Raw genomic sequence first — 115,343 nt, forward strand, 5'->3', positions numbered from 1 at the left:
CCCTCTGCGGCGCGGAGATGGACGCGCACGCCGAGGACGGGACGCCGCTGCCCGGCCGGCGTCCCGTCTGGGTGCGCAGCGGCACGACGCTGCGCATCGGCGGCGCGAGGCGGGGGCTGCGCGCCTGCCTCGCCGTGGCGGGCGGCATCGCCGTGCCCGCCGTGCTCGCGTGCGCGTCGGCGCCGCTTGCGCCCGCGCCCTGGGCGCTCGCGGCCAGTGCGCTCCCGCCGTATGCGGAGCATCCGGCGGTGCGCGTCGTGCGCGGCCGCGAGGCCGAACGCTTCGAGGCCGCCAGCCTCGAAGCGTTCGGCCTCGCGGCCTACCGCGTCACCCCCCAGTCGGACCGCATGGGCTGCCGGCTGGACGGAGAGCGGCTCGTCCTGGCCTCGCCGCTCGAAATGATCTCCGAGGCCGTCACGCCCGGCACCGTCCAGGTTCCGCCGGAAGGACGGCCTATCGCGCTCCTTGCCGATGCCCAGACGACGGGCGGCTATCCGCGCATCGCGCACATCGCCGCCGTCGATCTGCCGCTCGTCACGCAGGTCCGTCTCGGCGGGACGCTCCGCTTCCGGGAAATCCCGCTTGCGGAAGCGCAGGCGCTGTTCCTGCACCGGGAGCTTGCTTTCCGGCAGCTGGAGGCAGCCGTACGAGCAAGGATAAAATCGTTATAATGATTTTGCCACCTTGCCCTCCCGGCCCCTTGTATGCGTTAATAGTATTTGTAGCCGGCCGGCTGACACTCGGGGGAAAGGAGTGATCGTGAGCAATGATTACAACAACTGAGGTGGTCTTCGCGTAAGCGAAGATGCTAAGGAACGGGGGCCTTCGGGCCCCTCATTGATTCGTTGATAACATTAAATAAGTCTTCGCAACTTACAGCTTCGCATCTACCTTGATAAACGCGCTGAACCTTGTAAGACAAGGATGGCGTAGCCGGTTATCCTGGGTTGGAACGCTTGCAGAGTACCGTTAAGCCGCATCATCCCCTCCGCCGAAAATGAACGATGGACAATTCAGCGGCGTTTGGGTTATAATGGAAAAATGATCGAAAGATCAATACATTTCAGGTGAAAGGAGTGTCGCAAGATGAACAAAGGCACAATGATGATTGGAAGAGGAACAGGGTTTCGAACAACCGAATAAGCATTTTCACCTCACCGTCACCTGAACCGTCATTGATCGGATATGACATATATTGAGAGGCATTCAGGCACGATACGGCAGATCGTGTTTTTTTATTTTTTCTGATGCCCCGATTCCTTACCGGGAGGTGTAGAGATGAAAATGCTTACGACTTTCGAGGCTCTGGCTGCTGAGGCAAGAGACAAAGCGCGAAAGGAGGCTTTCATCGAATGGGCTACAAAAACGGGAAGGACATTTTACCGCAAGAGCTTTTGAAGCAGCTGCAGGATTACATCCAAGGCGAGATCATTTATATACCTAAGAAGGACCAGACGAGAGCCGGATGGGGCGAGAACAACGGCACCCGCCAATCGATCCAGCGGCGGAATCACGAAATATTTCGTTTGTACGAGAACGGATCGACGGTCCCTGAGCTGATCCGGCAGTTTCATCTGTCGGAGGACAGCATCCGCAAAATCATAGTCAAAACCCGGGGATTGGTCATCCGTCAGCAGGAAGCGGCGTCCACGGGAAGGAGATAAGCAGTTCCTGAAAGGAGCCAGAAGTGGACGCTTTTGGCTTTTTTCTATGGGAATACATAAGTAATGGGAATGCTTTTACATAAAGGTGGGGCTTAAGATGCACGAAAGAACGGTCGATTTGAACGGAGATCTGGGGGAAAGCTTCGGGGTTTACCGGCTCGGGCAGGACGAGGTGCTGCTGGAGTGGGTGACCTCGGCAAATATCGCCTGCGGCTTCCATGCCGGAGATCAGGCGACGATGCGAAGAACGGTGAAGCTGTGCTTGGAAAAAGGCGTCGCCATCGGCGCCCACCCCGGGCTTCAGGATCTTGAGGGCTTCGGCCGGCGCGCAATTCCTCTTACGCCGGAGGAGGCGTATGAGCTTACCGTGTACCAGGTCGGTGCTCTGGAAGGCTTCGTCCGTGCCGAGGGCGGCAGGCTGCAGCATGTGAAGCCTCACGGCGCGCTGTACAATATGGCTGCGGCGAACCGTCCGCTCGCCGATGCGATCGCGCGGGCGGTGTACCGCCTCGATCCGCGGCTGACGCTGTTCGGGCTGGCCGGCAGCGAGCTCATCTGCGCAGCACACGCCATTGGCTTGTCCGCCGCGGAAGAGGGGTTCGCCGACCGGACCTACCGGCCGGACGGCTCGCTGACGCCGCGGACGGAGCCGGGAGCCGTGCTGCACGACCCGGAAGCGGCGGCGGCACAAGCGCTGAGCCTCGTGGAGAGCGGCCGCGCGGATACGCTGTGCGTGCACGGCGACGGCCCCGAGGCTTGCGCCATGGCCGCTTATATCCGGCGGCGGCTGGAGGAGCAGGGCGTCCGGTTCCGCAGCCTGGCGGACCTTTAAATCAGCTTCAGGCCGCTGATGAAGATGATGGTGGCCATCACGGTACGCAGCGGCTTGGGTGGCAGCTTCGCGGTAAGGCGGCTGCCGATCAGAACGCCGGGAACCGAGCCGATAAGCAAATTCAAAGCGAGCATATAGTTGATATGGCCGAAGCCGGCATGCATCAGGCTGGCTGCGGTGACGAGCAGGAACGCGTGAACGATGTCGGTGCCGACGAGCTGGGCGGCCGACAGGCGGTAGAACAGCATCATGGCCAGGGCGAAGAGCGAACCCGAACCGATGGATGTCAGGCCGACGATGAAGCCGAGCACGAGTCCGATCGAGATCGTGAGCAGACGCTTCTGCGATAGCGGCTTGTTCTGAATCCGGCCGTTATCGAAGCGGACGAACCATACCTTCGCTAGACTGACCAGCGCGACGAAAATCAGTACGATGCCGAGCGCGTGTTTAATGACCTGTTCCTGATAATCATGCAGGGGCGGGTAGAATTTAAGAAGCGAAATGGCAAGCACCGCACCCGGAATACTCCCCGCCGCAAGGTACAGTACGAGCATCCAGTCCAGTGTCCGCTGCCGGATATGCTGAATGCTGCCGAACAATTTGGTAATGGAATTATAAAATAAGTCCGTGCCCACAGCCACTGTGGCCGGGATGCCGAGAAGCAGCAGCAAAGGCGTCAGCAGCGAGGCGCCGCCTACGCCGGTAAGGCCGACAAGAAGTCCGACGAGGGCTCCCATCAATACGATACCGAGTTCCATCTGTAAGATCACTCCATATGATTTCGTTTGTTTGTTATTTATATTATAATTCCGAGTAAACTGATATGCAAAATATTTTTTATGCTGCATCAGCTTCAGTACACCTTATGTCATGATAGCGTTATAGGTGAATATCTCGAGTATCGGAGGAGAACCGGCAGGGGAAGAAGCCCTTGCTGCCGCTTAACATGCAGCGCCAAAAAGACCGCGGCATTGCCTGCGGCCTTAACCCTCGCGCCTATTCGATTTTTTGCGGACGGAGCCGGGTTATTCTTCCGGCTGGCCGGACGCCTTGCGCAGCAGGTTGGCGAGCCTGTGAAATTCGCTGCGCGCCTCTTCGGAATCCACGCACAAATAAGCGGCGGACAGGAAGCGGATGATCTTGTTCGCATCCTCGGGAGACAGCATGGGCGCATTCCTCCTTTCCGGCATTCCCCTGATGTAATATGCTATTCGTGACCGCTGAAAGCGGTTGGGCGGAGGAAAGATAGGGCCTTGCTCCCAACCAAGGAATAAACAGGCTATGTTAAGATAGGAGCAGCCTTCTTCAAGTAATGATCGATCTTTCGATCGGGGAGGGAAAGCATTGATTGCATTATTTGTATATGGAACGCTGCTGACAGGCGAAGCGAACTTCAGCGTCGTGGAGCCTTACGTCCTGTCGGTTCGTCCGGGGACGGTTCGCGGGGCCTTGTACGATGCGGGAGCTTATCCCGGCTTGGTCTTGTCAGGGCGTGAGGAACGCTTGGTACTGGGCGAATGGCTTATTCTGCGTGACGAAGGGCTGGCGGAGACGGACCGGCTGGAAGAGTATTACGGTCCCGGAGCGCCGAACAACGATTATGAGCGGGTATGGATTCGGGATGCCGGCAACGAGGAACGTGAGGGCTGGGTTTACGTATGGAACGGCTCGCGGGGATTCCCGCGCATCTCCGAAGGCTCATGGCGGAGACGGTACAAGCTTCAGTGAAGCCTTAGACTAGCGTCTTGCCCGCCAATCGCCCTTCTCTAGCGCATCAACGTGCTGCATAGTGAATCGCACCCCTTCGATAGGTCCTTATACTTAAATACGGTCAATTTTTAATAAAATCTACTACCAATATGATCATAACATGGTTCTTGTGGCTTACAAATGATACTTTTGACTTATATGGAACAACCGGAAGGGTGAAGTTTCTCACCAGTTGTGCCGACAAATAAGGTATAATATCGAAAAATGACAGGCTCCAAGGAGAGATGGCGATGGCGAATTACAAAATATTGTTGGCGGATGACGAGGCGGCGCTGCGGTTCTTATTGACGGAAACGCTGGCCGATGAAGGATACGAGATTACGGAAGCCGAGGACGGAAAGGAGGCGCTCGGGTATTTGCAGGCCGAATCGTACGACCTGATCATTTTGGATTACATGATGCCGGAACGGACGGGCGTTGAAGTCTGCGAATGGCTGCGTACGAACGAGAATCCCAACCGGCAGGCGCCGGTGATTCTGCTTACGGCCAAGGCGCTGGAGAAAGACCGGGAACGGGCCAAAGCGGCCGGCGTGACTCAATATATCGTGAAGCCGTTCAGCCCTCTTCAGCTGGTCGACACCGTAGAGGCGTTGATCCACCGAAGCGGCGCATAATACATACGATCATTATAACAGACTGGATGTGAACGGCTTGCGGCACAACAATGCGGAGGACCGGAATGACAGAGAGACGAAGCTGCTGATGGAGGGGAAAAAACGATATATCTGGGAGTTGAAAAAGCAGCTTCATCAGCTCAGACAATGGAGCGCTTTGTCGGATCAGGATCCGGAAGCGGCCTTTGCTACGCCGCTGTTTCGTACGGTACACTCCTTGAAAGGGAGCGCTCCGATGTTCGGGTTCGTCCGAATCGGTCTGATCGCCGAGAAGCTCGTGTATCTCTGGGAGTGGGCCGCGGACGAAATTCCCGGCTTGCCCGAAGGGGTGAGCTTGGAGCAGCACTACAAAGCGGCGGTTTATTATTCTCAGCCCTTGCTGGAGCAGCTCGAGCTGGAGACGGCTGTGTATGCCCGCGAAATGGAGCTGGACGAGCATCAGAACCAGCTGCAGCGGACGCTGTTTGCATCGGCCGGGGAACGGCTGCTTGTCATTGACGACGACGAGGTGCTTCGCTCGTACCTGGTCCGGCGGCTCAAGCTGGACGGCTATGAGGTCGACGAGGCGGCGGACGTGCCCTCGGCGGAGAAGCTGCTCCGGGAGCGGACCTACCAGCTGGTCACACTCGACCTCATGATGCATCCGGAGAGCGGCTATGAGCTGTTCGAGTACCTTAAGGAGGACCCGACCCTGAAGTGGACGCCGCTGATCGTGCTGTCCGGGCGCGAGGATGTGGGGGATAAGGTGCGGTGCTTCTATCTTGGGGCGGACGACTATGTGACGAAGCCCTTCCAATATGAAGAGCTGCATGCCCGTATTTACAGTCTGCTGAAAAGAACCCGGACCTTCGAGCAGCTGGCTTTCCGCGATCCGCTGACGGGGGTGTATAACCGCCGCTTTTTCGACCATCAGGTACAGGTCGAGCTGCAGCGGATGCGCCGATTCCCTGCGCCGATCTCGCTTGTTTTCATCGATATCGACCGGTTCAAATCGATAAACGATACGTACGGACATCATATCGGCGATCTGGTGCTGCAGGGTTTGGCCCATCTGCTGCAAAATCATTTGAGATCCACGGATCTGCTCGCACGCTTCGGCGGGGAGGAATTCGTGATCGTGCTCCCCGGCTCGTCCGAAGCCGATGCCAAGAGGATGCTGGAAGCCATTTTGCAACAGACGCACACGGGGCCGATCGCACAGAACGAGGGGCAATCGATTTATATTACGTTCTCGGCCGGCGTATCGGAGTGGAGGCCCGGGATGCCCGTCGAGGAGTGGATCCGTCGGTCCGATCATGCCATGTATGAGGCGAAGCAGACGGGACGGAATAAGGTCGTGCTCTACCAAGCCTCCGCCGGGGAGGAGAAAGGCGAGCAGACGCCGCCGGCCGTTGTTCGCAAAAGGGCGGTCATCGCGGACGACGACCGCATTCTTCGGTCGATTCTGATCGCGAAGCTGAAGCATCTGCCGATCGATTTCATCGAAGCGGTCGACGGCGAGGAAGCCTACCTGGCGCTGCTCTCGCAATCGATTGATCTTTGTATTCTCGACGGCGTCATGCCGAAGCTTGACGGGTACGGGGTGCTCGAGCGGATGAAGGAGCAGGGGAACCGTCCGGCGGGGACCCGGGTGCTCATTCTGTCGGGCAGAAGCCGCGATGAGGATATTAACCGAGGACTGCAGCTGGGTGCGGACGGATATATGCATAAGCCGTTCTCGATGGTGGAGCTGGAACTGAAAGTGAAGGAATTGTTAGCATTGTAAGGCAGAAACGGCGCCGGAGACGGTGCCGTTTTTCTTAGTTTGAACATAATGCTCTCGCGGGGTGCTTGCTTCGCCTTCCTCCTGGGGCAGGCTGCCTAGGCTTTCTCTTAGCCGGCGGGACCTGCTCCCGATGTGAGTTTAATCACAGCCGAAGGACTTGAAAGCTTTTACAATGGAAGGCACAATGCGGAATAGGATGTGTACCTTGATGATAACGATGGATCCTTCGATGTTGAAGCTGAAAAATCGGCAAACGCTGCCGATCGCCTTCGGCACCTTTATGCTGGGGCTGCTGGTTCATACGCTGTTCCGCTGGCTTTCGATCGGCGGCTCCGCCGCACATGCCTCGCTAACTTCTTACGGGCTTGCTCTTAACCTCATTCTGGCGTCTCCGCTGGCGTTGTTTGCGGCGGCTTGCTTCCTATATTGGAGAGATATACAGCGGTTTGTGCCGCTGGCCCTGGCACTATCAATGTCTTTGTCCAGCATTGCGATCATCGAAGGCTCCGGAGGCCGGACGGAGCTGTATTTCTCCAGCTTTATGGTGATCGCCTTGATGGCATTTTATGAAAGCGTCGGACTCATCTGGACCATCACCGGGGTATTTGCCCTGCATTATGTCTACGCGGTCCTGGCAGGACCGAGCGCCGCGGACGCCGCTCAGGCCGGCCTCCTCGTGGCGGTTCCGATGCATGCGCTGTTCCTGCTGTTAACGGCGGGAACGACGGTATGGCAAATTGCGAAGAAGCGGCAGTTCGTTAGCCGACTGGAATCGGACAAAAAACAGAAGCAGCAGCTGCTCCGGACGACGCTTGGTCAATTGACGTCAAGCTCCGGCAGTCTGGTCGACTACGTTCGCCAGTTGAATGTGAATGCCGAGCATACGCTGGAAGCGAATCGTCAAATGACGCAGGCTATCGGACAAACGGCTGCGGGAGCGGAGGAGCAGGCAAGCAACAGTCGGGAGAGCGCCCGGGCGATGGAAGAAATAAGCGTCCGCGTGCAGCAAATCGCGGAATCGGCATCGGTCGTATCGCAGGCGGCGGAAGGCATGCTTCAAGCGGCGGAGGAGGGAAGCCGGACGGTTCTGCAGGCCGTCGATCGGCTCAGTGCCTTGAACCGCTCTTCCGCGAGCGTTGCCGAAGCATTGGAGCAGCTTGAGCGGCGGTCGCAGTCGATCGGCGAGATTGCGACGCTGATCTCGGGCGTTGCCTCCCAGACGAACTTATTGGCGCTGAATGCGGCGATTGAAGCGGCCCGCGCCGGGGAGCATGGAGCCGGATTCGCCATCGTCGCAAGCGAGGTGCGCAAGCTGGCGGAGCAGACGGAAGGCTCGGCCGCCCAGATCTCGGCGCTGATCGTGGAAATTCAACAGGCCGCGACCGAAACGGTTCGGCGGATGCATGGGGCGTCGGACGACGTCTCGGCCGGGCACTATGCCGTAATGGAGACCGGAGGCGTCTTTGAACGGATCGTTGCGGATGCCCGGCAGGTAAATAAGCAAATTCACGGGATTTCGGGAGCGGCACAGGAAATGTCGGCGGGGACGCAGAAAGTAAGCGCCTCGCTGGCGGAAATGGCCGTTATCGCGGGCAGCAGTGCGGACGGAGCCCAGCAGGTGCTGTTATCCTCGGAGGCGCAGCTCTCCGCCATGGAGTCGATCTCCGGATCTGCGGAAGGCTTGAATCGGCTTGCCGGCGAGCTCGAGCAAATCTGCCAGGCTCTTGGACAAGAAGGCAGAGAAACGGATTTCTAAGGTATTCTGTGAAATAGCCCTACAAGGATAACGGTACGTTGAGTGACCGTAGGATATTCCCATTAGAAGCTATCCGATCTTTCTGTAACTAAACGGGATGCATCTCGAAATTGAATCCGGTAGTGGAAATATCACGATAGACATCATAAATCGATTTTATAAAATGTTTGCTCTCCAACGCTTGATCTGTATGTTGTTGAACATTCTTAACTATCAATAAAGAAGCATCGAGCTTGATTTAACTCGATGCTTCTTTTATTTTCACGCTATAAAGAATTTAGATGTTAAGAAGCCTTTTTCTGTCTCGGTGGGTGAGATCGGTGCCGTATTGGTCAAGACGCGCACTATACGAACGTCTCGAGCGCCGTTCATTACATGCGAATCTATGGCGTGCACTTTATGGACCGAGTCAATTTACTAAGACTTAGCATGCCGCTATTCCTGTGGAAGTACCCCCAACTATTTCATCATAATTATGATCGTCCCACTGCCTTCTAGCTGGTAGCGATTTTATTAAAAATTAAAAAACCACCTATTAAGGTAGTCTTTTAAATGGTAGAAACCCTATATACCCTTGAATAAAACCCACCATATTCATTTTCATTAATTTCATCTTTATAATTGTTTTGAGAAAAATACTCAATATCTTTAGATGGAATCGCTTCATTCGACCAGGAAAATGTTAATTTATCTAAGGGGTTATCAGAATAAGTACTTTCTATATGCTGAATGAATGGCTTTATTTTTTCGAAAGCAATTTTCATTTTATTTGATAGTTCAATAGTATTGTTGTATTCGATGCCAAGTTTAGTTTCACCTTTTTCACCGATGATAAACACAAAATCCTTAAAATCAATAATATGTCCAAATTTTGTTTTCTGACAGTTTATGTATGAAATATTTTCAAGTATCTTAGGGAGGTCAATGTCATAATACAGGCCTGTAGTAACGTTGACGACTACTTTGCTCATCATTGACCTCCCTAATCCTTAGATTTATTTTGTACTGTTATTTTATTATACACATTTATAAAAGTAATTCTATCCGTAATTTTATCATATGCTTTAGCTTTAAAAAGTTGCTCCATTTCATCAAAATTGCTTTTTACGTATTCAAATTCCCACTTTATTTCATCACTTTTGCCGGATTCGCGAGCTAGCCGTTCTGTTTCAGTTATTATTTGGTGTGAATGAGCGAGCGCTTTTGTCATCATATTATGGTCAAACTGTTCAATTAACCCTAAAATTTCCTCGGTTAGTTGAGCAGGTGATTTATTATCGCCGTCGGTTGACATTAGTTTTCACATCCGATATTTGGAATATTCGTCCGTTAGTTTATCTTTTAATTCCTCAAGTTTATTAATGATAAGTGCATCTTGAGTAGTAATGTTATCACCACTAATCTCGGATGTAGAGTAGCAGAATTCGTTAATATCAATTATTGTTTTTTTGACGCTATCAGATGTAAAAAATAATAAATATTGATACTTAGAAATGCAATCGCTAATCAAGGTTATGTTCAATGTGTAAGTTCTTCCAAGCTTTATTTTGTTATTATATGTCGATAATTCTGTCAATAAAGGTGAAAATAATTTTTCCCCTAATTCTTTTAAAGCGTATTCATGCCTTCTAGTAATTATTTGTTTTTGGTTTTCCGCTTTTAATAAAACAAAGGTTGTAATTATTGAAATAACAGCGCCAAGAAGAATTTTTAGAATATCAAAATAAATGGATGACATATATTTATTCTTCTTTTCTAATGGTTTTTCTTTGCACAGTTTCAACGAATTTTGCAATAGTAGATAATAAAGGAGTGATTTGATTTTCTTCAAAATTTATTTTGAAATCTTCATTAAGAATGAAGGCATTAAGTCTATCAAAAGTTTGAATAGAAAAGTTCATTAAGGCATTGAAATCTAATTGCAATGCAAATTTTTCTCCATCATTTCTCTTAAGTATGAGGTTTATTACCGGCCGATTTTCTTCACCTGACATAATAAAAGATTTTAGTAGAAAAGGAAAGGTTACGGAAAGCTGAAGTTCGCGTAATAATGATCCGTATAAATTTTTAATATTGTTGAGTCTAACTAATACATGTTTAAATTTCTTATCAGGGATTTGTTCAATGTTTTCAGGTTGGATTATATATGTCATAATCTGGGCGCCCAAATTCCCCAAAAGAGCTTGGATCTGCCCCATTAAAGTTCCATAATCAACATTTTGATTAGATAAGTAAAGAGCAAACACTTTTTCTAAATTTGCGAGTGCATCGTTTTTATCTAATTCTTCAAGAATTAATTTAAAATCATATTCATTGTCTTGTATAGTACTGGTGTAGTCAGACATAAAATTACACATCCAATTCTATTTGTTTTTAAGTAAGTAAATTCAATATTACATTTTACCATAATACCAAAATTTACAAAAGGTAGTTTATAAATTTTATAAAATTATATATCGGGATAATATTGCAGGTATTTTGTTGGATCAAAACTCAATCAATGCTTATAAATCTAATTTTGATCAAAAGATTCAATGGTGGGACTTAAAATTACTTACGGTAAGATAAAAATTGTTTGCAAAAAGTAAAAAAGCAGCATGTTCCGATCAAAGAGTAGTACGTATTGGTTCGTCAGCGTGAGAAGATATTGTCAAGCTGGAATAATTGAAGCCTTAAGACATGATTCATAAAATGATGAAGCCAATGTGAAAGTAACAGAACTGTGGTTCACAGGGTTATAATTATGTGGCTGGATTAGGAGATGACGAGGCCCCGAGTATAAATTCCTCTGTTGGCTGAAATTCCTGTTCACCGGGACTACCTTGTTGTTTTAGAAGGGATCTTTTGATCAATCAGTCATGTGCTGCAGCGCATAGTGCTTTTGATTTTCTTGATTAAGAGTAAGCCAACAGGGAGCATCAGCAAAATAAGGGACCCGGTAAGCGCCGCTATGGCTGCTTTACCGGGTCCCTTATTTACGGCTGCGGATTACAGATCGTCCCAGTTCAAGTTGGACGATTTGCTGTAGTTGGTTACTTTTTGCTCGAAGAAGTCCGTCTTCATCGAGTTCATGTTGCTGAAGCTTTCCACCCACTTCATCGGATGGTCGACGACCTCGGGATACAGCACCTCGAGACCGAGCTTCCGGAGCCGCTCGTTGGACAAGTACTTAATGTACAAGTCGATCACGTCGTTGCTCAGTCCGTGAATATTGTTGTTGGTAATGTATTGGCCCCATTCGATCTCATGGCCTACGGCCGTGCGCATCATGGTGCGCAGATCCTCCACCAGCTCGTCCGTAAAGATCTCCGGATTTTCCTTGCGGATTTCCCGGAAAATGTTCTGGAACAGCGCAAGGTGCGTGAGCTCGTCGCGCTGAATATATTTGATCTCGGACACAGTGCCGAGCATTTTACCCTGACGTCCCAGCGCATAGAAGAAGCTGAAGCCGCTGTAGAAGTAAATGCCCTCGAGAATATAGTTGGCCATAATCGTACGGATCAGGTTATCTGTGGACGGCTCCTCGATGAAGCGCTCATAGAGGTCGGTAATGAACCGGTTACGGCGCAGCAGGTGCTTGTCCTCACGCCATTGATTGTAAATTTGATCCCGCACATCCGCCGAGCATACGCTGTCCAGGATGTAGGAGTAGCTTTGGCTGTGAACCGCTTCCTGGAACGTTTGCACCGTGAGGCACAAATTCACTTCCGGCGCGGTAATGTACTCGTTGATGTTCGGCAGATTCGCCGTTTGCAGCGAGTCCAGGAAGATCAGGAAGGAAATGATTTTATCGTAGCTCTGGCGCTCCTCGGGCGATAAAAACTTGTAATCCTTCGCATCCTGAGCGAGCGGAATTTCCTCGGGAATCCAGAAGTTGTTCATCATCGTCCGGTACATCTTCGTCGCCCAGTCGTATTTCACGTTGTTGAGCTCGATCAGGTTGGTCGTATTGCCGCCGATCATGCGGCGCTTGCCCCAATCCCGGTCACCGTTCTCGTTAAATAGCTTTTTCTTTTGCAATTCCATGATTGTTTACCCGCTTTCCGTTTCCATCAGCAGCCTGTGGGCTGCCTATGGTAAGTTTGTTACTTAGTTTGGTTTCGTTTGAAGCATTATGCAGCTTCCACTAAGCGGCGAGAGAGGGAAGCAGCGAAGCGCCCTTCCCGCCTCTAACGCAATCTCTCCATGTGTTGGAGGCAGCAGCAAAGCGATCTGCCGACCAACAACCACCATATTCGCCGTAAAGCGTGTCCGGGAAGCCCTCATTCGCTCGATCGGCAAATAAGGGCTTCCCGGACGTAAGCGCCCCATTCAGCCAACGTAATCCTTCCCCTACGCCAGCCCCCCTCCGAGCACGGCTCTTCCTTTCCGGGGGTCCAGGGGGCCGGGGCCTCTTGGGGTCCCCCTTATAAAGGGGGATTTAGGGGGTTGCCCCCCCTAGGCCGAACAGCTCACGCAATCCTCTACCTCGAGGCTCTTATTGCGCACATAGTAAACGGTCTTCAGCCCGTGCTTCCAGGCGGACATGTACAGCTCGAGGAACTCCTTGGCCGTCAGCTCCGGGGTGATGTACAGGTTAAACGACTGCGACTGGTCGATATGGCGCTGACGGGCGCCCGCAGCCTTGATGCTCCAATGCTGGTCGATCCGGTGCGCTTCCTTGTAGAACCACATCGTTTCGCCGTTCAGGTTCGGCGCGGTTTGCGGAATGACCGCGTTCTTCTTCTCTTCAACGAAGAACTTGTTGAAGATCGGGTCGATGCCTGCCGTGGAGCCTGCGATGAGCGATGTGGAAGCCGTAGGCGCGATGGCGAACATCCAGCCGTTGCGAACGCCATGCTTGGCCACTTCGGCCTTCAGCTCCAGCCACTCCGGCGAGGTGTAGCTGCGGTCCTCGAAGTAGGCGCCGGTTTGCCATTCGCTGCCTTCGAAGGCAGGATAGGCTCCTTTTTCCTTGGCGATTTCCATGGAAGCTTTGATGGCATAGTAGTTCATCCACTCGTAAACTTCGTCGGCCTTCGCCACGTGCTCGTCGGATTCCCACTGGATCTTCAGCTGCGCAAGCATTTGGTGGTAGCCGCTGGAGCCAAGACCGACCGCACGGTATTTCTTGTTCGTGATCTCCGCTTGCGGGATCGGATAGTAGTTCAAATCGATCACGTTGTCCATCATGCGCATTTGCGTCGTGACGACACGTTCGATGTCCTCGCGCGTATAAACACGGCCCAGGTTGGTCGAGGACAGGTTGCAGACAACGAAGTCGCCGCTCTTCTGCTGGTACGTAATGATGCCGTCCTCATGAGTCGTTTCGATGAGCTCGGTAGGGCTCATATTCTGGCAAATTTCCGTGCACAGGTTGGAGCAATAAATCATGCCCTTATGCTTGTTCGGATTCGCACGGTTCACCGTATCGCGGAAGAACAGGAACGGCGTGCCGGTCTCGAACGAGCTGGTCAGAATGCGCTTCATGATGTCGATCGCCGGAATCTCTTCCTTGGATAGGCGTTCGTCATTCACGCATTCCTCATAGCGCCGTTCCCATTCTTCGCCGTAGGAGTCCTCGAGCGAATAGCCTTTGGTTTTGCGCACCTCGTGCGGATCGAACAGGTACCAGGTGCCGCGTTCCTCCACCGTCCGCATGAATTGATCCGGAATGCAGACGCCGGGGAAAATGTCATGCGCCTTCATGCGGTCGTCGCCGTTGTTCGTCTTCAGGTTCAGGAAGTCGAGGATATCTTTATGCCACACGTCGAGATAGACCGCGACGGCCCCGGAACGGACGCCGAGCTGGTCGACGGCGATCGCGGTATTGTTGTAGTTCTTGATCCAAGGCACGACGCCGCCGGCTACGCCTTTGAATCCGCGGATGTTGGATCCGCGGCTGCGCACTTTGCCGACATAGATGCCCATGCCGCCGCCGTGCTTGGATACTTGCGCGAAGCTCTGGTCGACGTTGTAAATGCCCCACAGGTTGTCCGGTACGGTATCGATGAAGCAGCTTGACAGCTGGTGCAGCGGCTTGCGGGCGTTCGCCAGCGTCGGTGTGGCCACGGTCATCTCGAGGCTGCTAAGCACATCGTAGAATCTTCTGGCCCAGTAGAGCTTGTCGGTTTCCTTCATCGCCAGGTGCATGGCCACGCCCATGAACAGCTCTTGCGGCAGCTCGAGCACTTCCTTGTCGAGGCCCTTGATCAAATAACGGTCCGCGAGCGTCTTCAGCCCGATATAATTAAGCAGGTAATCGCGTTCCGGCTTGATGTAGCTGCCGAGCTCCTGAATTTCTTCCTTCGTGTAATGCTCGGTAATATATTTGCCGTAAAGTCCGATATCCGTTAAATAAGTAATAAGCGAGTAAAGATCGCCATAGCCGAAGTGGCCGTATTTGCGGTTGAGGCGCGCTTCCTTGTACAGATCATATGTAAGCAGCTTGGCTGCGACGTACTGCCAGTTAGGCTCCTCGACGCTGGTTTTCTCCACCGCCACCTGAATCAGAAGACGCTGGATCTCCTTGGTGGAGATGCCGTTGCGGAACAGCGGCAGCAGCGCCGTCTCCAGCTCGAGCGGGTCGCATTCCGGATAAGCCTCGCAGGCGAAGTCGATGACCTTTTTCATTTTGGAAAAGACGAGTTCTTCCTTTGTGCCGTCTCTTTTGACGATAATCATGGGCAGCTTCTCTCTCCTTCGTACCTTCGGTATCCTATGTAAAATAGGCATGCGGCAGCCTTCCTTCAGGCGGTATGGAAAGCATTCCACACCGGCCTCCGGCTGTTCGCAGCTTCCTGTTTTCTTTATCGGCCCGGATGGCGCCGAAATGAAGATCCACAAGATATCGTGGCATTATGTGAGTTATCACACAATATATAGTTATTTTTAAAAAGCGATAAGATGAATTTACCGCATCTTCGAGCGCTCTGTCAATCTCTTATTTTTTTCGACACAGGGGGTTCATAGATTCGTAAAGGAACGGACAAAAACAGATTTGGTGTGACCTCCCGCGGTATGCTACATTAGTCATAGCCTCGTCCATAGGAACCTGCTCCGGCATAATTTACCAAGTGCGGCAGGCGCTTATTTACAGGCTGGAAGCCTTGTTTCGGCGAGAAGAGAGAGAAGTTCTTAACATGATCCGATTGCCGCAGCCGCCTGGCCGGCTCTTCATGGGTCTTTGAACTGGAAGATTTTTATTGGGGGGGGGACAAACTGTGTTGACAAAAAGATGGCAGAGCATACGGTTTGCGCGGCTCGGCCTGATTGCCATGCTTGTCGCGCTGCTGCTGACCGTCCAGCTGGCGGACGGAAGCCGGCACGCTTTGGCGCATGCCAGTCTGGTGGAGGCGCAGCCTGCTGCGGACGCGGAGCTGGCGGGGGCGCCGGAGCAAATCGCGCTTACGTTTAACGAACGGCTGGAAGACGGCCTGTACTGGATTCGCGTCTTCGATAAGGCCCGGAAACAGGTAACGAATCAGCCGGCCGTCATGAACGACGCCCACATGGGGCTCAGCTTAAAGCTGCCTAAGCTGGATAAGGGAACCTACGTCGTTACTTATCATATTATCTCTGCGGACGGCCATCCGGTGGAGGGCACCTATTTGTTCGCCGTAGGGGAGAGTCTGACCCGGCCGCCGGGTGCAGCCGCAGATCCCGGCATGGACCATCTTCATATGCATAATGATCCGTTCCAGCGTTTCGGACTGAAGGATGTCGTCCAGTTCGCTTCGCGGATTGCATTTTACATCTCGATGCTGGCTTTTACAGGTTGGCTGCTCTGGTCCCGGTGGTTCGCCTCGAAGACCCATGACGGGCCGAAGGCCATGCTTGCGCTATGGAGGGAACGTCTCCAGCAAGCCTATTTGATCGTATACATTGTCTTCATGGGCGTTCATTTGATCGATATGATCGGGGACGGGGGAAGGGATGCGGTGATTACGCTGTTCACCCGGACGGCATCCGGTTACGCCTGGCTCGGAGGACTCGTGCTGGCCTTGCTGTCCTTTGTCCTGCTGCAACGGTCCGCTTGGCTCGATTATGCGTGGGTGGCTGCCGTTTGGCTGGATAAAGGTTTTCTTGGCCATGCGGCTGCGTTCACGCCCGTTACGGAAACATTGCTGCTGGACTGGCTGCACTTGTTCGCTTCCTCCGTTTGGGTCGGCGGCCTGCTGATGCTTGGGGTGCTCTGGAGGCGGGAACGGGAACAGGCTATCCGCTTATATCCCTCTTTCTCCACCGCGGCCCTGCTCAGCATCGTTCTGCTGATTGCATCCGGCGTGCTGTCGGCCGTGCTGTTCCTGCCCGATATCCGTTATGTGGTGGAGACGCTTTGGGGCAAGCTGCTTCTCGTTAAGACCGGGCTCGTTGCCGCCGTTGCGGTGACGGCTGCATGTCTCCGTTACGCCTTCAAGAAAAGACGAGAGGCTTCCGCCGGTGTGCTGCTGGGCATCGATACGGGGCTTATGCTGCTGATCGCCGGGATTGTAGGCGTATTTACTTATTTGACGCCGCTGCCCGCGAATCAGCCGCTGAACTGGCATGTGATGGGCGAGAAAATTCATATGACCGCCCAAATCAGCCCGAATGCGCCGGGGGTGAATGAATTCACGGTGAAGGTGTGGCTGCCCGAGCCGCTCGGAAAACCGAAGCAGGTCCTCATGAAGCTCCAGCAGGAGGGAGACGCCGGGATCGCGCCGATCGAGGTGCCGTTAAGTCCGTTCGTGGACCAAGATTTTGACGAATCCTACGGCATGAAGAAGTACACCTATAAGGCCAAGGGCTCCTATCTGCCTTATCCGGGCAAATGGGAGCTGGAAATCCGGGTGATGGACAGCAACGACGATGAGACGGTTTATGACAAAGAGCTCAAAATTTTTTGATGATTTTGAGCGGTTGATGTCAAAAAAATAATACAAGTTTCCTATTCATGTAGGTCTGATAACCTAATTTTTACTTGTCCTTTGCCAGGGATCCTATTAAAATATATTCAAACCCTTCAAGAGGAAGATGAGGATCAACATGGTTAACGGGCAACATCCTATCCGATCATGGGCGCAGCTTCAAGCGAACCGCCGGTATACGTTATTTCAGCATTCCTCTTTGCTGCGCCTATGGCTGATCATGGTCACAGTTCAGATCTTCACTTTAACGCTGCGCAATGTTATCGGACTTCAGAACGGTTTGATCGACTATGTCGAAGCCATATGCACGGTGGTGGCCGTCGTACCGATTTTAAACGCAGCGATCAAACGAGCGTCGATTCGGATTTATCGGTTGCTCTTGGCCATTCTTTTGCTGATCTTCCTGCTGGATGCCAGTTATATTCCGGTGACTTATTTCCGCGGGGGGAAAATCCATTGGCAGGACGTTCAGGTTGAGTTCATCAGTCTGATATTGATTACGGCTCCTTTGCTATATTTCGTGATAACCGATATCCGGCAACGTGAATTTACGGAGAAGCAGCTCACGTTCTTGGCCTTTCACGATATGCTGACAGGGCTGCCCAACCGTCAAATGTACCAGGAGTCGCTCACGAAGCGAATTGCCGGCTCCAAGGGCTCCGGCCGTAAGCTGGCCGTAGTGTTCATCGACCTGGACCGGTTTAAGAACGTGAACGATACGTTCGGCCACGCGTTCGGGGACCAGCTGCTGATCGAAGCGGCGGAACGGCTGAAGTACGGCCTGCGTTCGGGAGACCGGGTATCGCGTCAAGGCGGGGATGAGTTTACCGTGCTCATCGAGAATATCGATCACGCGGAGGACGCGGAGAAGGTAGCGCAGAAGATGATCCATCTGCTCAACCAGCCGTTCGCTATTGAGGGTCATGAGCTGCGCGTCGGCTGCAGCATAGGGATCGCCATGTATCCTGACGACGGTGAAGATGCGATTACTTTGATGAAGAATGCGGACACGGCGATGTATCGGGCCAAGGAAGCGGGAAAAAACAGCTACCGGTTCTACCTGGCCGAGATGAACGAGACCGTCATCCAGAAGCTTGTGATGGAGGAATGGCTAAACAAGGCGCTGGAATATGAAGAATTCGTGCTCTATTACCAGCCGCAGGTCGATATCTTTACGAACCGCATGAACGGCATGGAGGCGCTGCTCCGCTGGAATCATCCGCGGCTCGGCTTGATACCGCCCGGGGAGTTCATTCCGCTTGCGGAAGAGACCGGGCTTATTATTCCGATCGGCGAATGGGTGCTCCGAACCGCATGCAAGCAGAACAAAGCTTGGCAGGATGCGGGCCATCCGCCGCTCAAGATGGCCGTCAACATTTCGCCGATTCAGTTTCATCGCAGCGAGTTCGTGAACGTTGTGCTGGATGCGCTGGATGAAAGCGGCCTGGCGCCCGAGTATCTGGAGCTTGAAATTACGGAAGGGATCGCCATGTACCATGTCGATCAGGTCATTCATAAGCTGCAAACGCTGCGCAATCTCGGCGTTCAAATTTCGATGGACGATTTCGGCACCGGCTATTCTTCGTTAACCTATTTGAAACGTTTCCCTATACATAAGCTCAAAATCGCGCAGCAGTTCGTTCGGGACATCACGGTAGACCCCGACGATGCCGCCATTGTCCAAGCCATTATGGCCATGGCGCACAGCCTGAAGCTAAATGTCATTGCCGAAGGCGTAGAGACGGAGGAGCAGCTTGCTTTTCTGCTGGACATCCGGTGCAAGGAAATCCAGGGCTACATCTATAGCAAACCGATTCCGGCCCAAGAATTTATGAAGCTGCTGGAACGAATGCCCGCCTGAACTCAAGCAACGTCTGAATCCGGTCATAGGACCGCTTCGGACGTTTTTTGTTTTGCGAGTAGACCCAGCGGCGATCCGAGAGAACTGAAATAGTCCCTTAAAGCAGTTTAACAACTTTGTACCCAGTCGGTAATTTTTCTGGCAACCTCATTTGGGGAATCGTAAGTTGTGTCAATGACAGGTGCAGGCGGGGAAAAAGCGGTATCCGCATTTTCTAAAAGCCAATGTGCAAATTTTTTATGTTCTTCTATAAATGATTCTGAACTGCTTTTTCGCCAAGCAGGACGCGAACGTAAGCGAATTTCTCTGGTTTCATCATCGCAATGAAGAATAGCATTATGCACTTGGCTGAAAAATCCGAAATGTTCGCATTTTTCCACATCTTGGGGCATCATGGTTCCACAAAGAATGGTCTTTCGGTTATTTTGAGCAATACTGTAAGCGATATGCAACAAATTACTTCGCTGTGTGTGCCAGTCATTATCCCAAATTACATCGGTTTCAAAAATCTCGAACTCCGGCAAGTACGTTCTTAATTACGAAACTACCGTGGTTTTACCCACGCCGCTGGCACCGGTAGAACAATGTATTCACCGCATGATGGGCAAACAATCATAATTTATACCCCTTTTGTTAGGAATCGGCTTATAGAATTCCGGTGACGAAACCGCATCAAGTATGAAGCCGGCGTTCCGCCGCTGAGCTGCGGGATGAGTGTGAAGCGGCATCGGCTGCGGCCTCTTTTGCCGTGCGGTAAGAGAAGTAGAACAGCAGCCGGGCCGCGGCGATGACGATAAAGCATCCCCAGAGCGGGAGGAGGGCGGTGAGCAGTCCGGTCAGGAGCGCCCCGATCCCGTTGCCGGCATTCATGACGAGCTGGAAGTCGGAGAAGTAAGCTAATTCTTTCTTGTGCCTCGGGACCTCGTTCATCATGATCGTTTGCGAAGCGACCTCATGGATGGACAGGCAAACGCCAAGCCACCCTTGGATCAGCAGCAGCAGCCAATAAGCGTGAATCCAGCCGTACGGCAGGACCGCGAGGGCCATCCCGATCACGGCCGTTCCGTATACCTTCATAAGGCCGAACCGCTCCATCGCCCGCCGCGCCAGCGGAAGCAGTAGCGTCGAGACGATACCGGTGATGACGACAAAATAAGCGATTTGCGTATTGCTGAGGTCGAGCACCTTTACGTGATAAATGATGAACAGAGGCGCGGTCATGGCGATGCCGATGTTGTTGAGGCCCATCCACCAGGTCTTGCGGTCGCATTCCTTGAACGGAACGACCCATTTCAATCGGATCGGCTGCTTCTCCTTCGACGCCAATTCGGCAATGAGTGCCATCCCGGCGAAGGTGGCCGCGCAGCCGACGAGCATGGAGATAACGTAGTTCTTCGGGAACATCCATTGGAACGCATCCAGGTACTGTCCGATGGCGAAGCCGCCGATCGTAGTAATGGCGATACCGATCATTTTGTTATTGCTGAAGATGCGCGGGAATTCGGACGGTTCCACCCATTGACGCATGATCGCCGGCTGCTGAGCCCCGGTGATCATCACGGCAACGGCGTTGATTGACCAGAAAAAGAGCAGATAAGGGATCGGATGGGGCAGCAGGACGCACAAGGCCATGGACAAAAAGGCGAATTGGCGGATATAGCCGCTCACGAGAAAAACGCCTCTGGTCACCGGTAGCTGCCGCGTCAGAAACGCTAACGACAGTGCGCAGAACAGCGGCGGAAGCGAGTTGGAGATCGAGATTTCAAAGTCGCTCGCGCCGAGGCGCGCGATCAGAACCTGCAAGAAGGTAAAGAAGCTGACGTTTTTAATATTTTGCAGGGCGGCATCCAAGTAGATTCGAGTCGAAAGCTTCATAATCACGCTCAGACCTTTCCATGGCGGGTTGGATTCGTTGTCATCATTAAGCATAACGCGCGCTCCCCGGCAATCCCATGGACATGGAAACCCAAAAACATGGATTTTTTTGCTATTGAACATTCAAAATCAGCTGCCTTTTGGGCGATTATCGATTTTTAAGGTTGTTTTAATTTATCGGTTGTCCCTATCAGGTATACTTAGTAAAACAGCGAAGAGGTGATTTCATGATTCCGATTAAACGTTGGGTGAAAGAGTGGGTGCCGTCCCTCGCGATCGCCGTCATTATAAGCTTCTCGGTGAATACTTACATTGCGCAAGGGATGACCATCCCTTCCGGGTCCATGCTGCCGACCATCCAGCTTAACGATAAGGTGCTCGTGGAAAAGCTGGTCCATTGGACACCGTTCCAATTCGGAGACATCGTCGTGTTCTATCCGCCGCTGCCGGGGCAGGAGAACGTGCGCTTCATCAAGCGGCTGATCGGCCTGCCGGGGGATACGATCGAGGTCAAGAACGGCGTACTGATCCGCAACGGTCAGCAGGTGGACGAGCCGTACGTCAAGGAGAAGATGAATTATACCTTCGGTCCGGTAACTGTGCCGGAGGGCAAATATTTGTTCCTTGGGGACAACCGGAACGACAGCCTGGATTCCCATCTATGGCCGACCCCGTTCGTTGACAAAAGTCAAATCATCGGTAAGGCGCTGTTCCGTTACTATCCGCTGACTCATGCCGGCGAGCTGAATTGATGTTCTGTAAACTGCAGCTATCCTTTAGGGGTAGCTGTTTTTTCTTTGGAAACCGCAGTTTTGTTTTTACCGCCACGAGCCTATAATGGATTTAACGAAGATAAGAAAATCAGAAGATGAAGAGTCGTTAGGAGCGTACAACATTGGATATGAGAATGTGGACGGCAGCCGAACCCGCGGGAGAAATCCGTGTACATCAGGATGATGAGCAAGGCTATCAATGCAGCATGAAGGTGCATGCCTGGGAAGGGAATCAACAGGTAGCAAAGGCTGAGGGGAAAGTCGTAGCCGTCGTTTACGGTGTAATCAACTCAGGAAACGCAGAGATCCGAGTGCAGTATGAGCAAAAGGATTACGCGGCGCATAAAACCAATTTAGTGGTTCAAAGAGCCGTGAAGCAAGCCATAAAGAGGATACAGGACCATGTCATCCCATACTTGAACGGGCACTAACGCTTTCAATTCTTGGGAGGCACTGGACAAGAGCATTCAAACGCTATATACTAGATAAAGATTATTGGAAAAGCAAGCGGCAGCTTGCAATTCTAACCCGCCTGCGGGTGTAGTTCAATGGCAGAACTCCAGCTTCCCAAGCTGGTGGCGTGGGTTCGATTCCCATCACCCGCTTACCGACAAAACCTTGAGAAATCAAGGTTTTTTATTTGCCTTGAATTGGCAAATCCGGGCTGAATTTGCCGTTGGGGACGATATCTTTACTCCATTAAACGTGTCCAACTTGTTAGGCAGCATCACGAGAAACCAATAGCATGTATCACTGGATTTTTCCCGCCCTCTGTGGCGGGATTTTTTTTTGAAACGATTTACGCAGAGCATCCGTGCAAAAAGCGGAATGAAAATACATGTAGAAGGAATATTAAGGATTGAGAAAATATTGGGATTCAACACGATGTTGGGAGAGGGATAAGTGGAAAATAAGCAAGTGCAGAAATTTGCTGAAAATGCACGGTGGTCGTTCTTTTTAGCTATACTTATCATTGGGGCTCTCCTTAGCGTACTATCGGATAGACTAACAATCGGACCGAGTTGGCTAATACCCGCGATCACATTAGTCTTGTTGATTCCGCTGTCGATCACCATTAAGAAATCATATCAAAGAATAACTCGAAGGATTGCTCTTATTATTACAGGCATAGTTACGGTCGGTTTGATCAGCAGCGTAGCTTTTTTAGTTTATGGCTTATTCACACATACCGCGGCAAGCGCCGTAACTTTGTTGCGTGATGCAGCCATTCTTTGGTTAACAAATGTTTCCGTATTTACTGTTTGGTATTGGGAGATTGATCAAGGCGGGCCCTATACGAGACATGTTAGCAAGACGCAACCGATCGATTTTCTTTTTCCCCAAATGTTGTACGACGAGTCAGGTATATGGACGAATTGGAAGCCGGAGTTTATGGACTATTTATTCTTAGCATTTAATACGAGTGCTGCATTAGGTCCTACGGATACATTGGTGATGTCCAGGCGGGCAAAGCTTCTGATGAACACACAAGCCTCTGTATCTCTGGTTATTGTAGCTGTATTGGCTGCTCATGCCATCGGTGCATTGTGAATAGAGTGCTTCGAAGATCGATTAGTTCAAAAAAACTCAGCCGGTATGATGCCGGTCCGATTGTTTCACGGCTTGCCCGGGCAACCGCATAATCCGATAGCCCCGCTCCGGCGTATGATAATTCATCAGGATGCGAGGCGGGAGGAGAAGGGCATGTACGTATATGCGGCACTGGGCGATTCCATCACGTATGGGCAGAATGCAAGCTCGATCGGCAAAACGTTTCCCTATCGGCTGACCTCCATGATGAGAGCAAAAGGCGTGGAAGCAAGGCGAATGGTGCTTGCCCGGCCGGGATGGACAAGCGCGGACCTGGCCGAAGCCATCCACGCGGATCCTTATCCGCTTCGGTTTGCCGCGGCGGCCACCGTATGGATCGGCGGGGATGATCTGATTCATGCCGCTCTGCAGATGCTTCAAGGCTCCGGGGGCTCGGTGGACGGGATGCTTCGGCAGTACCAGCGGATGCTTGGCTTGATCTTGAAATCCGTACGTTCGCTGGGAGTGGCCGATGTGATCTGCTGCACGCAGTACAACCCGTTCCCTAACAGCCCCATTGCGGTGCAAGGCATCCAGCTGCTGAATCAAGCGATTCTTCGTACAGCCTCGGGAGCGGGCTGCCGTGTTGCCCGGGCGGATCAGTGGTTCGCCGGAAACGAATCGCGGCTCATCGACGGATACCGGAGCGGCGATCTTCAGGAGGTGAACCGCGGGTCCCAGGCGGTGCATCCGAACGATAGCGGGCACAGCGTCATCGCATCCGGATTATTCCCGTTTCTTTATTCGGTAAGGAAGCGTTGAACCCATTGCGGCAGCGGTCAAGGAGGTAGGCTCCTTTCAGCCGCTGCCGTTCTTTTGCCCTGAAGGAAAGGATGCGACCCGACATTCCCGCATGATATAATCTGCGATAGCAACACTACTATCGATAGAGGAAGGAATGAGCTTGGCTGGAATGACGGAATGGAGCCGTAAGCCCTTGAAGCTGCGCCTCAACCGGGTGTGGCGCACCTACCGTGGAGGCTTGCTGCTGGAGCAGTGGCAGGGACTTGCCCGGCCGCAGGACAGCGACTGTCCGGAGGAATGGGTCGCTTCGCTTGTCCGAGCGCGGAATGCGGGACGCGAGCACTTGGTTGAAGGATTAAGCGTGATCGATTCGGCTGACGGCTCCGATATGACGTTGATCGAGGCGATTGAGTCGGCTCCGGAAGGCTTTCTCGGCCGCAGGCATGTTAGCGCTTACGGCAGTACGACGGGTGTTTTTGACGAAAATATTGGATTCGGGGGAACGGCTGACGATCCAAGTGCATCCGGACCGTCCGACGGCGAAGGCGCTGTTCGGCTCCGATTACGGCAAGACAGAGGCCTGGTACATTATCGGCGGCAGGGAGATCGACGGAGAAGCGCCTTACGTCTTATACGGCTTTAAACCGGGGATGACCCGGGAACGCTGGGAGGCGCTGTTCGAGAGCCAGGATATCGAAGGCATGGTCTGTGCTTTGAACAAAATCCGGGTGGAGCCCGGTCAAGTCTTCCTGGTCAAAGGAGGCATGCCTCACGCCATTGGCCCGGGCTGCTTGATGGTGGAAATTCAGGAGCCGACGGATCTGACCATCCGCGTGGAACGTACGACGCCTTCGGGCAATGTCATACCCGACTTCATGTGCCACCAAGGAGCGGGGTTCGAGCGGATGTTCGATTGTTTTCATTATGAGACGATGGAGCCCGAAGAGGTGATAGGGAGGTTTTGCCTGAACCCGCGGGTCCTGGTGCGGAATGAACAATACATAGAGCAAGCGCTGATTACTTATGAGGATATGCCGTATTTTGCCTTGACCAGGCTTGATATCGAACAAACCTGCACGCTGCGGCAGGAAGACAGCTTCTCCGCGTTGGTCGGCATTAGCGGCTCCGGCGTCCTGGAGTGGGAGGAGGGGAGCTTGGAGCTGAAGCAGGGCGAGCAGCTGCTCTTGCCTGCCGGCGTAGCATCCGTCCGATTGACGAGGCGCTCGCAAGAACCATGGCAGCTGGTGAGATGCTTCCCGCCCAAGCCCCTCTAGCCGGAGCGGCATTCCATCCCCGGCTGAATATAGAACAATGTCCCGGTTGAGAAGACTTAACCCGGACATTGTTTTTTTTTTGTATATATTACTGCATCTGGCCTTGGCTTTGACCGGAATCCTCCGAAACGATGTCCGACAATTGATCGAGCATGTTGTTCATCGTTTTGAGATACAGCATGATCAGGTCTTCCTCCGACAGCGTCTTCTCCCCCGGGTTGCTTGCGGTATAATCGTCCAGCTTCTGCTCGAGGCCCGTCAGCAGCTTCTGCAGCTGCATGAAATCGTTGGCGATATCGACCAGCTGGCTGCTGCTGTTCTGATTATTCTGATTTCCCGAGCTATTATTATTGTTTTGCCGCCGGCCTTGATTTTGCTGTTGTCCTTGAGAAAACTGTTGTCCTTGATCTTGATCCTGATTTTGCCATTGGTTCTGACCCTGACCCTGACCTTGATTCTGTCTTTGATCCTGCCCTTGTCCGCCGTCCTGCCCGTAGCCCGGCCCTTGTCCCGGGCCCTGCCGCTGATCACGGCCCTGATTGCCATACCCGCCTTGGGCTTGCTGCCCGCCTTGATTCCCGTTCTGGTTCCAGTTTCCATTTCCGTTTTGGTTCTGGTTCTGGTTTTGGTTCAGGTTCTTCTGCAGCTCCATGAACATCGCTTGACTCTGGATCAATCGCTTGATTTCCGTCAGCTCCATCACCAGGGTTTGGTTTTGTTCTGCCAATTCGTCAATTTGTCCCTTTAATTCGCGGTTGCTGATCATGTTCGGTTGGCCCCTTACTTCAGTTTTCTTTATATTTTTCCAATTGCGCCCCCTTTATCCATCCGTTTCGGGAAGCCCTTTGTGCGGAAAAAGGATATTTTGCCCAAATCCGCGAATATCTTAGGTGTAGGCTCATCTCATTCCCCACAAAAAGGATGTGTTTCCAAAAGATGAAAAAGCCCTTGCAAAGAACGGAAATTCCCGTTCACGAAAAATGGGATTTAACGCATATTTACCCCGGCCTCGAGGCATGGGAGGACGATTACGGACGGGCGCTGACCCTGATGGCGGAAGCCGCGTCATACGAGGACCGGATCGACAGCGGGGCGCAGCTGCTCGCCTTTCTGCGAACGAACGAGGAGCTCTCGTTCCTGTATGAGAAGCTGTTCGTCTACAGCTCGCTGAGGCAGGATGAGGATACGAGAGTGACGGAAACCCAAGCGCTGCTGGACAAGGCGAGGAGCCTGGGCGTCAAGATCAAGTCCGCGGTGTCCTACTTCCGGCCTTTCCTGCTGAGTCTGGAGAAGGAAACGCTGGATCGCTTCATCGGGGAAGAGTCGGGACTCGACTATTTCAAAAAGGATTTGTACGAGGAATTCAAGTACAAGCCGCACGTGCTCAGCAAAGACAAGGAAGAGGTGCTGGCTCAGCTGGGCGAGGTCCTGTCCGTGCCGAAGACTGTCTTCGGCATGATCAACAACGCCGATATCCGGTTCGGCGATGTAACGGGCGAGGACGGAGAGAAGGTCGAGCTCACCCGGGGCATGTACGCCCGCATTCTGGAAGGGACGGACCGGGAGAAGCGGACGGAAGCTTTTCACGCGTACTATAAACCTTATGTGGGACTGAAAAATACGATTGCCTCCACGCTGGCCTCTTCCGTAAAGAGCAACGTGCTCTTCTCCAGGTTGCGGGGCTACGAGTCGCCGCTGCAGCGCTCGCTGTTCGCGGATAATGTGCCGGTATCGGTCTACGATAATCTGATTCAGACGACGAAGAACCACCTGGCGCCGATGAATCGTTATATCGATTACCGCAAGAAGCGGCTTGGTCTCGAAGAGCTGCGCGTATACGACCTCAGCGTGCCGCTTGTGGAGGATTTCCAGCTCGAGATGCCGTACGGGGAAGCTTACGAGACGATGCTGCAGGGGTTAGTGCCGCTCGGTGAGGAGTATATGGGCATTCTGACGCAGGCCCGAACGTCCGGGTGGATCGATGTACGCGAGTCGCAGGGCAAACGCTCGGGCGCTTACTGCTGGGGGCCGTACGGAACCCATCCTTACGTGCTGCTGAACTACAATGAAACGCTGGACAGCTTGTTCACCCTGGCGCACGAGATGGGCCATGCGATGCATTCCTGCTTGTCCGACGCGAATCAGCCCAGGATCTCCGCCCAGTACACGATCTTCGTGGCCGAGGTTGCGAGCACAGTGAACGAGGTGCTCCTGATCCAGCATTTGCTCGGGACCACGAGCGATCCGAAGCTGAAGCGGTACCTGCTGAATCATTTTATCGACACCATCAAAGGGACGTTCTTTACCCAGGTCATGTTCGCCGAATTCGAGAAAATCGTGCACGAGAAGTGCGCGGCGGGCGAGGCGCTTACGGCCGACGCGTTCAGCGAGGTGTACCTGTCCCTGTTCCAGACGTACAACCCGGGAGTCGTGACCGACCCCGAGCTGCAGTACGGCTGGTCGCGCATCCCGCACTTCTATAATGCGTTCTACGTGTACAAATACGCGACGGGTATCGCTTCCGCGGTCCGCATCGCTTCCCGCATTCTCGAAGGCGATCAAGGGACGGTGGAATCGTACCTGGCCTTCCTGAAGAGCGGGGGCTCGGAATATCCGCTGGAGCTGCTCCGTCGAACAGGCGTGGACCTAATGACGCCGGAGCCGATCACGGAATTACTGCTTTTGTTCGACAAGCTCGTCGGACAGCTGGAAGCTCTATAAATCATCGTTTACAGACGAGAGGCTGCACGAGATTCTTCTCGGCAGCCTCTACCCTTGTTCCGTCCGTTTCAGCTCGTATGTACAAGCGTCTTCTCTACTATTCCGCATTTCTTAGCGAGCGTTGGCCAGTAATACACGAACAATTCTTTCCACCGGTCCTCCGGCAGGATGTTGATCCAAATCGCGATTTGATCGAGCTCCATCGTTTGAAGCGTCTGAATCGCATGTTCCTTGTCGCTCATGTCCTTAACGGTCAGCACTTGAACCACCTCAGTCCTCAGAATTCCAACAAAATATGTATATGCAGGGATTCCGGAAAGTGTTACAAGGCGTTTTCATTTTTTTTCATCGGTTTCCCGCCCCAGGAAGCGGAAGCTGCTCCTCGCTCCGCAGTCTTACCGAGGAGCTTCCGGCAAGGCAAATCTTGCGCTCAAGGAAGGTTTAGGTTTAGTTGATAAAAATTTATAAGTTTTCGTAGCTTACAGCTTCGCATCAACCTTGGTAAACGCGCTGGTCCTTGTAAGACAAGGACGGCGTAGCCGTTTATCCTGGTCAAGAGATGAACACAATAGGATGCAGATATGGGAAGTATGCCGAGGGGAGGAATGGCGGATTGAACCTGATCAAACAGCTTCTTACGGGCGCACTGCTGATCGGAATCGGATGCGCCGTCGGATTCTTTATCATTGCTCTGCTGATCAGCGACAAACGAATCGATGCTTTCGACGCAGGGATCATTTCGGCCGTCGGCAAGCTGGAATCTCCGGGATTAACGAAGGTGATGATTTTCTTTACAACGATCGGGGCGGGATGGCCCGCCGTGCTGATTACGGCCGGCATGATGATGGGGCTGTACGTCTGGGTCCGCCAACGCAGGGAGCTGATCCTGCTCGCCGCAGTGGCCGTCGGCTCCGCGGCGCTCAATACCGTGCTGAAGCTCCTGTTTCGCCGCGCCCGTCCTACGCTCCACCGGATCGTTGAGGCGACGGGCTACAGCTTCCCGAGCGGCCATTCGATGGCTGCCTTTACCCTGTACGGGCTCATGGTTTTCCTGCTCTGGAAGCATATCCCTAGTGCTGCGGGGCGGGTCGCCATGATCATACTCGGCACGTTCATGATCTTCATGATCGGACTCAGCCGCATTTATCTCGGCGTCCATTACCCAAGCGACGTGCTTGGGGGATTCCTCGCCAGCGGCTGCTGGCTTACGGTGTCCATCTGGTTCTACCAGCGCTACCAGGACCGGCACGCTAGGTGAATCCGCATTGACTGGACGTGTAAATAAAAAAGGCCTGCAAGGAGCTTTTTAACGATACAGAAAGTTTAAGTTCGCTAAAGCATTAAAGCGGACTGCAACTTTCTGTAGCAAGAAAAACTTCCGCTAAAAACGGTCTGGCTACATTGAAGGACTCCGATAAGGAGTTTTTCTTATAAAATCCGGCTCCCGCAGGCCTTTATGCAGTTTCTTAGAGCCGGAAATGACGGATCGATTCCTTGAGCTCCTCCGCGAGGCTGGCCAGCTGGCCGGCGCCGTCTTTCATCCGCTCCATGGAAGCGAGCTGCCGCTCGGACGCCGAGGAGACGCTAAGCGTCTTGTCGGTAGAGGCCTGAGCGATGGAAGCGGTGGAGGCGACGGAAGCGGCGACCTCCTGCGCTGCCGCAGACATCTCTTCCGATGTCGCGGACACCTCTTGAATATCGTCGTTCAAGCTGCGAACGGACTGCACGATCCCCCGGAACGTCCGGCCCGATTCGCTGACGATGGCGATGCCGCCCTGCACCTGCTTCGAGACTTCGCTCATCGATTGGATCGTATCCAGCATTTCCTCCTGAATGGCGGCAATCCGGCCCGCGATTTCCTTCGCGGAGCTGTCGGACTGCTCCGCCAGCTTCTTCACCTCGGCTGCGACGACGGCGAAGCCTTGACCGGCCTCTCCGGCCCGGGCGGCCTCGATGGAGGCGTTCAGCGCGAGCAGGTTCGTTTGATTGGATATTTCGGAGATGAGCTTTACGATGCCGCCGATTTCCTGCGAACGGTCGTTCAGCTGGCGAATCCGTTCGGAGGCTTGCTCCGTCAGAACGGAGATAGCGTTCATCTGCCGCTCCGCTTCGTTCATAGCTTCGGTGCCTTGAGTAGCCTGCTCCGTCGTGTGACCGAACTTGTCCGCCATCATCGAGGTCGTCTCCGAGATGCGGTTGATGCCGGAGGCCATCTCTTCCATCGCGACGGCCGTTTCGCGCGCCGTCATCATCTGCTCCTGCGCGCCGCCGGCCACTTCCTTCACCGAGTCTGCGATTTGGTAGGAAGCCTCAGTCGTATGGACCGCGCCCTCCGCCAGCATGCCGGACAGCTCGGTCACACGCCCCGACGCTTCCATCGAGCGGCTGATCGCCTGATGCAGCTGGGCAATCATCCGGTTGAACGCGTCCGCCAGCCGGCCGATTTCATCGCGGCTGCGGGAATGCATTCCGGCCACGGTTAAATTGCCTTCCGATACCTGCACGATATTCCGCGTAACGGCTTGTAGGGGGCGCGATAGGGCATAGATAAAATAGACGTTGATTCCTCCGGTAATGAGCACGCCTACGGCCAGAATGATGTAAATCCAGATGAGGCTGCCGGCATAAGCCGCCTTGGCGCTGCCCGCCGATTGCTGTGCACCTTCATGGTTATGGCCCACAAGCTTCTCCAGATGTCCCTGCATTTCATCGAATACCTTCGCGCCGCTGTCGATCAGGACGAGCGCGTCTTTAGCCGAACCCGCTTTGCTCGCGACCAACGTCCGCTGCGTATTTTTTTTGAATTCCTCCCAGGACGACTGGAAAGCGGCGAAGGTTGCTTTTTCTTCGTCCGAAGCGATTTGCTTCTCATAATTGGACATATCGCTGCCGACGGAATTATAAATATCGGCGATCGCATTTTCCATATTTTTACGATCGGTTTCGTCGCTGCGGTCTTTGTAACGGTACACCAGATTGAGAACGTGCTCGGTTTCAAAATGGATACGGTTAATCGTTTCAACCTTGGGCATCCAATTCCCGGTGACCTGCTCCACTTGACGCTGGATAAACATCATCCGGTTGATAGAAAGCGAAGCGGTGACAATGACTAAGAGCTGCATGACGATAAAGGCGAAGGTAAGCTTGCGGCTGACGGTCCATTTCATGTTCTATTGACACCCCATGCGATGTAATCTGATGCGTTTTCTGAGATATCGTATTCGACATATTTCACTATTTTCCTTTTTTATCTAATGGTCAATTTCGCACGGGGCAAAATGTGGTAGACACGCCTCCGAACCGCATGCTATCATTAAAACAATCGCAGCCGGAACCGCTGCTTATTGTCTAATTGCATAGTCATAGAACGGGTGCCGAATTTCCTGTATGCCAGGGTTCGGCTTAAAAGGGAAGCCGGTGCAAGTCCGGCACGGTCCCGCCACTGTAAGCTGGGAGCCATCCGCAGGGGAAGCCACTGCCGCACAAAGCGGCGGGAAGGCCGCGGATGCGCGTTGAGCAGCAAGTCAGGAGACCTGCCTGTTCTCTTGTCGCCATGGAACCTACGCGGATAGGGAGGTGGACGGGAACGGTAACAGGGGAGCCCTTCGTTCGTTTTGCAAGCATTCGTTAGACCGGGTGCGGTGCAAAGCTGCGGGCAGGCGGCACACCGGGACCTATCGTTTATCGCCTAAGCATCTTTCCGTGAGGAAGGATGCTTTTTTGCGTTCCATTCCCATAAGAAATAAAGAGCGGCTTTTCGGGCGAAGACAGACTTGGCTGCATGCGCTCCGGCATATTTAAGGGATAAAAAAGTCCGGCGGATAAGCAGCGGCCTTTTATTCACTGGACTTATAAAGAGGAGGAACGATCATGAGGGGACGGTTATCGGTCATCGGCTTCGGACCCGGCAGCTTCGAGCATATGACGCAGCGGGCCAAGGAAGCGATCCAGGAGAGCGATGTGGTCATCGGCTACAATACCTACGTCGATTTGGTGCGGGGGCTGCTGAACGATCAGCAAATCGTCAGAACGGGCATGACGGAGGAGGTCAGCCGGGCGCAGGAGGCGGTTCGGCAGGCGGAGGCGGGCAAGAAGGTGGCCGTGATCTCCAGCGGTGACGCCGGGGTATACGGCATGGCCGGCCTCGTCTATGAGGTGCTGATGGAGAAAGGCTGGCGGCGCGGCGAAGGCGTGGAGGTCGACATTATTCCGGGCATTTCCGCGATCAACTCCACCGCCTCGCTGCTGGGGGCGCCGGTGATGCACGATGCTTGCACGATATCCTTAAGCGATCATTTGACCCCTTGGGAAATTATCGAAAAACGGATCGAAGCGGCGGGAGCGGCGGATTTCGTGATTGCGCTGTACAACCCCCGGAGCGGCAAGCGCACCCGCCAGATCGTGGAGACGCAGCGGATTCTCTTGAAATACCGCTCGCCGCAGACGCCGGTAGGCATCGTGAAGAGCGCCTACCGCGACCGCGAGCATATTGTACTTACGACGCTCGCGGACATGCTGGAGCACGACATCGGCATGCTGACGACGGTCGTGATCGGCAATTCCTCGACCGTCGTGTACGACGGTCTGATGATTACGCCGCGCGGCTACCAGCGCAAGTATACGCTAGGCGAAGAGACGCAGGCGCTGAAGCCGCACGAGCGGCTGCGTCCGGAGGCCGAGCCGTGGGCGCTGGCGCAGGAGGAGCCGCACGGCGCAGCCGTGTCCGCCGAAGCGGAGGCGATGGTCGCAGCGGCTCCGGCAGCAGCGGAAGTGGTCGCTGCCGTGAGCGAGCCGAGGCGGCCGGGGCCGCTGGAGCTGGCGCTGGAGGCGCTGAGCCTGGCCCTGGGTACGCGGGGCGCGGCGGAGCCGGCTGTGCCGGCTGCAGGCGGCGGGGTGTTCCGCTACGAGGAGGTGCTCGAGTTCGCGGTGCGGCCGGGCCTGGCGGAGAAGCGGCTGACGGCGGCGCAGCTGGCGGCCTTGGCCGAAGCGGCGGGCGAGCGCGGCTCCGTGGAATACACGCCGCACCACCAGCTCGTCGTGCGGCTGCGTACGGACGACAAGGAGACGGTGCTCTCGCGATTGCGCGGGCAAGGGCTGATGCTGGAGCCGGTCGGCGACGTCGTGCAGCTGAAGGCGTGCGACTTCTGCAACTTGGAGAAGGCGGAGTCGGTGCCGTATGCGGAGAAGCTGCAGGCGCAGCTCGGCGGCCTGAAGGTGCCGAAGGAGCTGAAGATCGGCTTCAACGGCTGCGGCATGGCGTGCTACGGCGCGGTAAAGGAAGACATCGGAATCGTCTACCGGAGGGAGAAGTTCGACCTATTCCTGGGCGGCAAGACGGTCGGGCGTACGGCCCATGCCGGGCAGCCGGTGGCGGAAGGCATTCCGCCGGAGGAGCTTGCGGACATACTAAACCGCATCGTACGGCGTTACGCGGAAGAAGGACATCCGAACGAGCGGTTTCATAAATATTTTGCCCGGGTGAAGGAGCTGGAGCAGTACCGTCATCAGGACGCGCCTGTTCTGGTGAGCGACCCGGCGGTGTGCGGAGACTAATGTGGAGAGAGGGGAAACGGGCATGAGCAGATTAGCGGGATTGATCGCGGGGACCGATGCGGTGTTGTTCGTAGGACACGGCAGCCGGGAGCCGGAAGGAAATGAGGAGGTGCGGGTATTCGTCCGTTCCGTAGCGGAGCGCCTGAGCGGCGTGCCGATCGTGGAGACGTGCTTCCTGGAGTTCGAGGCCCCTTCGATGCTGACCGGGATGGACACCTGCGTGAAGCGGGGGGCGAGCCGTGTGGCGGTCGTGCCGATCTCGCTGTTCGCGGCGGGTCACGTAAAGCTGCACATTCCGGCGGCGATCGACGAGGCGAAGCGGAGATATCCATCGGTGGAGTTCGTCTACGGCGGGCCGATCGGTGTGCATGAGCTGGTGCTGGACATTATCGCGTCGCGCCTAGCTGAGGCGGGCGTGGACACAGCGGCGGAGCTGGAGGATACGGCGCTCCTCATCGTCGGACGGGGCAGCAGCGATCCTGATGCGAACAGCGATTTATATAAAATCTCGCGCCTCGTCTGGGAACGGCTCAAGGTGAAGTTCGTCGAGACGGCCTTCATCGGCATTACGGCTCCTCTGGTCGACGAGGGCGTGGAACGCTGCCTAAGGCTCGGTGCCCGGCGCATCGTGCTGGTGCCTTACTTCCTTTTCACTGGTGTGCTGATGAAACGGATGGAGGCGCTGCTAACGGATTATTCGGTGCGCTATCCGGACCGGGAGTTCGCCTTAGCCAGGTATTTCGGCTTCCATCCGAAGCTGCAGGAGCTGCTCGCGGAGCGGGCACAGGAAGCGCTTCAAGGGGAGGCGAAGATGAACTGCGGGCTGTGCCAGTACCGTCTGGCGGCGATGGCCGAGCACGGGCACTCGCATGATCACGACCATGGGCACTCGCATGAGCACGATGGACACGGTCATTCACATGATCATCATCATGAGCATGATCACGTACATGCTCATTCGCATGAGCATAACCATAACCATGTACACTCGCATGATCACGACGATGAGCATTCGCACGCTCACAATGAGCACGGGCCCGACGATGAGCATTCGCATGCTCAAAATGAGCACGGGCATTCGCATGATCACGACCATGAGCATTCGCATGACCATCACCATGACCACGTTCATGGCCACACTAATGGCCATGCAGACGGGCACGATCATACGCACGAGAATGAGCAATGCAACGGGCACGTACATAGCGATGATCGCGGGCAAGACCATCATCAAGAGCCCGATGCCGGGAAGCTAACGGCTGCGGCATCCGAAGGAATATCCGCGAAAGGAGGCCATCGTCCATGATCCTCGTTATGGCAGGAACGAGCGACGCTCGCGAGCTGGCGGTACGCATGGCCGGGGCGGGCCACAAGCTGATCGCGTCCGTGGTGACGGACAGCGCGGCGCGCAGCATCGAGGAAGCGGGGCTGCCCGTAAGGGTCGGCCGGCTGAATGCAGATGGCCTCTATGAATGGCTCGGGCAGCAGAGCATCCGCGCGGTGGTGGATGCGAGCCATCCGTTCGCGGAGGAAGCTTCGCGGAACGCGATGGCTGCAGCGAGGCGCGCGGGCATACCGTACATCCGCTACGAGCGCGAGAGCGGCGAATACGAGCCGCACGGTCTGCTGCTGTATGCGGAGGACTACGCGCAGGCGGCGGAGCTGGCTGCGGCCAAAGGCGGCGTCGTGATGCTCACGACGGGCAGCAAGACGCTGCAGATTTTTACAGAGCGTCTTCTGAGCCTGCCGGGTCTTACCCTCATCGCCCGCATGCTTCCGCGCAAGGACAACATGGAGAAATGCGAGCAGCTCGGCCTTGAGCAGCGGAATATTGTGGCCATGCAGGGGCCGTTCTCGAAGGAGCTCAATGCGGCGCTGTATCGCCACTACGGGGTTACGCTCATGATAACAAAGGAGAGCGGCAAGGAAGGCTCGGTGGACGAGAAGCTGGAAGCGGCGCTTGAAGCCGGTATCGAGACGATCGTTATCGGGCGGCCGAAGCTGGAGTACGACAAGGTAGTTACTGATTTCGAGGCGGTGCTCGCGGAGCTGGCCGCCATGAATACGGAGGTGTGTGGAATGGATTTTCGTACGGAATTTGTGCCGGTGACGGTGCAGCCTCAGGAGATCGAGGAGGAGAGCTTCCGTATCATTACGGAGGAGTTCGGGCCCCACGATTTCAGCGAGGAGCAGTACAAGGTGGTGCAGCGGGTCATCCACGCTTCGGCGGACTTTGAGCTGGGGCGCAGCCTGCGCTTTAATAAGGATGCCGTTACGGCGGGCATTGCCGCCATCCGGGCGGGCCGTCCGGTCATCGCCGACGTGCAGATGGTGCAGTCGGGCATCTCGAAGCCGCGTCTCGCCAAGTTCGGCAGCGACGTGAGCGTATATATCAGCGATCCCGACGTAATGGAGGAAGCAAAGCGCCTTAACACGACGCGGGCGATCATATCCATGCGCAAAGCGGCCAAGCTGCACGACGGCGCCATCTATGTCATCGGCAACGCCCCGACGGCGCTGCTGGAGCTCATCCGGCTGGTCAAAGTCGGCGAAGCGCGTCCCGGACTTATCATCGGAGTCCCCGTAGGCTTCGTCTCGGCGGCGGAATCCAAGGAGGAGCTGCTGAAGGTGGACATTCCTTTTATCACCAACATCGGGCGAAAAGGGGGCAGCCCCGTCGCGGTAGCGGCACTGAACGCGCTGTCTCTGCTCGCGGAGCGGCAGGGGTAAACGGCTATGGAGGGGACGAAGGATAAGCCGCTTCGCCATGGGTATACGACAGGCTCCTGCGCCACGGCGGGAGCACAGGCGGCGCTGACCGCGCTGATCCTGCAGGAGCCGCAAACGGAGGCGCGAATCCGCCTGCCGATCGGCGAGGAGGTTACGTTTGCCATTGTGTCCTGCGAGGTCGGGGCGGAGAGGGCCGAGGCGGCTGTCATCAAGGACGGCGGCGACGACCCGGATGCGACGCACGGTGCGCGCATTTGCGTCGAGGTCCGGTGGACGGAGGAGCCGGGCGTCCTCATTGACGGCGGACCCGGCGTCGGCCGGGTGACGAAGCCGGGACTTCCCGTCCCCGTCGGCGAAGCGGCGATCAACCCCGTGCCCCGCAAAATGATCCGCGAAGCCGTGGAAGACGTGCTGAACCGGTTTGAGCTTCCGGACCGCGGCGTGGCTGTTACGGTATCCGTGCCCGGAGGCGAGGAGATTGCGAAGAAGACGCTGAACGGCAGGCTCGGCATCCTGGGCGGCATCTCGATCCTCGGCACTCGGGGGATCGTCGTGCCTTTTTCCACGTCGGCCTACAAGGCGAGCGTCGCGCAGGCGGTGCGGGTGGCGGTGGCCGGCGGCTGCCGTCATCTTGTGCTTTCCACGGGGGGGCGCAGCGAGCAGTATGGCATGTCGATGTACCCGGAGCTTCCGGAGGAAGCTTTTATCGAGATGGGCGACTTCGTCGGCTTTGCGCTGAAGCAGTGCAAGGCGAAGGACGTGGACAGGGTGACGCTCGTCGGAATGATGGGCAAATTCAGCAAGGTGGCCCAAGGCGTGATGATGGTGCACTCCAAGAGCGCGCCCGTCGATTTTGGTTTCCTTGCCCGGGTGGCGGAGGAAGCGGGAGTGCCGGAGAGCGTGCTGGAGGAGGTCCGCGGGGCCAATACGGCGGCCCAGGTAGGGGACCGGATGCTGGAGCTGGGGATTCCGGCGTTTTTTGAAAAGCTGTGCGAATACTGCTGCCGCTCGGGACTCGAAGAGGTCGGCGGCGGTCTGGAGCTGGAAACGGCGATCATTTCCATGAAGGGCGAGCTGCTCGGACGGATGGCCCTTCCGGCCCAGGGAGAGGGAGAGCTATGAACATTAAAGTGATCGGAATCGGAGAAGACGGGCCCGGGGGCCTAAGCGGCGAAGCGGCGTCCTGGATCGGGCAGTGCGAGGTGCTGGTCGGCGGTGAGCGGCAGCTGGCGTTTTACCCGGACTTTGCGGGAGAGACATGGACGCTAAAGGGCGGCTTGTCCGAGCTGACGGGCCGGCTGGCGGCCGAAACCCGGCGCACTGCGGTGCTCGCCTCGGGCGATCCGCTGTTTTACGGCATCGGGGTGACACTGTCCCGGAGGCTGCCGGGTAAGGTCGAAATCGTGCCGGCGGTGAGCTCGCTGCAGCTGGCTTTTGCCCGGGCGGGGGAAGGCTGGCATGACGCTTACACGGCAAGCGTGCACGGCCGGAGCATGCTGGGGCTGGCGCAGCGGATCGACGGACGCGCCAAGGTGGCGCTGCTGACCGACGAACGGAACAGCCCGGATGCGATCGCACGGTATTTGATCGAGTACGGGATGACGGAATACCGCGCCTTTGTCGGCGAGAACCTGGGCGGGCCGAAGGAGAAGACCGGCTGGTACAGTCTGGCGGAGATGGCGGAGAGCTCCTTTTCCCCGCTGAATGTCGTGCTGCTGATTCGCGAGGGCGAATCGCCGAAATGGCCGATGGGCATCGACGACGAGGAGTTCGCTCAGCGCAAGCCGGACAGGGGGCTCATTACGAAGAAGGAAATCCGCGTGCTGAGCCTGGCGAAGCTGGGGCTTCGCGAAGACAGCGTAGTGTGGGATATCGGCGCGGGCAGCGGCTCGGTTGCGGTGGAAGCGGCGCGCATCGCCCGGGAAGGGGCGGTCTATGCCATTGAGAAAAACGAGCCGGACCTCGAGCTCATCCGCTCGAATATGCGCAAGTTCCGTACGGACTTTACGCTAGTGGCAGGAAGGGCGCCGGCGGGACTGGACGCTTTTGCCGATCCGGATGCGGTGTTTATCGGCGGAAGCGGCGGGGAGCTGCGCGAGCTGCTCGGCGTCTGCTGCTCCCGTCTGAAGCAACGCGGTACGCTCGTGATGAACGCAGCCACGATCGAGAATTTGTCGGAGGCGCAGAGCGCATTGAAGGAGCTCGGGATGGAGACGGACATCCTGCTCGCACAGGTGAGCCGGAGCAAGCCGATTTTGCATATGACGCGGTTCGAGGGCTTGAATCCGATTTATATCATTACGGCCCGCCGCAAGCCGGAGCAGGACGAACAAGAGAATGGGGGAAGCGGCGATGAGTAAGACGGGTATTCTGTACGGGCTCGGGGTCGGTCCCGGGGATCCGGAGCTGATCACGGTCAAGGCGTTCCGCATTTTGAAGGAATCACCGGTGATCGCCTACCCGCGCAAGCGGATGGGAGCGCCGAGCTACGCGCTTGCGATTATGGAGCTGTACGTGGATACGCAGCAGAAGGAGATGCTCGGCCTGACGTTCCCGATGACGAAGGACCAGGCTGCGCTTGACAAGCAGTGGAACCAGACGGTTGAAACGCTGTGGGAGCCTTTGAGCCAAGGGAAAAATGTCGCGTTCGTGACCGAAGGGGACCCGATGCTGTACAGCACGTTCATCCACCTGATGCGGCGGATGAAGGAGCTTCATCCGGAGGTGGAGACGGTATCCATTCCAGGCATTTCCTCCGTGCTGGCGGCGGCTTCGACGCTTGGCGTGCCGCTGGCCGACGGGGACGAGCGCGTGGCGGTTGTACCGGCGACGGACGATTACGGGCGGATGCGCGAAGCCATCGAAACGCATGACTGCGTCGTTTTCATCAAGGTGGCCAAGGTCATCAATGTCGCCTTGATGGTGCTGAGGGATTTGGAGCTTGTAGAGAAGGCCGCCGTACTCACGAAGGTCACCTCCAAGGAGGAGCAGATCTGGCGCAACGTGGCGGAGCTGGAAGGCCGGGAGCTCGAATATTTGACGCTGATGGTGGTGAGAAAATGAAAATTTATATCGTCGGAGCGGGGCCGGGCGACCCGGATTTGATCACGGTCAAGGGCCTTAAGCTGCTTCAGCAGGCGGACGTTGTGTTGTACACGGATTCCCTCGTCAGCGAGGCGCTGATCGAACGGGCACGGGAAGGCGCGGAAATATTGCAAAGCGCCGGCATGACGCTGGAGGAAATGGTCGCCGTCATGGCGGACCGGGTCCGGCAGGGCAAGCTGGTCGTCCGCGTGCATACGGGAGATCCGTCGGTCTACGGCGCCATTCTGGAGCAGGTCGTGCTGCTGAAGCAGGAAAGCATCGACTGCGAGATCGTGCCGGGCGTGAGCTCGGTGTTCGCCGCCGCGGCCGCGGTTGGCGCGGAGCTGACGGTGCCGGAGCTGACGCAGACGCTCATCATCACGCGGACGGAAGGACGCACGCCGATGCCGGAGCGGGAGCAGCTGCGCGACCTGGCGTCGCATCACTGCACGCTGGCGCTTTTCCTGAGCGCAACGCTGACGAAGAAGATCGTGCGCGAGCTGACGGAGGCGGGCTGGAGCGAGGAGACGCCGGTGGCCGTCGTGCAGCGGGCTAGCTGGCCGGACCAGCTCATCGTCCGTACGACGCTCGGCCGTTTGGACGAGGACATGCGCGTGAACGGCATTCGCTCGCATGCGATGATTTTGGCGGGCTGGGCGCTCGATCCCGAGCTGAAGAACAAGGATGCGCACCGCTCGAAGCTGTATGACGCTTCGTTCACGCACCGGTTCCGCAAGGGAGGAGAAGCGTGATGCCGTCGTCGGAGCAAGTCTCGGAGGTACTTCAGCTGCAAGAGGGCGTCGTGCCGCAGATCGAAACAAGCTGCGATTACGCCATTGTCGCGATCACGAAGCACGGCGTCGAGCTGGCCAGGGGGCTGCAGTCGGCTTTCGGCGGTACGGCGGACCTGTACTACATGTCCAAATTCGCCAAGGGCGACGAAACGGCTCGGGGCATCCGCCTGTTCGAGGGCAGCGTGCGGCTCGCTTTTCCGGCCTGGTTTCCATTGTATAAAGGCATTATTTGCATTATTTCGCTGGGCGCGGTTGTACGCATGATCGCTCCGCTGCTGGTCGATAAGAAGAGCGATCCTGGCATCGTCGTGATTGACGATAAAGGAGAGCACGTGATCAGCGTGCTGTCCGGGCATCTGGGCGGAGCCAACGAGCTGACCCGCGAGGTGGCGGCGATGCTTAGGGCCAGGGCGGTCATTACGACGGCCTCGGATGTGCAAAAGACGATCGCCGTCGACCTGTTCGGCCGCCGGTTCGGCTGGGTGTGGGAGAGCGCGGAGAAGCTGACGCCGGTCAGCGCCTCCGTCGTGAACGAAGAGCGCGTGGCGGTCGTCCAGGAATCCGGCGAGGCCGGCTGGTGGCCGTACGAATCGCCGCTGCCGCCGAACATCCGCGTCTACGGCGATACGGCCTCGGCCTTAGCCGACGAGCCGCAGGCGGCGCTAGTCGTCACCCACCGGCTGCTGGAGCCGGAGGAGGAGCAGCTGCTGGCGAACGGCGTGCTGTACCGTCCGAAGGTGATCGCGCTCGGGATCGGCTGCAACCGTGGCACGCCGGCCGAAGAGATCCGATCCGTCATCTGCGAGACACTGGAGGAGCTGAAGTTCTCCATCCGCAGCGTGAAGGCCGTATGTACGATCGATTTGAAAAAGGACGAGGCCGGGCTGCTGGAGGTATGCGAACGGCATGGCTGGCCGCTGGTATGCTACACGCCGCAGGAGCTGAACGAGATGCCGATCGAGGATCCGTCGGACACCGTGTACAAGTTCACGGGAGCCTACGGTGTCAGCGAGCCTGCGGCGAAGCGTTATACCGGGGCTGCAAGCCTCTCGCTGGTCAAGAAAAAAAGCGGCAACGTCACGATTTCCGTCGGGCTGGTAAAGACGTCCGGCGAACAAGACTGACGCTAATACGCACCGCAGCCGGATTGGCGGGTCTAAATTGAGCTGAATTCCGCTTACGGCTGCGGTGGATCGAGGCCGCATCACGAATTCACGGCTGCTTTAGTCGAGCAAGAATGAAAGGAAGGGCGGATCGGCATGAAATCGGGCACTGAATCGAAACGCCTCGTGATCGCAGGAACCGGCAGCGGCTCCGGGAAGACGACGGTTACCTTAGGGATTATGGCGGCATTGCAGCGCCGGGGCCTCACCGTGCAAGGCTTTAAATGCGGTCCGGACTACATCGACCCGACTTACCATACGGCCGTGACGGGGAGAGCCTCCCGGAATTTGGACAGCTGGATGCTGCCCCGCGATACGGTAAAGGAAATCTATGTCCGTGCATCGGCTGACGCGGATATCTCCATCATCGAAGGGGTGATGGGCTTCTATGACGGACGGGACCCGAAGTCGAATACCGGCAGCACGGCGGATATCAGCCTCCTACTGGAGAGCCCGGTCCTGCTCGTCGTGGACGGCAGCGGTATGGCCCGCAGCGCGGCCGCCATCGTCCGTGGATTCCAGAGCCTGGAGCCGCGCGTCCGGATCGCGGCCGTGTTTGCCAATAACGTAGGCAGCGAAGGCCATTACCGCATCATCCGGGAAGCGGTGGAGCAGGAATGCGGCGTGCCGGTTATCGGTTACTTGAAGCGGGACGCGGCGATCGTCATGCCGGAGCGGCATCTGGGGCTCGTTCCGTCCGTAGAACGGGGCGAGCTGAACGGCTTGTTCGAGCTGTTGGCCCGGACGATCACGGAGACGACGGATCTGGAACGGCTGCTTCAGCTTGCAGGCGCAGCCCCGTTCACGCTGGACGGATCTTCGCTGTTCGTTCCTGCGGAGTCGCCGGTCCGCGTCCGGATTGCGGTCGCGCTCGACGCGGCGTTTCATTTTTATTACCCGGAAAATCTGGAGCTGCTGGAGCTGGGCGGCGCGGAGCTCGCGTTCTTCTCTCCGCTCGCCGGGGAGACGCTTCCGGAGGGTGTGCAGGGACTTTATATCGGCGGGGGATTTCCCGAGGAATTCGCGGAGCGGCTAACGGCACAGGAACAGGTAACCCGTTCTTTGCGCGAAGCGATAAGCGCAGGGCTGCCGACGCTCGCGGAATGCGGCGGCTTCATGTACTTGACGGAAGCGATTGAGGATACGCAGGGCCGGTCCTACCCGATGCTCGGCGTGCTGCCGGGCCGGGTTACGATGCAGACGAAGCTGGCGGCGCTCGGCTACAGGGAAGTGAAGGGGCTCGGAACGAATCCTCTGCTTCCGGAAGGGGACATCGCGCGAGGACACGAGTTCCATTATTCCGTCTATAAGACGGAATCGCCTATGCCGTCCGCCTATGAGTCCAAGGGCCTTCGCGGCATGAAGCCGGAAGGGTGTTTGAAAGGCAACGTCATCGCTGGCTACACGCATCTTCATTTCGGCTCCAATCCGGCGGTTGTCCGGCGCTGGCTGGAGCTGTGCGCGGCCCCAAGAAATCGGGATTGACCGGGATTATAACACGTGTTATATTCAGCTTGAGGTGAACGGTTTGGTGAAAAGGGTGACTAGCTTTGACGTGGCCAAGCAGGCAGGCGTATCGCGCAGCGTCGTATCCGCCGTGCTCAACGGGACGCCGGGCATCGGCGTCAGCGAAGAGAAGAGGCGCGCCGTGCTGAAAGCAATCGAAGAGCTGGGCTACGTCGTCGACGTGCAGGCTCAAGGGATGCGCACCGGACGAAGCCGCTGCATTGCCGCCTACGGCGATTTGAGCAACCGGCTCTTTTCCCAGATGCTTCAAGGTCTGCAGCTTGTGTGCAACGAGCAGGGCTACTATGTGCTGCTGTGCGGGGCAGGAGCCGGGTTCCAAGACCGGTCGGCGCTCATCGACCTGTATCTCCAGCGCCGGATCGACGGCATCGTAACGAAGGACGTGACCGGCTATTCGGATCCCGAGTGGGAGAAGCTCGTCCGGGAGAAGAACATTCCGTTCGTCTCCGTCGAAGGCTTCCCGGAAAGCGGCGGGATCGTCTCCGTACAGATGGATTACGGACGGAGCATCCGGATCGCGCTCGATTATATCCGAAGCCGAACCCCGCTGCCGCCGGCTTACATAGAGATTTATGAAGGGGCGGAGCACCGCCCGAACTGGGGCGACCGGCACCGTACGCTGGCTTATAAGCAGTGGATGGAAGAGAAGGGGCTGGAGCCCCGGGTCGTACTGAAGAAGCTTGCTCCTTGGCCCGAGGACCATGCCTGGTGGACGGAGCTGCTTCGGGCGGACGGTGGAGCAGCGTGTTATTTGACGAACTGGTCGCGAGGATCCGTGCTGCTCTATCGCGCCGCCAACGAGCTCGGACTGCGGATCGGACGGGACGTTCTTGTCATGGCCGCAGATAATACGGAGCGGGTGAATGCGCAGCTCGTTCCTTCCTTGAGCGCCGTGGAGGTGCCGTATAAGGAAATGGGAGAGGCGGCGGCGAGGAGACTGATTGCCGCCATTGAAGGTGCGGGAGAACCAGACGAACGCTCCGGTCTTTGGCTCGAAGCCCGGCTGGAGCCCCGCGAAAGCTTATGATTTCAGGTTGTACCGAAGCTGCAAAAGAACGAGTGGACATTTTGAGTATGTCGTACGACGGTTCTGCTTAGCTTCGGTTTTTCTTTTCGCTTTTATAACACGTGTTATAACTAAATTATGAGAGAGGCTGATGCACAATGTTCTGGACTCGGGAAAAGCTTGCCGCCCGCATACGCGACCTGGAGAGCTACCGCTATCGCGACCGGATGCCGGTCAAGGCGATAAAACGCCGATTCGATGAGGAAGGGGCTGTCGGCGCTTATCCGCCGGACCTCGCGGAAGCGGAAGAAATCCGGCTGGGGGACCGCTGGACGGGGCGCGACCTGTATATGTGGCTGGGCTTCGATGCCGAAATACCGGCCGAATGGCAGGGCCGCAGGGTGCTCGGATTATTCGATCTCGGACGGACGGGGGGAGGGGGCAACAGCGGCTTCGAGTCGCTCCTGTTCTTGAACGGCAAGCCGTATCAAGGCGTGGATACGAATCACGAGGAGGTATTCCTTCCGGCTGATTCGGCGGGCCGGACGCTTCAGTTCCGGTTCCGGCTCTGGTCCGGCCTGAACGGCTATGCCCCGGCGTCGCCGATCGAGAACCGGCTGCAGAAGGCCACCCTGTGCTGGCTGGACGAGGCGGCGGACGATTTGTACTATACGGCCCGTGCGGCGCTCGAAACGGTGGAGCTGCAGAGCGATAACCGGCCGGAGCACCATGAGCTGCTGTCCTCGCTCGACCGCGCTTTTCTGAGGGTCGATTGGTCGCGCCCAGGTTCGGAGGAGTTCTACGCTTCGCTTACGGAGGCCCAGGGCACGTTGCGCTCCCAGCTGGACCGGCTGCCGAAGCATCATCCCGTAACCGTGCGCTGCATCGGCCATACCCACATCGACGTAGCCTGGCTTTGGCGGCTGAAGCACACGCGGGAAAAAGCAGCCCGATCCTTCTCCACCGTTCTCCGCTTGATGGAGCTGTATCCCGAGTATGTGTTCCTGCAAACGCAGCCGCAGCTCTATGATTATATCGCCCCCGACTACCCGGAGCTGCATGAGCAGATCAAGGCGCGCATTGCGGAAGGACGCTGGGAAGCGGGCGGCGCGATGTGGCTGGAGGCTGACTGCAACCTGACGAGCGGGGAATCGCTGGTGCGCCAGCTGCTGTACGGCACCCGTTTTTTCAAGGAGCAGTACGGAGTGGATTGCAAATATTTATGGCTGCCTGACGTGTTCGGCTACAGCTGGGCGCTGCCGCAAATTTTGCGCAAATCGGGCATCGATATGTTCATGACGACGAAAATCAGCTGGAATCAGTACAACCGAATGCCGCACGATACGTTCAAGTGGAGAGGAATCGACGGCAGCGAGGTGCTGACGCATTTCATTACGACGCCGGACCCGGGGGGAAGCGAGGGTGCGTTCTACTATACGTATAACGGCAGCGTGACGCCGAAGTCCGTTCAGGGCATATGGGAGGCCTACCGGGATAAGGAGCTGAATAAGGAGCTTCTGCTGTCTTACGGCTACGGCGACGGAGGTGGCGGGGTCAACCGGACGATGCTCGAAATGCGGCGCCGTCTGGAGACGATGCCAGGGCTGCCGAACGTGACGACCGGGCGGGCGGACGACTATTTTGAACGGCTGAAAGGGCAGATTGCCGAAACGGACCGGTATGTGCACACGTGGGACGGCGAGCTGTATTTGGAGCTGCACCGTGGGACTTACACGAGCCAAGCGTACAATAAAAGGGCGAACCGGAAGCTGGAGCTGCTGTACCGTGAAGCGGAATGGATGGGCGTGCTCGGCAGTCTGCAGCGCGGCGATTGGAGCCATTACAAGCAGGCATCCCTTCGCGAAGGCTGGAAAATCATCCTGCGCAACCAATTCCACGACATCATCCCGGGATCGTCGATCGGCGAGGTGTATGAGGATAGCCGCCTGGAATATGCCGAGGCGTTCGAGCTCGGACAGGAGGCTTGGCAGGCGGGAGCGGACGCTTTGACTCGGGAAGAAGAGCCCGTCTCCGGCGGACGGTACGTCACGCTCTATAACAGCGCCTCCTGGGAGCGGAGCGATGCGGTCCGCATTGCCGCTGGGGATGATGCGGAGCAGGGCGTATGGCTGGACGGAGAGGGCCGGGAGCTGCCCGCTCAGCGCAGCGGCGGCGATTGGATCGTGCAGGCGGCCGGGCTGCCTTCCATGGGCTACAAGGCGATTCATTTGGAGCCGGGACGTACGGCGGGCGTGTCGGAGATGCCGTTCCAGATTGCGGCGTCGGGATTGTCAACGCCGTTCTATGAGATCGAATGGAACGGCAAGGGCCAACTGACCCGTATTTACGACAAGCAGGCCGACAAGGAAGTGCTCGCCGCAGGCCTTGCCGGAAACGTGCTGCAGGTGTTCGAGGATAAGCCGAAGGGCCGTCATGAGGCGTGGGACATCGATATCTTTTACGGCGAAAAAATGCGCGTCATCGATCAGCTCACCGAGGCGGCTATCGTGGAAACTGGTCCAGTCCGCGCCGTCGTGCGCTTCCGCTGGACCTACGGCCGCTCTGCCGTTACGCAGCATCTGGTCGTGTATGCGGCGGAACGCCGGATCGACTTTGAAACGCATGTGGATTGGCATGAGCAGCGGCAGCTGCTGAAGGTGGCGTTCCCTGTCGAGGTGCGGTCCACCGAAGCGACCTATGACATTCAGTTCGGCAACGTGAAGCGTCCGACGCATTGGAATACGAGCTGGGACTATGCGCGGTTCGAGTCCGTCGGCCACCAATGGGCGGATCTGTCGGAGCGCGGCTACGGGGTCAGCCTCCTGAACGATTGCAAGTACGGCTACGATATCAAGGACAATGTGCTGCGGCTGTCGCTGATCAAATCGGCGATGGTGCCGGATCCGAACGCGGACCAAGGGGAGCATCTGTTCACGTACGCGCTGCTGCCGCACGAGGGTGATTGGCAGCAGGGGGGCACGGTTCGGTCCGCGTGGGCCTTGAACAATCCGGTCACCTCCGCGCCGGGGAGAGCGGAGCAAGCCAACGCTTCACTGCTGGCGCTGTCCGCCGACCGTCATGTGCTGATCGACGCGGTGAAAAAAGCCGAGGACACGGGCGATGTCGTCGTCCGGCTCCACGAGTACGCGGGAATCCGGGGCGAGGTGACGCTGACGAGCGGCCGAAGCATCGAGGAATGGCAGCCGCTCGACCTGATGGAACGCCCGACGGGTGAGGCACAGAACGGTGCGCCCGTCACTTTCACCGTCAAGCCGTATGAGCTCGTAACGCTGCGGCTGAGATTCGGGAAATAAGAGAAGCGGGGCAGCCCTGCTCAGGCTGTAACGAAACCTTATGCAATAGAGCTATGGTACTCCGGTGAGGTATCCCCCTCCGGCCGCTGTTGTTATCGGAAAATTTTCTATTTTATTACGCTATGCAGCGGTCATTTTCCAATAACAAAGGCGGGCGCTATCGCTCCTACAGGGGATACCCCACCTACTACCTTTTGCATTTTTCTGCATATCCGGGTCTCTCGTTAATCTGAGCGGGATGCCCCGCTGTATGAAGTAAAACAGGACCTTCATCTCCATATATTCTTGGAGTTGAAGGTCCTTTTGCGCGTGACACCCTGGCGTTATTGGAAAACCGCATCGCTAACTTCCTGCCGCCAGCGCCGCATGAACGATCAGCCTCTTGCTTCCGTCTTCGTTGCAGGTGATCAAGGTCAGCAACGCTCCCGATTTCGGCTGTTTCAGTACGGACACCTCCGTGGGATCAACCGTTTCGGAGCCGGTCACCCGATAGGTGAAGCTCGATTGCGCGGTCTGCAGCACAACCTCGTCCCCCTCCTGCACCTCGTCCAGCCGGTTAAACAAACGGCCGTATACGTAGCTCCGGTGAGCGGCAAGCACGACATTGCCCATTCTGCCCGGCAGCGCGGTACCCGTAAAATGGACGGCGGCCGACTTCAGGTTGCCGCTGCTCACGCCTTCCAATACCGGCAAGGCGACCTCAATGGAAGGGATGCGTACAATGGCCATCGCTGCGGTCGCTTCGGCCTTGGCCTTCGGAGCAGGGGGCTTGGGCTGGGCGGCCGCCGGCTTCTCCGCGCCCGCAGCGGGAGTCCGTTCGGCACTTGCCGTTGCAGGCTCCGGCGCGGGAAGCATCGGTTCCGCAGCGCCAACCGGTGTCGCGGCTATCGCTTCGGGGACTATCCGCTCGCCTCCATCATTCGGCAGAACTTGAATGGAAGCCAGCAGCTCCCGCTGCTTTGCGTCCTCCATCCGGTGAGTTATCTCCGGGTAAGCGAACAAGATCAAGCCTGCAACAACGAGGAAAATACTCCACAGCCGCATTCGGTTCCCTCCCTTCTTCCATAACATAAAAAGGGGCTGCAGCCCCTTTCTCCGCTTCTTACCCGTTGCGGCGGGTTCTGAGCGCGAACGTCAAACCCAGCGTCACAAGTAAGGCGCCGGCCGTATACCAGCTCCACGGGAAGCCTTCTCCGGTTTGCGGCAATGTCGCATACCCGAGAGCAACCGGTTCGTTATTCAGGCTCTCGGTTTCGGAAGCGATTTGAGCCGAACCGGACATCGTTCCGCTGTCGTTGCCGCTTACTGCTTGAACCGGACCGGGCAGCTCAGCTGCACCGGCTGGAATCTGTGTGTTGTCTAATGTTGCGGTTCCACTGCCGTTCGTTCCGCCTGTCCTTCCCGGACCGGACGTGCTTCCGTTGGTGCTTCCCGCGGAAGAACCGCCTCCCGAAGCGTTTACGTTCGTCGAGCTTCCGGTGGAGGAGCTGCTGCCGGACGAGCTCCCGCTGTAAGAGCCGCCGTTAGTCGAACCCGCGCCGGCAGAAGAGCTGTCACTGGAGGAGCTGCCGCTGTCCGAGGAGCACATGTCCATCGAAGCCCGCGCGGCAACCTTTTGGACGCCGTTAATTTCAAGCCGCAGCGGAGCCTCCTGACCGGATACGATTTCAATCAGCTTCGTGCCGCCCGCCGGCAGAAGCATTTGAGTCCATACCGATTGGTTCGTCAGCATGTAATGAATCGAAAGATCGGTTTGATTGCGGTTCGATAATTGGAACCGGTACTTGCCCTTTTGCTCGGAGCACAAAGCTTTTACATCGAGATAATCATAGCCTTCAATGACAACCGCGGGCGGTGTCACCGAACTGAAGCCGCCGATGGAGCCGGAGCTGCCGCTATCGTCCAAGCCGCTGCCGCTCGAGGCATCGGAGCCGGAGGAGCACGTATTTGCCGTCGAATTCACCAGCCAATCAACAAGGAGGTTGGATGGGGGCCCGTAGCCTGCATCCAGCTTGGCGTTTGCCGGACCGTTGTAGAAGTCGAGCCGGTAGTATCCGCAAGGAAGCTCAACCTGCAGCGAATGCGTTCCCGGACCGAACGTCGCGGTAGCATTTTGATAGACCGCTTCTTTCTCATAGGGCTTGCTGTCCGGCTTCGGCACGACGCCTTCCGGATAGGAGTAGCTGGTGAGCGAGAACTCCGTATCGCAGTAGCCCGGAGCAATGATGAAGGTCACCTTCCCCGGTGAAACACTCGGGTTCAGAAGCTTTTTCCATTCGTCGGGGCTTCCGGCCTCCAGCTTTTTGCATCCGGAGACGCCGCCGCCAACCGTGCCTCCACCGCCGCCATACACGCTGCCGCCGATAGAATCCCCGGAGCCTCCATAAACATCGGTCCGGACGAAACCGCCCGCACCCGCTTGTCCACCGCCCGAATCTTGGGCCATGGCCGCCATAGGCAAGACCAGCAAACTCATCAACAGCATCAACAGGGCGATATACGATTGTTTAACCGCGGGTTTCATTCCAACGCTCCTTTTAATCAAGTGGTCCTTGCCTAAAATGAGTTAAACCGTTTTGCCAAGAGCTAAACAACTTTTGGAAAAAGGTTTCAACCCTTGTTTCAGAGGGTAAAAGTTAGGTTATTCCTTTCGTTTTCAGCGAACGCTCAGCTAACCTTCATGGATTGTTAAGGTTCATTTCATTTGGATTTCATGCAGCGCCCGTATACTCCAAAGTGTAAGGAAATTCAAGGAACAGAGGTGGAGTTATGAAATTGACGGGCAAAAACATGGTGCTAAGTACGATTGCCGCAAGCGTAATGCTCGGCGGCGGGTGGATCGGTCTGGTACATACCCAGGCACAAGCAGCGGATGCCAGTGCAGCGGCCAATAAAAATACGAATCAAGTGAAGAAAGACGGCGGCTTCAAAGGCCGGGGCGCAGAAGGACGTCCGGGCTTCGGAGGCTTCGGCGGAGGCCCGTTCAAGGAAGTGGCGACGATTCTCGGCGTAGACGAGAGCGCGGTCATGGACGCGGTGAAATCCGGCAAAACGCTGGCGGCCTTCGCAGCGGAGAAAGGCGTAAGCGAGGACGTCCTGCTGCAGAAGCTGACGGACGCCCGGACGAAGGCGATCGACGCAGCCGTAACGGCAGGCAAGCTGACGCAAGCCCAGGCGGACAAGGAGAAAGCGAATCTCGCGGACCGTTTGAAGCAGGAAGTGGAGGGCACCGGGTTCGGTAAAGGACGCGGAGGGGACATGCATGAAGGCTTCGGAGGCTTCGGCGGAGGCACGTTCAAGGAGGTGGCGACGATTCTTGGCGTAGACGAGAGTGCGGTCATGGACGCGGTGAAATCCGGCAAAACGCTGGCGGCCTTCGCAGCGGAGAAAGGCGTAAGCGAGGACGTCCTGCTGCAGAAGCTGACGGATGACCGGACGAAAGCGATCGACGCAGCCGTAACGGCGGGCAAGCTGACGCAAGCCCAGGCGGATAAGGAGAAAGCGAATCTCGCGGACCGCTTGAAGAAGGAAGTGGAAAGCAGCGGGTTCGGCAAAGGACGCAGAGGGGACATGCATGAAGGCTTCGGCTTTGGAGGCCCGTTCAAGGAAGTGGCAACAATTCTCGGCGTAGACGAGAATGCGGTCATGGACGCGGTGAAATCCGGCAAAACGCTGGCAGCATTCGCAGCGGAGAAAGGCGTAAGCGAGGACGTGCTGCTGCAGAAGCTGACGGACGCCCGGACGAAAGCGATCGACGCAGCCGTAACGGCGGGCAAGCTGACGCAAGCCCAGGCGGATAAGGAGAAAGCGAATCTCGCGGACCACTTGAAGAAGGAAGTGGAAAGCACCGGGTTCGGCAAAGGACGCGGAGGGGACATGCATGAAGGCTTCGGCGGCTTCGGCGGAGGCGCGTTCAAGGAAGTGGCGACGATTCTCGGCGTAGACGAGAGCGCGGTCATGGACGCGGTGAAATCCGGCAAAACGCTGGCGGCCTTCGCAGCGGAGAAAGGCGTAACCGAGGACGTGCTGCTGCAGAAGCTGACGGACACCCGGACGAAAGCGATCGACGCAGCCGTAACGGCAGGCAAGCTGACGCAAGCCCAGGCGGATAAGGAGAAAGCGAATCTCGCGGACCGCTTGAAGAAGGAAGTGGAAAGCACCGGGTTCGGCAAAGGACCGCAAGGCAAGCCCGGCGAATTCGGAGGCAGAGGACACGGCGGTGCATGGGGAAGCCCGGATGCCGTCGCTCAAATTCTCGGGATGACGAAGCAGGAGCTGACAACGGCTCTCCAGTCGGGTAAATCCATATCGGATCTCGCCAAAGAGAAAGGCATCAGCGAAGACCAGCTGGCAGCCAAGCTTAAAGAGCTTCGCAGCCAGAAGGCACCGGCTAAACCGCAGGATTCCGCTGCACCGGCGGCTGCGGCTCTGTAATGCTGGAAGCGGGAGCTGTCCCCTGCCAGGGGACGGCTCTCTTATTCCATTTTACTGTACATAAGGAAAGGTGACTAAAGATGATGAAATCGATTCGTTGGATAGGGGTGTGCGCCCTGATCGCCGTGATGCTCAGCGGCTGCGGTACGAAGGCCCAGGAACAGGCGAGTACGGCGAATGCCGCCGGAGGCGCGCAGCAGACGGAGACGAAGCAGGATACGCAGCAAGCGCAGAATGGACAGCAAGGACAGGGGCAAGGACAGGGGCAAGGGCAGGGGCAAGGGCAGGGGCAAGGGCAGGATACGGCCAAACCGAAAAGCTCCATGACCGAACAAGAACGGCAAATGATGATGACCTTTCAAACGTTGGTTCGGATGGATAAATCGGATGGCCTGACGATCACGAAAGAACAGGCGCAGGCGATGCTTCCGGTCGTTCAAGACGGCATTGCGAAAAAGGAGCTGAGCGCGGATGACCACACCAAGCTGACCGAGAAGCTTACGGCGGAGCAGAAAAAATTCGTGGACGATGCCGCAGCGCGGATGCAGCAAAGAGCGAATAACGCCGGCGGCAGCGGCAGCGGGAAAATGAATCCGCCCGCGGCAGCGGACGGCTCGCAGCAGCCGGCGGATAACGCGGGCAAGCCGCAGGGCGATACAGGCAGCAAAGGAAGCGGCAGCAAACAAGCGAATGGCGGCGACCAGGGCGGTAACGGCGGCCAGGGAGGCCAGGGCGGACAAGGCGGACAACGAGGCAAAGGCCACGGCGGCAACGGTGGACCGGGAGGCCCCGGTGGGATGCAGAATATCGGCCAGCAGCTCGTGGATCTGCTCCAATCGAAGACGAAATAAAAAACGAAGGCCTTGTGCAGGTTGCGCAAGGCCTTTCTCGTTATACGCCCAGCTCCGGCTTCGCTCACTGCCCGCGATCAAACGGTTTCGTCGCGAACAGCCATATCGCGGCGATGAAATACAGGAGCACAGCTGCAGCAAACCAGGAGAACGGGGTGCGGGCTGCGGCCAGGAGCAGCCCCATCGGCAGGGACCACAGCCATGCTATTCCCAGGCCGAGCGGGCTCCGGCGTGCGGAGGAGATCAACGCCAGCACGGCCGGCAGCAGCATCAGCCAGAACGACGGCCAGAACGCGTACGCCCCTTCCAGTCCTCCGTATAGATTGAACAGGGCTAGTCTTATCCACAACAGCATCGTAAAGAGCGAGGCGCCGACGCCGACCGTTACGGCCGTCTTGTGCAGCAGCGGTTGCCTCCTCAGCCGAAATCCGACGGCGGCAGCGATGAAGGAGACCAGGAAGGCAATGCTCAGCAGCGCCAATCCTTTGGCGGAGACCGCTTTTCGCAGCAAATAGACGGTGTACATCCACAGCTTATCCATGCGGCCGTCCCCCATCTGCCCCGATAAGTCCACGGTTACGGCAGGAGCATGACCGGAGCCCAGCGCGTTCAGATCGTCGGCGGCGAGCTGCACCGCCCGGGTCCGGGAGCATAAACGAGTCACCAGCTCATGGTTTTCCGTCTCATAGGCAAAGACCAGGTACGACTCGCCGGCGGTAAAATCGATCCCGCAAGCCGCTTCGCCGGTTCCGGCGCCTACAATGATTTGCGTCGTATCCGCTCCTTTGAACGTGCGTTCGACCTCGAAGCGAACCGCATTCTTATACCCGAGCGCCCCGCTTGTATCGTATGGGTCGGGAACCCATTTGACTTCCAGCGCCTTCCCGATAAAGACGGCTTCCGACCGGGCCGCCGCCTGATCGAGTGCGGGCGTTGCACAGCTGCAGGCTTCGCAGGGGGATGGCTGAATAAGTACGAATGTCAGCGGAAGCAGCAGGGCCAAGACGGTTATGAAAATGCCGAATCGTGTTTTCATAAAATAAGGCTCACCTCGCCATTAAGACGGGGTGAGCCCTCGATTTGTTTCACGCCTCGAAGCATCCGGGGAACATGCCGGTCGAGATCGCGATCCGGTTCCAGCCGTTGATCGTGATGATCGCCATAATAAGAGCTGCATACTGCTGCTCATCAAAATGTTGGCGTACCTCTTCGTACAGCGCATCCGGCACACCGGCTTCGCCAATGCGCGTAACTGCTTCGGTCAGCGCCAGCGCCGCCCGTTCCTCCGGCGTAAACCAAGGCGTCTCCCGCCAGGCGGCGATGAGGTGCATTTTTTGCTCGGATTCGCCCATCTTGCGCAGATCGGTCGTATGCATATCGAGACAGAAGGCGCAGCCGTTCAGCTGCGAGGCGCGGATTTTGATGTACTCCACCAGCTTCGGCTCGAGCCCGCTGTCATGAACATAGGACTCCAGCTTCAGCATCGCTTGGTAAGCTTTCGGTTCCGCTTGGCGGTGGTTGATTCGCAGTTTCATTAGAGATCTCCTCCATAGGTTTAGGATGTTTTCAACCCTTAAGACGGGGGTGTGTATTATTTTGTGACACAATTCAGGATAGTTTCTTCAAAATCTTCCTTGCACGCCTTACAATGGCAAGGATACAATGGAATAAATTTCTTGCGGACCTCGAGAGGAGTGAGCCGGAATATGGTATATATGGCGCTGGCGGCTGTCGGAGTTGCCTATACCTTATGGAGAACATTTCGGGCCGTCCGTATGAGGAAGCGCATCGGCGAACAGCTTGTTTCAGGCACGAGCCAATACAAAAGCTTGCTCTTTACAATGGTCTGCGGAGTGATTATTCCAGCGGTGCTTACGATAGAAGGGCTGGTAAAATATGCCTACCTTGCCGCACTGCTGGTTCTGGAGATGATTTGCGCCGAGCAGATCTCCCGGTTTTACTTAGGAACAGCCGGACTAAAGGTAAGCGACGAGTTCATCCCGAGAGAGCGCTGGGTGGGGTACCATATCGATGACGGACACCGCCCGACGGTGCATGTTCATGTAGGCGGCAAGGAACGGCCGATCCCTCTCATTTTGCGCAATACGTCCGAGATTACTTCTTTCGAGCAGGCATGGAATCAGGCGTCCTCAGCGCAGTAAGCCGAACGTAATGCAGCAATTGCAGCTTCCGGGCTTGCATCCGTCCTTATCATTGCATATAATACAAGAAGCTAACATCATACACGAAATGCAACGACGGAGAAAAGTAAGCAGCGCCTCTTCACAGGGAGGGCACGCCGGAGACTGAGAGCGTACCCGAATGAACCAGGCTGCCGAAGTTCGCTCCCGAGCAGTCCTTTGAAACCGCGTCCGCGCGGCAAGTAGGAGGAACCGGCCGCAATCGTATGCGAAGCCGTTACAACAATGAAGTGAGAAGAAGCTTGCCTAAGCGCAGAGCGTCCGAACCTGGAAGCCTGCACGAGGTCATTGTTCTTCTAACAAGGGTGGTACCACGGCTTTTCTCGTCCCTTACCGGGCGGGAGAAGTCTTTTTTGCGTTGATGAAGCTGGAGAAGAATGAAGGCTAAGGAGGGCACACGAAGCCATGAAGGAACGTTTACTCGCACTCAAAGAGGAAGCGCTGCAGGAGCTGGCGCAGGTTGCAAATCAGCAGCAGCTTAACGACCTCCGAATCAAGTATTTGGGCAAAAAGGGCCCGCTCACCGAAATTTTGCGCGGCATGGGCGCGCTGAGCGCGGAGGAGCGCCCCGTGATCGGCCAAGTGGCCAATGAGGTGCGCGGCGCGATCGAGGAAGTCATCGAAGCGAAGCAGGCGGAGTATACGGCCGCCGAGACCGAGGCGCGGCTGTCGGCCGAAACGATCGACGTTACCCTGCCGGGTCGTCCCGCCGCGCGGGGCGCGGTTCACCCGCTGAACAAGGTGATTCAGGAGATTGAGGATATTTTTATCGGGATGGGCTATACGGTGGCCGAAGGCCCTGAAGTCGAGCAGGATTACTATAACTTCGAGGCGCTCAATCTGCCGAAAAACCATCCGGCGCGGGACATGCAGGACTCGTTCTACATTACTGAGGAAATCCTGATGCGGACCCAGACCTCCCCGGTGCAGGTACGCACGATGGAGAAGATGAACGGGCGCGCGCCGGTCAAAATCATTTGTCCGGGCAAGGTATACCGCCGGGACGACGACGACGCGACCCATTCCCACATGTTCACGCAGATCGAGGGTCTCGTGATCGACCGCAACATCCGCATGAGCGACCTGAAGGGCACGCTGCTGCAATTCGTTCAGGAGCTGTTCGGCAGCGGCACGCAAATTCGTCTGCGTCCGAGCTTCTTCCCGTTCACGGAGCCTAGCGTTGAGGTCGACGTGACCTGCGCGATGTGCGGCGGTTCCGGCTGCCGGGTGTGTAAACAAACGGGCTGGCTCGAGATTCTCGGCGCCGGCATGGTGCATCCGAACGTGCTGGAGAAGGGCGGCTACGATCCGCAGGAATTCACCGGCTTCGCCTTCGGTATGGGCGTGGAGCGCGTAGCGATGCTGAAGTACGATATCGAAGACATTCGTCATTTTTATACGAACGATCTGCGCTTCTTGAAGCAGTTCGTCCATTTGTAAGGGAAGGGGCGTGAACGGGGATGAAAGTATCTTATCAATGGTTGTCACAGTATGTGGACGTGAGCGGAAACACCGCCTCCGAGCTGGCGGAGAAGCTGACCCGCAGCGGTATTGAAGTCGATATCGTAGAGAATCGCAATAAAGGCGTCGTGAACGTCGTCGTTGGTTTCGTCAAATCGCGCGAGAAGCATCCGGATGCGGATAAGCTCAGCGTTTGTATCGTAGACGCCGGGCAGGGCGAGGACCTGCAGATCGTATGCGGAGCGAAGAACGTAGCGACGGGGCAAAAGGTGCCCGTGGCCCTCGTCGGCGCGAAGCTGCCGGACGGTCTCGTGATCAAGCGCGCGAAGCTGCGCGGCGTAGAGTCCCAAGGCATGATCTGCTCCGCCAAGGAGCTCGGGCTGAACGACAAGCTATTGCCGAAGGAAATTCAGGAGGGCATCCTGGTGCTGCCTGAGGATACGCAGATCGGCGAGAGCATTCTAGACGTACTCGCGATCAATGACGAGGTGCTCGACCTCGACCTGACGCCGAACCGCTCGGACTGTCTCAGCATGCTGGGCGCAGCCTACGAGATCGGCGCCATTCTGGGCCGCGAAGTACAGCTGCCGGATGCGGAGAAAGCAGAAGAGAACGGAGCATCCGGCGTAAAAGCGGCGGATCGGATTTCGGTCGAAATCACCGCTAAGCAGCAGTGCTCCCACTATACGGCGCGCCTGATCGAAGGCGTGAAGATCGGACCGTCGCCGCTCTGGATGCAGAATCGTCTGATGGCGGCAGGCATTCGCCCGATCAGCAACATCGTCGATATCACAAACTATGTGATGCTGGAATACGGCCAGCCGCTGCATGCGTTCGACGCCGACACGCTCGCAAACGGGCATATCGACGTGCGCATGGCGCGTGAAGGCGAGAAGCTGGTCACGCTGGACGGCGTGGAGCGCACGCTCGAGCCGCACATGCTGCTGATTACCGACGGCACGAAGCCGGTAGGCCTCGCCGGCGTGATGGGCGGGCTCAATTCGGAAGTGACCGACGGCACGACCCGCATCCTGCTCGAGTCGGCGAAGTTCGACGGCGGCACGATCCGCAAGACGTCGCGTCAGCTTGGACTGCGTTCGGAAGCGTCCCAGCGTTTCGAGAAGGAAGTGAACCCGGAGGCTGTCATTCCGGCATTGAACCGCGCCGCTGCGCTTATTGCGGAGCTGGCGGGTGGGCAAGTGGCGTCCGGCATCGTCGAAGCGAGGTCCGGAGAGCACAAGCCGGTGCAGATCGAAATTACGGTCGGCAAAATCAACAGCTATCTCGGAACCGAGCTTTCGGTGGAGGAAGTGAAGTCGATTTTCGGCCGGTTGAACTTTGAAGTGGAGACGCTGGAGCAGGATGGATTGCTTGTACACGTGCCTAGCCGCCGCGGAGACATTACGCGCGTGGTCGATCTCATTGAAGAGGTGGCCCGCCTGTTCGGGTACGATAACATCCCGACGACGCTGATGAACGTCGAGACGACGCCTGGCGCGCTGACCAAAGAACAGCGGATCCGCCGTTTGACCCGGACGCTGATGACGAACAGCGGCTTGCATGAGGCGATTACGTATTCGTTCACGCATCCGGACCAGATCCGCGAATTCGGCGGCGCGTTCAAGTCGGCGAAGCCGGTAGCGCTGGCCATGCCGATGAGCGAGGAGCGCAGCGTGCTCCGGACCTCGCTGGTACCGCATTTGCTGGACGTCGCGCTGTATAACCGGAACCGGAATACGGACGACGTGGCGATTTTTGAGATCGGGCGCGTATTCGTTACCGAGGAAGCGGGACTCACGCGTCTTCCCGAGGAAAAACTGCTGCTGTCGGCGCTGCTTACGGGCAAGCGGAGCGAGCTGCACTGGACGGGCAAGCCGGGTCCGGTCGATTTCTACGATTTGAAGGGCGTATTCGAGGGCTTGACCGATTACCTCGGCATTCAAGGCGTCCGTTACGTCGCTGCTGCGCCGGAAGGCTTCCATCCGGGCCGTACGGCCCAAATCGTCGTGAATGCGGACGGCAAGGACGTCGTGCTCGGCGTGATCGGGCAGCTTCATCCGGCGCTGCAGCAGCAGAAGGACCTGGCCGATACGTTCGTGCTTGAGGTGGAGCTGGACGTGCTGGCTCAGCTGGCCGACGAGCAGCTGACTTACAGCCCGCTGCCGCGTTATCCGGCCATCAGCCGCGACATGGCGCTGGTGGTGGACCGCAAGGTAGCGGTGGGCGATTTGCTCGAGCAGGCGCGCGCCACGGCGGGAGAGCTGCTGGAGTCGATCCAGGTGTTCGATATTTACACCGGCGAACGGCTGGGCGCGGACAAGAAGAGCGTGGCGATTTCGCTCGTGTACCGCACGCCGGAGCGCACGCTGACGGACGAGGAAGTCAGCGAGCTGCACGGTAAGGTAGTCGCGGCCCTGGAGTCCGGATACGGTGCCGAACTGAGGAAATAATTGGTGGGGAAAACGTTCCCAATTCAGGACAAAAGTCTATAGGATACAGCAGGAAAAGGATTCTCCGTATCGAATTATGTAGGATACGGAGAATCTTTTTTTTGTTCTGGAAAGGGGAGCAGCTATCGTGAACGGTGAAGACAAAGTCCGGATGACCGTCAATATTTACGGTACCCAATACAAGCTGGTATCCAATTCCAGCCCTTCTCATATAAAAAGCGTAGTAGCGCTTGTGAACGATCAGATGCACCGCATTGCCGATTCCAATGCTTGGCTCGATCTGCCCAAGATCGCCGTGCTGTCTGCGGTCAACATGGCCGACGAGTGGGCGCGCATGCAGCAGGAGGTGGAAGGCTCGCGGGAGCGGCTGAAGCAGCTGGAGCAGGCGCGCGAGGAGCTGGAGGTGCTCCGCGAGGTACATAAGGAGCTGGAGCAGCAGCTGGCCTCCGAACAGAGGCGTCTCAAGGAGCTGGAAGCGCGCAGTGCGTCGCTCGAAGCGGCGAAGTCGCAGGCGGAAGCGGAAGCGGCGAAGCAGTCGGGGCTCGCGAGCGAGCTGAAGACCCGCAGCGAAGCGCTCGCCACGGAGCTGGCGGAAGCGCGCGAGCGGCTGAACGGCCTGCTCGAGCTGAGCGGCGAGCAGGAGGAGCAGCTGAGCGAAGCGCGCGAGCGGGTACGGAGGCTGGAAGCGGAAGCGGCAGAGCATGCGCAGGCGGCGGCGGAGCAGGCGGAGCGCCTGAGCGCGCTGGAGCAGGCGAAGCGGGAGCTGGAGCGGCGCGCAGGCGAGCAGGAGCGGGAGCTGGGCGAAGCGCAGGAGCTGGTGCGGATGCTCGAGGCGGAAGCGGCGGAGCATGCGCAGGCGGCGGCGGAGCAGGCGGAGCGCCTGAGCGCGCTGGAGCAGGCGAAGCGGGAGCTGGAACGGCGTGCGGGAGAGCAGGAGCGGGAGCTGGGCGAAGCGCAGGAGCTGGTGCGCATGCTCGAGGCAGAAGCGGCGGAGCATGCGCAGGCGTCTGCGGAGCAGGCGGAGCGCCTGGGCGCGCTGGAGCAAGCGAAGCGAGAGCTGGAGCGGCGCGCAGGCGAGCAGGAGCGAGAGCTGGGCGAAGCGCAGGAGCTGGTGCGGATGCTCGAGGCGGAAGCGGCGGAGCATGCGCAGGCTGCGTCGGAGCAGGCGGAGCGCCTGAGCGCGCTGGAGCAGGCGAAGCGTGAGCTAGAGCGGCGGGCAGGCGAGCAGGAGCGAGAGCTGAGCGAAGCGCAGGAGCTCGTGCGGATGCTCGAGGCGGAAGCGGCGGAGCGGACGCAGGCGGCGTCGGAGCAGGCGGAGCGCCTGAGCGCGCTGGAGCAGGCGAAGCGAGAGCTGGAGCAGCGAGCCGGCGAGCAGCAGCGAGAGCTGAGCGAAGCGCAGGAGCTGGTGCGCATGCTCGAGGCGGAAGCGGCGGAGCGGACGCAGGCGGCGTCGGAGCAGGCGGAGCGCCTGGGCGCGCTGGAGCAGGCGAAGCGTGAGCTGGAGCGGTGCGCAGGCGAGCAGGAGCAGGAGCTTGGCGAAGCGCAGGAGCTGGTGCGCATGCTCGAGGCGGAAGCTGCGGAGCGGACGCAGGCGGCGTCGGAGCAGGCGGAGCGCCTGAGCGCGCTGGAGCAGGCGAAGCGTGAGCTGGAGCGGTGCGCAGGCGAGCAGGAGCAGGAGCTTGGCGAAGCGCAGGAGCTGGTGCGCATGCTCGAGGCGGAGGCGGCAGAGCGGACGCAGGCGTCTGCGGAGCAGGCGGAGCGCCTGGGCGCGCTGGAGCAGGCGAAGAGTGAGCTGGAGCGGCAGCTTCAGGCAGCGCACGACGAGCGGTCGCAGTCCGCGGAGCGGCTTGCCGAGCGTGAACGGCAATATGCGGAGCTGAGCGAGCAGCTCGATCAACTGCAGGAGCAGCTGAACGCCCAGCAGCAGGAAGTGGAATTGCAGGTGGCGCTGTACAATGAGCTGCAGGAAGAGAGTAAGGCGCAGGCGGAAAGTCTGGAGCTGGAGCTCACGGAAGCTCGCCTGCAGGCGGCCGCCGCCGCCGAAGCGGCGTCGCAGCGGCTGGAAGCGCGTGAAGCGGAGCTGGCGGAAGCGCATCGGCAGGCGAACTTGGCTGCGGAAGCGGCGGACCGGAGGCTGGCGGAGCGCGAATCCGAGCTGCTCGGGCAGCTCGAGGAACAGGTGCGCCAGGTATCGGAAGCGGCGTCGCAGCGTCTGGCGGCGCGTGAAGCTGAGCTGCAGGAACAGCTTGCGGAGCTGGAGCGTCAGCGTGAGCGCGAGCAGGCGGAGCACCAAGAACAGAAGCGCAGACTGCAGGGGCAGCTCGGCGAGCACCTGGAGAAGAGCCGAGAGCTGCTGCTTCATGGCGACAGCCTGCAGTCCGAGCTCGACGAATTGCGCGGCTTGTACAACGGCCGCCAGGAGGAGCTCGAGCTGCAGCTGGAGCTGTACCGTGAGCTGGAGGCGGAGCACCGTCAGCTGCAGGAGAGCAGCGGAGCGCGCGGCGCCGAGCTGGAGCGGCAGCTGGAGGCGGAACGCGCGCATGCCCGGCAACAGGCCGAGGCGCAGGCGGCCCGCATCGCCGAGCTGGAGGAGGCGCTGCAAACCCGCGAAGCCGAGTTACAGCACGAGCTGGCGGAACGCGAGCAGCGGGGCCAAGCGCTCGAGCGCCAGCTCGGGCAGCAGCAGGCTTATAATCTGCAGCTGCAGGAGAGCAGCAGTCATTGGCAGAAGCGGAGCGAGGAGCAAGCCTCGCTCTCCGACGAGCTCCGCCGGAAGCTCAGCGAGCAGAAGGAAGAGCTGGAGCTGCAGGTCGAGCTCTACGATGAGCTGCAGGGGCAGCATGACGAGCTCGCTGAGCGGCTGCGCCGCGAGGAGACCCGCGCGTTGCAGGCGGCGGATCAGCTGCAGGCGCAGCTGGCCGAGCTGGAGCGGATTCTTGGCGACCGCGAAGCGGAGCTGGCTTCGCTCCAGCAGGAACGCGATGCGGCGCAGGAACTGGGCCGGGCGCTGCAGGAGCAGTGCGCCGCGCTCGAGACGCGGGAAAACGCCCGGCAGGAGCAGTGCAGCGAGCTGGAGCAGCGGCTCTCCGCGCAGGCTAGGCGAATTGAGGAGCTGGACCGTGAGTCGGCTCGCGCAGCTGAGCTGAAACGGGAGCTGGAAGCGCAGAAGGAAGAGCTGGAGCTGCAGGTCGAGCTTTACAATGAACTCCAGGACGAGCTTCATCAGCAGAGGGATCAGCATAAGGCGCTGCAGGCCGATTATACCCAGAATCAGGAAAAGGCCGAGCAGGTATTCCAAGAGCTCGAATCGCTGAAGAGCGAATACGAGAAGCTGCAGAACGAGTATAACGAGTGGATTGAGCTCGTAGAGAAGGAATAGACCCGACATGAACGGATTGGATTGGGCCGTCCTCGTCATTGCGGCGGCCGGTACGGTGCTTGGATATTCAAGAGGCTTCGTTGGACAGCTTATTTCTTTCGTAGGGTTGTTCATCGCATATCTGGCCGCCTTCGCCTTCTATGACAAGCTGGCGCCGTTGGTCAGGGACACGCTTGCGCTGTCGGGATATGAAACGTATCAGAAGTACGAGTTTCTGACGAAGGGTCTTCATCTTGATACGTATGTCTACAACGGCCTAGCCTTCGCGATCCTGTTCTTCGGCGTGAAGCTGGCGTTCAGCGTAGCGGGCAGACTGCTGAATTGGCTGGCCTCGGTTCCGGGCCTTAAGCTGATCAACCAATGGAGCGGTGCACTCCTTGGCTTTGTGGAAGCGTCGCTCTTGATCGTCGTAGCCGTTTACGTGATGACCGTCGTGCCGAACGATACGGCGCAGCGGCTTCTGAAACAATCGGTAACGGCCCCTTATTTGCTGGAGCATACGCCGCTTGTGACGGGCAAGCTGCAGGAGCTGTGGGAGAAAACGGAGCTGAATTCCTCCTCCAAAGTGAAGATTTAAGACTATTTTAAAAAATACCTTGACGCCCCAGGTGCTCAGGGTAATTTTGTTCAGACATACCCCAAATTCATTAGCGGAGTGTCGACCGTATGCTGCCAAGTAATAGTGAACCTCAGGGTACGTCAAGCGAACCCAGGCTCACTAGTGACGCCCGGAGATTCACTACCGCTCACAATATGGCCGACGCCCTGCCCCTAGTGAACCTAGGTTCTTTACAAAGGAACCTAGGTTCACTAGCAGCGTATCAACCGCGCGCTGCCGAGTGGTAGTGAACCTCCGGGTACATCGAGCGAACCTAGGCTCACTGAGTAGTAGCGCCCGATGGTTCACTACCGCTCGCAATATGGCCGACGCCTTGCCCCTAGTGAACCTAGGTTCTTTACAAAGGAACCTAGGTTTACTAGCAGCGTATCAACCGCGTGCTGCCGAGTGGTAGTGAACCTCCGGGTACATCGACCGAACCTAGGCTCACTAGTAGCGCCCGGAGGTTCACGATGTGCCCTTTCTTCTGCTTGCGCATCCAAGGCAGCGCCTCGCGGGTCAACAGAAACGCGCCGGTCAATTGACGGCAATCTGCTCGTTCCAGTCCTTTAACGACGTTTCGACGACACGGCCCGGCTCGAATACTGCCGCATTGTTGATCACGATATCCAGACTCCCGAATCGTTCTGCGCTCCGGGCGACCAGCATGCGGACAGCCTCCTCCCGGCTGACGTCAGCCGGCACGGCCCATGCCGTTCCGCCGGCGGCGGCAATCTCTGCGGCCACCGCTTCCAGCTTCCCCGGCCTTCTGCCGCAGATCAACACGCGTACGCCTTTGGCGGCCAGCGCCAGAGCGACGGCCCGGCCCAAGCCGGTTCCCGCGCCGTTGACGATCGCTGTTTTTCCATCCAACCGCATCTGATTCCTCATTATTCCTACCTCTATGTAAGGAAAATATACTTTAAGCATAACAGAGGATGGAAAGCATCCGGCAAAACCAAAAGGCCCCGCCTTTATTCAAGGCGGAGCCATGGTTTTCTTCATAAGCGGAACTATTCCACAACCAGCTTGGATTTCATGTTCAAATGACCGGAGCCGCAAGGAATCGCGCAAATAATGTCGTAAGTGCCCGGCTTATCGGCTTTGAACGAAGCGGTTTTGGTGTTGTTGTCGAGCTTCACGTTGAAGTCCTTGATGGTCACGCCATGGAGCCCTTCCTTGTTCTCCAGCGAAACCTTTACGTCGGAGCCCGCCTTCACGTGATATTCCTTTTGGTCGAACTGGAAGTTCGTAGCGACGAGCTTCACTTCTTGTGCTCCGCCTGCGCTGCCTCCGGCCGAGCCGCTGGCGGTACTGCCTGCCGCCGCGCCTGTGGACGGCGCCGATGCTTGAGGCGTCTCTTTGTTGCCGCAAGCGGACAAAGCGAAGATAAGACAAGCGGCGAATGCCCATACGATCATTTTCTTCATAGCGAATCCCCTCCGAGCTGATGTGAAAATTGGAATGATTTACATTTCCCATCATACACAATCGGAGCGGAGGTTGCGGTGACAAAGCGGTGACAGAGCAGTGAAAGCCAGGTGAAGGTCTGGTGAAATCTTCGTGACGGGGTGTCAGCACCCTTTTTAAGATCAGGAAATCCGTTTGGCGAATCAGGGCATCACGGGTATTCCAAGGTGATCCGTTCTTGTATCCATGCCCTGCAAGAGCTGCCGAATCATTACGGTAAACCCATCGAAGTCACGCAGTATGTAAGTGCCGTAAACAAGCCGAACGCAATCCATAGCCAACGCCATTCGTTCATTTCGCGGATATTTTTCATCAGACTCATCCTTTCCCTTGCAGGATAGGAGGTTTTATTCTAGCATACAAGTGAAGCGAGCGCCTGCGATGTACAACTTATTATCCGCATTTGGGCAAAAAGAAAACCAGCTTGCGAAGGCTCGCGGCTGGTTTTCTTCCCGGACCTACTTGCTCTTGGCGCGGGCGCCCTGTTCAAACGGCGATTTGATCGGGATGAACAAGTCGATGATCCCAATGACCAGAGCGGCCAGAAGCGCACCGATGAAGCTTGTGGACACGCCGCTTACGATAAACTGCGCGAGCCAGATAACCAGCGCACTGACGATAAAACCCACGATCCCGCGGCCGAACGGCGTAATTCTTCTGCCGAAGATGCCTTCGATGACCCAAGCGGCCACCGCAATGACAAGGGCGAGAAAGAACGCGCTCCAGAAGCCGCCGACGGTGAAGCCCGGTACGATCCAACTGACGACGATCAGCATCAACGCGGAAACAATAAACCTGATCAGATGTCCCAGCAAACGCATGTTGGCTGTCCCTCCTTCATATTCAACCCGGATCATGCTTCACAGCTTTTTGATTCGGTGCACAACATAGTGTTGTCCGCCGGGGGGCGGTTTATGAATGGGAATGCTTAGGGAGCGGACCATAGCTTTAAGCGGGAGACTTGGATATAATAAATAAGGAAAGCTAGGCGCATCAAGCCGCCGGGCTTAAGAAAGAAAGGCAGGTTCGCGGTTTGGATACGAACAAGGCAATGAACGCCAAGATTTTAACGACACTCGATTACGGCTCCATTCTATATAAATGCGCGGCACACGCTTCGACTTCCATGGGCAAGGACTTGGTGGAAGGCCTGAAGCCGAGCGGCGAGCTTGAAGAAGTGAAGAAACGGCTGCAGGCGACGGATGAGGCGGCTAACGTAGACCGGTTAAAAGGAGGCGCCCCCTTCGGCGGCATCCGCGATATCCGCGCGGCGGTGCACCGCGCCCGGATCGGCGGCATGCTGAACCCGGCGGAGCTGCTCGACATTGCCATGACGGAGCAGGGCGGACGGCGGCTGAAACGGTTTCTGGAAGCCGTAGGTGACGATTATCCGATTCCGCTCCTGCTCGGCATCACGGAATGGATTACCGATCTGAAGCCGGTCGAGGACCGGATCCGCGGCTGCATCGACGACAATGCGCAGGTAGCTGACTCGGCCAGCCCGGAGCTGGCGAGAATCCGCCAAGAGCTTCGGGCGAGCGAAGGCCGGGCAAGGGAACGGCTGGAGCAGATGGTGCGCACGCCCTCGATCCAGAAGATGCTTCAGGATAACCTGGTTACGATCCGTAACGACCGTTACGTCATTCCCGTCAAGCAGGAATACCGCGCCAGCTTCGGCGGCATGATTCACGACCAGTCCGCTTCGGGCGCGACGCTGTTTATCGAGCCGGAAGCCGTCGTTCAGCTGAATAACCGCGTGCGGGAGCTGAAGCTGAAGGAAGAGGTCGAGGTGGAGAAAATCCTTCTCGCCCTGACGGCGATCGTCGCGGAATCGGCCGATCCGCTGCTGGCGAACGTCGATGCGCTCTCCCATCTCGATTTTCATTTTGCCAAAGCCGGCCTCGCCCGCGAAATGAAAGCGACGCTGCCGCTCATGAACGACCGCGGCTTCCTGAAGCTGAAGCGCGGACGTCACCCGCTAATCGCTCCGGAGGCCGTCGTACCGCTCGATGTGGAGCTCGGAAACAAATACAGCACGATCATCGTAACGGGACCGAATACGGGAGGAAAGACGGTCTCGCTTAAGACCGTCGGACTGCTCTCGCTGATGGCGATGTCGGGCCTGTTCGTCCCGGCCGAGGAAGGCAGCCAGCTGTGTGTCTTCGACGCCATCTATGCCGACATCGGCGATGAACAGAGCATCGAGCAGAACCTCAGTACGTTCTCCAGCCATATGACGAACATTATCCGGATTCTGCGGGACATGACGCCCAAAAGCCTCGTGCTCCTCGATGAGCTCGGAGCCGGAACGGACCCTGCCGAGGGCTCTGCGCTTGCGATCTCCATCCTGGAGTACATTCATAAGATGGGTTGCCGCATCATCGCCACGACCCACTACAGCGAGCTGAAAGCCTATGCCTTCGACCGCCAAGGGGTCATCAACGCTTCCATGGAATTCGACGTACAGACGCTGCGGCCGACTTATCGGCTGCTTGTCGGCGTGCCCGGACGAAGCAACGCTTTCGCGATCGCCGAACGGCTCGGTCTCGCGAAATCGATTATCGATCACGCGCGCGGCCAAGTCGGCGAAGAGGAGAAGCGCGTCGAGTCGATGATTGCGACGCTGGAGGAGAACCGCCTGCAGGCGGAGGCGGAGCGGATGAGCGCCGAGGAGCAGCGCCGCGAGGTGGAGACGCTGCGCGAGGAGCTGGCCAAGGAGCGGCAGCGCTTCGAGGAGCAGCGCGACAAGCTGATGCAGCGTGCCGAGCGCGAGGCTCAGGAGGCGGTGGCCAAGGCTCGGCGCGAGGCCGAGGAGGTCATTGCCGAGCTGCGACGCATCCAGCGCGAAGAGGCCGGAGGCGTCAAGGACCATCGGCTCAGCGAGATGAAACGCAAGCTGAACAATGCCGTGCCGGAGCTTCGCTCGAAACAGCCCGGGGCGGCCGTGAAGAAGAGGGCGGAGCAAATCGGGCCGGGAGATGAAGTGCTCGTGACGAATCTCGGACAGCGCGGCTTCGTCGTGGAGCTCGTGAACGATCAGGAAGCGAGCGTTCAGCTCGGCATCATGAAGATGAAAGTGAACAAGGCGAACTTGGAGCTGGTGAAGCAGGCTCCCGCCCAGAAGCAGGCGCCGAAGGTTACGTCCAGTCTGAAGCGTACCCGCGACGAGGACGCCAAGATGGAGCTGGACCTCCGCGGGGTGAACGTCGAGGAGGCGATCATGGAGGTCGACCGGTTCCTAGACGAATCGTTCCTTGCCAACTTCGGTCAGGTATACATTATTCACGGCAAAGGCACCGGCGTCCTTCGCACCGGCATTCAGGAATATCTCCGCAAGCATAAGCACGTGAAGAGCTACCGCATGGGCAATTACAACGAAGGCGGAGCGGGCGTCACGGTAGCGGAGTTGAAATAGAAAAAAATTTTGTGAGCGGAGTGAAACTCTGCCCTTTCCGCTTCGTATATAAACAATGTAAACTTCGATGTTCCTGGCTCTGCAGGCTGAACAATAAGAAATAAGAAACCATTTTTGGGAGGATTTATTCATGGGAATTTTCAAACGGCTTCGCGATATGACGATGGCTTCGATCAACGACATGCTGGACAAAGCTGAGGATCCGGTGAAGATGCTGGCTCAGTTCCTCCGCGACATGGAAGAGGACATTCACGAGGCGGAAACTGCGGTCGCCAAGCAAATTGCTATCGAGAAGAAATTCAAGCAGCAGTACGAAGAAGCTGAGGAAATGGTGCAGAAGCGGGAAGAGCAAGCGCTCAAGGCGCTGGAGTCCGGCAACGAGGACTTGGCTCGCCGCGCGCTGCAGGATAAGAAAGAGCATCAAACCCGTTATGACGAAATGAAGAATCAGTATGACTCGGCGAAGGCCAACGCGGACCGTCTTCGCACTCAGCTGTCCGAGATGAAGGACGAATTCACGAAGCTGAAGAACAAGAAGGAAGTGCTGGTGGCCCGCGCGGAAGCGGCTAAGGCCCAGAAGCAGATCAACCAAGCGATGTCCGGCTTCGGCACGGATAACGCAGCCAAGGGCTTCGACCGCATGAGCGAGAAAGTGCTTCAGCTGGAAGCCGAGGCGGAAGCGAGCAACGAGCTGCGTTCGAAGAACAAGAGCCTGGACGACGAGCTGAACTCGCTGGGCAAGAACGACGGCGTCGAAGATGAGCTGGCTGCGCTTCGCGCCAAGCTTGCATCCAAGAAGCAGGCTGAATAGCAAATGGACGCTGCGGTGCTTCAGGCATGAATACGCCTGAGTCCCGCGTTGTTCGACCTAGAGACTGAGGGCTTAAGACCCTCAGTCTCTTCGGTTGTTTTCACGCATTCAAGGTGAGAGCGGGGGCTGGATGATGATGAATGACGAGGTGGACCGTTGGTTAAGCAATCCCTATGTGGAAACGCTAGCATTTTTTTCGATCGCGGTGTTGGCCTTGGTCGTATTCCTGACGATTTTTGAGCTGGTAACGAAATATAAAGATTGGGAAGAGATCAAGAAGGGAAATTTATCCGTGGCCATGGCGACCGGAGGCAAAATCTTCGGGATCTGCAACCTGTTCCGGTTTGCCATTCTGAACAATGACAGCCTCCTGCATTCCCTTATCTGGGCGGGCTACGGCTTTATCTTGCTGCTTGCGGCTTATTTTATCTTTGAATTTCTGACGCCATATTTCAAGATCGACGAGCAAATTCAGAATGATAACCGCGCCGTCGGATTTATCGCGATGGTGATTTCCGTCTCGCTCTCCTACGTGATCGGCGCCAGCGTGACTTGATTCGTGCCGCCGGACGGTTCGCCAGGCTGGCTTATTGTAACGAAGGAGGAAGCGGGCTTTGAAGTATTTATGGGGCACCTTGTTTGCGCTTGCTCTTGTTTTTTTGATTGCAGGCGTTTACTATTTTATTAAGTTTGCTTGAACCGGGCGTACGGGGAGATCCGGTATAAACGCCCGCGGAGGAGGAAGGCAGCGTGTCGCAATCGAGTGACTTGGTTTGTCCGTGGTGTCAAACCGAGATCGTATGGGATCCCGAGCTCGGGCCGGAGGAAACGTGCCCCCATTGCTTTAACGAACTGGGTGAGTACCGCAGCATCCAATGGAAGGTTAAGCCGGTGGGGCAGTCCATCGAATTCGACGAGGACGAGGACGAGGAAGAAGAGAACGACGAGTACTACGACGACGAGCTGGAGCCGAATTCGCTGGATACGTATGAAGAAGCGGTACAGCATGTGCTGGATCGCCAGGAGGAAGCGCCGGAATGCCCTTCGTGCCGCAGCTTTATGCTTCTCGCCGGCACGCAGGCCGCGCCGGAGAGCTTTGTTCCGTTCATTCATGCGTCGGTGAAGTCGCCGCTCATCGGGGCGAATTTTACGGCTCAGGTCTATGTGTGCCCTTCCTGCTTCAAGGTCGACACCTTGCTCAGCGAGAAGGACCGGCTGGAAATGATCGAGCTGTTGAAGCAAGCAAAGTAACGCGGGATCGGCAATATTAGGAAGCTGCGGGGATGTTACATCTCCGCAGCTACCTTTTTCTTCCTGGGGACATTGAAATTCACCGATCGGGGAAGCTTAACAGGTGACATTCTAAGAACCAGGTGAGCGCATGCATTCCGGAAACACAACATTTCCGCCCCACGGGAGAGGACCCCGTGACGGCGGCCAAGCCCGAGAGTGGCTTGATCTGAGCCGGGAAGGACGGGAAGAGGGGGCACATAAGCCGAAGAAGGGCCGCGCTCCGCTGACCGGCCAGTCCCGGCTTTTGCTAACGGTTCATGGCTTGTTTGCCGCAGCGAACGCGTTATCCGGCACATTCGTTAACGTGTACCTGTGGAAGGCCAGGCACGATTTCGCCCTGATCGGCTGGTTTACGCTGGTCCATCATGTGATGATGGCCCTCACCTTTTGGACGGCGGGCAAGTGGGTGAAGGAGCATAACAAGATGAACTGCCTGCGGGCGGGCGTGGCGGTTGCCGCCGTCTTTTACACGCTCGTGCTGTGGTTCGGCGAACGGTCCGCCGATTATTTCCTTGTGCTCGGCATCGTTCAGGGCGTGTCCTCCGGCTTTTTCTGGCTGGCGTTTAACGTCGTTTACTTTGAGGTCACCGGTCCCAATAACAGAGACCGCTTCAACGGCTGGGCCGGACTGCTCGGCTCGGGCGCCGGCATGCTCGCGCCCTGGATATCAGGGCTGCTCATTGTACGGCTGCGGGCGGAGACGGGCTACCGCCTCATCTTTTCCATCTCGGTAGCGGTCTTTGTGCTTGGCGTAATCGTCAGCTTCTTCTTGAAGAAACGGAAGTCCCTAGGAATGTATGATTGGCGTCTTCCTTGGACGTGCTTGAAGCAGGACGGCGCATGGCGGACGGTCGGTCTTGCGCTGGCGGCGCAGGGGATGCGGGAGGGCGTGTTCGGCTTTATGATCGCGCTGCTGGTCTACGTGCATACGGGAAACGAAGCGAAGCTGGGCAATTTCTCGCTGATTACGTCGGCTGTGGCTTTGCTGAGCTTCATGGCGGCGGGAAGACTACTGAAGCCGAAGCACCGGAGAATCGCGATGCTGGTCGGAGCCGTTATGCTGGTGCTTATGATCGTTCCTTTTTTCTGGAAGGTGAACTTTTTTACACTGCTTGTCTTTGGGATCGGCGTCGGAATTTTCTTCCCGCTGTACGGCATTCCTATGACTTCGACGGTGTTCGATCTCATCGGAGGCGATCCGGAGAGCGCCAAGCGGCGTGAAGAATACATTGTGCTGCGGGAGCTGGCGCTCAATGCCGGCCGAATCGTCGGAACGGCCCTGTTTATTGCAGCCGTTTCGCTCACAAGGTCGCCGGCTGCGATGAACTGGCTGCTGCTCGCCATCGGCAGCTCGCCGCTGGCGGCATGGTATTTTATGCGCAAGGTACATGCCGTATAGGGGTCTCCGTTGCAAGCCGCGTTCCCGGTACAGGGAGAGGGCTTGTTTTTTGTGCTGCAGTTAGTCGCCTCATCGGCCGATATACTACATTGCAGGATCACATCAACGGGGGGATTGCAATGAGCGCGGAAGCGGTCTAAGCCGGGTTCCCCTTGACTTTCGCCGGGCACCCGCTACAATGGTAGGGAATACAAGGGAACGGACAGCCTTAGAGGCGGGTTTAGAAGGGAGCGAGGTACAGATGAACAATCGCAGAAAAATGGTGAACAGCATTTCGGAGCTGATAGGAGAGACGCCGGCCGTACGGATTCGGCGGCTGCTGGGCGAAGACGATGCCGAGCTGTACGTGAAGCTGGAGTACTTTAATCCGAGCGGCAGCGTCAAGGACCGCGCGGCTTACAATTTGATCGCGCAGGCGGAGAAGGACGGACTGCTGCGGCCGGGGGCGACGATCATCGAGCCGACGAGCGGCAATACCGGCATCGGCCTGGCGATGAACGCGGCGGCTAAGGGCTATAAAGCGATTCTGGTCATGCCGGACAACATGACGAAGGAACGCATCAACATCCTGAAGGCCTACGGCGCGGAGGTCGTTCTAACCCCCTCCGCGGAACGGATGCCGGGAGCGATCCGGAAGGCGCTGGAGCTAAAGGGGCAAATCCCAGGCAGCTTCATTCCGCAGCAGTTTGAGAATAAGGCGAACCCGGACATTCACCGGACGACGACCGCGCTCGAAATCATCGAGCAGATGGAAGGCCGGCTGGACGCTTTCGTGGCAACCTCGGGCACCGGAGGCACCATTACCGGGACGGGCGAGGTGCTTCGCGAGAAGCTCCCGGGCATCCGGATCGTGGTCGTTGAGCCGCAGGGCTCGCCCGTTCTGTCCGGAGGAAAGCCGGGCCCGCACAAGCTGGTAGGCACGAGCCCCGGCTTCGTCCCCGCCATTCTTAACACCGGCGTTTACGACGAGATCGTTCAAGTTTCGGACGACGATGCGCTGCAAACGGCGCGTGATCTGGCAAGCCGCGAGGGGATCCTCGTCGGGCCGTCCTCCGGCGCTTCCGTCTGGGCGGGGATCCAGCTCGCGCGCCGGCTCGGCAAAGGCAAGCGCGTGCTGTGCATCGCCCCGGATACGGGAGAGCGGTATTTGAGCATGGGGATTTTTTGATTGGCCGTCGTGCTAAACAAATTAAACAAGCTTGCATATTTACTGTATATAAGAAGTCTCTCTTGAAAAGGGGCTTCTTTCTTTATTATGTCCGCTGGACTATCCTTAAGACGATAATCAGCAAAAAGTGGCGCGCCAATCCAGACAAAATGAAAACAAAGTATTGAATAAATATTCATTGTAATGTATAATAATAAATGTAGAAACTTAAGACGAAAGAAGGGGACGGATAATGATGATCGCGCTGCAAAAAGCGCTTCCGGAGGCAGAGCAATTTCGGCAGCTGATGGAATCCATGTCCGGAGACACGCCGGCCGATCTTCCGGTGTACGAAGCTTTCTGCCAATGTACGGAAGTGATTGCCGCGTACGACCAGGAGCGTCTCGTAGCCTTGGGCGGCGTGGCGAAGAGCTGCGGTTACGGGGAAGCCGCAGGCTTTCAATTCACCGTGATGCCGGATTACCGGGGTCGCGACATTGAAGCCTATATGAAGAAGCTGCTAGCGGTCCAGAACGTATAATCGGGCCGGTTAAATATCATAGGATAGGGGCCTTCGGCGCTGACGGGCGGGAAGGCTCTTTTTGCGTTGCGGCGGTGCGCCGAGCGGGAAACGGAGCGGTCCAAGCGCGGTCAACTTTATTTTGCAAAAGTCGGGGATATGGGTGTAATATGGAGGAATAAGTTTTGAGCAAGTTAATCTAAAAGGAGGCGTATCCATGGAACAATTCAAAATGAAAATCGTCGAGCTGCTCAAGGAAGATGCACGCCGTTCACCGGCTCTCATTGCGACCCTGCTCGGCGCATCGGAGGCGGAAGTGGCGGAGGCGATCCGCGAGATGGAAGAGGCGAACGTGATCGTTAAATACGCGACCGTCGTGAATTGGGCCAAGGTGGACAACGAGAAAGTCACTGCCCTCATTGAAGTGCAAATTACACCGGAGCGCGGCCGCGGCTTTGATGCGATTGCGGAGCGCATTTACTTATATCCCGAAGTGAAGTCGGTATACCTGATGTCCGGCGCATACGACCTGCTCGTGGAGATCGAGGGCAAGACGCTGAAGGAAGTCGCTTCGTTCGTTTCCAACAAGCTGTCTCCGATCGATCGGGTGCTCTCCACCAAGACGCATTTTATTTTGAAAAAATATAAACAGGACGGCATCATCTTCGAGGATCACGAGGATGACCGCCGGCTCCTGATCTCACCGTAAAGGACGCTGAGGAACAGATGTTAGAGCAGAAACAAACCGAGCAGCCGAGGACCAAATCGATGAGCGATTATTTGGCTCCTCTCGTTCGGGAGATCCCGCCTTCGGGAATCCGCAAGTTTTTTGATTTGGTCAGCGGGAGCAAGGACATTATCTCGCTCGGCGTCGGCGAGCCGGATTTCAGCACGCCATGGCATGTGCGCGACGCCTGCGTTTATTCGTTGGAACGGGGCAATACGAAGTATACGCCGAACGCGGGCATTTACGAGCTTCGCGAGGCCATCGCCGAATATTTGTACAATTCTTTCCAGGTGAAATATGAGCCGGAAGGCGAGGTGATCGTAACGGTAGGCGGGAGCGAAGCGATCGACCTCGCGCTCCGCGCGCTCATCACGCCGGGGGACGAGATTCTGATTCCCGAGCCTTGCTATATATCTTACAGCCCTATCACGCGGATCGGCGGCGGCATCCCCATCGGCATCGAGACGTTCGCGAAGGACCAGTTCAAGCTGACGGCCGAATCGCTGAAGGCGGCCATCACACCGAAGTCGAAGGTGCTGATCCTGTCGTACCCGAGCAATCCGACGGGCGCGATCATGACTTATGAAGACTGGCTGCCGATCACGAAGCTGGTGGAAGAACATGACCTGATCGTCATTTCCGATGAGATTTATGCCGAAATGACTTACGACAACAAGCATGTCAGCTTCGCCTTCATGCCGGGCATGCGGGACCGCACGATTCTGGTGAGCGGTTTTTCCAAGGCGTTTGCCATGACGGGATGGCGGATGGGGTATGCCTGCGGTCACCGCGAGCTGATCTCGGCTATGCTGAAAATTCATCAGTACACGATCATGTGCGCTCCGTCCATGGGGCAGGTAGCCGCTCTCGAGGCGCTTAAGAACGGACTTGAGGAGAAGGATCGGATGATGGAGTCCTACAATCAGCGCCGCCGCCTCGTTGTCAAGGGGTTCAGAGACATCGGTCTGGAGTGCCATGAGCCGCAGGGCGCCTTTTATGCGTTCCCTTCCATTCAGTCCACAGGTCTTAGTTCGGAGGAATTCGCTCAGCGGCTTGTGACTGAGGCCAAGGTTGCAGCGGTGCCGGGACATGTATTCGGAATGGGCGGAGAAGGCTTTCTGCGCGTTTCCTATGCCTATTCGGTCAATCAATTGACACAAGCGATCGAAAGAATTGGCAAATTCCTTAAATCTCTGTAAGTTCGACAAAAATAGCCATTTTCAATGTCTTCCAAAACTGGTATCTTAGAAGTAAGGAAGTTTCATATATTTATAGTTTATGAGATTCCTTACAGGGCTGGGTCTAAAGATATGAAGTGGGAGGGATGATGAGTGGCTTTTCCGGAATATCAGCTTCGGCATGGGTTTCAAATCGGTTGGATTCGAGAGAACGACCAGAAGGCGAAGTGGTTTTTTGGAAAACGTAAAAGCGCCTCGTCTGCCGTATCTTTGGAAGATGAAATTTACTGTCTGCGCCAGGAGCTCGAGCAGCTCGTGCAGAATGGAAACCGATTGACATCCCCCCAGGTCGTCGAAGTCAGCATGGAATTGGATAAGAAGATCAACGAATATATGAACAGCATACGAGGAAGCCGGGCTTGATCGGCTTCCTTTTTTTGTCTCTCTCCGTGTCAAGTACCATTAACTGTAGGTTGAAGGTCCCCGGTTGCCCCCTTATAATCGGTAACCAAAGGAGAGGATACTATGAAACTACGCAATGTACTAGCCATCTTACTTGCGATCTGCTTCTTGGGCGCGGTTCTCCCCTCCCAACCGGCCGCCGCTGCCGCCGTGCTGCAGCAAGGAAGCGTAAGCGGAGACGTATGGGACTTGCAGTACCGGTTGTACGCATTGGGTTATTATCCCGATAAGCTGGACGGCGTCTACGGTTCCCGTACAGCCTCGGCCGTAGCCCGGTTTCAACGGGATTACGGCATGACCTCCGACGGAGTGGTCGGGAAACAAACCTGGGCCCTACTAAAAAAATATTCCTTGAATCAGGCCGAAATGGATATTCTGGCCCATGTGATTTACAGCGAAGCGCGGGGCGAATCCTATACGGGACAAGTCGCCGTCGGCGCTGTCGTCATGAATCGCATCAAGTCCGGGCAATTCCCCGGTAATATCCGGGACGTCGTGTTCGAGCCCGGAGCCTTCACTGCCGTGTCGGACGGCCAATATTGGCTGACGCCGGACCGGACCGCTTACTTGGCGGCGCTGGATGCGGTGAGAGGATGGGACCCGACGTACCATGCCCTCTATTACTTTAATCCCGACACGGCCACGAGCCAGTGGATTTGGTCCCGGCCGCAGACGGTGAAGATCGGCAAGCATATTTTTGCAAAATAAGCGTCGGCATCCCGGCTCCGTTTCCTTCCTGGAAGCGGGGCTTTTGTGTATGAAGAAATGTATCGTTTTTTTGAAAGATGAACGAAGTTTATGGTAAACTAGACTAATAGATAGAATGGGCTGAAGGCGCGTGAAAGCGCCGGTGGCATGAAGGAGGAGCTTTGGGGAGATGCGGGGAAAGCTGCTGCTTGGATTGCTTCTCATCGTTATGCTTGCGGGATGCGGGGGGCCGAAGGCGGATGTGACGATTTTCATGATGGGCCCGCAGGGGGTTCCGAATGAAGTCGGCGATAAGCTGCAGCAAGCGCTGCAGACGAAGCTCGGTACGGCACCGACCATACAAGTCGTGACGACGCCGATGTTCTCGATGGAAAAGATGGTCGTAGAAATTGCGGCCGGGGAGAACGGGATTCTGATCCTGCCGATGGACCAGTTCAAAACGCTCGGGAATCAGGGAGGGTACATCGCGCTGGACGACGTGACCAGAGCGGATGATTATCCGGACGGGGTGCTGGAGCTGAAGGAGGAAGGCAAGCCTTCGCAGGGCAAGCATCTGTACGGGATTCCGCTCGAAAAAACGAAATGGTTTACGGATTTAAAGCTAAACGGCAAGGATTTGGTAGCCTTCATTCCGGCTAACGCTCCGGATAAGGAGAAGTCGAAGCAGGTTATGAAGCGGATTGCCGAGAAGAGCCAGTAGCTTCCGCTGCCGGTTTAACTGAATAGTCGTTCGGGTGCCCCGGCTTCAGCGCCGCGGGTTAAAAGGGAAGCCGGTGCAAATCCGGCGCGGTCCCGCCACTGTGTAACGGGTTGTTCTTCAGGCAGCCACTGTCCGGAATCCGGATGGGAAGGCGAAGAGCAAGCAAGCCCCGTGAGCCAGGAAACCTGCCTGAACGAAGACGACAAGCGGCCCTTTTCGAGGAAAAAAGGAGCAGAACGCGCATCCATGGCGGATGCTGCGGCCTAAGGGCTGCTGCGGCGCCTTCGGATTCGAAGCCCTCTGCTTTTCTTCGGAAGAGCGGGGGGCTTTTTGCGCGGGACGGTATGGATGGGCTTGGGGAGAATATCAAAGTCAGGAGCGATCGGGGAGCATGAAGGGAAAGAAACGATGGAACGGAAACGGTAAAAAACGGCTGCTTGCAGCCGTCTTGGGGCTGGCGCTGACGGCTGTAGCCGCAGGCTGCGGCGGACCAACGGCAACGCCGAAGCAAGGGGAGCTGAAGGATCCGCCGAAGGCGGATAGCGGTACGGCTGCCGGAGGAGCGGGAACGGCCGCTCCGGCGGGGAGGCATACGACCTACCCGCTGAAGGTGAAGGACGCCACGGGCAAGGAGTTCACGTTCGAGAAGGCGCCTGCGCGCATCGCATCGACGTCGCCCGCGGAAACCGAAACGTTGTTCGCGCTTGGGCTCGGCGACAAAGTCGTCGGCGTATCGGACTTCTGCGACTATCCGGCGGAAGCGAAAGCGAAGCCGAAGCTCGGGAGCATCGTGAAGCCGAACGAGGAAGCGCTCATCGCCGCGAATGCGGATCTGGTCATGACCGGCGTATCGATGAAGGCTGACACCGTCAACAAGCTGCGTGAGCTGAAGATCAATATGTACAAGGTCGAGCCGAAGACGGTGAACGACGTGATGAACAATATGCTGACGCTGGGACAAATCTTCGACCGCCAGGACCAGGCCGAGAAGCTCGTCGCTTCCATGAAAGCGGATTTGAAGAAGGTGCAGGATGCCGTGCAGAACCTGAAGCCGGAGCAGAAGAAAAAAGTGTTCATTGAATTTTCTCCGGGCTGGACGGTCGGCAAAGGCGAGTTTCTGGACGAGCTCATCAGCATTGCGGGAGGCATCAACGTTGCCGCGGACCAGAAGGGCTACGTGCAGCTCAGCGAGGAGAAGGTCATCGCCGACAACCCACAGGTGATTCTGTATCCGGCAGGCATAAAGGACGATAAGAGCAATAAAACGATCGACGAAATCATTCGCACGCGCAGCGGCTGGGACAAAATCGATGCCGTGAAGAACGGCAGGCTGGCTCCGGTCGATAAGGATACGACGAGCCGCCCGGGTCCGCGCATTACGTCGGGGCTTCTGGATATCGCCAAGGGCATTTATCCGGAATTGGTGAAGTAATGAACCGAAGGCTTTGGATATGGGGCAGCGCGTTGTTCGCTCTGCTCCTGCTTGCTTCGACAGCGGCGCTGTCCGTCGGCACCGTCCGCGTTCCGTTCGGAGAGGTGTGGGGCATGGTGTTTCGTCATTTGCCGCTTGTTGGTGATGGGATACCGGTGAAGTGGAGCGAAGCGGCGGAGCAAATCATATGGAAGGTGCGGCTGCCGCGGGTCATTCTGGGTATGCTCGTGGGCGCGTCGCTAGGACTAGCGGGCGCTTCCTTCCAGGGCGTTCTGCGCAATCCCTTGGCGGACCCGTATACCCTCGGTGTATCCTCCGGAGCGTCGGCGGGTGCGGCGTTTCTGATTTTGTTCGGCTTTCAGTTTGCTTGGCTCGGCCAGTGGACGGTACCGGTCGTCGCTTTCGCTGCGGGATCGGCCTCGCTCGTTACGGTGCTTTTGCTAGCCCGTACGCAGGGAAAGCTGCGGATGGAGAGCGTGATTTTGGCGGGAGTCGTGATGCAGGCCTTCCTCGGTGCTTTCGTGTCCTTGATGGTCGCATTATCGAAGACAGTGATTAATGAAATTATTTTTTGGACGATGGGCAGTCTCGCCCTGCGGGGATGGTCTTATACGCTGGTGCTGCTGCCTTATTTGGCCATTGGGGCGGCCGTGCTGCTGGGCTTCGGGCGCTCCATGAATCTGCTTGCTGTCGGAGAGCGTCAGGCGGCGTATTTGGGCGTGAATGTGGAGCGGACGAAGCTGGTAGTACTGATCGCTTCCACGCTCATTACGGCTGCGGCGGTGTCCGTGTCGGGCGTGATCGCTTTTGTCGGCTTAATCGTGCCGCACTTGCTCCGTCTGCTGGTCGGTCCGGATTACCGGCTGCTGCTCCCTCTATCGCTGCTGGGCGGCGCGGCTTACGTCGTGATCGCGGATATGCTGGCCCGCACGGTTCTCAGTCCGACCGAAATACCGCTTGGCGTAGTGACGGCTTTTTTGGGGGCTCCCTTCTTCGCCTACTTGCTTCGGCGGTCGAAGCGGGGGATGGGGGAGGAGCTTCGGGGATAAAGAAGAAGCTGCTTTTTAAGCGAGCTATATGGCATGCTGGTGGGTGGAACGGCAGGAAATTATTGCTTATCGATTATGTGCTGTTTACATAACTGCAGTGCTAAAGATGTTCAAGGTGAAAGGAGGCGGCGGCCTTGGCGGTAGTGCAGGCGGAGCGTTTGAGGAAAGCATTCGGAGGCCGGCCTGTGCTGGAGGAGCTTAGCTTCGAGGTGGAAGCGGGGGAATGGGTCGGCATTCTGGGGCCTAACGGCACGGGAAAATCGACGCTGCTGCACATGATCTCCGGTGTCCTGCAGCCGGATGCGGGGCGCGTGCTGCTCAAGGGCCGGCCGGCCGGCAGCTATTCGCGGAAGGCGATCGCCCGGTGGGTGGCCGTGCTTCAGCAGGATGCGCTGCCTCCGATCGGCTTCACGGTGCGCGAGACGATCGAGATGGGACGCTATCCGTACCAGAACTGGTTCGGGGATGAGCCGGAGGACCGGAGCGCGCTGGTAGAGCGCATCCTCGATTGGCTCAAGCTGAGGCAGCTGGCGGACCGCACGCTGGATCGTCTGAGCGGCGGGGAACGGCAGCGGGTAGCGCTGGGCAAGGTGATGGCGCAGGAGCCGATGCTGCTGCTGCTCGATGAACCGACGACGTTCCTCGATATCGGCTACCAGCTCGAAATGATGGAATGGATCCGCAGCTGGCAGCAGGAATGCGGTTTGACCGTCGTGTCGGTGCTGCATGACTTGAATTTGGCGTCGCAGTTTTGCGGCAGACTGCTGCTGCTGCATGAAGGGCACATTGCCGGGATGGGCACGCCGGATGAGGTGATTCGGCCGGACCTGCTGGAGCGGGTCTACGGCACGCGGCCGCATGTGCTGACGCACCCTGATAAGCGGGTGCCGCAGATATTACTTGGAAGGGCTGGGTATAGTGATGGATCAGAATAAAGCGAACGGACAGGAAGCATTGGAGCAGGTGATCGCAGGTATCCGGCCGCTAGATTCGGCGGCGGTGGAAGCGGCCGCCCGGCATTTGGATCAACTGACGAAGCCGCCGGGGAGTCTCGGACGGCTGGAGCACGTGGCCAAACAGCTTGCAGGTATTCACGGCGAGGCGCTGCCCGAGCTCGGCCGTAAGGCCGTCATCGTAATGGCCGGAGACCACGGCGTATGCGAGGAAGGGATCAGCGCTTTCCCGGCGGAGGTGACGCCGCAGATGGTGATGAATTTCCTGCACGGCGGCGCAGCGGTCAACGTGCTGGCAAGACAAGCGGGAGCGGACGTGGTGTGCGTCGATATCGGCGTCAACGCCGAGCTGAGCCACCCGGACCTGCGCTCGCGCAAAATACGCCGGGGCACGGCCAATATGGCGAAGGGCCCCGCGATGTCGCGCCGCGAGGCGGAAGCCGCGGTAAGGGTCGGGATCGAGACGGTGGAGGAGCTCGCAGCCGCAGGCTACCGCTTGTTCGCCACCGGCGAGATGGGCATCGGCAACACCACGGCCAGCTCGGCTTTGCTGGCTGTGCTGGGGGGTGCCGATGTGGCCAGCGCCGCAGGCCGCGGGACGGGCATCGACGATGCGCGTCTGGCGCACAAGCAGGCGGTGATCCGCCGCTCGATCGAGATCAACCGGCCGGATCCGGCCGACCCGATGGATGTGCTGACGAAGGTCGGAGGCCTTGAGATCGCAGGTCTTGTAGGCGTCATCCTCGGCGCGGCGCGGTGCCGGTGTCCGGTCGTGATCGACGGCTTTATTTCATCGGCAGCAGCCCTCGTAGCGACCCGGCTCGCTCCGGAGGCCGCATCGTACATCATTGCTTCGCATCTGTCGCAGGAGCAGGGGCATGAGCGGCTGCTTAACGAGATCGGGCTGGTACCGATGCTGCGGATGGATATGCGGCTCGGCGAAGGCACGGGGGCCGTGCTCGCTTTCTCGCTGGTCGAGGCTTCGGTGCGCATCATGAAGGAGATGGCTACCTTTGCGGATGCGGGCGTATCGAAATCGGAAGAGAAGAAGGAAGGCGCCGGGGCGTAAGGTTGTCGTCCCGGGACGGGGGGAACGAATGTGAAGGCACTGGTTACCGGAGGAGCCCGCAGCGGCAAAAGCAGCTTCGCCGAAGCGTACGCCGCCAAGCTGGCCGCGGAAGGCATCTACATCGCCACCTGCCAGGCGTACGACGAAGAGATGGAACGGCGCATCGGGCTGCACCGCCGGGAGCGGGAAGCGGCAGGCTTCCTGTGGCGCACGGTGGAGGAGCCGCTGGCTCTGGCCGAGACGCTGCTGCAGTTGGAGGCGGAGCATGCCTCGCTTCGGGAGCGGCCGGGGGATCAAGGAGGGCAGCGATCGGAGCAGTTGCGAGCTCTGGGCCAGGAACAAGAGCCGGTACAGGAGCAGGAGCAAGTGAATGAGAAGGTGCAGCTGCGAATGCAGGACGGACAGGGTACGGTCCGCAAGAGGCCGGTGGTGCTCGTCGATTGCTTGACGCTCTGGCTGACCAACTGGCTGCTGAGCTGGGAACAAGATCCGGAAGCGGAGCGGCGGGTGGAAGACAAGATCGAGGAGCTCGCAGCCGCCGTGAACGCTTATTCCGGACCGTTGGTACTGGTTACCAACGAGGTCGGCTATGGGCTAGTCCCCGAGTACAAGCTGGGCCGCCAGTTCCGGGATTTGTCCGGCCGGATGAATCAGCGGCTTGCCCGATGCGCGGACCAAGTGTTTTTGGTCGCCTCGGGTATCCCTATTGAGCTGAAGAGCAGGTCTTTTACACTATAAATTTCGGGATGGCATGAGAATTCACATGGATCATGAACCCGGGGTCGTAAAACTGACATAGAGTAAACCTGGTGTTCATTAGAAGCGCTCCCAGGTTCACTAAACGCTGCAGTTGGGCCATTTCGTGTATGTTAGTGAACCCAGGTTCGTTAGTAGTGAGTTTGAGTTCACTACATCCTAACATTCCAGATGTATGAGCGCGATAGTGAACTTGAGATGACATAAAGTAACCCTGATGTTCACTAGAAGCGCCCTCAGGTTCACTAAACGCTGCAGTTGGGCCATTTTCACGTGCGTTAGTGAACCCAGGTTCGCTAGTAGTGAGTTTGAGTTCACTATATCTAACTTTCCAGCTGGGCAAGCGCGATAGTGAACTAAAGATGACATAAAGTAACCCCGGAGTTCACCCCCAGGTTCACTAAACGCTGCAGTTGGGTCATTTCGTATGTGTTAGTGAACCCAGGTTCGCTAGTAGTGAGTTTGAGTTCACTATATCTCAACTTTCCAGCTGGGCGAGCGCGATAGTGAACTTGAGATGACATAGAGTAACCCCGGAGTTCACTAGAAGCGCCCCCAGGTTCACTAAACGGTGCAAGTTAGCCATTTCGTGTGCGTTAGTGAACCTGAGTTCGCTAGTAGTGAGTTTGAGTTCACTAAACGCCGCAAGTTAGCCATTTCGTGCGCGGTAATGAACCCAAGTTCGCTAGTAGTGAGTTTGAGTTCACTATATCTCAACTTTCCAGCTGTACGAGCGCGATAGTGAACTTGAGATACATAGACGAAGCAGCCAAGCAGTACAATGTTACCTTTTTCAAGTCGGATTCAGTCGTAACGGAGGAAGTCATTTGTTGTTTTATAGCTTGCAAGAAACCGTGGCGATGACGCTGGCAGCCTTGGTGCTGGATTGGCTTATCGGCGATCCGGCGTGGAAGCGGCTGCCTCATCCCGTCGTTTTGATCGGACGCTGGATTACGCTGCTTGAGAAGCGATTGCTTCCGGCACCCGGCGGTCCGCGGACAGAGGCCCGTACTAAGCTGAGGGGCGTAGGCTTGACAGCGGCGACGCTGGTTGTCGCTTTTGGCGCAATGGCTGCTGTCCTATGGGTCGCTCAAGCCTTGCATCCTTGGCTCGGTTACGCCGTAAACATATGGTTCATCTCGTCCACGGTGGCGGTGAAAGGGCTGAAGGAAGCCGCGATGCTCGTCTACCGTCCGCTGGCCGAAGGACATTTGGAGGATGCTCGAAAATATGTCGGCTATATCGTCGGGCGGGACACTACGAAGCTGGATGAAGCGGAAATTACGAGGGCCACGGTTGAGACGGTTGCGGAAAATATCGTCGACGCCGTCGTTTCACCCCTATGCTATGCGTTGCTCGGGGCTGCGCCTCTGGCGATGCTGTACCGTGCGGCGAATACGCTCGATTCGATGGTCGGCTACAAGAACGACAAATATATCGATTTCGGATGGGCCTCGGCCCGCTTCGACGATGTGTTGAATTGGCTTCCGGCGCGGCTGACCGGCGCGCTGCTGGTGCTGACCGCCGCCTTGACGCCCGGAGCGAAGGCTGTCCCTGCGGCGCGATCAATCCGTCGCTTCGCCCGGCTTCATCCGAGCCCGAACAGCGGCATCCCCGAGTCGGCGGTAGCGGGAGCGCTTGGGATTGAGCTCGGGGGCGTGAACGTATACCACGGAAGAATCAGCGAACGGGCGCGGATGGGTTGGCCCTTGCGCGAGCGCGAGCGGGAGGATATCCGGCGGACGATCCGGATGATGTACGGAGTGAGCTACTGGATAGCGGGGGGATTGCTGTTATGCGTGCTTTTCGATTGGCCATAGGCGAATGGACAGCCGCCGCCTTGGCGGCTTTTCAATTTTTGACGCGTCTCCCCGTTCCGGTGAGGCTGAACTATACCGATGCGCTGTTCCGGCGAAGCGTCGTTTTTTATCCACTGGCCGGGCTGGTGCTCGGTCTGCTGCTCGCCTTGGCAGGCTGGCTTCTCCGGATGGGACTGCCTACACTTCCTGCCGCCGCACTTCTGCTGACGCTCTGGGTAGGCTTGACCGGCGCGCTGCATCTGGACGGCTGGATGGATACGGCCGACGGCGTGCTGAGCCACCGTTCCCGCGAACGGATGCTGGAGATCATGAAGGACAGCCGCGTTGGGGCGATGGGCGTAATGGCCTGCGTACTGCTGCTTCTTCTAAAATGGTCCCTGCTCAGCGAGCTGCTGCAGGGTGACGGGCATCTGGGACCTAGTGCGCTACCCATGATCCTGATCCCCTTATGGAGCCGCTGGTATATGGTGATTGCCATCGCATGCTGGCCCTATGCTCGCGCCGAAGGGAGCGGCGGGCTTGGAGGCTACTTCCGAGGCGTCGGAAGGAAGCATCTCGCAGCCGTAACCGCTCTGGCGCTGCTGCTATCCACGGCCGTCCTGGCTGTTATAGGGCAGGGCTGGATGATGCTTGGGATGCTCGCCGGCGGCGCGCTTGTGACGGGCGCGGCCGGAAGCTTGTATTTGAGCCGCAAGCTTGGCGGTCTGACGGGCGATACCTACGGGGCGCTCAATGAATTAATCGAAACGGTGCTGCTGCTGGCGCTCGTACTGGCGCAGCCCATGCTGGGAGGTGGATGAACATGCTGGAGCGCTATGGCCATGGCGGCGATTTGCGGACGGCGGCGGAAGCGTTCGGCGGAACGCCGGAACGGTTTCTGGATTATAGCTCTAATATGAATCCGCTCGGTCCGCCGGATGTAGTCGGCCGCATACTGCGGGACAGCTGGCGCGATGTGGCGAATTATCCCGACCCAGCGGTGCGGGAGCTGACGCAACAGCTGGCGGCGAAGCATGGAGTTCCGCCGGAATGCGTGCTGGTCGGCAACGGCGCGGCAGAGCTGATCGACCTGGCCGTGCGGATCCTGGAGCCGAAGGTGACGGGGCTGGCTCGGCCTTCTTTTGCAGAATATGAGGAAGCGGTAGAAAAAACGGGCGGGCGTGTACTCGACCTCCCATTGACGGAGGCAACGGGCTTTCAGCTCACAGCCGAGGCTGCGGCGCTGGCAATGCGGAGCTGCGACCTGCTGATGGTCGGCCATCCGAACAATCCGACAGGACGTCTGCTGAGCCGGGACGTGATCGAGATGCTGAGGGCGGCGCGCAAGCCGGTGATCGTGGACGAGGCGTTCCTCGATTTCTCTCCTCTGGAGGAGGAGCTGACGCTGGCGAGTGCGGCGGCTGAGAACAAACAGTTGATCGTAATCCGTTCAATGACGAAGTTTTATTCGATTCCGGGACTTCGGCTCGGATATGCCGTGGCGCATCCGGAGCGGATCGCCCGAATGAGGCGGCTGCAGGTGCCTTGGAGCGTCAATGCTCTCGCCCAGTGGATCGGTTCGGCGGTACTGCGAGAAGAGGCGTTTGCCGAGGAGACCAAGTCCTGGCTTCCGGCGGAGCGGGAATGGCTGTGCGGGAGGCTGCGGGAGCTGGGATTGAAGGTGTACGACAGTGACGTGAACTTCGTGCTTGTGTCGCTCGAGGCGCTGGATGTGACGGCGCAGAAGCTGCAGGAGGCTATGGGCCGAAGAGGCGTGCTGATTCGCGATGCGTCGCGGTTTCCGGGGCTGACGGACGTTTATGTCCGGGTGGCGGTGAAGCTGAGGGAAACCAACGAGCAGATGCTGCGGGCAATGTCGGAAGCGATAGGTGAGCTTCGGACTCGTCCATCCGGGTCAATGACCCTGGAAGCGAAAAGCGATTCAGCGGTGCAAGATGAGGTGCCGGAGCAAAAACTAAGGCCTGCTAGAACCGTTATGCTGCAGGGCACAGGCTCCGACGTCGGCAAGAGCCTGCTCACCGCCGGGTTGTGCCGCATGCTTCTGCAGGACGGCTACCGTGTAGCTCCGTTCAAGTCGCAGAACATGTCGCTCAATTCCTACGTGACGCCGGACGGCAAGGAGATCGGACGCGCCCAGGGCATGCAGGCGGACGCCTGCCGCGTTCCCGCGACGACGGACATGAATCCTATTCTGCTGAAGCCGAAGAAGGACATGGTATCGCAGGTCGTGGTGCACGGCAAGCCTTACCGAGACCTGGACGCCCGCACTTACCGCGAGCGGTATTTGCCGGAAGCGGAGGCGGTGGTAAAGGAAGCGCTGAACCGTTTGCGCGCGGAGCACGATGTGATCGTGCTGGAAGGCGCGGGCAGTCCGGCGGAGGTGAACTTGAAGGACCGAGATATCGTCAACATGCGGATGGCCGGTTGGGCCGATGCGCCCGTCATTCTGGTAGCCGATATCGACCGGGGAGGGGTATTCGCCTCCTTGGTGGGGACACTGGAGATTTTGTCGCCGGAGGAGCGGGAGCGGGTCAGCGGCTTCATCATCAACAAGTTCCGCGGAGACGTTTCCCTGCTGCAGCCGGGTTTGGATTGGCTCGAGGCACGTACGGGCAAGCCGGTGCTGGGCGTCATTCCATACTTGCCCGACCTGGAGCTGGAGGACGAGGATTCCGCTTCGCTGGAGCGGAAGCTGACGGAAGCTCGCTCGGCTCAGGCGTTTGAGCCCGAAGGCGATACGGCGCAGAGGCTCGATATCGCCGTGATCCGACTCCCGCGGATATCCAACTTTACAGATATCGATCCGTTGTTTCATGAGCCGGATGTGCGGCTGCGTTTTGTTGATAAGGCGGACGATTTCGGCCTGCCCGATGCCGTCATCCTGCCGGGCAGCAAAAACACGGTTGACGATTTGCTGTTCCTTCGTACCGTAGGGCTGGACCGATCCTTGCAGGACCACGCCGGACGGGGAGGCTGGCTCGCAGGCATATGCGCCGGATACCAGATGATGGGCACCCGGCTGCTGGATCCGGATCTTGTCGAGTCAGACTGGCTGGAGCTGGAGGGGCTGGGGTTGTTCCCGACGGAAACCGTGTTTGCTGAGGAGAAGCGCACGATCGGGGTGGAAGGCACGGCGAGCGCAAATGCTGCCGGAGCGCTAGGACAGCCGATTACCGGCTACGAAATTCATATGGGCCGGACCAGGTTTCTGGAGCCGGTGCGGCATCCTTTTGCCATCCGGCGTACAGGCACCGGGGAAGAGACGACGGATGAAGGCGTCATTAGTGAGGACGGGCGTCTCTGGGGTACTTATGTGCACGGCATTCTGCATAATGATGATTTCCGGCGGGCGTGGCTGAACCGGATCCGGGAAGCTAAGGGCTGGCAGCCGCTGACGGCCGGGCTGCGATTCTCGGAGCGCCGGGAAGCGGCCTTCGACCGGCTGGCGGACCATGTAAGAGGCCACTTGGATCATAAGCGGTTGTATGAGATGATAGGACTAACGAAATAAACGGAGGAGGGAAAGGAATGCGAATCTATACAAGAACCGGTGATGCCGGTCAGACCGGCGTCATCGGAGGCCGGGTGGACAAGGATGATGCGCGGGTGGAGGCTTACGGCACGACCGACGAGCTGAACTGCTTCGTAGGACAGGCGATGGGCTTCCTGGATCCCGAGAGGGATGCGGATTTGATGGCCGATCTGCTGGAAATCCAGCACGAGATCTTCGATTGCGGCTCCGATCTTGCGCTGCTCAAGCAAGAGCTGCGGCCTTACAAGGTTACGGCGGAGATGGTGGACCGGCTCGAAGCGTGGATCGATAAATACGATGCGGAAACGCCCGACATCAAGCGGTTCATCCTCCCGGGAGGCAGCCAGGCTTCCTCCGCGCTCCATGTGTGCCGCACGGTATGCCGGCGTGCCGAACGCCGCGTCGTGACGCTGGCCCGTACGCAGCCGATCAACGAAGAAGTGCGCAGCTACTTGAACCGGCTGTCCGACCTGTTCTTTACGGTGGCCCGGACGGCGAACCACCGAGCCGGCGTCCACGACGTCGAATATGTGCGAAGCGCCGAGGTATTCCGCCGCAAATCATGAGTACTTATTATAAGCCGCTCGAATATATCGTGCCTCCGGAGGAAGACGGCTTCGTGCTGCGGACGATTTTGCAGAAGAGGATGGGCGTATCCCGCAAGCTGCTCTCGAGACTGAAGCTGACGGAGCAGGGGATCACGGTGAACGGAGAACGGAAATATATCGACATCAAAGTGAAGCCGGGTGACCGGGTGGCGGTTCGAATGGAGACGGAAGCGTCGGACGACATTTTGCCGCAGCCGATGGAGCTTGATATTCTGTACGAGGATGACGAGCTCCTGGTGCTCAACAAGCCGGCCGGTCTGGTGGTGCATCCGACGCACGGGCATTACCTGAATACCATTGCCAACGGCGTCGTGCATTATTGGCGGGAGAAGGGCGAGAGCTTCCGCTTCCGTCCGGTGCACCGGCTGGACCAGGAAACGTCGGGGACGCTCGCAATCGCGAAAAATCCGTACGTGCACCAACAAATCTCAGAGCAAATGCAGGCCCATGAAGTGAAAAAGGATTACGTCGCTCTGGTCCACGGCGTCGTCCAAGCGGACGCCGGCACGATCGAGGGGCCGATCGACCGCGACCCGCTCGAGCCGCACCTGCGCATCGTCACCCCGGACGGGTACCCCGCGACGACGCATTACCGCGTGGAGCGCCGGTTTCCGGGTGCTACCCTCGTACGGCTGCGCCTCGAAACCGGAAGGACGCATCAAATCCGCGTCCATATGAAGCATCTCGGCCATCCGCTGCTGGGCGATAAGCTGTACAGCCCGCCCGAGGAGCCGGAGGATGCGCTCATTGCAAGGCAGGCGCTTCACGCCTGCACGCTGGGCTTCACGCATCCCGGCACGAAGGCGTGGTTGGAGCTGGAGGCTCCGCTGCCGCCGGATATGCTCTCTTGCATTGCCCGGCTGCAGGAACGAAGCTAAACAAGCCGGCATCTCTTAGCAGATGCCGGCTTGTTGCCGTACGCCCAGCATGTGCGTCAACTATTATGTGTGAGTCCTGAAGAGGGAGTGACAGGCTCATGCCTATCCGTACCCGTCAAAATGTAAGCGTCAAACTCTGCACACCTTCAACGTCCGCGAAATTCATGAGAAGATGAAGGTAACCCAAGAAATCAGGAGGTTTGCCTTATGACCAAAAAAGAACAATGCCGCGAGGAATGGATGGCTCGCGTTGCGGATTATTAAGCCCGGCGAATTCATCAGGTATGACAAATCGAGCGGATTCTCTCACCCTGGAACAACTCCAACAGCAAAACGCAAAACAAGAACAACAAATCGCTGAACTATCGGCCAAGCTTTAGTGGTACGAAGAACAGTTCCGTTTGGCGTAGCATAAACGTTTCGGCGCTTCCAGCGAGAAGACGCATCCCGATCAGTTGGAACTAAACCTGTTCAACGAAGCCGAAATGTGTGCGACCTCGCCGGGGCAGGATCCGCCGATGGAGAAGGTGACGTATGAGCGGCGAAAATCGACCGGCAAGCACGAAGAAGACTTGTCGAAGCTGCCGGTCGAGACGGTGACGATGAACGAGCACAATTTTACAGGATATGAGATAATAAAAGAAAAACTCCTTATCGGAGTCCTTCAAAGATTTGGAGAGGTTCGTCATGTACGCTGAAATTATTGTTTTTTTACGAAATCATTCCCTTCTGCACGGTGTGTCGGACAGCGATCTGGAAGTTGTAGCGTCGACGATGGAAAAAGTTTGTTACAAGGCTGGCGATCAATTGATTGTCGAGGGGGCGGCCGGGAATGAGTGTTATTTTATTTTAAACGGGCAGGTTCAAGTATTATCCAAAACTTTGATAGGCAAACAAGTAGTGCTTGCTGAGCTTGGTCCGGGTTCATTGATTGGGGAGATCGCTCTTCTCCAGCAGGAAAAACGCACTGCCGGCGTGAAGGCATTAGGGGATGTTGATGCTTTACGTTTGGATCGTGCCTCTTTTCAGCGATTGGCCGAGGCAAGTCCTTATTTTCATGAGAGCTTATCGTACTCGGCTGAAATTCGCATCAAGCATGGACTGCTCCGCAAAGCATCGATTTGGTCGGCCATCCCGGACTCCGAGCTTCGCGGTTTGGCAGAGATTACCGTAAGACGACGGGTTCAGCGCGGAGAGACAATCGTCAGAGAAGGTGAGTCGGCCGACCGTTTTTTTATGATCAGCAAGGGACGTTTTGAAAAGCATGCCGGAGATAAAAGAACGGGGGTGCTGGGAGCAGGAGATTATTTCGGCGAAATTGCATTATTGGCTGGCGTTCCTCATACCGACTCCTTAACTGCTTTGGAAGACAGTGAGCTCCTGGTGATGGGAAAAGATGAATTCCATTACATTTTGCAGCACTATGTCCCGGTTCGGCAGCACTTTCTTGAAGTTCTGCGCATTCGAAGGCCGGATTTGTCGCGTACTGCCGCTGTAACCGCTCTCCTTACGGAAACGGAGCTGAGTTCGTCTGCCGCAGGGAAATGGAGCAAAGCGAAACACGCGCGATACGATAGTTGGATCGATCTGCTTTTTCGGCTGGGCGGACTTTTCTTGGCGTTTACCTTGCTGGCTATCTGGCACAAAGATCAAATATGGGTGATTGCCTCCTTGCTGACGGGCGGCTTGGTTGGACCCGTTACCTTTGTTTCGTATGTGCGAAGCTCTCAGTTGCTGGTATTTCGTCCGGCTTATCTTGTGATTGTATTTGTTTCTTCGGCTATTGTGGCCGTACCGCTCGCATGGTTGCTCGAACGAACATGGCTGTTTGACGGAGGGGTGAGCGAGCTTGCTTTTACAAGCATCAAGGTACCTCTCACGACAGCCGTAATTGAAGAAACGTTGAAGTTGCTCATATGCGTCGGTCTTGTCAGAGCGAAGAGAACCCGCTTCCTGATGGACGCGTTAGTATTCGGCGCTGCTGCCGGGATGGGTTTCTCCGCACTGGAAAGCGTAATATACGGGTGGACGCATCTCAATCCGGATTCGGCATGGGGGATGCTTGCCGTATTATGGGTACGGTCGCTGCTGTCCCCCTTCGGACACGGGACTTGGACGGCGATCACGGCAGCGGGGCTTTGGTACGCAATGGAAGGTCGGGCTGACGGACTGGCGCGAAATCGGGTGTGGTGGCGTACGCCGTTCCGGTCGGCGGGGCTGCTTTTATCGGCTGTGGTTCTTCATACTCTTTGGAATTTTCAAATATGGGAGGGAGTCTGGAAAGTTGTAGCGATGATCATCGTTGGAAGCATCGGCTTACTACTGCTCGGCTGGTTAATTCGAAACGGTGTTATGGAGGAACGCCGCGCCTTAAGCATACTGAATCCGTCAGTAGAGACGAACCTGTCTGCGGAAAACGAGGGAATCGAAGCTTTGCGGCAGTTAATATGCGATGCCTGCGGTACGCAGTCTCCAGCCGACACGAGTTATTGCGCGCGCTGCGGACAAGCTCTGCGAAGTGGTTAGGAGGATGCTTGGTCACGATCGTTTCGGTTGGTTTTCGCTCTTGCTCGCGCTCAACCGATTCGGTTTTCCAGGCGTATGACCCAGCTACAACGTGTCGATGCCGCCCTCGCTATAGCATCATTGCGAAGGCGGCATCTCTTTACTTCAATCGATTCTTTATTTTCGCTGCCTCTCCCTAGGAGTGGCCACTTTGACTATTATGCTTCGACCGCCCAAATCGGCGCCATTAAGAGCTTTGATCACGTTTTGTACCTTTTCGAGAGGCACCTCTACAAAACCATATCCGAGCGAACGTCCAGTCTCACGGTCCACAGCGATCCGTGCAGTCAAGACTTCGACGTGTAACTCGCTAACCGCATTTGCGAGGTCCTCTTGGGTATACGCCCAAGGAAGATTTCTAATTTCAAGTACGTTGCCGGGGCCGTTCAAATTCGATGTAGCTTTCCCTACCGCATTGCTGGTACTTCCATTCAGTGCTTGATTAATAGCTCCATACGCGTTGTCATTTAGCATCACAAGCACTCCCGCCATTATGCCTATTACAAATGTGATGCATGCCGTTAAAATAGTTCTGCGATTCATTCTCTATGCCTCCTGCATTGACTTGTTGCCTCCAGTATAACGTATTTCCCCTGGACAATCAGTGATTCACACCACAATTTTCCTATAAAAATCTCGTGAACGTCAAATAGGCCCCACCTAGCAGTTAGATGGAAGCCGAAGTATATGGATAAACATTAAGAGATGCGACAGGAATCAGGTAGTGAAGATGACCACGGCATAAACGGCTCCAGCGTCTTCGGAACTTGGATGTCCGAAAGCTGCGGCAATTGCTCGAACAGGTACTTGAGGTACCGGAACGGGTCAGCCCATTTTCCTTCGCAGTCTCGATCACGCTGTAAATAGCGGCCCTGGCCGAAGCTCCTCGTGGAGTATTCGCAAACAGCCAGTTTTTGCGCCCGATCACAAACGGCTTGATCGAACGCTCACTGCGGTTGTTATCGATCTCAAGCCGTCCATCCTTCAGAAACGCAGTTAATTTCTCCCACTGGTTCAGGCTGTAAGCGATGGCCTGGCCGATCAGACTTTTGGGCATCGTTCGGGATTTCTGCTGGCACAGCCACGCGTGATAAGTGTCTAACACCGCGCGGCTTCGCTCTGCTCGCGCCTTGTGCCGTTCTTCTGGCGTGGCCTCTTGAAGCTCGCGTTCAATCGCAAAGAGCTCGTTGCAGTACGCCAGCCCTTAGGCCGCGACCGTTTCCGGATTGCCTTTGGCCTCCGGCGACGCTTTCAGCGCCTCGTCATATTTGCGCCGGGCATGCGCCCAGCAACCGACCAGCGTCACCTCTTTGACTTTGTGGTAACCCGGATAACCGTCGACATGCAGGTAGCCCTTGAATCCAGATAAAAAGTCCCTCGGATGTTCGCCGCCGCGCGTCCGCTGGTAGTCATAGACCACTGTTGGCTGTGCGCCGCGCCCTGTCCGGTACAACCACAGATACGAGGTCGGATTTTCCCGGGAAATTTCAATCCGCAAATGGCCGCTAACGATCGCAGCCGTTCGCTTGCATGCGGGGACACTAGCGTTTGTTCGAGCGGAAATTGGCAGCTACCGTTTATCGGGCCGCAAACCTCAAATTCAGCCGTTTTTTCCAACGTGCGCTTTCCCGGCGGGCGCCTGCGGTGCTGCACGGCGGTTGGTCAGCCGTCCTCTCCTACCCGATTAAGGACGCCATTCTTACGCTCACTGCAGAAGCCCCAAGTACTCCTTGCACGCCAAAGCGACTGCATCCATCGCGCCCGAAGACGGAAGCATCTTGGACCAGCTCCACGCCGCAGACGGACTAACCAGATAGCCGGTCGGATAAGGCGTGACCTCGATTCCCTGCTTGTGAAAATGCTTCACCGACCGCGCCATATGAGAGGCCGATGTAATCAGGATCGGCGAGCGAAGCCCTTTCTCTTCGAGAAATTTGCGCGAGTAGGCAGCATTCTCCTGGGTCGTACGGCTCCGGTCCTCGATCAGGATGTCCTGCTCCGGCACGCCGAGTGCGAGAAGCTTGCGTTTCGACAGCCGAGCCTCGTTGCCGGAATCATCGTACACCTGCCCGCCGGAGACGAGAATCGGAAGCCGCTTCCGGTGATACAGTTCGGCCGCCGTTACGACCCGACTTAGTGTCGTCCCGGTCAGTTGGCCGGAGCCTTCGACCTCGGGCACGCCGCCGACGGCGCCTCCGCCGAGCACGAGGTACACATCGCCGACAGGCGCCGCCGGCGGCTCGTAGCGTGCTTCCAAGCTGCGGACGGCGGCCTCCCCGGCCAGCGGCGTGCTGACGACATACAGCAGCAGCGTAATCATACCGACTGCCGCTTCCGCCCGGCGCCTGCCGCATTGCCACAGCCTTACGCCGAGCAGGGCGAAGGCGATCACGAACAGCCCTGGCGGCACCAGAAAGCTGTAAACCCCTTTTAGCACATATATCATTCCGCTTCCCTCACGCTTTCCAACGGGATTTTTCGCCGCTTATGCGGCTTTTTCCATTATCACCGGACGGGCCTGGAATTTCAATCGCGGTGCAGTCCCGGCGATTTGCGCGCGCCTGCGTTTCATCGGTATAATTGGGGATAGCACGGAGTACAACTTATTAGAGACAAGGATGGGTCGACACATGAGCGGAAGGCAAGTGACTTGCTATCAATACCCGACCTGCGGGACATGCCGCAGCGCGGTTAAGCAGCTGAAAGAGCTCGGCTGGGAGGTGGATCCCGTGCATATTAAGGAAACGCCGCCAAGTGTGGAAACGCTGAAGGAATGGATCCACCAGAGCGGTCTGGAAATTAAGAAATGGTTCAATACGTCCGGGGAAGCGTACAAGGAAATGCAGCTGAAAGACAAGCTCCCCCACATGAGCGATGAAGAAAAAATTCGCCTGCTCGCCTCGAACGGCATGCTGATCAAGCGACCGGTCGTCGTTGGCGGGAAACGGGTGACGGTAGGCTATAAGCCGGAGCACTATCAAGAGGTATGGGGCCGCTGAAGCAGCATCAAAACCTAGAGGAGGGTGATGTGATTGCAGGAACAACCGAAACGAAAGAACAACAAGCAAAATCCGCTGTGGTTTCTCGGAGCAGCGGCGATGTTTTTCCTTGCCAAGGCGAAATGGCTTCTGTCTTTACTGAAGTTCGGCAAATTCGGGGGCGTGATTCTCTCGATGGCCATTTCGATCGGCACTTATGCCATCATCTATCCGTGGGGCTTCGCCGTCGGCGTCGTACTGCTTCTGCTTGTCCATGAGCTGGGGCATGTGCTTGCGGCCAAACGAAAAGGGCTGCCTGTGACCGCGCCGGTCTTCATCCCCTTCCTGGGCGCGCTTATCACGATGAAGCGCAATCCGCGGGATGCGGTAACCGAGGCTTACATGGCTTACGGCGGGCCGCTGCTTGGCTCGATCGGGGCCGGAGTCGTACTGATCGCGGCTTACTACACGGATCATCCGTTGCTTTACTCCCTGGCGTATGCCGGCTGCTTCTTGAATTTGATCAACCTGCTGCCCATACATCCGCTGGACGGCGGGCGCATCGCGACGGCCGTCACCCGCTGGCTATGGCTCGTCGGTCTGATTGGTGGCCTGGTCATTATCATCAAATTACGCAGCATTCTATTCTTCATTATCTGGGTCATGTTCGCTTACGATCTGTATAAGAAATTCGTCAAGCACCGCAAGCATGGGGAGGAGCGGTACGTGACCGCGAGCTTCCTGATCTCCGCGGAGCCGCTGCTGGCTCAAGGATATTTTATCCCCGGCACGGAGCATAAAAGGGAGCTGCCCTTCACGACTTATTCGGACATGGATCGGCAGCAGTTCGTCCGGATCGCATGGGACGGGCTTGATTTTACGGGCACGGTTCCGCTGATGCATCAGGGCCTGATCCGCCGTGTTCATCTGACGCGTCTCGAGCATCTGCAGAAGGAAGACGGACTTCATCTGATGCTGCACTGCCAAATCGATTATAGGCAGCACGAGGACGATAAATATTACGATGTGCCGGTGGCGTCCCGCTGGAAGTTCGGCATCGCTTACTTGGGCCTGGCTGGCGCGCTGATCGGCATGATGGCTTTCATTCATCAAGCGAGCGGATTGTCTCTATAGGCATTATTTGTTTACGTCATTAACAATACAGATACGATAAAACAGGCAAAGGTTGATGGTTTATGAAAGGAAGACAATCCAAAAGATTGGCCGAACTCGGTTCGGCTATTTTTTCTGAGGTGGCGCAGTGGAAAAGGGAAGTGTCGGCGCAGGGCGTCGACGTCATCGATCTCGGGATCGGCAGCCCGGACCGCCCTCCTTCCCCAAGAGTCATGCAGGTACTCGCGGAGGCGGTGCAAAATCCGAAGCTCTACGGCTATCCGACCTCGGAGGGGAGCCTGGCCTTCCGGCAGGCGGTCGCAAGGTGGTATAAGCATCGCTTCGGCGTGGAGCTGAATGCGGAGGACGAGATCGTCACCCTCATGGGATCGCAGGACGGCCTCGCGCATTTGGCCATGGCGATCACGGATCCGGGGGATACCGTGCTGGTGCCGGACCCCGGCTACCCGATCTACTCCGCCAGTCTCGTGCTCGCGGGAGTGAAGCCTTATTATATGCCGCTGCGTGCGGAGAATGATTTTTTACCCCGGCTGGAGGACATTCCGGAGTTGGTGGCGCGCGAAGCGAGATTCATTCTGCTGAATTATCCGAGCAATCCGTTGTCGGCGGTGGCGCCGGTCGAATTTTTCTGGGAGCTTGTCGATTATGCCCGCCGTTACGATCTCCTGATCGTGCACGATTTGGCTTACTCGGAGATGGCATTCGACGGGTACCGGCCTTCCAGCATTCTGGAGGTAGAAGGCGCGCGGGAGGTCGCGGTCGAGTTCCATTCCCTTTCGAAAAGCTTCAATATGGCGGGCTGCCGCATCGCTTTCATGGCCGGGGAACAGCATGCTGTCGAAGCGCTTCGCCTCCTGAAATCGAATATCGACTACGGCGTGTTCCAGGCCGTACAGCTAGCGGGTATTGCCGCCCTGGAGGAGGATTTGTCCCCGGGAAGCGTGCCCGTGTCCGGATTATATGAAAGGCGCAGAGACGTCGTCGTGGAAGGACTTCGCCAAGCGGGCTGGGATATCCCAGCGCCGAAGGCCACCATGTTCATATGGGCGCCTATTCCGGCAGGCTGGACATCTCGACAAATTTCCCGGGAAATTTTGTATAATGCAGGCGTTGTTGTAATACCTGGCGATGCGTTCGGCCGGGAAGGCGAAGGCTACGTCCGTATTGCTCTGGTTCAAGAAGAGGATCGGCTGCGCGAAGCTGTTGAACGTATTGCGGATTTCCTGCGGAAGGCACGCCCTTAACCGTGCAGCCACAGCGCGTGAAGCAGCAGGCTGCTCGCATAAGCCGGCCACAATGTCCGGTATCGGTAGAAGGGCTGACCGGAAGGGACCTCGATGTGATTCGCCGCATCTACGCTGGAGCGGCCAACGCGGAGATTGCCTCGGCGTTATTCCTAACTGAAGGCACAGTAAAAAATTACGTCTCCTCGCTCTATGCGAAGCTGGGCGTACGCCATCGGGCGGAAGCGGTGAAGCTGGCGGCGGAGCGCCGCCTGATTTAGTTTAGCGACTCCTTTTTCGTGATAATGATGGGTTATCATGAATGGGAGTTTTTTATTGGAGCGGTACTTTGGGTCCACTATACTAGGCCGTTACTCTATACCCGGAGGTTCACTGCGCACATCTCTGCAGCTGCCCGTGTCCTATTGAACCGGTGTTCACAAGTGAGCCTGGGTTCACTAAACTCGCGCGATACGCAGAAAAGGGGGCTGTAGTGAACCGCCGCTCGCTACAAGTGAACCCGGGTTCCTTAATTAGACCCGGAGGTTCGCTACAGCGCGCATACCTGCGGCAGCCCGGATCCTACTGAATCGGTGTTCGCTACAAGGTAACCGTCCAATTTAAACTCCATAGAACTATCCTTTATCGAAACGAACTCTAATTATAGACAATCCCCTACAATTGAAAAGGGAGCATTAATCGCTCCCTCAATCAACTACGAGTTACTCTGTCTTAAGGTACCTCTCAGGCCCTGTTGATGCCGAATTGTGGAACAATTCTAAGGGATCATGGAATTTCACAGTTTTTGGTGTGATGTAACATCATTTAACACAGGTTTGATCAATATTTGTCACAAAAATTGATGGTAATTTTGTCACATATAAAGAGTCTGATAGATAATCCTTATGAGAAATAGACGGTCGCACTAGTTGCACCGTCTATTTCTCATGTAGAAGATACATTCAAAAAAAATTAGTTTCTCGACTATCCAGCAGATAGAAGACCAATTTGATTCGAAAAGCCTTACATGCCGGGGGGGCCAGCTGCCTTCAACGGGAAGAAAATAGGTATTGAATAAATAAATAATTTTCTGCAAAACATATCCATGTCATTTGAAGAAACAGGAGGGGAAATATGGTTAATATATTGGAATCGACATTAGATGCTTTTAAATCAATGACCGATCAAGACGAAGGCCAACCTCTTCATATCGGTGAGGTGATGGGGTGTTGGATTTACATGACGGGTCTTGAATTAGCTAGTACAACCGTGCAAGCTGCACTAAATACGACGACTGATCATGAATTAAAAGAATTGCTTGAAGAGGATTTGAAGCTCGGGAATAGTCAACGGAAAAGACTCCATGATTTCATGATAAAGGAAGGTATTACCTTGCCGCCTCCTTCCGAAGATATGCCTAACTCGGATCCTAACAGTATTCCTCTTGGAGCGAAATTGACAGATGATGTACTTGCTAATGAACTGTCTCTTAAAATTGCGAGTTTAATCATACGTGCATCCGGCATTGCCGCGGAATCGATTCGTATGGATGTCGGTATAATGTTTACTCAATTCCAAGGCGAAAAATTAATGTTTGGAGCCAGATTGAAGCACTCCATGCGTAAGCGCGGCTGGATTCGAATACCACCTTCCTATGTGCCGCCTGGTTCCCCGCAACCAGTAAGTTAGCGGCATTTTTACAATATTCCTCTCATTAAGATGATCTCTACTGCGGATCATCTTTTTGTATTACATGTATTTAGTTTAAACAAAGCCTAGAAAGATATCGAAAAATCAAGCATCGGTACGCTAAAAAGCCCCGGAGGTTCACTACAACGCGCAAATCGGCGGCCTACTGAGCCGATCTTCACTACAAGTGACCCTAGGTTCAGTAAACTCGGTCGATGACGCAGAGCAGGGGGAACCCTCGGACAATACCGGGCGTACAAGCAAAAAGGACACTCTCCAATAGAGAGAATGTCCCTTTTCTCCGTTAATCCCTTTTGTTAAAATGAAGCCATCACAGCAAAATGACCAGGCAAGGATTTTCATTGTTGTGCACATTCAACATTTTCCGGATCTCAGAACGGGATGTTGAATTTCTCCATGAACCAATCATCGGTATATTTTCTGCGGGAAAAATACTGGTGCCTTTGTTCCAAAACACCGTCTTCAATGACCAGAGATTCGATATGATCCGCATTGGAGTAGGTTATTAACTTTTTGCATCTTTGGATTCGATCTTCAGAAAAATGGCTGTACGCCATTCGCATGAAGTTATAATATACGTGTTCCCAACCGATGCGATAAGGGTGGGATTCACGAAACAAATGGAGAATCTTCACATCTGGTAGAGTGCTGCATTTATAGCCGAACAACCACATTTTCAGTGAAAGCTCCACATCTTCATAACCCCATGTTTTGAAGCCTTCGTCAAAACCGCCAATGTCGAAAAATACATCTCGAGATATGGCAAAACAACCGCCAGGCAAAATTGCGCATGGGAAGGGAGCTTCCTGCCGGCCGTTCCACTGCACTTGCAGGCGTTGATCCAGCGTCTGGCCATAACCGGTGATATTAGGCGAATCCATATTTGCGATTGCAGGACATATTCCGTCAGCTATCCCAGCTTCAATCGGTTTCAGCAAACGATCGATCCAAAGGTCTTCAAAGCTGAGGTGTGCATCGCAAAATATCAGGTACTTTCCCTTGGATACCCCGGCTCCGAGGTTTCTGGCTTTAGCGGCCCCGATTCCTTTGGTCCGGATCAATCTGATCCGAGCTGATTCTTCATGAGACGCGATGAAATCACAGCATCCGTCTGCCGAATCATCGTCGACAATAACGATTTCGAACGGATAACCGGATTTAGACTCCATCGCCGACGCGACAGTCGATTCCACATAGGTTCCTTCGTTTTTCGCCGGAATTATGATGGAAACGAATGGTAGGGTTTGGTTAATATCCATCATCATTACCTTGCCTTTACCGGTTGCAGTAGTTCTTCAAGGAGCTTGACATTGTTTTGTATTTGTTCGTCGTCAGGGCGATAGGTCAAGGCGATGGAGTTATGGCGGTAAGACAATTCGTATTCGCCTAATTGGTAATAGCATAGACCGAGCTGCATATGAGGCAGCCAAGTCCGGCTTGGATGATTCACTATCGCCCATTGGTTTTTTGGCGGAGGCGTTTCAATCGCGAGTTTATACCAGAACGCAGCCTGATGGAATTCAACTTTCTCCAGAAAACGGTAACCTAACCGGCAACAAAATTCCGGGCGCGGAATATCGTAGTCAAATGACTTAAGCGTAATTTCCAATTCTTTATCCCGATCCCCAAGGTGGTAGTAGCAATCGGCCATTTTGCCGCATACGAAAATCTTGTCTTCCGGTGTAACATCATCCAAAACCATAAATTTCAGATAATATTCGATCGCTTGTTCATACATCTTATGATGGTGTAATTCTCTTGCATAATGCTGGAGATCTCGAGTGGTGAATTCTTTGCCTTGGCGGAGGAGGTTTTCATAAATTTTTAAATTACGGTCAGAGGCGTCATGCATTTGTTTATGGGTCACAACGACATCGCTGTCATAAATGATTCCTTTTACCGATAAATCTTCATGAACGGCACCCTGCCATTGATAGTTTTTCAAACGTTTGACCAGCCTAATTCGCCGCACATTCAGCGTTACATTACCGTGATCGTCGAAGGCGCAATGATATTCCATGGAGATGGCATCTACCGAGGGATCTAGCGATTGCTTCAATTGAAGTAATTTCTGACGATTTTCCGGTAAAAGGACGTCATCGGCGTCAAGCCACAGGATGTAGTCCATCGTTGCTTGAGCAAAGGAGAAGTTGCGCGCCGCCGCAAAGTCATCGATCCATTCGAAGTCAATGACATGTGGTGTGAACTTGCCCGCGATCTCCTTGGTTTGGTCCGTTGAACCGGTATCCACTATCACGATTTCATCCGCAATGTCACGGACTGATTCTAAACAGCGTTGCAGGGTATCCTGCTCATTTTTCACAATCATGCAAAGGCTTATGGTAATCATAGGGTCACCTCTTTGGAATCACTTCATGTTTCCTCTAAGTATATGCATTACGATTTCAAGCTGATACTTCCGCTAAGCGTTTACTAAATTACTCGTTTGACGCTTTAGCAATAAGAAGGGGAAAAGCAATAAAGAAAAAGTACAATAAAGAAAAAGTACAATAAAGCTTATCGCTTTCCCCGAGTGATAAAAAGAATCAACTTACCTATGCTCACGAAAGAACTGTTTTGTTGATTGAACTATATTAAGGTTTAAACGCCATCCCATTTGGATTAGTACCGACGGTGACGGTTGTTACGACTGTGTTAGAGTTCCCATCAATCACCGACACGTTTTTGCCAAAGCCATTTGACACATAAATTTGGTTGTTCGTCGCGTTCCATGCCACCCCAAGTGGAGCAATACCGACGGTGACGGTTGTTACGACTATGTTAGAGTTCCCATCAATCACCGATACGGTGTTGTTAGAGCTATTTGCCACATAAATGCGGTTGTTCGTCGCGTTCCATGCCACGCCGTCTGGATTAGTACCGACGGTGACGGTTGTTACGACTGTGTTAGTGGCCCCGTCAATCACCGACACGTTAGCACTACTTTCATTTGCCACATAAATGCGGTTGTTCGTCGCGTTCCATGCCACCCCTCTTGGCCTAGTACCGACGGTGACGGTTGTTACGACTGTGTTAGTGGCCCCGTCAATCACCGACACGTTAGCACTACTGAAATTTGCCACATAAATTTGGTTGTTCGTCGCGTTCCATGCCACGCCGTCTGGAGCAGTACCGACGGTGACGGTTGTTACGACTATGTTAGTGGCCCCGTCAATCACCGACACGGTTTTGCTGGTGGCAGAGCCATTTGCCACATAAATGCGGTTGTTCGTCGCGTTCCATGCCACGGCTACGTTAAACCCTCCAACGGTGACGGTTGTTACGACTGTGTTAGTGGTCCCGTCAATCACCGACACACTAACAGCGCCATTTGCCACATAAATGCGGTTGTTCGTCGCGTTAAACGCTACGCCTTCTGGAGCAACATTACCGAGGGTGATGGTTGTTACGACTGTGTTAGTGGTCCCATCAATCACCGATACAGTACCGTCAAGCCCATTCGCCACATAGATGCGGCCACCTCGGGCAGGTGTTGGCGTCGGCGTCGGTGTTGGTGTTGGCGTTGGAGTTGGAGTCGGCCTTGGTGGTCTGATTCCCATGAACATTCCTCCTTTTTTCTGCACTACAGTCTATTGTTATTCTTACAGCAGAGGAATGGCATGGGTAAAATCCCACCGTTCTTGATATTTCGGTATGAATACAGCCGATATGTTTTCAAATTGAAAAGGCCTGGTGACTTCACTTCTATGCAAATTGAAATGCTAACTCTCCATTTTCGCATTTTTTCCCTGTTTATTCAACGAGAATCCCCTTCTCCGTCATATTACCTTTATCAGTGAGATCCCCTATATATTGCTGAAAAGGTGTTAGCACGTTACGGATATCTTGCAGCGGCTCTGCCTTCCAAGCGACAAAACCCATGCAGAGCGGAATATCTTCCCCGGGATAGCAATAGTTAAAAATAGTACTGCTCTTGAACCCGGCCGCGTCCAACAATTTTGTAATGTAAGTCTTATCAAAAAGTGATTTGTGGAGCTGCTGCAGCCATGAGTCAGGCGTCTGTTCCGGATCCCCATGCGTATAACGGTAGACATGATACAAATCGAAACGGTCCCCCACAATCCCTGGTAATTTTCTTAAATAGGCATCAGCCACGATTTCAAAATCCGGAATTCCGATATAAACCAATGGACCGTCATCCCGCAGCACTCGATGGCAATTTTTCAGATGTGCGAGATGCTGGGAAGTATACAGATGCTCAAAGAACGCGTTCGAAAAAATAAGATCCGCGCTGCCGTCTTGAAATTCCTTCAGTTCCGTACAATCAATCACCAGATCCGTGGCCGAAGTACGTCGAACGTCACAATTGACCATACCCTCGATCTTGCGCTCACCACAGCCTAAATGGAGCTTTAATCCAGCCGTGAGGCGCAGCCGTTCGTACGCAATCTTTGAAGATTCGTTGATACTCACCGAATGCCCGCTTGATAGTACTTCCGGCAGTTCTCCGCGATAGGGTAAAGCCCTTTTCCAAACCGGCGGATGCGTTGGGTGAAGGTCTTCGGTGGATTCTGTCCAGTTCAACCACTTCGCTTGATACCAGGCCTCCCGGTCAAAATCTTGTGAATGCCCCCATGTGTTGATTTTTCGGTATACTTGCTCATCGCTTAGCACATAGCTTCCGTGAAAACATAAGGCATCCAGCCTGAGCACCTTCGTCGCCGCGGGACCAAGAAGTCTCAACTGTTGAAACCGAAGATCCTTCTTGCAGTTGACGGCCGCATTCAAATAACCGTGTATAATGGATCCGGATTGATTTACCAAGATATGGTCCCAGGTTTTCCAGAATGTGCACCATGGCGTAACGTAGTAATCATACTCCGGATTTTCGCTGATCTGCCGGATCATCCGGTCGTAATCAGAGCAGGTGTAATATTCATCGGCATCTTGGATGATCAGAAAATCGATGCCGTCTTCCTTCGCTCTTTGAAGGCAAGCATTTCTTTGTTCGTGCTCCCAATCCCAGACGCCCGTTATCAGCTCAATTTTGTCCGCGTATTTGGAATGCCGCAATATTTCGAGGTCGGTCGTGTTGCGAAAGCCCTCGCGCGCATGCGGGTTATAACGCCACGGCAATTCGCTGTAAGCAATGTAGATCTTCTCAACAAACGGTCCGCAATTTTCAATCATCTGCAAAATAAACTGCTGACAATCGAAAAGCAGCGCACATACCGCAAACCTTTTATCCGTCGCCGCGGTTACGGGTTTCATACTCTTTGTGTTTACTTGCGGTTTGTCTCCCATCAGTTCCTGGCACAGTTGCATATTATTGAGGATCTGCTCGTCATTCGGCCGGTATACAAGCGCAAGCTGATTATGCCGATACGACTGCTCGTATTCTCCCAGCCGATAATAACAAAGTGCAAGCTGCGTATGCGGCAGCCATGACCGGATTGGTACATTGTCTTCGGCCCAACGATTAGCCGGTTTCTCCTGGATGGCCAGCTTATACCAGAAGATGGCTTGCCTCAGTTCAACTTTCTGCAGGCAGTGATACCCGATTCGGCAGCAAAATTGCGGGCGCGGCAAGTCGTACTGAAACGACTTGAACGACCAATCCAGTTCCTTTTCGTAATCTCCAAGATGATGGTAACAATCGGCCAAGGTACCGCATACGAAAATTTTCCACTCAGTAGAAATGCCTTCACACTCCAGAAACTGCAGGTACACCTGTATCGCATTCTCGTATTTCTCATTTAAATGCAGTTCTTTAGCGTAATGTAAAAGATCATTTATCGTCAGCGGTATGCCTCTTTCTACCAACCCTTCGAAAATGCGCAGATTCCGGTCGGTTTTACCGTGCTCCCGATTATGCGTGATTACGATATCGCTGTCATAAACCGTGCCGCTGATCTCCAAATCCTCGTGTACAACACCGTGCCAGCGAAAGCCCTTTGACCGTCTCACCAGCCGGTAGCGGCGTATATTCAGCGTCACATTTCCCGAATCATCAAAAGCACAGTGATACTCCATCGAGACGGCATCCAGCCCCGGATCGAACGATTGCCTCAGCTGATGCAATTTCTCACGTTCCTGCGGCAGCAGCACATCATCTGCATCCAACCACATGATGTAGTCCATTGTGGCCAGAGTAAAAGCGAAATTGCGCGCCGCCGCGAAATCGTCGATCCATGTGAAGTCTTCCACCCGCTCGGTGAAGCGTCTCGCGATCTCCTTAGTCCGATCGCTTGATCCTGTATCGACGATCACGATTTCGTCAACGGCACCGCGAACCGATTCGAGACATCTGGCAAGGGTTTGTTCCTCATTTTTCACGATCATGCAAAGACTGATCGTAATCTTACCAGGCTTTTTATCCTCAGCGAAGAGCATGTCATGGATATCGCCGCCCCATTTTTCCCTGGCTTTTTGCTTGTTCTCTTGCATGATTTGTGCCATATCGATCCCGTTGTTTTGGAAGGTGGCATGCCCTACGTGATGAACGAAGGAATCCTCCGCAATCATCAGCGAATAGCCTTGCTTTATGGCGCGAAGGCACAGGTCATCGTCCTCGTAGGATCCGAGGCCATATCGTTCATCGAACAGTCCGATCTCGTTAAGTACCTGTCTCTTTACGAGCAGACAGAAGCCGGTCAGACGGCTAAAGCGCCGAGAACGTCCTGCATAACGCCGGCAGTGCTCCTCCGTAAAATCGGACAAGCCTTCCAAATCCCGATAGGTAACCGGAATTTGCTGCGGGCCGCTGCTGTAATTGGTGACAGGGCCCACCATGCCGATTTCTTCAGCGCTGTGGAGAAGCCTCAGCATATGACCGAGCCAATTCTCGGTCACAACGGTATCATTATTTAAGAACAGAATGTTGTCACCGGTCGATAAGCCGACCCCTTGATTACAACCCTTGGCAAATCCGAGATTCTCATCGTTGAACACAGCAGTTATGTCCGACAATTCCTTGAGGTATTCCGCCGTCCCGTCAGAAGAGGCATTATCGACTACGATCAGCTCATGGTCTTCCGGCGTATGTTTTCGAATGCTGCCCAAGCATCGTTTCGTCAACTCCAGTTGATTGCAGGTCAAAATGATTATGCTGGTTTTCATGTCATCCCCCTGGGTTCAAAAGGTTGGTAACTGCCTACATTAATCTATGCGGCGAATGATACCGGGGGCACTTAATACTCTTTATCATTTAAACTCTGATAACGCTTTTGCATTTTCCAATGGTCGGCTAAGGAACCTTCCGTACATAACGAACATCCCTCAAGAAGGCGGCCACCCGATAATTATGAGCACAGTTGATTTCCAAAAGTAGGGGAGAGCAATAAACAAAAGTATGATTAAGCTTATCGCTTCCCCCGGGTGATAAAAAACAATCAACAAGTAACCTATCTCACGAAAGAACTATTTGATTAAACTATAGTACGGGATTTACCGCCACACCTCGTGGAGTGTTACCGACAGTGACGGTCGCTACGACTGCGTTACTGGTCCCGTCAATCACCGACACGTTGTCGTTGCCGCTATTTGCCACATAGATGCGGTTAGACATCGCGTTCACCGATACGCCTTCCGGAACAAAAGCAACGGTGACGGTCGCTACGACACTGTTACTGGTCCCGTCAATCACCGACACGTTGGCTCCACCCCTATTTGACACATAGATACGGTTGGTCGTTGCGTTACGTGCCACGATAAAGGGACCAGTACCGACAGTGACGGTTGCTACGACTGCGTTACTGGTCCCGTCAATCACCGATACATTGTTGTCGACAAAGTTCGCTACATAAATCGTGTTGGTCGACGCGTTCACCGCCACGCCTTCTGGATTAATACCGACGTGGACTGTCGCCACGACTGCATTGCTGATCCCGTTAATCACCGATACGTTGTTGTCAGTTGCATTTGTCACATAGATGCGGTTGGTCGAGACGTTCACTGCCACTTCATCCGGTTGAGTGCCGACAGTGACGGTTGCTACGACTGCGTTACTGGTCCCGTCAATCACCGACACATTGTTGCCGACAAAGTTCGCTACATAAATCGTGTTGGTCGAGGCGTTCAGTGCCACGCCATCTGGACCAATACCGACAGTGATGGTCGCTACGATACTGTTACTGGTCCCGTCAATCACCGAAACATTGTCGCTTCCGGAATTTGCCACATAGATGCGGTTGGTCGACACGTTCACCGCCACTCCTTGTGGATTAGTACCGACGGGGACGGTCGCTATGACTGCGTTACTGGTCCCGTCAATCACCGATACGTTGTTGCTCGTAACCAAAAAATTTGTCACATAAATGCGACCACCACCTGATATTGGTGTTGGTGTTGGGGTCGGTGTTGGGGTCGGTGTTGGGGTCGGTGTTGGAGTCGGTGTTGGAGTCGGTGTTGGAGTCGGTGTTGGAGTCGGTGTTGGAGTCGGTGTCGGCGTCGGCGTTGGAGTGGGTGTTGGTGTTGGTCTCGGTGGTTTTATTCCCATAAAAGTTCCTCCTTGTTCTACACTTCTGTCTATTGTTATTCATAAATCAGCGGAATTGCATGGGCAAAATAATTGAAAAAATCATCCAAATCCATAAATTTCAGATAAAATTCGATCGTAAGTACTATTTTTTTGATAGAGGATCGTTAAGGTATCACGTCCACACCGCTTGGTAAATTCCCGACAGTGACTGTCGCTATGACAGTGTTAGTGGTCCCGTCAATCACCGACACATTACCGAAGAAATTTACCGCATAGATACGATTGGTTATCGCATTCGCCGCCACCCCAAGTGGAGTACTACCGACGGTGACGGTTGCAATAACCGTGTTACTGGTGCCATCGATCACCGATACATCATTGCCAAACTCATTTGTCACATAGATGCGATTGGTCGTCGGGTTCACCGCCACGCCTTGTGGCAGACTACCGACGGTGACAGTAGCTATAACCGTGTTACTGGTGCCGTCAATCACCGATACGGTGTCGCCAATTTGAGAAGACACGTAAATGCGGTTGGTCGTCGGGTTCACCGCCGCTGCATTTGGTTCATTACCGACGGTGACGGTTGCTATAACCGTGTTACTGGTGCCGTCAATCACCGACACGTTGTTGGTTACTAAATTGGTTGCATAGATACGATTGGTCGTCGGGTTCACCGCCACGCCTTTCGGTTGAGTACCGACGGTGACAGTAGCTGTAACCGTGTTGCTGGTGCCGTCAATCACCGACACATTATTGCTAAACTGATTTGTCACATAAATGCGGTTGGTCGTCGCGTTCACCGCATCGGCAAGTGGAGTATTACCGACGGTGACAGTAGCTGTAACCGTGTTGCTGGTGCCGTCAATCACCGACACGTTGTTGCTTCTCGTGTTTACCACATAAATCCGGTTGGTTGTAGCGTTCGCTGCCACGGCAACTGGACCGTTCCCGACGGGGACGGTTGCAACAACTGTGTTACTGGTGCCGTCAATCACCGATACGTTGTTGCTGGTACCCGCATTTGCCACAAAGATGCGGCCGCCGCCTGGTCTCGGTGTAGGTGTTGGAGTCGGAGTCGGAGTCGGAGTCGGAGTCGGAGTCGGAGTCGGTGTCGGTGTCGGTGTCGGAAATGGCGTTGGAGTCGGAGTCGGTTTCGGTGGTCGTATTCCCATGAATAGATTCCTCCTTTTTCTTACGCTTCTGTCTATTGTTATTCATCCATTAGCGGAATCGCATGGGCGAAATTATCAGGCATCACATATTTCCTTTCGAAAAATCGAAATGTTAACTCTCCATTTTTGCATGCTTCCCTATGGTTTCCTCCGAAAACCCAGCCAGAGCTTTGGCAAACTCTAAAGGTCTTGTCATAACCCGGGTATACATATGCGGATCTTCCTTTAAATAAGATGCCATTTTGTGTTGATGATTACTATTGATTTCAAGGATCCACACTTTGAGATCGGGATCTATGACCACATCGATTCCAACATCGCCGGAAGGCCCGTAAATTTTTTCAATCGTCTGGCAAGCCTTTGAACAAATCGTTATGATTTCTTTTTCTTTGCTAGCTGCCGCTTCCTCATCGAGAAGAAAGATGTTGTGCAGGACGTCCTTGGCTAAACCAATCGACTTTACATCGTTCGTATAGAATCTTCCGCTTCTTCCGAAACGCGCGATGATTCCCGAACAAGTCCAATTCATGCGGCCGTCTTTTTGCAAAATGACCCTAAAATCCACATTTCGATTGTGATATGTCTTGGTTACCGGTTGTTGAATCAAATACCGTTTTCTCTTTTTTAAACGATGAAGGAAGACAGAAGCCTGGTTTTTATTTTTAATCAAGCTCTTTACCTTATCACGATTTTTAAACAAGTAGCCATTGCTTACCTTTTCGACCATGCTGATTCCTTTGCCCATGGAACCGTGCGCAGGCTTCAGATAGACGGATCCGTATAAGTCCAACATCATGTTTAAATCGTGTAGATGATTTAATTTTTTGGTATAAGGCAAATGTTTTTTTAATAGAGGATCGGATGATAAGATATTCCACAATTCCCATTTATCTACGCAATATGGATTAAAAATTTTCCGTTTGATATGTGTGATCAGATGATCATAGCGCGAGTTTTTGCTTACTTTAATTCTTCTATAAACTGTGCCGGGATAAGGAAAGATTCCTTTTTCCCACTGTTTTTCCCCTTCCGATCCCGGATTAAAGAAATAGCCGTTCACCGTTTGATTCCCGGGGTTTATGCCATGCAAAGAACAAACATAAATAAGCCCCTTAATTTTTTCATAATTCATAAGATATCGCCTGTATTCTTTCAAAATTCCGGATGTCAGCTTCCCATTGGAAACTAATAGAGCGATTACAGGGCCGATATGCAGGTTTCTTCCGTCCAAATAGATTTCGTAAGGCAGTGCAGGCATCGTAAAATGATGTTTAAAAGCTTTGGGTAACCCGATGATGGAATGCGGCAGAAGATCGCTGATCTGTACTTTAACTTCTTTTTTCCAGGCTCCAAAATGTAGCCGCAAAGATGACGGCATGGTCCGGAGATCGTCGACAAAACCCTTCGATAAGCGGATTTGATCAGGTTTCAGTTCAGAAATCCATTGAATAAACAACTCCATCCCCCCATCTTTTCACGTTAATAACTCCACTCGTAACCAATGTATGACGAGCGGTATTGATGGGAAGGGCGAATGTCAGACCGTTAGAGTAGGCTCTGGTACAAATCGGGTTATTGCGTCTAAGACAATGTATTTTGTGGTATCTTGCATAGTAGAACCACCCTTTTATTCGTAGCTCTGTTTTTGGTTCTAAATTCAATCTACGTAACACAAAAGTGCGTCGGTTTTGTTCATTATAACTGCAGCGCGCATACCGGGAGCTGCCTGGGATCTAGTGAACCGATGTTCACTACAAGTGAGCTTTGGTTCACTAAACTCGGCCGATATGCAGCATAGGGGGCTGTAGTGACCCACCGGTCCTTACTAGTGAACCCGGGTTCACTTATTTGACCCGGAGGTTCATTACAGCGCGCATACCGGAAGCTGTCTGGGTGCTAGTGAACCGATGTTCACTACAAATGAGCTTGAGTTCACTAAACTCGGCCGATATGCAGCACAGGGGGCAGTAGTAAGCTTGGTTCGACTTCGGCTTCACGTGATCGGGGGAAAGCTTCCATAATGCGTGGGCGGCAAAGACGGGGTGAAGGTATCGTCATCTCAGCCGGCGCACTTCGATCGAGTGAAGGGCCACTCCGCTATGGAAACATCCTGCAGAGTAGCAAAGACGTTCAAGCTGTACTTGCCTATAACGACGAGATGGCGCTTGGTACTCTCCTAGCGATCCGAGCCTCCGGCAAGAACATTACGAACCCCTTTATAAAGGTTCAGTTTTATTGTAAGCTCTATGAAGAGTCGCTTCAGTAAGCTACGAAGCTATCTTTTTAGATTTCGCAGAAAGAAGGGAAATAGGTGTCTCGGTCGCTCTATGTCGTTTTGCTGCTGCTCAGCCTCATCTGGGGAGGCTCGTACTTCTTTATCAAAATCCTGCTCCATGACTTCGGTCCGTGGACCATTGCATTCTTCCGGTCTGCGCTTGGGCTCGCGGCCATTGTTATTCTAATGTTTGCTCTGAAGCAGCCCTTCCGTCTTCGCCAAATTCCTTGGCTTCCAATGGCCGTAATGGCCGTTGTCAATACCGCTATTCCATGGGCTGTGATCGGCTTCAGCGAAACGCGGATAACCAGCAGCATGGCCTCTGTGCTGAATGCTACCACGCCGCTCTGGACGATCGTGCTCGGCGTGCTGTTCTTTCGGGCGACGGCCCATCGTCTGCAGTGGCTGGGGATGGGGGCGGCCATTATCGGTCTCATGATCTTGCTCGGCCTAAATACCGATTCCTTCATTTCAGTGGATCCTGTAGGATTTATCAGCATGATCGTCGCTTCGTTATTTTATGCAATGGGATCTCAGCTGTCCAAGCGTCTCAAAGGGCTGACGATGTATCAGGTGGCGTTCGGCACGCTGCTTTGCTGCATGCTGGCCAGCGGAGGCATGGCCGGTGTTACGGAATCGATCCCGTGGACGCAGCTCGCGTCAACGTCCAATATCGCGGCTTTGATCAGTCTCGGTGTTTTTGGCTCAGGCATCGCTTACGTTCTCTTTTATTTCCTGGTTCAAAAGGGCAGTCCCGAATTCGCTACGATGGTTACTTATCTCATACCGGTCAGCGCCATGATTTGGGGCTATACGATGCTTGGCGAGAAATTGCATTGGAGCTTGCTGACGGGGCTTGCGTGCATTCTGGGAGGCATCCTGCTGGCGGGCCGTAAAAAAACGGAAAACGCCCCGCTTGGCAAACGCCAAACGGTCGGCAGATAGCCTGAAGCATGAAACGGAGGAGGACGGCAAGGTTTGAGACTGAGAATACCTAAGCACCACCGATACCCTTGTTCCGGATGCGGGAGCCAATCCAGAATCTCTTCCACTAGCTTGCCGGTGTTTGGGCCGACGCTTGTTCCCCAGTGGATTAGGCGGGAGGGTGTCCATTCCATGTGTTTTTGGTGGGACTTCGGACGATGAGCAGGCTCCGTGACCATTTGTCCCTTGCGATGTGCTCTGCGATGACTCGCGATCCGCTTGCCATGGTGATAAATCTCGACGATAAACTTTGTAATCCGGACGTTTCGGCCATGTTAAAGAAATCGCCGATTCCGTAGAGCTGCCAGAATCCAGCGTTCTACGAGAAGGACGGCAGACTCGACCTTCGCTTTATCTTTCGGTTTACGGGGACGGTCAGGAAGTATGGCGCAGCCATAGTGGGACGCCATCTCGTAATACGTGCGGTTAATCCCGGGCTCATAGCGATCTGCTTTCTTGACGGCGGCCTTCAGATTGTCCGGGACGAGGAGCTCCGGAACAGCGCCTAAGAACTGAAACGCCCGTACGTGGCCGTTGATGAAGGACTGAAGATCTCGTCCCCACTACACCTCCACATAGGTATAATTACTGGCCCCCAAGGTGGCAACGAACAATTGGGTCTCCTTGATCTCACCTATTTCCGCGTCAACCACAGAGATTGTTGGGCCAGGAGAAGGAGATCAGCCTTCTTGCTCTAACGGTTGGTCAACTTTCCAATATCGCGGATTACGGTAGGAGGATAAGATTGTAAAGTCATTAAACCATGATGGACAGTTAAAACGGAAAAAGCAACCTCCAATCCAGGAAATCGGAGGTTGCTAATGTTGATTTCGACTTACTCAAGCCGGGCGTTTATGGCAGCACATTGCCTGCAGCACGCAAGATACCGTACCATTCTTCGCGCGTCAGTTGAATGTCACTTGCTTTGCAGCAGTCCTTTAACCGCTCAATATTCATCGTTCCGGTAACCGGCTGCATGCGTGCCGGATGGCGCAGAAGCCACGCGATCGCGATTGTCGTGTTGCTGACGCTATATTTTTCAGCGACTTCATCGATCTTCTGGTTCAATTCCGGGAACTTGTCGTTTCCGAGGAACACGCCCTCAAAGAACCCGTATTGGAACGGAGACCAAGGTTGGATGGTGATATCGTTAAGTCTGCAGAAATCCAAAATGCTGCCGTCCCGGTTCACAGCGGAATCATTTTCCATATTTACGTTGAATCCGTTGGTGATCATGGTGGCGTTCGTAATGCTTAATTGCAACTGGTTGGCAACAATCGGCTGCTTCACATATTTCTTCAATAGTTGAATCTGCAAAGGATTCTGGTTGGAAACGCCGAAATGGAGCACTTTACCCGAACGCTCAAGAACATCAAAGGCTTCCGCAACTTCTTCAGGCTCTACCAGCGCATCAGGACGGTGCAGAAGCAGGATGTCCAGATAATCGGTTCTCAGCCGCTTCAAGATGCCATCCACCGACTCCAAAATATGTTCTTTGGAAAAGTCGAACATGCCTTTGCGAATGCCGCACTTGGATTGCAGGATGATGTTCTCACGAACATCCTGCCTCATATGGATCGCGTCAGCGAATATTTCCTCGCATACGCCGCTGCCGTAGATATCCGCATGGTCGAAGAAGTTCGCGCCTTCTTCCAGCGCCGTTTGGACAAAGCGCTCAGCCTCGGCTTTGTTCAGCGATTTAATGCGCATACAACCGACCGCAATAACCGGCACCTCTAATGCGCTGTTTCCAAGCTTCATTGTTTTCATCCTTGACCCTCCTTAATTATTCGGTAAGTTCGTATAAGTAGTCATACTCTGCCAGGATAAACGGCTACGCCGTCCTTGTCTTACAAGGACCAACGCGTTTACCAAGGTTGATGCGAAGCTATAAGCTACGAAAACTTATAATTCTTATCAACCCAGGATAAACGGCTACGCCGTCCTTGTCTTACAAGGACCAGCGCGTTTACCAAGGTTGATGCGAAGCTATAAGCTACGAAAACTTATAAATTCTTATCAACAAAAAAAGTATAGCTGAATAAGCAGTCTTTTGTAAGTGCTGAAATATTATATAGTAGGTAAATGAAATGTAACTATAAAATTATGATTAAGTCGCGATGCTCATCGTGTCTTCATTACTGCATGGGCGATGGAACTCCCATTGCGTACTGTCAAAGCGCGCGAGCTTTCAGCGGAAATGGATAGCATCTCCTCGTTAATATTAGTTAATTCTAGTATAGTTGCGAAACTCGGAATAATTAAGTCAAGATTTTTTCACTACTTCCAAACTGCATGGAACTTGTCTAGACTAAAAGGGTACGTGGTAAGCGTTTTAGCATCTAATTTGATGAGGGGATGATCGGAGATGCAATATCGGAAGCTGGGAAAGACCGGTTTGAAGGTTAGCGACATCAGTCTGGGAAGTTGGTTGACATACGGAGGATATGTAGAGCGCGAGAATGCGGTCAAATCAATCGAGACGGCTTACAGGCTCGGAATCAATTTCTTCGATACGGCGAATGTATACGAAAGGGGAGAGGCTGAGAAGCTGGTAGGCGAGACGCTTCGGTCATTCCCGCGTGAATCTTATGTACTCGCGACCAAGGTGTTCGGCCAGATGGGCGACGGACCGAATGACCGGGGCTTGTCCCGCAAGCATATTATGGAGCAGTGCCATGCCAGCCTGAAGAGGCTTGGGACGGATTATGTGGACCTGTATTACTGCCACCGTCATGACCCGAACACGCCGCTGGAAGAGACGCTGCGCGCGCTAGACGACCTGGTGCGCCAAGGAAAGGTGCTGTATGTCGGTGTAAGCGAATGGACGGCGTCCCAAATGGCTGAAGCGCACGCCATTGCGGATCGGTTACTACTGGACCGGATCGTTGCGAATCAGCCGATCTACAATATGCTCAACCGATATATCGAGAAAGAAGTGATTCCTTACGGCGAGCGTCAAGGCATCGGACAAGTGGTGTTCTCGCCTCTTGCACAAGGACTGCTGACGGGTAAATACAGCTCAGCGAGCGACTATCCCGCCGACAGCCGGGCGGCGAAGTTGGAGGGTATTCGCAAGGGCATTACAGAAGAGAAAATCAATAAAGTAATCGAGCTGGGCCGAATCGCATCCGAGCTTGAGCTTTCGGTCGGGCAGCTGGCGCTTGCCTGGATTTTGCGGCAACCGAATGTAACCAGCGCATTAGTGGGCGCGAGCCGTCCGGAGCAGGTGGAGGAGAACGCGAAAGCGTCCGGCGTAACGTTAAGCGCCGACGTCGTAGAGCGTATCGAGCAGATATTAGCTTAATTTAGAAAGAGTACCGCTCAAGAAAGGCGGACATTCGTTGGCTGGAGAGGTGGATTATCATCACCTCTCTAGCCATTTTTAGGGGCAGCGGTTGCCTCTCAAGTAACCAGCGATATATCGATTTAGGATCCCTGTATAGGGCGTACTTTCCCGTAACTTAATGCAGCTGTTTTAAATTGTCGGTAGACAAGAACATACATTCATTGGAACCCGCGTTCTGCGCGGGTTTTTCACTTTAGTTCTTCGCGGATCAATATCCAAACCCTCAGACTCCGTTATTAGACGTATCCCCATTTTCGGTCCATGCCAACGCTTCCCCCATAATCGAGCATGCAGATTCGCATCGGCGCTTCCTCTTGTTGCTTAAAACGGTCTGGCATCTTCGAAGGACTTCGATAAGCCATCGTTAGAAGAGGATAGCAGGAAAGATCGGAGGATTTTAAAAGAAATCGATGTTTACTCTTATTTTCCAAGCTGTATTTGATTTTTATAATAAAGAAAACGATTTCAAAGAGGTGAACTCAAATGGAGACAGCCGTGTCCACGACATTGTCAAAACGGAGTAGAACGAAGCAAAAACGTTGGGATTCCCCCATCGCCGGATATTTGTTTATATCGCCATGGATTATCGGGTTTTTGACACTGACACTGTATCCCATGATCCAATCGCTTTATTATTCATTCACCGATTTTTCACTGCTCGAGGCGCCGAATTGGGTAGGAGTCCGAAACTATGAGAAAATATTGACCTCCGACGATAAGTTCATTCAGTCCATCAAGGTTACCTTTATGTATGTCATTACCTCCGTGCCGTTAAGAATGGTGGCCGCTTTATTTATCGCGATGCTGCTGGCCAAAAACGTCAAAGGCATGTCCGCCTACCGTACGGCGATCTATTTTCCGTCATTAATCGGAGGAAGCATTGCGGTATCCATCTTATGGAGAAACATTTT

General features: G+C 55.6%; 96 protein-coding genes, 1 tRNA gene, 5 pseudogenes and 2 riboswitches (1 of these 104 running past the window's edge). Of the genes and pseudogenes, 70 read left to right on the forward strand and 32 right to left on the reverse strand.

Annotated features, from left to right (window positions below):
• The 3 genes and pseudogenes from O9H85_RS28785 to O9H85_RS28795 form a co-directional block, all read left to right on the forward strand.
• Positions 1-671, forward strand: a pseudogene (locus tag O9H85_RS28785) (KipI antagonist); the annotation flags it as partial.
• Positions 672-1,352: 681 nt separating this feature from the next.
• Positions 1,353-1,664: a CD3324 family protein gene (locus tag O9H85_RS28790; RefSeq protein ID WP_269884851.1), complete on the forward strand. Its 312-nt coding sequence runs from the start codon at positions 1,353-1,355 to the stop codon at positions 1,662-1,664.
• 97 nt (positions 1,665-1,761) lie between these two features.
• The gene (locus O9H85_RS28795) at positions 1,762-2,496 is read left to right on the forward strand and encodes a LamB/YcsF family protein (RefSeq protein ID WP_269884852.1); all 735 of its coding nucleotides are present in this window, start codon (positions 1,762-1,764) and stop codon (positions 2,494-2,496) included.
• Here O9H85_RS28795 and O9H85_RS28800 read toward each other — a convergent pair.
• Together O9H85_RS28800 and O9H85_RS28805 are read right to left on the reverse strand one after the other, a co-directional pair.
• Positions 2,493-3,254, reverse strand: coding sequence for a sulfite exporter TauE/SafE family protein (locus tag O9H85_RS28800; RefSeq protein WP_269884853.1), 762 nt, complete (start codon positions 3,252-3,254; stop codon positions 2,493-2,495). The two genes, O9H85_RS28795 and O9H85_RS28800, sit on opposite strands and share 4 nt — an antisense overlap.
• Positions 3,255-3,521: 267 nt before the next feature.
• Positions 3,522-3,662, reverse strand: coding sequence for an N-acetylmuramoyl-L-alanine amidase (locus tag O9H85_RS28805; protein ID WP_269884854.1), 141 nt, complete (start codon positions 3,660-3,662; stop codon positions 3,522-3,524).
• 178 nt (positions 3,663-3,840) lie between these two features.
• Between O9H85_RS28805 and O9H85_RS28810 the strand changes: the two genes are divergently transcribed.
• From O9H85_RS28810 to O9H85_RS28825, 4 genes are all read left to right on the forward strand, one after another.
• Positions 3,841-4,224: a gamma-glutamylcyclotransferase family protein gene (locus O9H85_RS28810; RefSeq protein ID WP_269884855.1), complete on the forward strand. Its 384-nt coding sequence runs from the start codon at positions 3,841-3,843 to the stop codon at positions 4,222-4,224.
• Positions 4,225-4,496: 272 nt separating this feature from the next.
• Entirely contained in the window at positions 4,497-4,880 is a 384-nt protein-coding gene (locus O9H85_RS28815; protein WP_269884856.1) for a response regulator, read from the forward strand.
• 37 nt (positions 4,881-4,917) lie between these two features.
• Positions 4,918-6,645, forward strand: a complete 1,728-nt coding sequence (locus tag O9H85_RS28820; RefSeq protein ID WP_269884857.1) for a diguanylate cyclase — start codon at positions 4,918-4,920, stop codon at positions 6,643-6,645.
• A gap of 208 nt (positions 6,646-6,853) precedes the next feature.
• Entirely contained in the window at positions 6,854-8,401 is a 1,548-nt protein-coding gene (locus O9H85_RS28825; RefSeq protein ID WP_269884858.1) for a methyl-accepting chemotaxis protein, read from the forward strand.
• A gap of 548 nt (positions 8,402-8,949) precedes the next feature.
• On the opposite strand, the gene O9H85_RS28830 is transcribed toward O9H85_RS28825, so the two are convergent.
• The 6 genes from O9H85_RS28830 to O9H85_RS28855 all read right to left on the reverse strand — a co-directional run bounded on the left by O9H85_RS28830 (position 8,950) and on the right by O9H85_RS28855 (position 15,064).
• On the reverse strand, positions 8,950-9,372 hold the full coding sequence (locus O9H85_RS28830) for a hypothetical protein (protein WP_269884859.1): 423 nt from the start codon (positions 9,370-9,372) through the stop codon (positions 8,950-8,952).
• An 11-nt stretch (positions 9,373-9,383) separates the two neighbouring features.
• A complete protein-coding gene (locus tag O9H85_RS28835; protein ID WP_269884860.1) occupies positions 9,384-9,695 on the reverse strand; it encodes a hypothetical protein in 312 nt (103 codons plus the stop codon).
• A 6-nt stretch (positions 9,696-9,701) separates the two neighbouring features.
• Positions 9,702-10,139: a hypothetical protein gene (locus O9H85_RS28840; protein ID WP_269884861.1), complete on the reverse strand. Its 438-nt coding sequence runs from the start codon at positions 10,137-10,139 to the stop codon at positions 9,702-9,704.
• A gap of 4 nt (positions 10,140-10,143) precedes the next feature.
• Positions 10,144-10,746, reverse strand: coding sequence for a hypothetical protein (locus tag O9H85_RS28845; RefSeq protein ID WP_269884862.1), 603 nt, complete (start codon positions 10,744-10,746; stop codon positions 10,144-10,146).
• Positions 10,747-11,389: 643 nt separating this feature from the next.
• The gene (locus O9H85_RS28850) at positions 11,390-12,427 is read right to left on the reverse strand and encodes a ribonucleotide-diphosphate reductase subunit beta (RefSeq protein WP_269884863.1); all 1,038 of its coding nucleotides are present in this window, start codon (positions 12,425-12,427) and stop codon (positions 11,390-11,392) included.
• 411 nt (positions 12,428-12,838) lie between these two features.
• The gene (locus O9H85_RS28855) at positions 12,839-15,064 is read right to left on the reverse strand and encodes a ribonucleoside-diphosphate reductase subunit alpha (RefSeq protein ID WP_269884971.1); all 2,226 of its coding nucleotides are present in this window, start codon (positions 15,062-15,064) and stop codon (positions 12,839-12,841) included.
• 539 nt (positions 15,065-15,603) lie between these two features.
• Here O9H85_RS28855 and O9H85_RS28860 point away from each other — a divergent pair.
• Together O9H85_RS28860 and O9H85_RS28865 are read left to right on the forward strand one after the other, a co-directional pair.
• The gene (locus O9H85_RS28860) at positions 15,604-17,268 is read left to right on the forward strand and encodes a copper resistance CopC/CopD family protein (RefSeq protein ID WP_409348219.1); all 1,665 of its coding nucleotides are present in this window, start codon (positions 15,604-15,606) and stop codon (positions 17,266-17,268) included.
• A gap of 139 nt (positions 17,269-17,407) precedes the next feature.
• Positions 17,408-19,150 carry a putative bifunctional diguanylate cyclase/phosphodiesterase gene (locus tag O9H85_RS28865; protein WP_269884865.1) on the forward strand — a complete coding sequence of 581 codons (1,743 nt, stop codon included), beginning with the start codon at positions 17,408-17,410 and terminating at the stop codon, positions 19,148-19,150.
• A gap of 107 nt (positions 19,151-19,257) precedes the next feature.
• On the opposite strand, the gene O9H85_RS28870 is transcribed toward O9H85_RS28865, so the two are convergent.
• On the reverse strand, positions 19,258-19,674 hold the full coding sequence (locus O9H85_RS28870) for a hypothetical protein (protein ID WP_269884866.1): 417 nt from the start codon (positions 19,672-19,674) through the stop codon (positions 19,258-19,260).
• A 148-nt stretch (positions 19,675-19,822) separates the two neighbouring features.
• Complete coding sequence (locus tag O9H85_RS28875; protein WP_269884867.1) at positions 19,823-21,079, reverse strand: MFS transporter; 1,257 nt, start codon at positions 21,077-21,079, stop codon at positions 19,823-19,825.
• 173 nt (positions 21,080-21,252) lie between these two features.
• Between O9H85_RS28875 and lepB the strand changes: the two genes are divergently transcribed.
• The 7 genes from lepB (at position 21,253) to O9H85_RS37560 (ending at position 25,406) form a co-directional block, all read left to right on the forward strand.
• Positions 21,253-21,777 carry a signal peptidase I gene (gene lepB / locus O9H85_RS28880; RefSeq protein ID WP_269884868.1) on the forward strand — a complete coding sequence of 175 codons (525 nt, stop codon included), beginning with the start codon at positions 21,253-21,255 and terminating at the stop codon, positions 21,775-21,777.
• Positions 21,778-21,920: 143 nt separating this feature from the next.
• Positions 21,921-22,229 carry a hypothetical protein gene (locus O9H85_RS28885; RefSeq protein ID WP_269884869.1) on the forward strand — a complete coding sequence of 103 codons (309 nt, stop codon included), beginning with the start codon at positions 21,921-21,923 and terminating at the stop codon, positions 22,227-22,229.
• Between the two features lie 103 nt (positions 22,230-22,332).
• Positions 22,333-22,403: transfer RNA gene (locus tag O9H85_RS28890), tRNA-Gly, on the forward strand.
• A gap of 298 nt (positions 22,404-22,701) precedes the next feature.
• Positions 22,702-23,349 carry a DUF1345 domain-containing protein gene (locus O9H85_RS28895; protein ID WP_269884870.1) on the forward strand — a complete coding sequence of 216 codons (648 nt, stop codon included), beginning with the start codon at positions 22,702-22,704 and terminating at the stop codon, positions 23,347-23,349.
• A 153-nt stretch (positions 23,350-23,502) separates the two neighbouring features.
• Complete coding sequence (locus tag O9H85_RS28900; RefSeq protein WP_269884871.1) at positions 23,503-24,150, forward strand: SGNH/GDSL hydrolase family protein; 648 nt, start codon at positions 23,503-23,505, stop codon at positions 24,148-24,150.
• Between the two features lie 142 nt (positions 24,151-24,292).
• Positions 24,293-24,775 (forward strand): hypothetical protein, encoded by a 483-nt coding sequence (locus O9H85_RS37555; protein ID WP_333474278.1) that lies wholly within the window; start codon positions 24,293-24,295, stop codon positions 24,773-24,775.
• Positions 24,776-25,163: 388 nt separating this feature from the next.
• On the forward strand, positions 25,164-25,406 hold the full coding sequence (locus tag O9H85_RS37560) for a cupin domain-containing protein (RefSeq protein ID WP_333474282.1): 243 nt from the start codon (positions 25,164-25,166) through the stop codon (positions 25,404-25,406).
• 88 nt (positions 25,407-25,494) lie between these two features.
• On the opposite strand, the gene O9H85_RS28910 is transcribed toward O9H85_RS37560, so the two are convergent.
• Complete coding sequence (locus O9H85_RS28910) at positions 25,495-26,172, reverse strand: hypothetical protein (protein ID WP_269884873.1); 678 nt, start codon at positions 26,170-26,172, stop codon at positions 25,495-25,497.
• Between the two features lie 170 nt (positions 26,173-26,342).
• On the opposite strand from O9H85_RS28910, the gene pepF reads away from it, so the two are divergent.
• Positions 26,343-28,127 (forward strand): oligoendopeptidase F, encoded by a 1,785-nt coding sequence (gene pepF, locus O9H85_RS28915; protein ID WP_269884874.1) that lies wholly within the window; start codon positions 26,343-26,345, stop codon positions 28,125-28,127.
• Between the two features lie 68 nt (positions 28,128-28,195).
• Here pepF and O9H85_RS28920 read toward each other — a convergent pair whose 3' ends face one another.
• The gene (locus tag O9H85_RS28920; RefSeq protein WP_269884875.1) at positions 28,196-28,387 is read right to left on the reverse strand and encodes a hypothetical protein; all 192 of its coding nucleotides are present in this window, start codon (positions 28,385-28,387) and stop codon (positions 28,196-28,198) included.
• A 353-nt stretch (positions 28,388-28,740) separates the two neighbouring features.
• On the opposite strand from O9H85_RS28920, the gene O9H85_RS28925 reads away from it, so the two are divergent.
• Complete coding sequence (locus O9H85_RS28925) at positions 28,741-29,385, forward strand: phosphatase PAP2 family protein (RefSeq protein ID WP_269884876.1); 645 nt, start codon at positions 28,741-28,743, stop codon at positions 29,383-29,385.
• Between the two features lie 208 nt (positions 29,386-29,593).
• On the opposite strand, the gene O9H85_RS28930 is transcribed toward O9H85_RS28925, so the two are convergent.
• Positions 29,594-31,294 carry a methyl-accepting chemotaxis protein gene (locus O9H85_RS28930; RefSeq protein ID WP_269884877.1) on the reverse strand — a complete coding sequence of 567 codons (1,701 nt, stop codon included), beginning with the start codon at positions 31,292-31,294 and terminating at the stop codon, positions 29,594-29,596.
• Positions 31,295-31,479: 185 nt separating this feature from the next.
• Positions 31,480-31,682: riboswitch (cobalamin riboswitch) on the forward strand.
• Positions 31,683-31,997: 315 nt separating this feature from the next.
• Between O9H85_RS28930 and cobJ the strand changes: the two genes are divergently transcribed.
• The 12 genes and pseudogenes from cobJ (at position 31,998) to O9H85_RS28990 (ending at position 47,298) form a co-directional block, all read left to right on the forward strand.
• Positions 31,998-33,680 (forward strand): precorrin-3B C(17)-methyltransferase, encoded by a 1,683-nt coding sequence (gene cobJ / locus O9H85_RS28935; protein ID WP_269884878.1) that lies wholly within the window; start codon positions 31,998-32,000, stop codon positions 33,678-33,680.
• A 22-nt stretch (positions 33,681-33,702) separates the two neighbouring features.
• The gene (locus O9H85_RS28940; RefSeq protein WP_269884879.1) at positions 33,703-34,986 is read left to right on the forward strand and encodes a sirohydrochlorin chelatase; all 1,284 of its coding nucleotides are present in this window, start codon (positions 33,703-33,705) and stop codon (positions 34,984-34,986) included.
• Positions 34,983-35,741 (forward strand): annotated as a pseudogene (gene cobK, locus O9H85_RS28945) (precorrin-6A reductase); the annotation flags it as partial. The gene O9H85_RS28940 and the pseudogene cobK, both read left to right, overlap by 4 nt.
• An 18-nt stretch (positions 35,742-35,759) precedes the next feature.
• The gene (locus O9H85_RS28950) at positions 35,760-36,410 is read left to right on the forward strand and encodes a precorrin-8X methylmutase (RefSeq protein WP_269884972.1); all 651 of its coding nucleotides are present in this window, start codon (positions 35,760-35,762) and stop codon (positions 36,408-36,410) included.
• A gap of 6 nt (positions 36,411-36,416) precedes the next feature.
• Positions 36,417-37,532, forward strand: a complete 1,116-nt coding sequence (locus O9H85_RS28955) for a cobalt-precorrin-5B (C(1))-methyltransferase (protein WP_269884880.1) — start codon at positions 36,417-36,419, stop codon at positions 37,530-37,532.
• A complete protein-coding gene (gene cbiE / locus O9H85_RS28960) occupies positions 37,529-38,770 on the forward strand; it encodes a precorrin-6y C5,15-methyltransferase (decarboxylating) subunit CbiE (protein WP_269884881.1) in 1,242 nt (413 codons plus the stop codon). Before O9H85_RS28955 ends, cbiE begins: the two co-directional genes overlap by 4 nt.
• Entirely contained in the window at positions 38,763-39,473 is a 711-nt protein-coding gene (gene cobI, locus O9H85_RS28965) for a precorrin-2 C(20)-methyltransferase (protein WP_269884882.1), read from the forward strand. Before cbiE ends, cobI begins: the two co-directional genes overlap by 8 nt.
• Positions 39,470-40,246, forward strand: a complete 777-nt coding sequence (cobM, locus tag O9H85_RS28970) for a precorrin-4 C(11)-methyltransferase (protein WP_269884883.1) — start codon at positions 39,470-39,472, stop codon at positions 40,244-40,246. The genes cobI and cobM overlap by 4 nt, the downstream gene beginning before the upstream one ends.
• Positions 40,246-41,412, forward strand: a complete 1,167-nt coding sequence (locus O9H85_RS28975; protein ID WP_269884884.1) for a cobalt-precorrin 5A hydrolase — start codon at positions 40,246-40,248, stop codon at positions 41,410-41,412. The genes cobM and O9H85_RS28975 overlap by 1 nt, the downstream gene beginning before the upstream one ends.
• 135 nt (positions 41,413-41,547) lie before the next feature.
• The gene (locus tag O9H85_RS28980) at positions 41,548-42,936 is read left to right on the forward strand and encodes a cobyrinate a,c-diamide synthase (protein ID WP_269884885.1); all 1,389 of its coding nucleotides are present in this window, start codon (positions 41,548-41,550) and stop codon (positions 42,934-42,936) included.
• Positions 42,937-42,982: 46 nt separating this feature from the next.
• Positions 42,983-44,005 (forward strand): LacI family DNA-binding transcriptional regulator, encoded by a 1,023-nt coding sequence (locus O9H85_RS28985; protein ID WP_269884886.1) that lies wholly within the window; start codon positions 42,983-42,985, stop codon positions 44,003-44,005.
• 137 nt (positions 44,006-44,142) lie between these two features.
• Entirely contained in the window at positions 44,143-47,298 is a 3,156-nt protein-coding gene (locus tag O9H85_RS28990; RefSeq protein WP_269884887.1) for an alpha-mannosidase, read from the forward strand.
• A 342-nt stretch (positions 47,299-47,640) separates the two neighbouring features.
• On the opposite strand, the gene O9H85_RS28995 is transcribed toward O9H85_RS28990, so the two are convergent.
• Together O9H85_RS28995 and O9H85_RS29000 are read right to left on the reverse strand one after the other, a co-directional pair.
• The gene (locus O9H85_RS28995) at positions 47,641-48,342 is read right to left on the reverse strand and encodes a class D sortase (protein WP_269884888.1); all 702 of its coding nucleotides are present in this window, start codon (positions 48,340-48,342) and stop codon (positions 47,641-47,643) included.
• A 58-nt stretch (positions 48,343-48,400) separates the two neighbouring features.
• Positions 48,401-49,822 (reverse strand): LPXTG cell wall anchor domain-containing protein, encoded by a 1,422-nt coding sequence (locus O9H85_RS29000; protein ID WP_269884889.1) that lies wholly within the window; start codon positions 49,820-49,822, stop codon positions 48,401-48,403.
• A 251-nt stretch (positions 49,823-50,073) separates the two neighbouring features.
• Here O9H85_RS29000 and O9H85_RS29005 point away from each other — a divergent pair, with 251 nt between their 5' ends.
• Both O9H85_RS29005 and O9H85_RS29010 read left to right on the forward strand, forming a co-directional pair.
• On the forward strand, positions 50,074-51,732 hold the full coding sequence (locus tag O9H85_RS29005; RefSeq protein ID WP_269884890.1) for a hypothetical protein: 1,659 nt from the start codon (positions 50,074-50,076) through the stop codon (positions 51,730-51,732).
• Positions 51,733-51,812: 80 nt separating this feature from the next.
• Positions 51,813-52,583 (forward strand): hypothetical protein, encoded by a 771-nt coding sequence (locus tag O9H85_RS29010; RefSeq protein WP_269884891.1) that lies wholly within the window; start codon positions 51,813-51,815, stop codon positions 52,581-52,583.
• Between the two features lie 64 nt (positions 52,584-52,647).
• Here O9H85_RS29010 and O9H85_RS29015 read toward each other — a convergent pair whose 3' ends face one another.
• Both O9H85_RS29015 and O9H85_RS29020 read right to left on the reverse strand, forming a co-directional pair.
• Positions 52,648-53,619 carry a hypothetical protein gene (locus O9H85_RS29015; RefSeq protein ID WP_269884893.1) on the reverse strand — a complete coding sequence of 324 codons (972 nt, stop codon included), beginning with the start codon at positions 53,617-53,619 and terminating at the stop codon, positions 52,648-52,650.
• A 49-nt stretch (positions 53,620-53,668) separates the two neighbouring features.
• Complete coding sequence (locus O9H85_RS29020; protein ID WP_269884894.1) at positions 53,669-54,118, reverse strand: carboxymuconolactone decarboxylase family protein; 450 nt, start codon at positions 54,116-54,118, stop codon at positions 53,669-53,671.
• A 171-nt stretch (positions 54,119-54,289) separates the two neighbouring features.
• On the opposite strand from O9H85_RS29020, the gene O9H85_RS29025 reads away from it, so the two are divergent.
• From O9H85_RS29025 to O9H85_RS29045, 5 genes are all read left to right on the forward strand, one after another.
• A complete protein-coding gene (locus tag O9H85_RS29025; RefSeq protein WP_269884895.1) occupies positions 54,290-54,745 on the forward strand; it encodes a hypothetical protein in 456 nt (151 codons plus the stop codon).
• A gap of 444 nt (positions 54,746-55,189) precedes the next feature.
• A complete protein-coding gene (pheS, locus tag O9H85_RS29030) occupies positions 55,190-56,224 on the forward strand; it encodes a phenylalanine--tRNA ligase subunit alpha (RefSeq protein WP_269884896.1) in 1,035 nt (344 codons plus the stop codon).
• A 20-nt stretch (positions 56,225-56,244) separates the two neighbouring features.
• A complete protein-coding gene (gene pheT / locus O9H85_RS29035) occupies positions 56,245-58,695 on the forward strand; it encodes a phenylalanine--tRNA ligase subunit beta (RefSeq protein WP_269884897.1) in 2,451 nt (816 codons plus the stop codon).
• A 127-nt stretch (positions 58,696-58,822) separates the two neighbouring features.
• Positions 58,823-62,074: a cell division protein ZapA gene (locus tag O9H85_RS29040; RefSeq protein WP_269884898.1), complete on the forward strand. Its 3,252-nt coding sequence runs from the start codon at positions 58,823-58,825 to the stop codon at positions 62,072-62,074.
• A gap of 7 nt (positions 62,075-62,081) precedes the next feature.
• On the forward strand, positions 62,082-62,651 hold the full coding sequence (locus tag O9H85_RS29045) for a CvpA family protein (RefSeq protein WP_269884899.1): 570 nt from the start codon (positions 62,082-62,084) through the stop codon (positions 62,649-62,651).
• A gap of 558 nt (positions 62,652-63,209) precedes the next feature.
• Here the strand turns inward: O9H85_RS29045 and O9H85_RS29050 are convergent.
• The 3 genes from O9H85_RS29050 to O9H85_RS29060 all read right to left on the reverse strand — a co-directional run bounded on the left by O9H85_RS29050 (position 63,210) and on the right by O9H85_RS29060 (position 64,963).
• A complete protein-coding gene (locus O9H85_RS29050; protein ID WP_269884900.1) occupies positions 63,210-63,563 on the reverse strand; it encodes an SDR family NAD(P)-dependent oxidoreductase in 354 nt (117 codons plus the stop codon).
• Between the two features lie 122 nt (positions 63,564-63,685).
• Entirely contained in the window at positions 63,686-64,102 is a 417-nt protein-coding gene (locus tag O9H85_RS29055; RefSeq protein WP_269884901.1) for a cupredoxin domain-containing protein, read from the reverse strand.
• 498 nt (positions 64,103-64,600) lie between these two features.
• Positions 64,601-64,963 carry a phage holin family protein gene (locus tag O9H85_RS29060; RefSeq protein WP_269884902.1) on the reverse strand — a complete coding sequence of 121 codons (363 nt, stop codon included), beginning with the start codon at positions 64,961-64,963 and terminating at the stop codon, positions 64,601-64,603.
• Positions 64,964-65,193: 230 nt separating this feature from the next.
• Between O9H85_RS29060 and O9H85_RS29065 the strand changes: the two genes are divergently transcribed.
• The 24 genes and pseudogenes from O9H85_RS29065 to O9H85_RS29185 all read left to right on the forward strand — a co-directional run bounded on the left by O9H85_RS29065 (position 65,194) and on the right by O9H85_RS29185 (position 91,125).
• Complete coding sequence (locus O9H85_RS29065) at positions 65,194-67,557, forward strand: endonuclease MutS2 (RefSeq protein WP_269884973.1); 2,364 nt, start codon at positions 65,194-65,196, stop codon at positions 67,555-67,557.
• 130 nt (positions 67,558-67,687) lie between these two features.
• Positions 67,688-68,368, forward strand: a complete 681-nt coding sequence (locus O9H85_RS29070; RefSeq protein ID WP_269884903.1) for a PspA/IM30 family protein — start codon at positions 67,688-67,690, stop codon at positions 68,366-68,368.
• A 133-nt stretch (positions 68,369-68,501) separates the two neighbouring features.
• Positions 68,502-68,924: a DUF350 domain-containing protein gene (locus O9H85_RS29075; RefSeq protein WP_409348220.1), complete on the forward strand. Its 423-nt coding sequence runs from the start codon at positions 68,502-68,504 to the stop codon at positions 68,922-68,924.
• Between the two features lie 194 nt (positions 68,925-69,118).
• On the forward strand, positions 69,119-69,619 hold the full coding sequence (locus O9H85_RS29080; protein ID WP_269884904.1) for a hypothetical protein: 501 nt from the start codon (positions 69,119-69,121) through the stop codon (positions 69,617-69,619).
• A gap of 130 nt (positions 69,620-69,749) precedes the next feature.
• Positions 69,750-71,060 (forward strand): MFS transporter, encoded by a 1,311-nt coding sequence (locus O9H85_RS29085; RefSeq protein ID WP_269884905.1) that lies wholly within the window; start codon positions 69,750-69,752, stop codon positions 71,058-71,060.
• Positions 71,061-71,301: 241 nt separating this feature from the next.
• Positions 71,302-72,228 carry a cysteine synthase A gene (cysK, locus tag O9H85_RS29090; protein ID WP_269884906.1) on the forward strand — a complete coding sequence of 309 codons (927 nt, stop codon included), beginning with the start codon at positions 71,302-71,304 and terminating at the stop codon, positions 72,226-72,228.
• Positions 72,229-72,460: 232 nt separating this feature from the next.
• Positions 72,461-72,748 (forward strand): hypothetical protein, encoded by a 288-nt coding sequence (locus tag O9H85_RS29095; RefSeq protein ID WP_269884907.1) that lies wholly within the window; start codon positions 72,461-72,463, stop codon positions 72,746-72,748.
• Between the two features lie 196 nt (positions 72,749-72,944).
• Entirely contained in the window at positions 72,945-73,436 is a 492-nt protein-coding gene (locus O9H85_RS29100) for an Lrp/AsnC family transcriptional regulator (protein WP_269884908.1), read from the forward strand.
• 17 nt (positions 73,437-73,453) lie between these two features.
• Positions 73,454-74,653, forward strand: a complete 1,200-nt coding sequence (locus tag O9H85_RS29105; protein ID WP_269884909.1) for an aminotransferase class I/II-fold pyridoxal phosphate-dependent enzyme — start codon at positions 73,454-73,456, stop codon at positions 74,651-74,653.
• 132 nt (positions 74,654-74,785) lie between these two features.
• Complete coding sequence (locus O9H85_RS29110) at positions 74,786-75,055, forward strand: aspartyl-phosphate phosphatase Spo0E family protein (RefSeq protein WP_269884910.1); 270 nt, start codon at positions 74,786-74,788, stop codon at positions 75,053-75,055.
• Between the two features lie 102 nt (positions 75,056-75,157).
• A complete protein-coding gene (sleB, locus tag O9H85_RS29115; protein WP_269884911.1) occupies positions 75,158-75,802 on the forward strand; it encodes a spore cortex-lytic enzyme in 645 nt (214 codons plus the stop codon).
• Between the two features lie 169 nt (positions 75,803-75,971).
• Positions 75,972-76,502 carry a type 2 periplasmic-binding domain-containing protein gene (locus tag O9H85_RS29120; protein ID WP_269884912.1) on the forward strand — a complete coding sequence of 177 codons (531 nt, stop codon included), beginning with the start codon at positions 75,972-75,974 and terminating at the stop codon, positions 76,500-76,502.
• Positions 76,503-76,517: 15 nt separating this feature from the next.
• Positions 76,518-76,709, forward strand: a riboswitch (cobalamin riboswitch).
• 184 nt (positions 76,710-76,893) lie between these two features.
• A complete protein-coding gene (locus tag O9H85_RS29125) occupies positions 76,894-77,934 on the forward strand; it encodes an ABC transporter substrate-binding protein (RefSeq protein WP_269884913.1) in 1,041 nt (346 codons plus the stop codon).
• On the forward strand, positions 77,934-78,983 hold the full coding sequence (locus tag O9H85_RS29130) for a FecCD family ABC transporter permease (protein WP_269884914.1): 1,050 nt from the start codon (positions 77,934-77,936) through the stop codon (positions 78,981-78,983). The genes O9H85_RS29125 and O9H85_RS29130 overlap by 1 nt, the downstream gene beginning before the upstream one ends.
• Positions 78,984-79,117: 134 nt before the next feature.
• Positions 79,118-79,918 (forward strand): ABC transporter ATP-binding protein, encoded by an 801-nt coding sequence (locus tag O9H85_RS29135; RefSeq protein WP_269884915.1) that lies wholly within the window; start codon positions 79,118-79,120, stop codon positions 79,916-79,918.
• Positions 79,905-81,005, forward strand: coding sequence for a nicotinate-nucleotide--dimethylbenzimidazole phosphoribosyltransferase (gene cobT / locus O9H85_RS29140; protein ID WP_269884975.1), 1,101 nt, complete (start codon positions 79,905-79,907; stop codon positions 81,003-81,005). Before O9H85_RS29135 ends, cobT begins: the two co-directional genes overlap by 14 nt.
• Before the next feature lie 30 nt (positions 81,006-81,035).
• On the forward strand, positions 81,036-81,743 hold the full coding sequence (locus tag O9H85_RS29145) for a bifunctional adenosylcobinamide kinase/adenosylcobinamide-phosphate guanylyltransferase (RefSeq protein ID WP_269884916.1): 708 nt from the start codon (positions 81,036-81,038) through the stop codon (positions 81,741-81,743).
• An 845-nt stretch (positions 81,744-82,588) separates the two neighbouring features.
• Positions 82,589-83,581: an adenosylcobinamide-phosphate synthase CbiB gene (gene cbiB / locus O9H85_RS29150; RefSeq protein WP_269884917.1), complete on the forward strand. Its 993-nt coding sequence runs from the start codon at positions 82,589-82,591 to the stop codon at positions 83,579-83,581.
• The gene (gene cobS, locus O9H85_RS29155; protein WP_269884918.1) at positions 83,557-84,381 is read left to right on the forward strand and encodes an adenosylcobinamide-GDP ribazoletransferase; all 825 of its coding nucleotides are present in this window, start codon (positions 83,557-83,559) and stop codon (positions 84,379-84,381) included. The genes cbiB and cobS overlap by 25 nt, the downstream gene beginning before the upstream one ends.
• Before the next feature lie 2 nt (positions 84,382-84,383).
• Positions 84,384-87,092 carry a cobyric acid synthase gene (locus O9H85_RS37565; protein ID WP_333474279.1) on the forward strand — a complete coding sequence of 903 codons (2,709 nt, stop codon included), beginning with the start codon at positions 84,384-84,386 and terminating at the stop codon, positions 87,090-87,092.
• A gap of 17 nt (positions 87,093-87,109) precedes the next feature.
• The gene (locus tag O9H85_RS29170) at positions 87,110-87,679 is read left to right on the forward strand and encodes a cob(I)yrinic acid a,c-diamide adenosyltransferase (protein WP_269884919.1); all 570 of its coding nucleotides are present in this window, start codon (positions 87,110-87,112) and stop codon (positions 87,677-87,679) included.
• Positions 87,676-88,599, forward strand: coding sequence for an RluA family pseudouridine synthase (locus O9H85_RS29175; protein WP_269884920.1), 924 nt, complete (start codon positions 87,676-87,678; stop codon positions 88,597-88,599). Before O9H85_RS29170 ends, O9H85_RS29175 begins: the two co-directional genes overlap by 4 nt.
• Positions 88,600-88,883: 284 nt before the next feature.
• Positions 88,884-89,201: pseudogene (locus O9H85_RS38225) on the forward strand (transposase domain-containing protein); the annotation flags it as partial.
• Between the two features lie 85 nt (positions 89,202-89,286).
• Complete coding sequence (locus tag O9H85_RS29185; RefSeq protein WP_269884921.1) at positions 89,287-91,125, forward strand: cyclic nucleotide-binding domain-containing protein; 1,839 nt, start codon at positions 89,287-89,289, stop codon at positions 91,123-91,125.
• A gap of 156 nt (positions 91,126-91,281) precedes the next feature.
• Here the strand turns inward: O9H85_RS29185 and O9H85_RS29190 are convergent, their stop codons facing one another.
• The 3 genes and pseudogenes from O9H85_RS29190 to O9H85_RS29200 form a co-directional block, all read right to left on the reverse strand.
• On the reverse strand, positions 91,282-91,707 hold the full coding sequence (locus tag O9H85_RS29190; RefSeq protein ID WP_269884922.1) for an RNA recognition motif domain-containing protein: 426 nt from the start codon (positions 91,705-91,707) through the stop codon (positions 91,282-91,284).
• A gap of 155 nt (positions 91,708-91,862) precedes the next feature.
• A pseudogene (tnpC, locus tag O9H85_RS29195) lies at positions 91,863-92,632 on the reverse strand (IS66 family transposase); the annotation flags it as partial.
• 237 nt (positions 92,633-92,869) lie between these two features.
• Positions 92,870-93,610, reverse strand: coding sequence for a YdcF family protein (locus O9H85_RS29200; RefSeq protein WP_269884923.1), 741 nt, complete (start codon positions 93,608-93,610; stop codon positions 92,870-92,872).
• 184 nt (positions 93,611-93,794) lie between these two features.
• On the opposite strand from O9H85_RS29200, the gene O9H85_RS29205 reads away from it, so the two are divergent.
• From O9H85_RS29205 to O9H85_RS29225, 5 genes are all read left to right on the forward strand, one after another.
• Positions 93,795-94,163 carry an arsenate reductase family protein gene (locus O9H85_RS29205; RefSeq protein ID WP_269884924.1) on the forward strand — a complete coding sequence of 123 codons (369 nt, stop codon included), beginning with the start codon at positions 93,795-93,797 and terminating at the stop codon, positions 94,161-94,163.
• Positions 94,164-94,196: 33 nt separating this feature from the next.
• Positions 94,197-95,276 (forward strand): site-2 protease family protein, encoded by a 1,080-nt coding sequence (locus O9H85_RS29210; RefSeq protein WP_269884925.1) that lies wholly within the window; start codon positions 94,197-94,199, stop codon positions 95,274-95,276.
• Positions 95,277-95,338: 62 nt separating this feature from the next.
• Complete coding sequence (locus O9H85_RS29215) at positions 95,339-96,520, forward strand: aminotransferase class I/II-fold pyridoxal phosphate-dependent enzyme (protein ID WP_269884926.1); 1,182 nt, start codon at positions 95,339-95,341, stop codon at positions 96,518-96,520.
• 2 nt (positions 96,521-96,522) lie between these two features.
• Positions 96,523-96,780, forward strand: a complete 258-nt coding sequence (locus tag O9H85_RS29220) for a response regulator transcription factor (RefSeq protein ID WP_269884927.1) — start codon at positions 96,523-96,525, stop codon at positions 96,778-96,780.
• A gap of 853 nt (positions 96,781-97,633) precedes the next feature.
• Positions 97,634-98,188, forward strand: coding sequence for a DUF3231 family protein (locus O9H85_RS29225; RefSeq protein ID WP_269884928.1), 555 nt, complete (start codon positions 97,634-97,636; stop codon positions 98,186-98,188).
• Positions 98,189-98,580: 392 nt separating this feature from the next.
• On the opposite strand, the gene O9H85_RS29230 is transcribed toward O9H85_RS29225, so the two are convergent.
• The 7 genes from O9H85_RS29230 to O9H85_RS29270 form a co-directional block, all read right to left on the reverse strand.
• Positions 98,581-99,474, reverse strand: coding sequence for a glycosyltransferase family 2 protein (locus O9H85_RS29230; protein WP_333474280.1), 894 nt, complete (start codon positions 99,472-99,474; stop codon positions 98,581-98,583).
• Positions 99,474-100,559 (reverse strand): tetratricopeptide repeat-containing glycosyltransferase family 2 protein, encoded by a 1,086-nt coding sequence (locus O9H85_RS29235; protein ID WP_269884929.1) that lies wholly within the window; start codon positions 100,557-100,559, stop codon positions 99,474-99,476. Before O9H85_RS29235 ends, O9H85_RS29230 begins: the two co-directional genes overlap by 1 nt.
• A 244-nt stretch (positions 100,560-100,803) precedes the next feature.
• Entirely contained in the window at positions 100,804-101,769 is a 966-nt protein-coding gene (locus tag O9H85_RS29240) for a YncE family protein (protein WP_269884930.1), read from the reverse strand.
• Between the two features lie 193 nt (positions 101,770-101,962).
• A complete protein-coding gene (locus O9H85_RS37570; RefSeq protein WP_333474281.1) occupies positions 101,963-105,289 on the reverse strand; it encodes a glycosyltransferase in 3,327 nt (1,108 codons plus the stop codon).
• 313 nt (positions 105,290-105,602) lie between these two features.
• A complete protein-coding gene (locus tag O9H85_RS29260) occupies positions 105,603-106,667 on the reverse strand; it encodes a beta-propeller fold lactonase family protein (protein ID WP_269884931.1) in 1,065 nt (354 codons plus the stop codon).
• A gap of 146 nt (positions 106,668-106,813) precedes the next feature.
• Positions 106,814-107,824: a beta-propeller fold lactonase family protein gene (locus O9H85_RS29265; RefSeq protein WP_269884932.1), complete on the reverse strand. Its 1,011-nt coding sequence runs from the start codon at positions 107,822-107,824 to the stop codon at positions 106,814-106,816.
• Positions 107,825-107,936: 112 nt separating this feature from the next.
• A complete protein-coding gene (locus O9H85_RS29270) occupies positions 107,937-109,280 on the reverse strand; it encodes a YheC/YheD family endospore coat-associated protein (RefSeq protein WP_269884933.1) in 1,344 nt (447 codons plus the stop codon).
• An 855-nt stretch (positions 109,281-110,135) separates the two neighbouring features.
• Between O9H85_RS29270 and O9H85_RS29280 the strand changes: the two genes are divergently transcribed.
• Both O9H85_RS29280 and O9H85_RS29285 read left to right on the forward strand, forming a co-directional pair.
• Positions 110,136-111,044, forward strand: a complete 909-nt coding sequence (locus O9H85_RS29280) for a DMT family transporter (protein WP_269884934.1) — start codon at positions 110,136-110,138, stop codon at positions 111,042-111,044.
• 173 nt (positions 111,045-111,217) lie between these two features.
• Positions 111,218-111,382 carry a hypothetical protein gene (locus tag O9H85_RS29285; protein WP_269884935.1) on the forward strand — a complete coding sequence of 55 codons (165 nt, stop codon included), beginning with the start codon at positions 111,218-111,220 and terminating at the stop codon, positions 111,380-111,382.
• On the opposite strand, the pseudogene O9H85_RS37960 reads toward O9H85_RS29285, so the two are convergent.
• Positions 111,365-111,751 (reverse strand): annotated as a pseudogene (locus O9H85_RS37960) (IS21 family transposase); the annotation flags it as partial. The gene O9H85_RS29285 and the pseudogene O9H85_RS37960 sit on opposite strands and share 18 nt — an antisense overlap.
• A 184-nt stretch (positions 111,752-111,935) precedes the next feature.
• On the reverse strand, positions 111,936-112,853 hold the full coding sequence (locus tag O9H85_RS29290) for an aldo/keto reductase (protein WP_269884936.1): 918 nt from the start codon (positions 112,851-112,853) through the stop codon (positions 111,936-111,938).
• 598 nt (positions 112,854-113,451) lie between these two features.
• On the opposite strand from O9H85_RS29290, the gene O9H85_RS29295 reads away from it, so the two are divergent.
• Positions 113,452-114,390 carry an aldo/keto reductase family protein gene (locus O9H85_RS29295; RefSeq protein ID WP_269884938.1) on the forward strand — a complete coding sequence of 313 codons (939 nt, stop codon included), beginning with the start codon at positions 113,452-113,454 and terminating at the stop codon, positions 114,388-114,390.
• A gap of 525 nt (positions 114,391-114,915) precedes the next feature.
• A protein-coding gene (locus O9H85_RS29300; RefSeq protein ID WP_269884939.1) for a carbohydrate ABC transporter permease crosses the window boundary here: on the forward strand, positions 114,916-115,343 show its beginning. The gene runs 514 nt beyond the window's last position; the window shows 428 of its 942 coding nt (coding positions 1-428); it begins with the start codon at positions 114,916-114,918; its stop codon lies off the right edge, out of view.

The organism is Paenibacillus gyeongsangnamensis, assembly GCF_027533625.1.
Classification (GTDB): domain Bacteria; phylum Bacillota; class Bacilli; order Paenibacillales; family NBRC-103111; genus Paenibacillus_G; species Paenibacillus_G gyeongsangnamensis.

Coding starts and splice junctions, on each gene's coding strand:
- lepB (WP_269884868.1), top strand. CDS start 21,253: ATGATTCCGATTAAACGTTGGGTGAAAGAGTGGGTGCCGTCCCTCGCG.
- O9H85_RS28825 (WP_269884858.1), top strand. CDS start 6,854: ATGATAACGATGGATCCTTCGATGTTGAAGCTGAAAAATCGGCAAACG.
- O9H85_RS28940 (WP_269884879.1), top strand. CDS start 33,703: ATGAGCAGATTAGCGGGATTGATCGCGGGGACCGATGCGGTGTTGTTC.
- O9H85_RS28850 (WP_269884863.1), bottom strand. CDS start 12,427: ATGGAATTGCAAAAGAAAAAGCTATTTAACGAGAACGGTGACCGGGAT.
- O9H85_RS29045 (WP_269884899.1), top strand. CDS start 62,082: ATGAACGGATTGGATTGGGCCGTCCTCGTCATTGCGGCGGCCGGTACG.
- O9H85_RS29175 (WP_269884920.1), top strand. CDS start 87,676: ATGAGTACTTATTATAAGCCGCTCGAATATATCGTGCCTCCGGAGGAA.
- O9H85_RS29230 (WP_333474280.1), bottom strand. CDS start 99,474: ATGATGATGGATATTAACCAAACCCTACCATTCGTTTCCATCATAATT.
- cobS (WP_269884918.1), top strand. CDS start 83,557: ATGCGTGCTTTTCGATTGGCCATAGGCGAATGGACAGCCGCCGCCTTG.
- O9H85_RS29185 (WP_269884921.1), top strand. CDS start 89,287: ATGTACGCTGAAATTATTGTTTTTTTACGAAATCATTCCCTTCTGCAC.
- cbiE (WP_269884881.1), top strand. CDS start 37,529: ATGAACATTAAAGTGATCGGAATCGGAGAAGACGGGCCCGGGGGCCTA.
- O9H85_RS29025 (WP_269884895.1), top strand. CDS start 54,290: ATGGTATATATGGCGCTGGCGGCTGTCGGAGTTGCCTATACCTTATGG.
- O9H85_RS29170 (WP_269884919.1), top strand. CDS start 87,110: ATGCGAATCTATACAAGAACCGGTGATGCCGGTCAGACCGGCGTCATC.
- O9H85_RS28995 (WP_269884888.1), bottom strand. CDS start 48,342: ATGCGGCTGTGGAGTATTTTCCTCGTTGTTGCAGGCTTGATCTTGTTC.
- O9H85_RS29190 (WP_269884922.1), bottom strand. CDS start 91,707: ATGAATCGCAGAACTATTTTAACGGCATGCATCACATTTGTAATAGGC.
- O9H85_RS29085 (WP_269884905.1), top strand. CDS start 69,750: ATGCATTCCGGAAACACAACATTTCCGCCCCACGGGAGAGGACCCCGT.
- O9H85_RS28835 (WP_269884860.1), bottom strand. CDS start 9,695: ATGTCAACCGACGGCGATAATAAATCACCTGCTCAACTAACCGAGGAA.
- O9H85_RS28990 (WP_269884887.1), top strand. CDS start 44,143: ATGTTCTGGACTCGGGAAAAGCTTGCCGCCCGCATACGCGACCTGGAG.
- O9H85_RS29010 (WP_269884891.1), top strand. CDS start 51,813: ATGATGAAATCGATTCGTTGGATAGGGGTGTGCGCCCTGATCGCCGTG.
- O9H85_RS29095 (WP_269884907.1), top strand. CDS start 72,461: ATGATGATCGCGCTGCAAAAAGCGCTTCCGGAGGCAGAGCAATTTCGG.
- O9H85_RS29205 (WP_269884924.1), top strand. CDS start 93,795: ATGAGCGGAAGGCAAGTGACTTGCTATCAATACCCGACCTGCGGGACA.
- pheT (WP_269884897.1), top strand. CDS start 56,245: ATGAAAGTATCTTATCAATGGTTGTCACAGTATGTGGACGTGAGCGGA.
- O9H85_RS29215 (WP_269884926.1), top strand. CDS start 95,339: ATGAAAGGAAGACAATCCAAAAGATTGGCCGAACTCGGTTCGGCTATT.
- O9H85_RS28975 (WP_269884884.1), top strand. CDS start 40,246: ATGCCGTCGTCGGAGCAAGTCTCGGAGGTACTTCAGCTGCAAGAGGGC.
- O9H85_RS29295 (WP_269884938.1), top strand. CDS start 113,452: ATGCAATATCGGAAGCTGGGAAAGACCGGTTTGAAGGTTAGCGACATC.
- O9H85_RS29240 (WP_269884930.1), bottom strand. CDS start 101,769: ATGGGAATCAGACCACCAAGGCCGACTCCAACTCCAACGCCAACACCA.
- O9H85_RS37560 (WP_333474282.1), top strand. CDS start 25,164: ATGCCGTATTTTGCCTTGACCAGGCTTGATATCGAACAAACCTGCACG.
- cobI (WP_269884882.1), top strand. CDS start 38,763: ATGAGTAAGACGGGTATTCTGTACGGGCTCGGGGTCGGTCCCGGGGAT.
- O9H85_RS29290 (WP_269884936.1), bottom strand. CDS start 112,853: ATGAAAACAATGAAGCTTGGAAACAGCGCATTAGAGGTGCCGGTTATT.
- pepF (WP_269884874.1), top strand. CDS start 26,343: ATGAAAAAGCCCTTGCAAAGAACGGAAATTCCCGTTCACGAAAAATGG.
- O9H85_RS29100 (WP_269884908.1), top strand. CDS start 72,945: ATGGAACAATTCAAAATGAAAATCGTCGAGCTGCTCAAGGAAGATGCA.
- O9H85_RS29260 (WP_269884931.1), bottom strand. CDS start 106,667: ATGGGAATAAAACCACCGAGACCAACACCAACACCCACTCCAACGCCG.
- O9H85_RS29015 (WP_269884893.1), bottom strand. CDS start 53,619: ATGAAAACACGATTCGGCATTTTCATAACCGTCTTGGCCCTGCTGCTT.
- O9H85_RS29000 (WP_269884889.1), bottom strand. CDS start 49,822: ATGAAACCCGCGGTTAAACAATCGTATATCGCCCTGTTGATGCTGTTG.
- O9H85_RS28855 (WP_269884971.1), bottom strand. CDS start 15,064: ATGATTATCGTCAAAAGAGACGGCACAAAGGAAGAACTCGTCTTTTCC.
- O9H85_RS29050 (WP_269884900.1), bottom strand. CDS start 63,563: ATGAGGAATCAGATGCGGTTGGATGGAAAAACAGCGATCGTCAACGGC.
- O9H85_RS28875 (WP_269884867.1), bottom strand. CDS start 21,079: ATGCTTAATGATGACAACGAATCCAACCCGCCATGGAAAGGTCTGAGC.
- O9H85_RS28795 (WP_269884852.1), top strand. CDS start 1,762: ATGCACGAAAGAACGGTCGATTTGAACGGAGATCTGGGGGAAAGCTTC.
- cobJ (WP_269884878.1), top strand. CDS start 31,998: ATGAGGGGACGGTTATCGGTCATCGGCTTCGGACCCGGCAGCTTCGAG.
- O9H85_RS28815 (WP_269884856.1), top strand. CDS start 4,497: ATGGCGAATTACAAAATATTGTTGGCGGATGACGAGGCGGCGCTGCGG.
- O9H85_RS29020 (WP_269884894.1), bottom strand. CDS start 54,118: ATGAAACTGCGAATCAACCACCGCCAAGCGGAACCGAAAGCTTACCAA.
- O9H85_RS28840 (WP_269884861.1), bottom strand. CDS start 10,139: ATGTCATCCATTTATTTTGATATTCTAAAAATTCTTCTTGGCGCTGTT.
- O9H85_RS28955 (WP_269884880.1), top strand. CDS start 36,417: ATGGAGGGGACGAAGGATAAGCCGCTTCGCCATGGGTATACGACAGGC.
- O9H85_RS28910 (WP_269884873.1), bottom strand. CDS start 26,172: ATGATCAGCAACCGCGAATTAAAGGGACAAATTGACGAATTGGCAGAA.
- O9H85_RS28980 (WP_269884885.1), top strand. CDS start 41,548: ATGAAATCGGGCACTGAATCGAAACGCCTCGTGATCGCAGGAACCGGC.
- O9H85_RS29130 (WP_269884914.1), top strand. CDS start 77,934: ATGAACCGAAGGCTTTGGATATGGGGCAGCGCGTTGTTCGCTCTGCTC.
- O9H85_RS37565 (WP_333474279.1), top strand. CDS start 84,384: ATGCTGGAGCGCTATGGCCATGGCGGCGATTTGCGGACGGCGGCGGAA.
- O9H85_RS28900 (WP_269884871.1), top strand. CDS start 23,503: ATGTACGTATATGCGGCACTGGGCGATTCCATCACGTATGGGCAGAAT.
- cysK (WP_269884906.1), top strand. CDS start 71,302: ATGAACAATCGCAGAAAAATGGTGAACAGCATTTCGGAGCTGATAGGA.
- O9H85_RS29055 (WP_269884901.1), bottom strand. CDS start 64,102: ATGAAGAAAATGATCGTATGGGCATTCGCCGCTTGTCTTATCTTCGCT.
- O9H85_RS28845 (WP_269884862.1), bottom strand. CDS start 10,746: ATGTCTGACTACACCAGTACTATACAAGACAATGAATATGATTTTAAA.
- pheS (WP_269884896.1), top strand. CDS start 55,190: ATGAAGGAACGTTTACTCGCACTCAAAGAGGAAGCGCTGCAGGAGCTG.
- O9H85_RS37570 (WP_333474281.1), bottom strand. CDS start 105,289: ATGAAAACCAGCATAATCATTTTGACCTGCAATCAACTGGAGTTGACG.
- O9H85_RS29225 (WP_269884928.1), top strand. CDS start 97,634: ATGGTTAATATATTGGAATCGACATTAGATGCTTTTAAATCAATGACC.
- O9H85_RS28790 (WP_269884851.1), top strand. CDS start 1,353: ATGGGCTACAAAAACGGGAAGGACATTTTACCGCAAGAGCTTTTGAAG.
- O9H85_RS29125 (WP_269884913.1), top strand. CDS start 76,894: ATGAAGGGAAAGAAACGATGGAACGGAAACGGTAAAAAACGGCTGCTT.
- sleB (WP_269884911.1), top strand. CDS start 75,158: ATGAAACTACGCAATGTACTAGCCATCTTACTTGCGATCTGCTTCTTG.
- O9H85_RS28830 (WP_269884859.1), bottom strand. CDS start 9,372: ATGAGCAAAGTAGTCGTCAACGTTACTACAGGCCTGTATTATGACATT.
- O9H85_RS28950 (WP_269884972.1), top strand. CDS start 35,760: ATGGATTTTCGTACGGAATTTGTGCCGGTGACGGTGCAGCCTCAGGAG.
- O9H85_RS29065 (WP_269884973.1), top strand. CDS start 65,194: ATGAACGCCAAGATTTTAACGACACTCGATTACGGCTCCATTCTATAT.
- cobT (WP_269884975.1), top strand. CDS start 79,905: ATGGATCAGAATAAAGCGAACGGACAGGAAGCATTGGAGCAGGTGATC.
- O9H85_RS29200 (WP_269884923.1), bottom strand. CDS start 93,610: ATGATATATGTGCTAAAAGGGGTTTACAGCTTTCTGGTGCCGCCAGGG.
- O9H85_RS29060 (WP_269884902.1), bottom strand. CDS start 64,963: ATGCGTTTGCTGGGACATCTGATCAGGTTTATTGTTTCCGCGTTGATG.
- O9H85_RS29265 (WP_269884932.1), bottom strand. CDS start 107,824: ATGGGAATACGACCACCGAAACCGACTCCGACTCCAACGCCATTTCCG.
- O9H85_RS28805 (WP_269884854.1), bottom strand. CDS start 3,662: ATGCTGTCTCCCGAGGATGCGAACAAGATCATCCGCTTCCTGTCCGCC.
- O9H85_RS29235 (WP_269884929.1), bottom strand. CDS start 100,559: ATGATTACCATAAGCCTTTGCATGATTGTGAAAAATGAGCAGGATACC.
- O9H85_RS29075 (WP_409348220.1), top strand. CDS start 68,502: ATGATGAATGACGAGGTGGACCGTTGGTTAAGCAATCCCTATGTGGAA.
- O9H85_RS29070 (WP_269884903.1), top strand. CDS start 67,688: ATGGGAATTTTCAAACGGCTTCGCGATATGACGATGGCTTCGATCAAC.
- O9H85_RS29120 (WP_269884912.1), top strand. CDS start 75,972: ATGCGGGGAAAGCTGCTGCTTGGATTGCTTCTCATCGTTATGCTTGCG.
- cobM (WP_269884883.1), top strand. CDS start 39,470: ATGAAAATTTATATCGTCGGAGCGGGGCCGGGCGACCCGGATTTGATC.
- O9H85_RS28865 (WP_269884865.1), top strand. CDS start 17,408: ATGGTTAACGGGCAACATCCTATCCGATCATGGGCGCAGCTTCAAGCG.
- O9H85_RS28930 (WP_269884877.1), bottom strand. CDS start 31,294: ATGAAATGGACCGTCAGCCGCAAGCTTACCTTCGCCTTTATCGTCATG.
- O9H85_RS28800 (WP_269884853.1), bottom strand. CDS start 3,254: ATGGAACTCGGTATCGTATTGATGGGAGCCCTCGTCGGACTTCTTGTC.
- O9H85_RS29105 (WP_269884909.1), top strand. CDS start 73,454: ATGTTAGAGCAGAAACAAACCGAGCAGCCGAGGACCAAATCGATGAGC.